General features: G+C 49.8%; 124 protein-coding genes, 1 tRNA gene, 3 rRNA genes, 1 other RNA gene, 4 pseudogenes and 1 other annotated feature (1 of these 134 only partly in view). Of the genes and pseudogenes, 57 read left to right on the top strand and 76 right to left on the bottom strand.

What is annotated here, in order from left to right:
* Positions 1-6: 6 nt before the first annotated feature.
* The 7 genes from rrf to rluD all read right to left on the bottom strand — a co-directional run bounded on the left by rrf (position 7) and on the right by rluD (position 9821).
* Positions 7-122 (bottom strand): 5S ribosomal RNA (gene rrf, locus ACMGG5_RS00005).
* A gap of 67 nt (positions 123-189) precedes the next feature.
* Positions 190-3093, bottom strand: a 23S ribosomal RNA gene (locus ACMGG5_RS00010).
* 183 nt (positions 3094-3276) lie between these two features.
* A tRNA-Glu gene (locus ACMGG5_RS00015) sits at positions 3277-3352 on the bottom strand.
* An 85-nt stretch (positions 3353-3437) separates the two neighbouring features.
* A 16S ribosomal RNA gene (locus ACMGG5_RS00020) occupies positions 3438-4979 on the bottom strand.
* The 16S, 23S and 5S rRNA genes sit together here with 1 tRNA gene alongside, the layout of an rRNA operon.
* Positions 4980-5409: 430 nt before the next feature.
* Complete coding sequence (gene clpB / locus ACMGG5_RS00025; RefSeq protein WP_420277287.1) at positions 5410-7983, bottom strand: ATP-dependent chaperone ClpB; 2574 nt, start codon at positions 7981-7983, stop codon at positions 5410-5412.
* A gap of 129 nt (positions 7984-8112) precedes the next feature.
* Positions 8113-8844, bottom strand: coding sequence for a purine nucleoside phosphorylase YfiH (gene yfiH, locus ACMGG5_RS00030; RefSeq protein ID WP_090418264.1), 732 nt, complete (start codon positions 8842-8844; stop codon positions 8113-8115).
* On the bottom strand, positions 8841-9821 hold the full coding sequence (gene rluD / locus ACMGG5_RS00035) for a 23S rRNA pseudouridine(1911/1915/1917) synthase RluD (protein ID WP_023308866.1): 981 nt from the start codon (positions 9819-9821) through the stop codon (positions 8841-8843). Before rluD ends, yfiH begins: the two co-directional genes overlap by 4 nt.
* Before the next feature lie 131 nt (positions 9822-9952).
* On the opposite strand from rluD, the gene bamD reads away from it, so the two are divergent.
* From bamD to pheA, 4 genes are all read left to right on the top strand, one after another.
* Positions 9953-10690 (top strand): outer membrane protein assembly factor BamD, encoded by a 738-nt coding sequence (gene bamD / locus ACMGG5_RS00040; protein ID WP_023308867.1) that lies wholly within the window; start codon positions 9953-9955, stop codon positions 10688-10690.
* 268 nt (positions 10691-10958) lie between these two features.
* Positions 10959-11300 carry a ribosome-associated translation inhibitor RaiA gene (gene raiA / locus ACMGG5_RS00045; RefSeq protein ID WP_003863162.1) on the top strand — a complete coding sequence of 114 codons (342 nt, stop codon included), beginning with the start codon at positions 10959-10961 and terminating at the stop codon, positions 11298-11300.
* Between the two features lie 110 nt (positions 11301-11410).
* Positions 11411-11536: a sequence feature (Phe leader region), on the top strand.
* Positions 11412-11459, top strand: coding sequence for a pheA operon leader peptide PheL (pheL, locus tag ACMGG5_RS00050; protein ID WP_100249759.1), 48 nt, complete (start codon positions 11412-11414; stop codon positions 11457-11459). It overlaps the preceding feature by 48 nt.
* A 30-nt stretch (positions 11537-11566) precedes the next feature.
* Entirely contained in the window at positions 11567-12727 is a 1161-nt protein-coding gene (gene pheA, locus ACMGG5_RS00055; protein ID WP_032646893.1) for a bifunctional chorismate mutase/prephenate dehydratase, read from the top strand.
* Here pheA and ACMGG5_RS00060 read toward each other — a convergent pair.
* From ACMGG5_RS00060 to aroF, 3 genes are read right to left on the bottom strand one after another with little or no spacing between them, the layout of a single operon-like run.
* Positions 12724-13596, bottom strand: coding sequence for an SMP-30/gluconolactonase/LRE family protein (locus ACMGG5_RS00060; RefSeq protein ID WP_157189610.1), 873 nt, complete (start codon positions 13594-13596; stop codon positions 12724-12726). The two genes, pheA and ACMGG5_RS00060, sit on opposite strands and share 4 nt — an antisense overlap.
* 60 nt (positions 13597-13656) lie before the next feature.
* Positions 13657-14778 carry a bifunctional chorismate mutase/prephenate dehydrogenase gene (gene tyrA, locus ACMGG5_RS00065; RefSeq protein ID WP_024908344.1) on the bottom strand — a complete coding sequence of 374 codons (1122 nt, stop codon included), beginning with the start codon at positions 14776-14778 and terminating at the stop codon, positions 13657-13659.
* Between the two features lie 11 nt (positions 14779-14789).
* Entirely contained in the window at positions 14790-15860 is a 1071-nt protein-coding gene (gene aroF / locus ACMGG5_RS00070; protein ID WP_024908343.1) for a 3-deoxy-7-phosphoheptulonate synthase AroF, read from the bottom strand.
* A 214-nt stretch (positions 15861-16074) separates the two neighbouring features.
* On the opposite strand from aroF, the gene ACMGG5_RS00075 reads away from it, so the two are divergent.
* The 4 genes from ACMGG5_RS00075 to ACMGG5_RS00090 all read left to right on the top strand — a co-directional run bounded on the left by ACMGG5_RS00075 (position 16075) and on the right by ACMGG5_RS00090 (position 18850).
* A complete protein-coding gene (locus tag ACMGG5_RS00075) occupies positions 16075-16449 on the top strand; it encodes a DUF2799 domain-containing protein (RefSeq protein ID WP_024908342.1) in 375 nt (124 codons plus the stop codon).
* A 138-nt stretch (positions 16450-16587) separates the two neighbouring features.
* Entirely contained in the window at positions 16588-17139 is a 552-nt protein-coding gene (locus ACMGG5_RS00080) for a YfiR family protein (protein ID WP_194266141.1), read from the top strand.
* Positions 17132-18352 carry a diguanylate cyclase DgcN gene (gene dgcN, locus ACMGG5_RS00085; protein ID WP_024908340.1) on the top strand — a complete coding sequence of 407 codons (1221 nt, stop codon included), beginning with the start codon at positions 17132-17134 and terminating at the stop codon, positions 18350-18352. Before ACMGG5_RS00080 ends, dgcN begins: the two co-directional genes overlap by 8 nt.
* 12 nt (positions 18353-18364) lie before the next feature.
* Positions 18365-18850, top strand: a complete 486-nt coding sequence (locus ACMGG5_RS00090) for an OmpA family protein (protein ID WP_024908339.1) — start codon at positions 18365-18367, stop codon at positions 18848-18850.
* Between the two features lie 2 nt (positions 18851-18852).
* Here the strand turns inward: ACMGG5_RS00090 and ACMGG5_RS00095 are convergent, their stop codons facing one another.
* The 7 genes from ACMGG5_RS00095 to ffh form a co-directional block, all read right to left on the bottom strand.
* Positions 18853-20223, bottom strand: a complete 1371-nt coding sequence (locus ACMGG5_RS00095; protein WP_420277289.1) for a PepSY-associated TM helix domain-containing protein — start codon at positions 20221-20223, stop codon at positions 18853-18855.
* A gap of 39 nt (positions 20224-20262) precedes the next feature.
* Entirely contained in the window at positions 20263-20667 is a 405-nt protein-coding gene (locus ACMGG5_RS00100) for a DUF2946 domain-containing protein (protein WP_024908337.1), read from the bottom strand.
* A 132-nt stretch (positions 20668-20799) separates the two neighbouring features.
* Complete coding sequence (gene rplS, locus ACMGG5_RS00105; protein WP_002914145.1) at positions 20800-21147, bottom strand: 50S ribosomal protein L19; 348 nt, start codon at positions 21145-21147, stop codon at positions 20800-20802.
* A gap of 43 nt (positions 21148-21190) precedes the next feature.
* The gene (gene trmD, locus ACMGG5_RS00110) at positions 21191-21958 is read right to left on the bottom strand and encodes a tRNA (guanosine(37)-N1)-methyltransferase TrmD (RefSeq protein WP_014832949.1); all 768 of its coding nucleotides are present in this window, start codon (positions 21956-21958) and stop codon (positions 21191-21193) included.
* A 31-nt stretch (positions 21959-21989) separates the two neighbouring features.
* On the bottom strand, positions 21990-22529 hold the full coding sequence (rimM, locus tag ACMGG5_RS00115; RefSeq protein WP_032645319.1) for a ribosome maturation factor RimM: 540 nt from the start codon (positions 22527-22529) through the stop codon (positions 21990-21992).
* A gap of 15 nt (positions 22530-22544) precedes the next feature.
* Positions 22545-22793: a 30S ribosomal protein S16 gene (gene rpsP / locus ACMGG5_RS00120; RefSeq protein ID WP_003863133.1), complete on the bottom strand. Its 249-nt coding sequence runs from the start codon at positions 22791-22793 to the stop codon at positions 22545-22547.
* A gap of 116 nt (positions 22794-22909) precedes the next feature.
* Positions 22910-24271, bottom strand: a complete 1362-nt coding sequence (gene ffh / locus ACMGG5_RS00125) for a signal recognition particle protein (RefSeq protein WP_014884878.1) — start codon at positions 24269-24271, stop codon at positions 22910-22912.
* A 166-nt stretch (positions 24272-24437) separates the two neighbouring features.
* On the opposite strand from ffh, the gene ACMGG5_RS00130 reads away from it, so the two are divergent.
* Both ACMGG5_RS00130 and ACMGG5_RS00135 read left to right on the top strand, forming a co-directional pair.
* Positions 24438-25229 carry a cytochrome C assembly family protein gene (locus ACMGG5_RS00130; protein WP_014884879.1) on the top strand — a complete coding sequence of 264 codons (792 nt, stop codon included), beginning with the start codon at positions 24438-24440 and terminating at the stop codon, positions 25227-25229.
* A gap of 18 nt (positions 25230-25247) precedes the next feature.
* Positions 25248-26534 (top strand): HlyC/CorC family transporter, encoded by a 1287-nt coding sequence (locus tag ACMGG5_RS00135; RefSeq protein WP_032640969.1) that lies wholly within the window; start codon positions 25248-25250, stop codon positions 26532-26534.
* A 53-nt stretch (positions 26535-26587) separates the two neighbouring features.
* Here ACMGG5_RS00135 and grpE read toward each other — a convergent pair whose 3' ends face one another.
* A complete protein-coding gene (grpE, locus tag ACMGG5_RS00140) occupies positions 26588-27181 on the bottom strand; it encodes a nucleotide exchange factor GrpE (protein ID WP_023308880.1) in 594 nt (197 codons plus the stop codon).
* Positions 27182-27303: 122 nt separating this feature from the next.
* On the opposite strand from grpE, the gene nadK reads away from it, so the two are divergent.
* The 3 genes from nadK to bamE all read left to right on the top strand — a co-directional run bounded on the left by nadK (position 27304) and on the right by bamE (position 30406).
* On the top strand, positions 27304-28182 hold the full coding sequence (gene nadK / locus ACMGG5_RS00145; RefSeq protein ID WP_008502500.1) for an NAD(+) kinase: 879 nt from the start codon (positions 27304-27306) through the stop codon (positions 28180-28182).
* An 85-nt stretch (positions 28183-28267) separates the two neighbouring features.
* Positions 28268-29929, top strand: coding sequence for a DNA repair protein RecN (gene recN, locus ACMGG5_RS00150; RefSeq protein WP_420277290.1), 1662 nt, complete (start codon positions 28268-28270; stop codon positions 29927-29929).
* A gap of 138 nt (positions 29930-30067) precedes the next feature.
* On the top strand, positions 30068-30406 hold the full coding sequence (gene bamE / locus ACMGG5_RS00155) for an outer membrane protein assembly factor BamE (RefSeq protein ID WP_023308883.1): 339 nt from the start codon (positions 30068-30070) through the stop codon (positions 30404-30406).
* Between the two features lie 103 nt (positions 30407-30509).
* Here the strand turns inward: bamE and ACMGG5_RS00160 are convergent, their stop codons facing one another.
* Together ACMGG5_RS00160 and ACMGG5_RS00165 are read right to left on the bottom strand one after the other, a co-directional pair.
* The gene (locus ACMGG5_RS00160) at positions 30510-30797 is read right to left on the bottom strand and encodes an RnfH family protein (RefSeq protein ID WP_023308884.1); all 288 of its coding nucleotides are present in this window, start codon (positions 30795-30797) and stop codon (positions 30510-30512) included.
* Positions 30787-31224, bottom strand: a complete 438-nt coding sequence (locus ACMGG5_RS00165; protein ID WP_024908332.1) for a type II toxin-antitoxin system RatA family toxin — start codon at positions 31222-31224, stop codon at positions 30787-30789. Before ACMGG5_RS00165 ends, ACMGG5_RS00160 begins: the two co-directional genes overlap by 11 nt.
* A 156-nt stretch (positions 31225-31380) precedes the next feature.
* Here ACMGG5_RS00165 and smpB point away from each other — a divergent pair, with 156 nt between their 5' ends.
* The 3 genes from smpB (at position 31381) to ACMGG5_RS00180 (ending at position 32854) form a co-directional block, all read left to right on the top strand.
* Entirely contained in the window at positions 31381-31863 is a 483-nt protein-coding gene (smpB, locus tag ACMGG5_RS00170) for an SsrA-binding protein SmpB (protein ID WP_008502505.1), read from the top strand.
* An 89-nt stretch (positions 31864-31952) separates the two neighbouring features.
* Positions 31953-32316: a transfer-messenger RNA gene (ssrA, locus tag ACMGG5_RS00175) on the top strand.
* A gap of 271 nt (positions 32317-32587) precedes the next feature.
* Complete coding sequence (locus ACMGG5_RS00180; RefSeq protein WP_000497436.1) at positions 32588-32854, top strand: DinI family protein; 267 nt, start codon at positions 32588-32590, stop codon at positions 32852-32854.
* A gap of 49 nt (positions 32855-32903) precedes the next feature.
* Here ACMGG5_RS00180 and ACMGG5_RS00185 read toward each other — a convergent pair whose 3' ends face one another.
* The gene (locus tag ACMGG5_RS00185; protein ID WP_420277291.1) at positions 32904-33458 is read right to left on the bottom strand and encodes a recombinase family protein; all 555 of its coding nucleotides are present in this window, start codon (positions 33456-33458) and stop codon (positions 32904-32906) included.
* Between the two features lie 29 nt (positions 33459-33487).
* On the opposite strand from ACMGG5_RS00185, the gene ACMGG5_RS00190 reads away from it, so the two are divergent.
* Entirely contained in the window at positions 33488-33919 is a 432-nt protein-coding gene (locus tag ACMGG5_RS00190) for a gp53-like domain-containing protein (protein ID WP_420277292.1), read from the top strand.
* Positions 33920-33923: 4 nt separating this feature from the next.
* The gene (locus ACMGG5_RS00195; RefSeq protein WP_420277294.1) at positions 33924-34358 is read left to right on the top strand and encodes a tail fiber assembly protein; all 435 of its coding nucleotides are present in this window, start codon (positions 33924-33926) and stop codon (positions 34356-34358) included.
* Here the strand turns inward: ACMGG5_RS00195 and ACMGG5_RS00200 are convergent.
* The 41 genes from ACMGG5_RS00200 to ACMGG5_RS00400 all read right to left on the bottom strand — a co-directional run bounded on the left by ACMGG5_RS00200 (position 34339) and on the right by ACMGG5_RS00400 (position 65486).
* Positions 34339-34767 (bottom strand): tail fiber assembly protein, encoded by a 429-nt coding sequence (locus tag ACMGG5_RS00200; protein WP_420277295.1) that lies wholly within the window; start codon positions 34765-34767, stop codon positions 34339-34341. The genes ACMGG5_RS00195 and ACMGG5_RS00200 overlap by 20 nt on opposite strands.
* Position 34768: 1 nt before the next feature.
* On the bottom strand, positions 34769-35770 hold the full coding sequence (locus tag ACMGG5_RS00205) for a gp53-like domain-containing protein (protein WP_420277297.1): 1002 nt from the start codon (positions 35768-35770) through the stop codon (positions 34769-34771).
* On the bottom strand, positions 35770-36450 hold the full coding sequence (locus tag ACMGG5_RS00210; RefSeq protein WP_198579104.1) for a DUF2612 domain-containing protein: 681 nt from the start codon (positions 36448-36450) through the stop codon (positions 35770-35772). Before ACMGG5_RS00210 ends, ACMGG5_RS00205 begins: the two co-directional genes overlap by 1 nt.
* Positions 36447-37646 carry a baseplate J/gp47 family protein gene (locus ACMGG5_RS00215; RefSeq protein WP_420277298.1) on the bottom strand — a complete coding sequence of 400 codons (1200 nt, stop codon included), beginning with the start codon at positions 37644-37646 and terminating at the stop codon, positions 36447-36449. Before ACMGG5_RS00215 ends, ACMGG5_RS00210 begins: the two co-directional genes overlap by 4 nt.
* The gene (locus ACMGG5_RS00220; protein WP_023325694.1) at positions 37647-38000 is read right to left on the bottom strand and encodes a hypothetical protein; all 354 of its coding nucleotides are present in this window, start codon (positions 37998-38000) and stop codon (positions 37647-37649) included.
* Entirely contained in the window at positions 38000-38752 is a 753-nt protein-coding gene (locus ACMGG5_RS00225) for a Gp138 family membrane-puncturing spike protein (protein ID WP_420277299.1), read from the bottom strand. Before ACMGG5_RS00225 ends, ACMGG5_RS00220 begins: the two co-directional genes overlap by 1 nt.
* A 63-nt stretch (positions 38753-38815) precedes the next feature.
* Positions 38816-39313, bottom strand: a complete 498-nt coding sequence (locus ACMGG5_RS00230; protein WP_315425522.1) for a hypothetical protein — start codon at positions 39311-39313, stop codon at positions 38816-38818.
* Positions 39313-39645, bottom strand: a complete 333-nt coding sequence (locus ACMGG5_RS00235) for a hypothetical protein (protein ID WP_219247243.1) — start codon at positions 39643-39645, stop codon at positions 39313-39315. The genes ACMGG5_RS00230 and ACMGG5_RS00235 overlap by 1 nt, the downstream gene beginning before the upstream one ends.
* Positions 39645-40709 (bottom strand): hypothetical protein, encoded by a 1065-nt coding sequence (locus ACMGG5_RS00240; RefSeq protein WP_420277301.1) that lies wholly within the window; start codon positions 40707-40709, stop codon positions 39645-39647. Before ACMGG5_RS00240 ends, ACMGG5_RS00235 begins: the two co-directional genes overlap by 1 nt.
* Positions 40710-40711: 2 nt before the next feature.
* Positions 40712-41014, bottom strand: coding sequence for a phage baseplate plug family protein (locus ACMGG5_RS00245; RefSeq protein ID WP_023325699.1), 303 nt, complete (start codon positions 41012-41014; stop codon positions 40712-40714).
* On the bottom strand, positions 41014-41601 hold the full coding sequence (locus tag ACMGG5_RS00250; protein ID WP_016247449.1) for a phage baseplate protein: 588 nt from the start codon (positions 41599-41601) through the stop codon (positions 41014-41016). The genes ACMGG5_RS00245 and ACMGG5_RS00250 overlap by 1 nt, the downstream gene beginning before the upstream one ends.
* Positions 41601-43583 carry a lytic transglycosylase gene (locus ACMGG5_RS00255; protein WP_420277302.1) on the bottom strand — a complete coding sequence of 661 codons (1983 nt, stop codon included), beginning with the start codon at positions 43581-43583 and terminating at the stop codon, positions 41601-41603. Before ACMGG5_RS00255 ends, ACMGG5_RS00250 begins: the two co-directional genes overlap by 1 nt.
* Complete coding sequence (locus ACMGG5_RS00260) at positions 43573-43737, bottom strand: DUF6889 family protein (protein WP_023229521.1); 165 nt, start codon at positions 43735-43737, stop codon at positions 43573-43575. Before ACMGG5_RS00260 ends, ACMGG5_RS00255 begins: the two co-directional genes overlap by 11 nt.
* Before the next feature lie 23 nt (positions 43738-43760).
* Positions 43761-44213, bottom strand: a complete 453-nt coding sequence (locus tag ACMGG5_RS00265; protein WP_420277304.1) for a phage tail assembly chaperone — start codon at positions 44211-44213, stop codon at positions 43761-43763.
* 3 nt (positions 44214-44216) lie between these two features.
* A complete protein-coding gene (locus ACMGG5_RS00270) occupies positions 44217-44657 on the bottom strand; it encodes a DUF3277 family protein (RefSeq protein ID WP_000257260.1) in 441 nt (146 codons plus the stop codon).
* An 11-nt stretch (positions 44658-44668) separates the two neighbouring features.
* Positions 44669-45814 (bottom strand): DUF3383 family protein, encoded by a 1146-nt coding sequence (locus ACMGG5_RS00275; protein ID WP_016247453.1) that lies wholly within the window; start codon positions 45812-45814, stop codon positions 44669-44671.
* A 3-nt stretch (positions 45815-45817) separates the two neighbouring features.
* Positions 45818-46363 (bottom strand): hypothetical protein, encoded by a 546-nt coding sequence (locus tag ACMGG5_RS00280; protein ID WP_023150228.1) that lies wholly within the window; start codon positions 46361-46363, stop codon positions 45818-45820.
* On the bottom strand, positions 46356-46760 hold the full coding sequence (locus ACMGG5_RS00285) for a hypothetical protein (protein ID WP_023344727.1): 405 nt from the start codon (positions 46758-46760) through the stop codon (positions 46356-46358). Before ACMGG5_RS00285 ends, ACMGG5_RS00280 begins: the two co-directional genes overlap by 8 nt.
* Positions 46760-47266, bottom strand: a complete 507-nt coding sequence (locus tag ACMGG5_RS00290) for a hypothetical protein (protein ID WP_047028390.1) — start codon at positions 47264-47266, stop codon at positions 46760-46762. The genes ACMGG5_RS00285 and ACMGG5_RS00290 overlap by 1 nt, the downstream gene beginning before the upstream one ends.
* Positions 47263-47673 (bottom strand): DUF4054 domain-containing protein, encoded by a 411-nt coding sequence (locus ACMGG5_RS00295; RefSeq protein ID WP_023150225.1) that lies wholly within the window; start codon positions 47671-47673, stop codon positions 47263-47265. The genes ACMGG5_RS00290 and ACMGG5_RS00295 overlap by 4 nt, the downstream gene beginning before the upstream one ends.
* Complete coding sequence (locus ACMGG5_RS00300) at positions 47645-48055, bottom strand: STY1053 family phage-associated protein (protein WP_023150224.1); 411 nt, start codon at positions 48053-48055, stop codon at positions 47645-47647. The genes ACMGG5_RS00295 and ACMGG5_RS00300 overlap by 29 nt, the downstream gene beginning before the upstream one ends.
* Positions 48056-48099: 44 nt before the next feature.
* Complete coding sequence (locus ACMGG5_RS00305) at positions 48100-49047, bottom strand: DUF2184 domain-containing protein (protein ID WP_320701067.1); 948 nt, start codon at positions 49045-49047, stop codon at positions 48100-48102.
* An 11-nt stretch (positions 49048-49058) separates the two neighbouring features.
* Positions 49059-49562 carry a structural cement protein Gp24 gene (locus ACMGG5_RS00310; RefSeq protein WP_047364204.1) on the bottom strand — a complete coding sequence of 168 codons (504 nt, stop codon included), beginning with the start codon at positions 49560-49562 and terminating at the stop codon, positions 49059-49061.
* 11 nt (positions 49563-49573) lie between these two features.
* A complete protein-coding gene (locus ACMGG5_RS00315; protein WP_016247461.1) occupies positions 49574-50845 on the bottom strand; it encodes a DUF2213 domain-containing protein in 1272 nt (423 codons plus the stop codon).
* A 261-nt stretch (positions 50846-51106) separates the two neighbouring features.
* Positions 51107-51640, bottom strand: coding sequence for a phage minor head protein (locus tag ACMGG5_RS00320; protein ID WP_032629703.1), 534 nt, complete (start codon positions 51638-51640; stop codon positions 51107-51109).
* Between the two features lie 70 nt (positions 51641-51710).
* The gene (locus tag ACMGG5_RS00325) at positions 51711-53180 is read right to left on the bottom strand and encodes a DUF1073 domain-containing protein (RefSeq protein ID WP_420277305.1); all 1470 of its coding nucleotides are present in this window, start codon (positions 53178-53180) and stop codon (positions 51711-51713) included.
* Position 53181: 1 nt separating this feature from the next.
* Positions 53182-54798 carry a TerL protein gene (locus ACMGG5_RS00330; protein ID WP_284956231.1) on the bottom strand — a complete coding sequence of 539 codons (1617 nt, stop codon included), beginning with the start codon at positions 54796-54798 and terminating at the stop codon, positions 53182-53184.
* A 198-nt stretch (positions 54799-54996) separates the two neighbouring features.
* Positions 54997-55599, bottom strand: coding sequence for a hypothetical protein (locus ACMGG5_RS00335; RefSeq protein WP_032625746.1), 603 nt, complete (start codon positions 55597-55599; stop codon positions 54997-54999).
* A 244-nt stretch (positions 55600-55843) separates the two neighbouring features.
* A complete protein-coding gene (locus ACMGG5_RS00340; RefSeq protein WP_071284602.1) occupies positions 55844-56851 on the bottom strand; it encodes a tyrosine-type recombinase/integrase in 1008 nt (335 codons plus the stop codon).
* A 67-nt stretch (positions 56852-56918) separates the two neighbouring features.
* Positions 56919-57326, bottom strand: a complete 408-nt coding sequence (locus tag ACMGG5_RS00345) for a hypothetical protein (RefSeq protein WP_071284601.1) — start codon at positions 57324-57326, stop codon at positions 56919-56921.
* A gap of 135 nt (positions 57327-57461) precedes the next feature.
* On the bottom strand, positions 57462-57983 hold the full coding sequence (locus ACMGG5_RS00350; RefSeq protein ID WP_420277307.1) for a hypothetical protein: 522 nt from the start codon (positions 57981-57983) through the stop codon (positions 57462-57464).
* A complete protein-coding gene (locus ACMGG5_RS00355; RefSeq protein ID WP_063201818.1) occupies positions 57980-58510 on the bottom strand; it encodes a lysozyme in 531 nt (176 codons plus the stop codon). The genes ACMGG5_RS00350 and ACMGG5_RS00355 overlap by 4 nt, the downstream gene beginning before the upstream one ends.
* Positions 58511-58512: 2 nt before the next feature.
* Entirely contained in the window at positions 58513-58761 is a 249-nt protein-coding gene (locus ACMGG5_RS00360; RefSeq protein ID WP_023331998.1) for a class II holin family protein, read from the bottom strand.
* Between the two features lie 40 nt (positions 58762-58801).
* Entirely contained in the window at positions 58802-59416 is a 615-nt protein-coding gene (locus ACMGG5_RS00365; protein ID WP_207167761.1) for a methyltransferase domain-containing protein, read from the bottom strand.
* The gene (locus ACMGG5_RS00370) at positions 59322-60263 is read right to left on the bottom strand and encodes a hypothetical protein (protein ID WP_420277308.1); all 942 of its coding nucleotides are present in this window, start codon (positions 60261-60263) and stop codon (positions 59322-59324) included. The genes ACMGG5_RS00365 and ACMGG5_RS00370 overlap by 95 nt, the downstream gene beginning before the upstream one ends.
* A complete protein-coding gene (locus ACMGG5_RS00375) occupies positions 60257-60808 on the bottom strand; it encodes a hypothetical protein (protein ID WP_420277309.1) in 552 nt (183 codons plus the stop codon). Before ACMGG5_RS00375 ends, ACMGG5_RS00370 begins: the two co-directional genes overlap by 7 nt.
* Before the next feature lie 325 nt (positions 60809-61133).
* Positions 61134-61949, bottom strand: a complete 816-nt coding sequence (locus ACMGG5_RS00380; RefSeq protein ID WP_420277311.1) for an antitermination protein — start codon at positions 61947-61949, stop codon at positions 61134-61136.
* Complete coding sequence (locus ACMGG5_RS00385; RefSeq protein WP_420277312.1) at positions 61946-62917, bottom strand: toprim domain-containing protein; 972 nt, start codon at positions 62915-62917, stop codon at positions 61946-61948. The genes ACMGG5_RS00380 and ACMGG5_RS00385 overlap by 4 nt, the downstream gene beginning before the upstream one ends.
* On the bottom strand, positions 62914-64530 hold the full coding sequence (locus tag ACMGG5_RS00390) for a DEAD/DEAH box helicase family protein (RefSeq protein WP_420277313.1): 1617 nt from the start codon (positions 64528-64530) through the stop codon (positions 62914-62916). Before ACMGG5_RS00390 ends, ACMGG5_RS00385 begins: the two co-directional genes overlap by 4 nt.
* A 430-nt stretch (positions 64531-64960) precedes the next feature.
* Entirely contained in the window at positions 64961-65254 is a 294-nt protein-coding gene (locus ACMGG5_RS00395) for a hypothetical protein (RefSeq protein ID WP_420277314.1), read from the bottom strand.
* Between the two features lies 1 nt (position 65255).
* Complete coding sequence (locus tag ACMGG5_RS00400) at positions 65256-65486, bottom strand: transcriptional regulator (protein ID WP_032635279.1); 231 nt, start codon at positions 65484-65486, stop codon at positions 65256-65258.
* Between the two features lie 133 nt (positions 65487-65619).
* On the opposite strand from ACMGG5_RS00400, the gene ACMGG5_RS00405 reads away from it, so the two are divergent.
* The 17 genes from ACMGG5_RS00405 to ACMGG5_RS00485 all read left to right on the top strand — a co-directional run bounded on the left by ACMGG5_RS00405 (position 65620) and on the right by ACMGG5_RS00485 (position 77694).
* Positions 65620-66327 (top strand): XRE family transcriptional regulator, encoded by a 708-nt coding sequence (locus tag ACMGG5_RS00405; RefSeq protein WP_420277315.1) that lies wholly within the window; start codon positions 65620-65622, stop codon positions 66325-66327.
* Positions 66328-66482: 155 nt separating this feature from the next.
* The gene (locus ACMGG5_RS00410) at positions 66483-66803 is read left to right on the top strand and encodes a hypothetical protein (RefSeq protein ID WP_336222631.1); all 321 of its coding nucleotides are present in this window, start codon (positions 66483-66485) and stop codon (positions 66801-66803) included.
* Positions 66793-66987 (top strand): hypothetical protein, encoded by a 195-nt coding sequence (locus ACMGG5_RS00415; protein WP_087449368.1) that lies wholly within the window; start codon positions 66793-66795, stop codon positions 66985-66987. Before ACMGG5_RS00410 ends, ACMGG5_RS00415 begins: the two co-directional genes overlap by 11 nt.
* 174 nt (positions 66988-67161) lie before the next feature.
* Positions 67162-67386 carry a hypothetical protein gene (locus ACMGG5_RS00420; RefSeq protein WP_060569201.1) on the top strand — a complete coding sequence of 75 codons (225 nt, stop codon included), beginning with the start codon at positions 67162-67164 and terminating at the stop codon, positions 67384-67386.
* Positions 67387-67752, top strand: a complete 366-nt coding sequence (locus ACMGG5_RS00425) for a hypothetical protein (protein ID WP_420277316.1) — start codon at positions 67387-67389, stop codon at positions 67750-67752. It abuts the gene before it with no gap.
* On the top strand, positions 67745-67957 hold the full coding sequence (locus ACMGG5_RS00430) for a hypothetical protein (protein ID WP_023325728.1): 213 nt from the start codon (positions 67745-67747) through the stop codon (positions 67955-67957). Before ACMGG5_RS00425 ends, ACMGG5_RS00430 begins: the two co-directional genes overlap by 8 nt.
* Entirely contained in the window at positions 67929-68150 is a 222-nt protein-coding gene (locus ACMGG5_RS00435) for a hypothetical protein (RefSeq protein WP_045261750.1), read from the top strand. Before ACMGG5_RS00430 ends, ACMGG5_RS00435 begins: the two co-directional genes overlap by 29 nt.
* Positions 68147-68554 carry a hypothetical protein gene (locus ACMGG5_RS00440; RefSeq protein ID WP_151333099.1) on the top strand — a complete coding sequence of 136 codons (408 nt, stop codon included), beginning with the start codon at positions 68147-68149 and terminating at the stop codon, positions 68552-68554. The genes ACMGG5_RS00435 and ACMGG5_RS00440 overlap by 4 nt, the downstream gene beginning before the upstream one ends.
* On the top strand, positions 68555-68779 hold the full coding sequence (locus ACMGG5_RS00445; protein WP_151333098.1) for a hypothetical protein: 225 nt from the start codon (positions 68555-68557) through the stop codon (positions 68777-68779).
* 100 nt (positions 68780-68879) lie between these two features.
* Entirely contained in the window at positions 68880-69191 is a 312-nt protein-coding gene (locus ACMGG5_RS00450; RefSeq protein ID WP_420277317.1) for a hypothetical protein, read from the top strand.
* Entirely contained in the window at positions 69181-69390 is a 210-nt protein-coding gene (locus tag ACMGG5_RS00455; RefSeq protein ID WP_000050710.1) for a hypothetical protein, read from the top strand. The genes ACMGG5_RS00450 and ACMGG5_RS00455 overlap by 11 nt, the downstream gene beginning before the upstream one ends.
* Positions 69345-70517: an Arm DNA-binding domain-containing protein gene (locus ACMGG5_RS00460; RefSeq protein WP_032625797.1), complete on the top strand. Its 1173-nt coding sequence runs from the start codon at positions 69345-69347 to the stop codon at positions 70515-70517. Before ACMGG5_RS00455 ends, ACMGG5_RS00460 begins: the two co-directional genes overlap by 46 nt.
* Before the next feature lie 325 nt (positions 70518-70842).
* Positions 70843-72072 (top strand): integrase domain-containing protein, encoded by a 1230-nt coding sequence (locus ACMGG5_RS00465; RefSeq protein WP_001062342.1) that lies wholly within the window; start codon positions 70843-70845, stop codon positions 72070-72072.
* Positions 72073-72354: 282 nt separating this feature from the next.
* Positions 72355-73911 carry a recombinase family protein gene (locus ACMGG5_RS00470; RefSeq protein WP_420277318.1) on the top strand — a complete coding sequence of 519 codons (1557 nt, stop codon included), beginning with the start codon at positions 72355-72357 and terminating at the stop codon, positions 73909-73911.
* Positions 73901-74797, top strand: a complete 897-nt coding sequence (locus tag ACMGG5_RS00475) for a ParB/RepB/Spo0J family partition protein (RefSeq protein ID WP_407858929.1) — start codon at positions 73901-73903, stop codon at positions 74795-74797. Before ACMGG5_RS00470 ends, ACMGG5_RS00475 begins: the two co-directional genes overlap by 11 nt.
* Complete coding sequence (locus tag ACMGG5_RS00480) at positions 74794-75690, top strand: plasmid partitioning protein RepB C-terminal domain-containing protein (protein WP_420277320.1); 897 nt, start codon at positions 74794-74796, stop codon at positions 75688-75690. Before ACMGG5_RS00475 ends, ACMGG5_RS00480 begins: the two co-directional genes overlap by 4 nt.
* A gap of 1017 nt (positions 75691-76707) precedes the next feature.
* The gene (locus ACMGG5_RS00485; protein WP_191120512.1) at positions 76708-77694 is read left to right on the top strand and encodes an ankyrin repeat domain-containing protein; all 987 of its coding nucleotides are present in this window, start codon (positions 76708-76710) and stop codon (positions 77692-77694) included.
* Positions 77695-77951: 257 nt separating this feature from the next.
* Here ACMGG5_RS00485 and ACMGG5_RS00490 read toward each other — a convergent pair.
* Positions 77952-78131, bottom strand: a pseudogene (locus ACMGG5_RS00490) (LysE family translocator); the annotation flags it as partial.
* A gap of 271 nt (positions 78132-78402) precedes the next feature.
* On the opposite strand from ACMGG5_RS00490, the gene ACMGG5_RS00495 reads away from it, so the two are divergent.
* The 4 genes from ACMGG5_RS00495 to ACMGG5_RS00510 all read left to right on the top strand — a co-directional run bounded on the left by ACMGG5_RS00495 (position 78403) and on the right by ACMGG5_RS00510 (position 83295).
* Positions 78403-78789 carry a hypothetical protein gene (locus tag ACMGG5_RS00495; protein ID WP_420277321.1) on the top strand — a complete coding sequence of 129 codons (387 nt, stop codon included), beginning with the start codon at positions 78403-78405 and terminating at the stop codon, positions 78787-78789.
* A gap of 373 nt (positions 78790-79162) precedes the next feature.
* Positions 79163-79837 (top strand): CPBP family intramembrane glutamic endopeptidase, encoded by a 675-nt coding sequence (locus tag ACMGG5_RS00500; RefSeq protein ID WP_420277322.1) that lies wholly within the window; start codon positions 79163-79165, stop codon positions 79835-79837.
* A complete protein-coding gene (locus ACMGG5_RS00505) occupies positions 79838-81091 on the top strand; it encodes an HlyD family efflux transporter periplasmic adaptor subunit (protein ID WP_191120509.1) in 1254 nt (417 codons plus the stop codon).
* The gene (locus ACMGG5_RS00510) at positions 81091-83295 is read left to right on the top strand and encodes a peptidase domain-containing ABC transporter (RefSeq protein ID WP_191120508.1); all 2205 of its coding nucleotides are present in this window, start codon (positions 81091-81093) and stop codon (positions 83293-83295) included. Before ACMGG5_RS00505 ends, ACMGG5_RS00510 begins: the two co-directional genes overlap by 1 nt.
* Before the next feature lie 81 nt (positions 83296-83376).
* Here ACMGG5_RS00510 and ACMGG5_RS00515 read toward each other — a convergent pair whose 3' ends face one another.
* Positions 83377-84426 carry an IS481 family transposase gene (locus ACMGG5_RS00515; RefSeq protein ID WP_191120507.1) on the bottom strand — a complete coding sequence of 350 codons (1050 nt, stop codon included), beginning with the start codon at positions 84424-84426 and terminating at the stop codon, positions 83377-83379.
* A gap of 314 nt (positions 84427-84740) precedes the next feature.
* On the opposite strand from ACMGG5_RS00515, the gene ACMGG5_RS00520 reads away from it, so the two are divergent.
* From ACMGG5_RS00520 to ACMGG5_RS00540, 5 genes are all read left to right on the top strand, one after another.
* Complete coding sequence (locus ACMGG5_RS00520) at positions 84741-85142, top strand: ATP-binding protein (protein WP_191120506.1); 402 nt, start codon at positions 84741-84743, stop codon at positions 85140-85142.
* The gene (locus ACMGG5_RS00525; RefSeq protein ID WP_420277323.1) at positions 85139-86368 is read left to right on the top strand and encodes a relaxase/mobilization nuclease domain-containing protein; all 1230 of its coding nucleotides are present in this window, start codon (positions 85139-85141) and stop codon (positions 86366-86368) included. Before ACMGG5_RS00520 ends, ACMGG5_RS00525 begins: the two co-directional genes overlap by 4 nt.
* Positions 86369-86556: 188 nt before the next feature.
* Positions 86557-86829 carry a hypothetical protein gene (locus tag ACMGG5_RS00530; RefSeq protein WP_001594380.1) on the top strand — a complete coding sequence of 91 codons (273 nt, stop codon included), beginning with the start codon at positions 86557-86559 and terminating at the stop codon, positions 86827-86829.
* A 49-nt stretch (positions 86830-86878) separates the two neighbouring features.
* Complete coding sequence (locus ACMGG5_RS00535) at positions 86879-87265, top strand: hypothetical protein (protein WP_420277324.1); 387 nt, start codon at positions 86879-86881, stop codon at positions 87263-87265.
* Positions 87266-87291: 26 nt separating this feature from the next.
* Positions 87292-87612 (top strand): hypothetical protein, encoded by a 321-nt coding sequence (locus ACMGG5_RS00540; protein WP_001594383.1) that lies wholly within the window; start codon positions 87292-87294, stop codon positions 87610-87612.
* Between the two features lie 136 nt (positions 87613-87748).
* Here ACMGG5_RS00540 and ACMGG5_RS00545 read toward each other — a convergent pair whose 3' ends face one another.
* Positions 87749-88174: a hypothetical protein gene (locus tag ACMGG5_RS00545; protein WP_023317202.1), complete on the bottom strand. Its 426-nt coding sequence runs from the start codon at positions 88172-88174 to the stop codon at positions 87749-87751.
* A gap of 994 nt (positions 88175-89168) precedes the next feature.
* On the opposite strand from ACMGG5_RS00545, the gene ACMGG5_RS00550 reads away from it, so the two are divergent.
* A complete protein-coding gene (locus ACMGG5_RS00550; protein ID WP_000072654.1) occupies positions 89169-89732 on the top strand; it encodes a helix-turn-helix domain-containing protein in 564 nt (187 codons plus the stop codon).
* A gap of 69 nt (positions 89733-89801) precedes the next feature.
* On the top strand, positions 89802-90107 hold the full coding sequence (locus ACMGG5_RS00555; RefSeq protein WP_000813690.1) for a hypothetical protein: 306 nt from the start codon (positions 89802-89804) through the stop codon (positions 90105-90107).
* A 173-nt stretch (positions 90108-90280) separates the two neighbouring features.
* Here ACMGG5_RS00555 and ACMGG5_RS00560 read toward each other — a convergent pair whose 3' ends face one another.
* The 3 genes and pseudogenes from ACMGG5_RS00560 to ACMGG5_RS00570 form a co-directional block, all read right to left on the bottom strand.
* Complete coding sequence (locus ACMGG5_RS00560) at positions 90281-90556, bottom strand: hypothetical protein (protein ID WP_001065761.1); 276 nt, start codon at positions 90554-90556, stop codon at positions 90281-90283.
* 204 nt (positions 90557-90760) lie between these two features.
* Positions 90761-90967, bottom strand: coding sequence for a helix-turn-helix transcriptional regulator (locus ACMGG5_RS00565; protein WP_001064738.1), 207 nt, complete (start codon positions 90965-90967; stop codon positions 90761-90763).
* Between the two features lie 122 nt (positions 90968-91089).
* A pseudogene (locus ACMGG5_RS00570) lies at positions 91090-91972 on the bottom strand (DUF6387 family protein).
* Between the two features lie 240 nt (positions 91973-92212).
* Here ACMGG5_RS00570 and ACMGG5_RS00575 point away from each other — a divergent pair.
* Positions 92213-92341 (top strand): annotated as a pseudogene (locus ACMGG5_RS00575) (IS3 family transposase); the annotation flags it as partial.
* Between the two features lie 66 nt (positions 92342-92407).
* Here the strand turns inward: ACMGG5_RS00575 and ACMGG5_RS00580 are convergent.
* Positions 92408-92555, bottom strand: a pseudogene (locus tag ACMGG5_RS00580) (ATP-binding protein); the annotation flags it as partial.
* 174 nt (positions 92556-92729) lie between these two features.
* Between ACMGG5_RS00580 and ACMGG5_RS00585 the strand changes: the two are divergent.
* Positions 92730-93722, top strand: a complete 993-nt coding sequence (locus ACMGG5_RS00585; RefSeq protein ID WP_420277327.1) for an ankyrin repeat domain-containing protein — start codon at positions 92730-92732, stop codon at positions 93720-93722.
* A 656-nt stretch (positions 93723-94378) separates the two neighbouring features.
* On the opposite strand, the gene ACMGG5_RS00590 is transcribed toward ACMGG5_RS00585, so the two are convergent.
* A complete protein-coding gene (locus ACMGG5_RS00590) occupies positions 94379-95275 on the bottom strand; it encodes a LysR family transcriptional regulator (RefSeq protein ID WP_047174611.1) in 897 nt (298 codons plus the stop codon).
* A 129-nt stretch (positions 95276-95404) separates the two neighbouring features.
* Here ACMGG5_RS00590 and ACMGG5_RS00595 point away from each other — a divergent pair, with 129 nt between their 5' ends.
* Positions 95405-95977, top strand: coding sequence for a flavin reductase family protein (locus ACMGG5_RS00595; RefSeq protein ID WP_048980365.1), 573 nt, complete (start codon positions 95405-95407; stop codon positions 95975-95977).
* Positions 95978-96117: 140 nt separating this feature from the next.
* On the top strand, positions 96118-96720 hold the full coding sequence (locus ACMGG5_RS00600; RefSeq protein ID WP_023320086.1) for a site-specific integrase: 603 nt from the start codon (positions 96118-96120) through the stop codon (positions 96718-96720).
* Positions 96721-96790: 70 nt separating this feature from the next.
* Here ACMGG5_RS00600 and ACMGG5_RS00605 read toward each other — a convergent pair whose 3' ends face one another.
* Positions 96791-97690, bottom strand: coding sequence for a hypothetical protein (locus tag ACMGG5_RS00605; protein ID WP_075201568.1), 900 nt, complete (start codon positions 97688-97690; stop codon positions 96791-96793).
* Positions 97691-97893: 203 nt separating this feature from the next.
* On the bottom strand, positions 97894-98304 hold the full coding sequence (locus tag ACMGG5_RS00610; RefSeq protein ID WP_048991878.1) for an ASCH domain-containing protein: 411 nt from the start codon (positions 98302-98304) through the stop codon (positions 97894-97896).
* Positions 98305-98464: 160 nt separating this feature from the next.
* Here ACMGG5_RS00610 and ACMGG5_RS00615 point away from each other — a divergent pair, with 160 nt between their 5' ends.
* Positions 98465-99067 carry a site-specific integrase gene (locus tag ACMGG5_RS00615; RefSeq protein WP_232959881.1) on the top strand — a complete coding sequence of 201 codons (603 nt, stop codon included), beginning with the start codon at positions 98465-98467 and terminating at the stop codon, positions 99065-99067.
* A 132-nt stretch (positions 99068-99199) separates the two neighbouring features.
* Here the strand turns inward: ACMGG5_RS00615 and ACMGG5_RS00620 are convergent, their stop codons facing one another.
* The 3 genes from ACMGG5_RS00620 to ACMGG5_RS00630 form a co-directional block, all read right to left on the bottom strand.
* Entirely contained in the window at positions 99200-99604 is a 405-nt protein-coding gene (locus ACMGG5_RS00620) for an H-NS family nucleoid-associated regulatory protein (RefSeq protein WP_043017490.1), read from the bottom strand.
* A 552-nt stretch (positions 99605-100156) separates the two neighbouring features.
* Entirely contained in the window at positions 100157-100384 is a 228-nt protein-coding gene (locus tag ACMGG5_RS00625; RefSeq protein WP_232959883.1) for a hypothetical protein, read from the bottom strand.
* Positions 100385-100652: 268 nt separating this feature from the next.
* The gene (locus ACMGG5_RS00630) at positions 100653-100871 is read right to left on the bottom strand and encodes a cold shock domain-containing protein (protein ID WP_232959884.1); all 219 of its coding nucleotides are present in this window, start codon (positions 100869-100871) and stop codon (positions 100653-100655) included.
* 266 nt (positions 100872-101137) lie between these two features.
* On the opposite strand from ACMGG5_RS00630, the gene cspF reads away from it, so the two are divergent.
* The 3 genes from cspF (at position 101138) to ACMGG5_RS00645 (ending at position 110334) form a co-directional block, all read left to right on the top strand.
* A complete protein-coding gene (gene cspF / locus ACMGG5_RS00635; protein ID WP_001446195.1) occupies positions 101138-101350 on the top strand; it encodes a cold shock-like protein CspF in 213 nt (70 codons plus the stop codon).
* Between the two features lie 81 nt (positions 101351-101431).
* A complete protein-coding gene (locus tag ACMGG5_RS00640) occupies positions 101432-101596 on the top strand; it encodes a YnfU family zinc-binding protein (RefSeq protein ID WP_213666953.1) in 165 nt (54 codons plus the stop codon).
* 155 nt (positions 101597-101751) lie between these two features.
* Positions 101752-110334, top strand: coding sequence for a GH36-type glycosyl hydrolase domain-containing protein (locus tag ACMGG5_RS00645; protein WP_420277328.1), 8583 nt, complete (start codon positions 101752-101754; stop codon positions 110332-110334).
* A gap of 19 nt (positions 110335-110353) precedes the next feature.
* On the opposite strand, the gene ACMGG5_RS00650 is transcribed toward ACMGG5_RS00645, so the two are convergent.
* Positions 110354-110587 (bottom strand): hypothetical protein, encoded by a 234-nt coding sequence (locus ACMGG5_RS00650; RefSeq protein WP_232959942.1) that lies wholly within the window; start codon positions 110585-110587, stop codon positions 110354-110356.
* Positions 110588-110740: 153 nt separating this feature from the next.
* On the opposite strand from ACMGG5_RS00650, the gene ACMGG5_RS00655 reads away from it, so the two are divergent.
* The 3 genes from ACMGG5_RS00655 to lpxP all read left to right on the top strand — a co-directional run.
* Positions 110741-110917, top strand: a complete 177-nt coding sequence (locus ACMGG5_RS00655; RefSeq protein ID WP_217499297.1) for a YnfU family zinc-binding protein — start codon at positions 110741-110743, stop codon at positions 110915-110917.
* Between the two features lie 79 nt (positions 110918-110996).
* Positions 110997-111269, top strand: a complete 273-nt coding sequence (locus ACMGG5_RS00660; protein ID WP_232959887.1) for a hypothetical protein — start codon at positions 110997-110999, stop codon at positions 111267-111269.
* Between the two features lie 201 nt (positions 111270-111470).
* A protein-coding gene (gene lpxP / locus ACMGG5_RS00665) for a kdo(2)-lipid IV(A) palmitoleoyltransferase (RefSeq protein ID WP_232959888.1) crosses the window boundary here: on the top strand, positions 111471-111627 show its 5' portion. Its footprint extends 752 nt past the window's final position; the window shows 157 of its 909 coding nt (coding positions 1-157); the start codon lies at positions 111471-111473; its stop codon lies beyond the right edge, outside the window.

Raw genomic sequence — 111627 nt, forward strand, 5'->3', positions numbered from 1 at the left:
ATTGATGCCTGGCAGTTCCCTACTCTCACATGGGGAGACCCCACACTACCATCGGCGCTACGGCGTTTCACTTCTGAGTTCGGCATGGGGTCAGGTGGGACCACCGCGCTAAAGCCGCCAGGCAAATTCTGTTAATCTGTATCAGGCTGAAAATCGTCTCTGTCTTCGCCAAAACACCTTCGGCGTTGTAAGGTTAAGCCTCACGGTTCATTAGTATCGGTTAGCTCAACGCATCGCTGCGCTTACACACCCGACCTATCAACGTCGTCGTCTTCAACGTTCCTTCAGGAGACTTAAAGTCTCAGGGAGAACTCATCTCGGGGCAAGTTTCGTGCTTAGATGCTTTCAGCACTTATCTTTTCCGCATTTAGCTACCGGGCAGTGCCATTGGCATGACAACCCGAACACCAGTGATGCGTCCACTCCGGTCCTCTCGTACTAGGAGCAGCCCCCCTCAATTCTCCAGCGCCCACGGCAGATAGGGACCGAACTGTCTCACGACGTTCTAAACCCAGCTCGCGTACCACTTTAAATGGCGAACAGCCATACCCTTGGGACCTACTTCAGCCCCAGGATGTGATGAGCCGACATCGAGGTGCCAAACACCGCCGTCGATATGAACTCTTGGGCGGTATCAGCCTGTTATCCCCGGAGTACCTTTTATCCGTTGAGCGATGGCCCTTCCATTCAGAACCACCGGATCACTATGACCTGCTTTCGCACCTGCTCGAGCCGTCACTCTCGCAGTCAAGCTAGCTTATGCCATTGCACTAACCTCCTGATGTCCGACCAGGATTAGCTAACCTTCGTGCTCCTCCGTTACTCTTTGGGAGGAGACCGCCCCAGTCAAACTACCCACCAGACACTGTCCGCAACCCGGATTACGGGTCTACGTTAGAACACCAGCCATTAAAGGGTGGTATTTCAAGGACGGCTCCACGCAGACTGGCGTCCACGCTTCAAAGCCTCCCACCTATCCTACACATCAAGGACCAGTGTTCAGTGTCAAGCTATAGTAAAGGTTCACGGGGTCTTTCCGTCTTGCCGCGGGTACACTGCATCTTCACAGCGAGTTCAATTTCACTGAGTCTCGGGTGGAGACAGCCTGGCCATCATTACGCCATTCGTGCAGGTCGGAACTTACCCGACAAGGAATTTCGCTACCTTAGGACCGTTATAGTTACGGCCGCCGTTTACCGGGGCTTCGATCAAGAGCTTCGCGTTGCCGCTAACCCCATCAATTAACCTTCCGGCACCGGGCAGGCGTCACACCGTATACGTCCACTTTCGTGTTTGCACAGTGCTGTGTTTTTAATAAACAGTTGCAGCCAGCTGGTATCTTCGACTGATTTCAGCTCCACCCGCAGGGGCTTCACCTACATATCAGCGTGCCTTCTCCCGAAGTTACGGCACCATTTTGCCTAGTTCCTTCACCCGAGTTCTCTCAAGCGCCTTGGTATTCTCTACCTGACCACCTGTGTCGGTTTGGGGTACGATTTGATGTTACCTGATGCTTAGAGGCTTTTCCTGGAAGCAGGGCATTTGTTACTTCAGCACCGTAGTGCCTCGTCATCACACCTCAGCGTTAAAAGGTACCGGATTTACCTGGAACCTCCGCCTACATGCTTAAACCGGGACAACCGTCGCCCGGCTAACATAGCCTTCTCCGTCCCCCCTTCGCAGTAACACCAAGTACAGGAATATTAACCTGTTTCCCATCGACTACGCCTTTCGGCCTCGCCTTAGGGGTCGACTCACCCTGCCCCGATTAACGTTGGACAGGAACCCTTGGTCTTCCGGCGAGCGGGCTTTTCACCCGCTTTATCGTTACTTATGTCAGCATTCGCACTTCTGATACCTCCAGCATGCCTCACAGCACACCTTCAACGGCTTACAGAACGCTCCCCTACCCAACAACACATAGTGTCGCTGCCGCAGCTTCGGTGCATGGTTTAGCCCCGTTACATCTTCCGCGCAGGCCGACTCGACCAGTGAGCTATTACGCTTTCTTTAAATGATGGCTGCTTCTAAGCCAACATCCTGGCTGTCTGTGCCTTCCCACATCGTTTCCCACTTAACCATGACTTTGGGACCTTAGCTGGCGGTCTGGGTTGTTTCCCTCTTCACGACGGACGTTAGCACCCGCCGTGTGTCTCCCGTGATAACATTCTTCGGTATTCGTAGTTTGCATCGGGTTGGTAAGCCGGGATGGCCCCCTAGCCGAAACAGTGCTCTACCCCCGAAGATGAGTTCACGAGGCGCTACCTAAATAGCTTTCGGGGAGAACCAGCTATCTCCCGGTTTGATTGGCCTTTCACCCCCAGCCACAAGTCATCCGCTAATTTTTCAACATTAGTCGGTTCGGTCCTCCAGTTAGTGTTACCCAACCTTCAACCTGCCCATGGCTAGATCACCGGGTTTCGGGTCTATACCCTGCAACTTAACGCCCAGTTAAGACTCGGTTTCCCTTCGGCTCCCCTATACGGTTAACCTTGCTACAGAATATAAGTCGCTGACCCATTATACAAAAGGTACGCAGTCACACCACGAAGGTGCTCCCACTGCTTGTACGTACACGGTTTCAGGTTCTTTTTCACTCCCCTCGCCGGGGTTCTTTTCGCCTTTCCCTCACGGTACTGGTTCACTATCGGTCAGTCAGGAGTATTTAGCCTTGGAGGATGGTCCCCCCATATTCAGACAGGATACCACGTGTCCCGCCCTACTCTTCGAGTTCACAACCTGTGCATTTTCGTGTACGGGAGTATCACCCTGTACCCTGCGACTTTCCAGACGCTTCCACTAACACACAAGCTGATTCAGACTCTGGGCTGCTCCCCGTTCGCTCGCCGCTACTGGGGGAATCTCGGTTGATTTCTTTTCCTCGGGGTACTTAGATGTTTCAGTTCCCCCGGTTCGCCTCGTTAACCTATGTATTCAGTTAACGATAGTGTGTCGAAACACACTGGGTTTCCCCATTCGGACATCGCCGGGTCAAAGGTTCATATCACCTCGCCGGCGCTTTTCGCAGATTAGCACGTCCTTCATCGCCTCTGACTGCCAGGGCATCCACCGTGTACGCTTAGTCGCTTAACCTCACAACCCGAAGATGTTTCACTTCTGATTGCGAAAATTTGAGAGACTCGAACACACCATTTAAGATGTGTCGTTTCAATTTTCAGCTTGATCCAGATTTTTAAAGAGCAAATATCTCAAACGTCACCCGAAGATGAGTTTTGAGATATTAAGGCAGGTGACTTTCACTCACGAACCAGCAAGTGGCGTCCCCTAGGGGATTCGAACCCCTGTTACCGCCGTGAAAGGGCGGTGTCCTGGGCCTCTAGACGAAGGGGACACTGAAGTCTCAATCGCAAGACGCCTTGCTATTTACTTTTCATCAGACAATCTGTGTGAGCACTGCAAAGGCAGGTTCTTTAAGGTAAGGAGGTGATCCAACCGCAGGTTCCCCTACGGTTACCTTGTTACGACTTCACCCCAGTCATGAATCACAAAGTGGTAAGCGCCCTCCCGAAGGTTAAGCTACCTACTTCTTTTGCAACCCACTCCCATGGTGTGACGGGCGGTGTGTACAAGGCCCGGGAACGTATTCACCGTAGCATTCTGATCTACGATTACTAGCGATTCCGACTTCATGGAGTCGAGTTGCAGACTCCAATCCGGACTACGACGCACTTTATGAGGTCCGCTTGCTCTCGCGAGGTCGCTTCTCTTTGTATGCGCCATTGTAGCACGTGTGTAGCCCTACTCGTAAGGGCCATGATGACTTGACGTCATCCCCACCTTCCTCCAGTTTATCACTGGCAGTCTCCTTTGAGTTCCCGGCCTAACCGCTGGCAACAAAGGATAAGGGTTGCGCTCGTTGCGGGACTTAACCCAACATTTCACAACACGAGCTGACGACAGCCATGCAGCACCTGTCTCAGAGTTCCCGAAGGCACCAAAGCATCTCTGCTAAGTTCTCTGGATGTCAAGAGTAGGTAAGGTTCTTCGCGTTGCATCGAATTAAACCACATGCTCCACCGCTTGTGCGGGCCCCCGTCAATTCATTTGAGTTTTAACCTTGCGGCCGTACTCCCCAGGCGGTCGACTTAACGCGTTAGCTCCGGAAGCCACGCCTCAAGGGCACAACCTCCAAGTCGACATCGTTTACGGCGTGGACTACCAGGGTATCTAATCCTGTTTGCTCCCCACGCTTTCGCACCTGAGCGTCAGTCTTTGTCCAGGGGGCCGCCTTCGCCACCGGTATTCCTCCAGATCTCTACGCATTTCACCGCTACACCTGGAATTCTACCCCCCTCTACAAGACTCTAGCCTGCCAGTTTCGAATGCAGTTCCCAGGTTGAGCCCGGGGATTTCACATCCGACTTGACAGACCGCCTGCGTGCGCTTTACGCCCAGTAATTCCGATTAACGCTTGCACCCTCCGTATTACCGCGGCTGCTGGCACGGAGTTAGCCGGTGCTTCTTCTGCGGGTAACGTCAATCGATGAGGTTATTAACCTCACCGCCTTCCTCCCCGCTGAAAGTACTTTACAACCCGAAGGCCTTCTTCATACACGCGGCATGGCTGCATCAGGCTTGCGCCCATTGTGCAATATTCCCCACTGCTGCCTCCCGTAGGAGTCTGGACCGTGTCTCAGTTCCAGTGTGGCTGGTCATCCTCTCAGACCAGCTAGGGATCGTCGCCTAGGTGAGCCGTTACCCCACCTACTAGCTAATCCCATCTGGGCACATCTGATGGCAAGAGGCCCGAAGGTCCCCCTCTTTGGTCTTGCGACGTTATGCGGTATTAGCTACCGTTTCCAGTAGTTATCCCCCTCCATCAGGCAGTTTCCCAGACATTACTCACCCGTCCGCCGCTCGTCACCCAGAGAGCAAGCTCTCCTGTGCTACCGCTCGACTTGCATGTGTTAGGCCTGCCGCCAGCGTTCAATCTGAGCCATGATCAAACTCTTCAATTTAAGTTTGATGCTCGTGAATTAAACTTCGTAATGAATTACGTATGTTCACTCAGAGACTTGGTATTCATTTATTGTCCGAAGACATTAAGAATCCATGTCACTTTGAGTGCCCACACAGATTGTCTGATAAATTGTTAAAGAGCAGTGCAACGCGGCTTTCGCTCACCGTTGCGAGGTGGCGTATATTACGCTTTCCCGCTTCAGAGTCAAGCGTTTATTTTCGCTATTCTCTGCTGACCCGGCGGCGTGCGTGCCGTTGTTCCGTGTCAGTGGAGGCGCATTATAGGGAGTAATTCCGAACCTGCAAGGATAAAGTGAAATTTATTTACTGACTGCTCACTTTCCAGGCAAAACCGACTCCAGACCTCAATTTTCGCCTGGTTTTTAAACAAAAACGAGCCGCAAGCGGCTCGTTTTTGCGTTTTGTGACTTACTGCACTGCCACAATGCGATCGTCGTTGGCTTCCAGACGAATAACTTTGCCTGGAATTAACTCTCCGGAGAGGATCAGCTGCGCCAGTGGGTTTTCGATCTGCTGCTGGATAGCACGTTTCAATGGACGCGCACCGTAAACCGGATCGTAACCATTCTCGCTCAGCAGCTTCAGCGCCTCGTCGGAGATGTGAATTTCATATCCACGTTCTTCCAGACGTTTGTACAGACGCTGCAGCTGGATCTGCGCAATCGACGCAATGTGTTTCTCACCCAGAGGATGGAATACCACCACTTCATCAATACGGTTGATGAACTCCGGACGGAAGTTATGGCTCACCACACCGAGCACCAGATCCTTCATATGGCTGTAGTCCAGTTCACCGAAACGTTCCTGAATCAAATCAGAACCCAGGTTCGAGGTCATAATGACAACCGTATTACGGAAGTCGACCGTTCTCCCCTGCCCGTCGGTCAGACGCCCATCATCCAGCACCTGCAACAGGATGTTGAACACATCCGGGTGTGCTTTTTCCACTTCATCCAGCAGGATGACGGAATAAGGACGACGGCGAACCGCTTCCGTCAGGTAACCGCCTTCTTCATAACCGACATATCCCGGAGGCGCACCGACCAGACGCGAGACGGAGTGTTTCTCCATAAACTCGGACATGTCGATACGCACCATCGCATCGTCGCTGTCGAACATAAAGTTAGCCAGCGCTTTACACAGCTCGGTTTTACCGACACCGGTTGGCCCCAGGAACAGGAACGAACCGATTGGACGATTAGGATCGGAAAGCCCCGCACGGCTACGGCGAATAGCGTTCGATACCGCTTCAACCGCTTCGTTCTGACCAATCACACGATTGTGGAGATCGTTCTCCATGCGCAGCAGTTTTTCACGCTCGCCTTCCAGCATGCGCGCCACCGGAATACCGGTCCAGCGAGCAAGCACTTCCGCGATTTCTGCATCCGTCACCTTATTACGTAACAGACGCATCGTTTTCCCTTCTGACTGCGTCGCTATCTCAAGCTGTTTTTCCAGCTCAGGAATTTTGCCGTACTGCAGTTCAGACATCCGCGCCAAATCGCCGACACGGCGAGCCTGCTCAATGGCAATTTTTGCCTGTTCGAGTTCAGCTTTGATGGTCTGCGTGCCGGAAAGGGATGCTTTCTCGGCTTTCCACTCTTCTTCCAGCTCAGAATACTGGCGCTCTTTATCGTCCAGTTCTTCATTGAGCATATCGAGGCGTTTCTTACTGGCTTCATCAGACTCTTTCTTCAGCGCCTGCTGTTCCAGCTTGAGCTGAATGATGCGTCGGTCGAGTCGGTCCAGCTCTTCCGGCTTCGAGTCAATTTGCATACGAATGCTCGACGCCGCTTCATCAATCAGGTCGATCGCTTTATCCGGCAACTGACGGTCAGCAATATAACGATGCGAAAGCGTCGCCGCCGCAACGATGGCCGGGTCAGTGATCTGCACGTGGTGGTGCAGTTCATAGCGCTCTTTCAGACCACGCAGGATCGCGATGGTATCTTCAACGCTTGGTTCAGCAACAAACACTTTCTGGAAACGACGCTCAAGAGCAGCATCTTTCTCAATGTACTGACGATATTCGTCCAGCGTAGTGGCACCGACGCAGTGAAGCTCACCGCGCGCCAGCGCAGGTTTCAGCATATTCCCGGCATCCATCGCGCCGTCTGCTTTACCCGCGCCGACCATGGTGTGCAGTTCATCGATAAACAGAATGACGTTGCCTTCCTGCTTCGCCAGGTCGTTAAGCACGCCTTTCAGGCGCTCTTCGAACTCGCCGCGGTATTTCGCACCGGCCACCAGCGCGCCCATGTCCAGCGCCAGCACGCGGCGGCCCTTCAGGCCTTCCGGCACTTCACCGTTGACGATACGCTGCGCCAGCCCTTCAACAATGGCGGTTTTACCGACACCCGGTTCACCAATCAGCACCGGGTTGTTCTTGGTACGACGCTGCAGTACCTGAATGGTACGGCGGATTTCTTCATCACGGCCGATAACCGGGTCAAGTTTGCCCTGTTCAGCACGCTCGGTCAGATCGACCGTAAATTTCTTCAAAGCCTGACGTTGGTCTTCGGCTCCCTGATCGTTCACGCTTTCACCTCCGCGCATTTTCTCAATCGCCTGAGTCACATTGGCGGTGGTCGCACCGGCAGATTTCAGCAGGTCGGTCAAGGTACCGCGTGATTCAAGCGCCGCCAGAACAAATAGCTCTGACGAAATAAAGTTGTCCCCACGTTTTTGCGCCAGCTTGTCGCAAAGGTTCAGCACGCGCACCAGATCCTGCGACGGCTGAACGTCGCCGCCGGTCCCTTCGACCTGCGGCAAACGGCTCAGCGCCTGATCGATAGCGGTGCGTAACTGGCCAGCATTAATGCCAGCGGACGTTAATAAAGGACGTACCGATCCCCCTTCCTGATTCAGCAAGGCGCTCATTAAATGAAGAGGTTCGATAAATTGGTTGTCGTGCCCCAGTGCGAGGGACTGGGCATCGGCGAGAGCAAGCTGGAATTTATTAGTAAGACGATCCAGACGCATAACTCCTCCCATAACAGGTCAAATTTGCTACTGGAGATTAAATGAGGTCATCCCTCAATTATTCAAGGTTAATGACCTGAATTATGTGAAAAGAAAACGGCACGTACCGGATCGTCTTGATTCTTTAGGTTATATCAGCCAAATAAAACTTGCCATACGACCAGTGGTCTTGTCTCGGCGATAAGAGAAAAAATCACCCTTTTCGGTGAATGTGCAGCGATCGCCGCCGGAGATCTGCGTTACGCCCACGTTATTCAAACGCTGACGCGCAAGCTGGTAAATATCGGCCAGATATTTATCTCCAGAAGGCAGGAAGGCGTCCACCGCTTGCGGATCTTTATCCATAAAGGCGTCGCGGACCTCTGGGCCCACTTCAAAAGCGCGAGGACCAATGGCCGGGCCAAGCCAGGCCATAATATTGGCGGGCTCATCCTTAAAACAGGCGACGGTTTCTTCCAGCACGCCTTCACACAGTCCACGCCAGCCCGCGTGTGCTGCAGCCACCTCGGTACCTGCACGGTTGCAGAACAGCACTGGCAGACAATCGGCGGTCATTACGGCACAAACGGTTCCCGGAGTATTGCTGTAAGAGGCATCAGCGCGTTTAGAAGCATAGGGTTCTCCCGTCAACTTCAGCACCGCCTTGCCGTGAACCTGTTCCAGCCAGACTGGCTTCGACGGCAAGTTCCCCGCAGCAAACAGACGCCTGCGGTTCTCTTCCACGTGTTCCAGGTTGTCACCACAGTGCGCACCGAGGTTCAATGACTCCCACGCGCCCTGGCTAACACCGCCAGTGCGGGTTGAACTGCAGGCAGCCACGCCAGCAGGCAATGGCCACTCCGGGACAATCAGTTTGGTCATAACCAGTCCACTTGATCCTTATGTTCTTCAAAATCAGCACGCATGGCGTCAATAAGATCCACCATATCCTGAGGGATAGGCGCATGCCACTCCATCTGAATGCCGGTGATAGGATGGTAAAGACGCAGCATCGTCGCGTGCAGCGCCTGACGATCGAATTTACGCAATACGCTGATGAACTCATCCGATGCGCCTTTAGGCGGACGCGGACGGCCACCGTAGACCTGATCCCCCACCAGCGGATGGGTAATGTGGGCCATATGCACGCGGATCTGGTGAGTACGCCCGGTTTCCAGACGCAGACGCAGGCGCGTATGAATACGGAAGTGTTCCATAATGCGATAGTGCGTCACCGCCGGTTTACCCATCGGATGCACCGACATATGGGTACGTTTGGTTGGGTGACGGCTGATAGGCTCCTCCACCGTTCCGCCAGAGGTCATATGCCCAATGGCTACCGCTTCATACTCACGGGTGATTTCGCGCAGCTGCAGCGATTCCACCAGACGGGTCTGAGCAGGAACGGTCTTCGCCACCACCATCAGACCGGTAGTGTCTTTATCCAGACGGTGCACGATGCCCGCGCGCGGGACATCCGCGATCGGTGGATAGTAATGGAGAAGTGCGTTAAGTACCGTACCGTCAGGGTTCCCCGCGCCCGGATGAACAACCAAGTCGCGCGGCTTGTTGATCACCAGAATGTCATCATCTTCATAGACGATGTCCAGTGGGATATCCTGCGGCTCGAAGCGGATTTCCTCTTCGATTTCAGCATTGATGGCGACAGCTTCCCCACCTAACACTTTCTCTTTTGGTTTGTCCCAGATCTTGCCGTTTACCAGCACGCGCTGGTCAAGGATCCATTCTTTTATGCGTGAACGCGAATAATCAGGGAACAATTCGGCCAAAGCCTGATCTAAGCGTTGACCGAGCTGATTTTCGGAGACTGTTGCGGTGAGTTCTACTCGTTGTGCCATAAACTGCTTCTTCGTTTAACGTTGGGTTTTACGGCTTTGCCGTTTAATATAGTGTGCTATTGTAGCTGGTCTTAATCGGGAGCAGGAACAGAGTTTCTCCCGGACAAACATTTGAGGAAAGTCAAAACGTCATGACGCGCATGAAATATCTGGTGGCAGCGGCCACGTTGAGCCTGGCTTTGGTGGGCTGCTCCGGTTCAAATGAACAGGTCCCTGACAATCCGCCGAATGAAATCTATGCGACTGCACAACAAAAGTTGCAGGACGGTAACTGGAAACAGGCGATAACGCAACTGGAAGCGTTGGATAATCGCTATCCATTTGGTCCGTATTCGCAGCAGGTACAGTTAGATCTCATCTACGCATACTATAAAAATGCCGATCTGCCGCTGGCTCAGGCAACCATCGATCGTTTCATGCGTCTGAACCCAACTCATCCTAACATCGACTACGTGATGTACATGCGCGGTCTTACCAACATGGCGCTGGACGACAGTGCGCTGCAGGGCTTCTTCGGCGTGGATCGTTCCGACCGTGACCCGCAGCATGCGCGTGATGCCTTCAATGACTTCTCCAAACTGGTGCGCGGCTATCCGAACAGTCAGTACGTGACCGACGCCACCAAGCGTCTGGTGTTCCTGAAAGATCGTCTGGCGAAATATGAATACTCCGTGGCGGAATACTATACCCGCCGTGGCGCATGGGTTGCCGTGGTTAACCGCGTAGAAGGTATGCTGCGAGATTATCCGGATACTCAGGCAACGCGCGACGGCCTGAAGCTGATGGAAAATGCTTACCGTCAGATGCAGATGACCGCTCAGGCTGAAAAAGTGGCGAAAATCATCGCCGCGAACAGCAGCAACACCTGATTTTGCCTCAATGCAAAACGGCAGCCCGAAGGCTGCCGTTTTTTTATTCGTTTCTGAGCGTCGCTGAAACGCGTTAGCCTCAACACATCCTGTCAACTATGGCCCCAATTTATGCCTTCTACAAGGTAAATCTCGCCTCTTCCTGCCCTGCCTCACAAAAAAGATTCCCTGACAAAAACCGACAAAATAACGTGATCTAAATCACACATTTTGACATTAGGTCGGGTATGCTGGAATCACCAAGACGGAAAGACAAGAGGTAAAATTTATGACAATGAACATTACCAGTAAACAAATGGAAATTACTCCGGCAATTCGCCAGCACGTCGCAGACCGTCTCGCCAAACTGGATAAATGGCAAACACATTTGATTAATCCACATATCATCCTGTCCAAGGAGCCGCAGGGTTTCATCGCTGACGCAACTATCAATACTCCAAACGGCCATCTGGTCGCCAGCGCAAAACACGAGGATATGTACACCGCTATTAACGATTTGATCAACAAGCTGGAACGGCAGCTCAATAAAGTGCAACACAAAGGTGAAGCCCGTCGCGCCGCAACATCGGTGAAAGACGCCAGCTTCGCGGAAGAAGTTGAAGAAGAGTAATCCTTTAAATTGAGTGTACCGCCAACGCGCCTTCGGGCGCGTTTTTTGTTTTTTATTGACAGGGTGAAAACAGTACGGGTACTTTAACGGTATCACTCACAGGATGACTTTATGAAACTTACGCCGTTCTTCTTCGCATTCTTTTTTACCTTCCCCTGAACGGGAGGCGTTTCGTCGTGTGATAAAGAATGCGAAGACGAACAACAAGGCCTCCCACACCGGGGGGCCTTTTTTATTGATAACGATAAAATGAGACAGGCAACACTATGACACCGGAAAACCCGTTACTGGATCTGCGCGTAAAAATCAGCGCGCTGGATGAGAAACTGCTGGCGCTGCTGGCCGAACGCCGTACTCTTGCCGTTGAAGTGGGCAAAGCCAAACTGGACTCCCATCGCCCGGTTCGTGATATCGACCGCGAGCGGGATCTGCTGGAGCGTCTGATCCAGCTCGGTAAAGCGCATCACCTCGATGCCCACTACATTACCCGGTTGTTCCAGCTCATCATCGAAGACTCCGTTCTGACCCAGCAAGCGCTACTCCAGCAGCATCTCAATAAAACCAATCCACACTCTGCGCGTATCGCCTTCCTCGGGCCCAAGGGCTCCTATTCTCACCTGGCCGCACGTCAGTATGCCGCACGCCATTTCGAAGAATTTATTGAAAGCGGCTGCGCGAAGTTTGCCGACATTTTTAACCAGGTCGAAACCGGTCAGGCGGATTACGCCGTGGTGCCGATTGAGAACACCAGCTCCGGCGCCATCAACGACGTCTACGACTTGCTGCAGCACACCAGCCTGTCGCTAGTCGGCGAGCTGACGATCCCTATCGATCACTGCGTGCTGGTCTCCGGCTCAACGGACCTGAACACGATCGAAACGGTCTACAGCCACCCGCAGCCGTTCCAGCAGTGCAGCCAGTTCCTGAACCGCTATCCGAACTGGAAAATTGAGTACACCGAGAGCACCTCGGCGGCGATGGAAAAAGTGGCGCAGGCGAACTCCCCCACCGTCGCGGCGCTCGGCAGCGAAGCGGGCGGCGCGCTGTATGGTTTACAGGTGCTGGAACGCAACCTGGCAAACCAGACACAAAACATTACCCGCTTCGTGGTGCTGGCCCGCAAGGCAATCAATGTGTCTGACCAGGTACCGGCTAAAACCACGCTGCTGATGGCCACCGGCCAGCAGGCCGGTGCGCTGGTTGAAGCCCTGCTGGTGCTGCGTAATCACAACCTGATCATGACGAAGCTGGAATCACGTCCGATCCACGGTAACCCGTGGGAAGAGATGTTCTACCTCGATATCCAGGCCAACCTCGAGTCTGCTTCCATGCAGAAAGCCCTGCGCGAGCTGGGCGAGATCACACGTTCCATGAAGGTGCTGGGCTGCTACCCGAGCGAAAACGTCGTCCCGGTCGATCCGAGCTAACGTTCGATAAAGCGGCTTTTCTTCATCCCTGCCACGTTAACCGGCAGGGTGAAGATGGCGCCGGAGAGCGGATACTTCGCCACCTCTTCTGCATCCATATTTTCCCGCGTGGTGGTAATAAACAGCGTTTTCATGTCATCGCCGCCAAAGCAGACCATCGTCGGGCAACGTACCGGCATGCGGTATTCTTCCAGTTGCTCCCCTTGCGGTGAAAAACGCGCAATCCGCCAGCCGTCAAACAGCGCGCTCCAGTAGCAGCCTTCCACGTCCATCGCCGCGCCGTCCGGAATCCCTTCACTCTCTTTAAACTGACGAAACACCTCGCGCCTGCCGGGTTCGCCCTGCTCATCAAGCGGGGTACGGTAAATCACACCGTTTGGCGTGTCTGAGGTAAACATCCACTGCTTGTCCGGGCTAAACGCTAAGCCGTTATGCCCGTGGATATCGCACTGGATCACCTTCGGCGTCAGGTCGTTGTCGATGCGCATCAGCAGGGCGCCGTTGTAATCTCCCGGCCCCCAGAACGTGCCCGCATAGAACCGGCCCTGATGGTCGGTACCCCCATCGTTAAAACGCGCCAGCTGCGGGTTAGAGGGGTTGTCGCACACCTTGCGCTGCAGAAGGCCATGCTTATCGGCAAGCCAGATGCCATTGCGCATGGCGACGATAAACCCGCCGCGCTCGCGCAGCGCGAAACAGCCCACCTCCTCGTGGAAAGAAAGCACGGTGTGTTCCGCCGTCGGCAGATGGTAGCGGTGGATCTCCCCTTCAAGAATATCGGCCCAGTAGAGCGCGCGCTCTTCTACGCTCCACGTCGGGCATTCAGGCAAATGCCCGGTATAATTCAACAGCAGCTGCGGTTCGGCCATGACAGTTCCCCAAAATGAAAAAAGCCAGCAATGCTGGCTTTCAGTATATACATCATCGCATTACTGGCGACTGTCATTTGCCTGGCGCAACAGCGTCCGGCTCTCACTCTGGAAGCGCTGCGCGTAATCGCCAAACCAGTGCTCGACCTTGCGGAAGCTGTCGATAAACGCCTGCTTGTCTCCGTGCTCCAGCAGCGTAATGGCTTCCCCAAAGCGCTGATAGTAGCGCTTGATCAGCGCCAGGTTGTTCTCGGAGGACATAATAATGTCCGCGTACAGCTGCGGATCCTGCGCGAACAGGCGGCCGACCATCGCCAGCTCCAGACGATAGATCGGTGAAGAGAGTGCCAGCAGCTGTTCAAGCTGCACGTTCTCTTCCGCCAGATGCAGGCCGTAGGCAAACGTCGCAAAGTGGCGCAGCGCCTGAATGAACGCCATGTTCTGATCGTGCTCGACCGCGCTGATGCGGTGCAGTCGCGCACCCCATACCTGAATCTGCTCCAGGAACCACTGATAGGCTTCCGGCTGACGACCATCGCAGTAAACCACCACCTGCTTAGCCAGGCTGCCGCTGTCCGGGCCAAACATTGGGTGCAGGCCCAGTACCGGGCCGGTATGTGCAGCCAGCATGGCCTGCAGCGGACCATTTTTGACAGAGGCCAGATCCACCAGGATGCAATCTTTCGGCAAAGGAGGCAGCTTTTCGATGATCTGCTCCGTCACGTGGATCGGCACGCTGACGATAACCATCCCGGCATCTTTCATGAGTTCCGGTGCCTGCGCCCAGTCCTCTTTTTCCAGAATGCGCACCTGATAGCCAGACAGCGTCAGCATTTTTTCAAACAGACGCCCCATCTGCCCTGCACCGCCGACAATCACCACCGGACGCAGGGACGGGCAGAGAGTTTTAAAGCCCTTGTCGTTTTCGCTGGAATAGGACTCCCGCATCACGCGACGCAGAACATCTTCTATCAGGTCCGGAGAAACGCCCAGCGCCTGCGCCTCTTTACGACGGGAGGCCAGCATGGAGGCCTCGCGCTCCGGGACGTAAATCGGCAGGCCGTATTTGCTTTTCACCTCACCCACTTCGGCAACCAGCGCCATACGGCGCGCCAGCAGATCCAGCAGCGCCTTATCCACTTCATCAATTTGATCGCGCAGTGCGGTCAATTCAGCAACCATAACTAAACCTCTTAAGCCAGACGCGTCGCCAGCTGGCCGTTCAAATCTTTGTGGATCTCACGCAGCAGCGCATCGGTAGTCTCCCAGCTGATGCAGGCATCCGTCACGGAGACGCCATGCTTCATGGCACTGCGCGGTTGTTCAGATGACTGATTGCCTTCATGAATATTGCTCTCAATCATCAGACCGATAATCGAACGGTTACCATCTTTGATCTGTGCGACCACAGATTCCGCAACCGCTGGCTGGCGACGGTAATCTTTATTCGAATTACCATGACTGCAATCTACCATCAGTGCCGGGCGCAGTCCCGCCTGCTCCATCTCTTTTTCACACTGCGCCACGTCCGCCGGGCTGTAGTTCGGGGCTTTCCCGCCGCGCAGGATCACATGGCCATCGGGGTTGCCCTGCGTTTGCAGGAGGCATACCTGGCCCGCCTGGTTGATACCGACAAAACGGTGCGGCATGGCGGCAGCACGCATGGCGTTGATCGCCGTCGCCAGGCTGCCATCGGTACCGTTTTTAAAACCAACCGGCATCGACAGGCCCGACGCCATCTCGCGGTGGGTTTGCGATTCCGTGGTACGCGCGCCAATCGCGGACCAGCTGAACAGATCGCCCAGGTATTGAGGACTATTAGGATCCAGCGCTTCGGTTGCCAGCGGCAGCCCCATGCTGACCAGCTCCACCAGCAGGCGACGCGCAATCTTCAGGCCTGCTTCCACATCAAACGAGCCATCCATGTGCGGATCGTTAATCAACCCTTTCCAGCCGACGGTAGTACGTGGCTTCTCAAAATAGACGCGCATCACCAGATAGAGGCTATCGCTGACCTCCTCCGCTAATGTTTTAAATCGACGAGCGTACTCAATGGCGGTTTCAGGATCGTGAATGGAGCAAGGACCGCATACCACCAGCAGGCGCGGATCGCGGCCGGCGATAATGTCAGAAATGGTCTGACGAGAGTGCTCAATCTGAGCCTCCTGCGCGACGCTCAGCGGAAATTCTGCTTTCAGTTGATCCGGAGTAATTAAAACCTGTTCGTCAGTGATATGTACATTGTTCAGCGCGTCTTTTTGCATGATGGCGATCCTGTAAAGCTCGTTTGCGATAGTTGTTTTCCTCGATGAGGTGAGACCACGATACCATAAAAAGTAAACATTTCAATCCAAAATACGTACAGATTAGTTTACACATGCCAATTTATTGCAAAAATCAGCCGATAAAAACGTAAACTTTAAATTACAGACAGATTTTCTTTAGCCAGGCTATGCTGAAGAAAAAAGGAGAATGGCTATGCGTTCAATTGCTCTCGCGCTGTTGTCGCTGTTTTTAACGGGCTGTCAGATCAATCCTTACACCTTCCAGCCCGACTGGACCAGCCCATCCTGGTTTGATGCCGGTAAAGAAGACGCCATGAATGGCCTGCCGGTTAAAGATAACCAGGCCCTGGCCGATAGTTTTAACGACACGCACGTCGATCGTAGTGAATATCTTCGCGGCTATGCCGATGGTCAGAAGAAAGTCTGCGAAGAAGGATTTATTCATGCCTGGGGATTAGCAGGGAAATCTTTCCCTGCCAGCTGCGATACTGCCGAAAACGCGGCAACACTGCGTGCGTCATGGCAGAAAGGGATGGATGAAAGTATGCGCTCCAGCAGACTCAATTAAGTCTGTTTTTATCCACCGGAAAATACACAACAGTAGGATTTAGCTTAGGTTGGCCTCATGCTATTTCTGACATAATGACGGATCTGATAAACAATGGTATTCTGCCCGCAACTCTTAAGGACGTCTATTTCCGGAGCGATGTGGCGGATTCTGGTGAGAAATTCATTCTTGATCTCTTTATTCCGACTCACTCTGGTGTTAATGCTGTTCCTTATGGTGGGCCCAACGACGGCAGGCGCACTTACGGAAACGGATAAATCAGTACGCTCAATTGTCTCAGGCATTGTGAGCTATACGCGATGGCCGTCACTTACCGGGCAACCTAAACTCTGCGTCTACGCCACTTCTCACTATACGCATGCCCTCAGCGGCGACGAAGGGCACAACGAGTTACCTTATACCCCCGTTATTGTACATAACGATCGGGAAGCCCTGGCCGCGACGTGCGATGCGATTTATTTCGGATCTGAATCACCGGCAAAACAACTTGAATTAATAAGTCAATATCAGGGCAGAGCGTTGCTATTAATCTCAGAGCAAAATCCGGAATGTGTAATTGGCAGTGCCTTTTGCCTGATGATCGATCGCGGCCAGGTACGGTTTTCCGTCAACCTGGATGCATTGACGCGCAGTGGCGTAAGAGTCAATCCGGATGTATTAATGCTGGCACGGAATAAGCAGCATGGATAAAGATTTCACTTCAACATCACGTCCGACGTTTAAAAGAACATTGAGGCGAAACAGCATGATAAGCGTCATTATCACCATGACGTTAATATGGCTGTTGCTCTGTTTTGCCTCCGTCGTAACCTTAAAACAATACGCGCAAAAGAATCTCGAATTAACCGGCGCCACAATGAGCCACAGCCTGGAAGCCTCGCTGGTTTTCAACGACTCGCTGGCGGCCAGCGAAACGCTTGCCGCCCTGGGCAAACAGGGGCAGTTTGCCGTGGCCGAGGTGATTAACGCGCATAAAAAGCGGTTCGCCTATTGGTCCTGGAACCCGGAAGATAACAACGACACGCTTGGGGCACTGGTCAGCCGCTGGCTTTTCCCCGTACCGGTTGCGCAGCCCATCATGCATAACGGCTTAACGATCGGCGAAATCCGCCTTACCGCGCGTGACAGTCTGATCAGCCATTTCATCTGGATGTCGTTTGCCGTTCTGACCGGCTGCATTCTCTTTGCCGCCGTCGTCGCGTTCATCATTACCCAGTCTTTGCATCGTGGGATGGTTACGGCCCTGCAGAACATTACCGACGTCGTGCATGACGTACGCACGAACCGCAACTTCTCCCGCCGGGTGAAAGATGGCCGTATCGAAGAATTTCACCAGTTTGGCGAGGACTTCAACAGTCTTCTGGATGAAATGGAAGAGTGGCAGCTCAAGCTGCAGGCGAAAAACGCCCAGCTGTTGCGTACCGCCATGCACGACCCGCTTACCGGTCTTGCCAACCGTGCGGCATTTCGTAACAGCATTGCAGCCTTAATGAACGACCCTTCAGCCAAAACAAACTCGGCCCTGCTCTTCCTCGACGGTGATAATTTTAAGTTTATTAACGACACTTGGGGACACGCGGCAGGAGACTGCGTGCTGATTGAAGTCGCCAGCAGGATGATGGAGTTTGGCGACAAACGTCACCAGGCATACCGGCTTGGCGGTGACGAATTCGCCATGGTGCTGTACGGCGTGCACTCTGAGCTTGAGGTTCAACACATTTGTGCTGCGCTTTCGCAGCAATTTATCCGTCCGTTTGATCTTCATAACGGACAAAAAGCATCGATGTCACTCAGCATTGGCTTTGCTCTGGCGTGGGAAAATGCTTCCGTGGAAGCATTACTGGAGAGGGCTGACCGCAACATGTACCAGGTTAAAAACCAGCGTACGAAAACAATAAGTTAGAAAGGAAATTCTATGTTAAAACGTTACTTCGCGCCGATAGTACTGGCCTCACTGATTCTGGCAGGCTGTCAGTCGCCGCCGGAAGGCAAATTCACTCCTGAGCAAATTGCGGCGATGAAGTCTTACGGTTTTAACGAACTGAACGGTGACTGGTCACTTGGCATATCGGACACCATCCTGTTTGATAAAAATGACGCCAGGCTGCGCCCGGAGAGTGAAACACAGATCCAGTCCATGGCCTCTCGCCTGGCGGAAACCGGGCTGAACCACGCGCGAATGGACGGTCACACGGATAACTACGGGGAAGAAAGCTACAACGAAGCGCTGTCGTTAAAACGCGCCAATGCGGTGGCCGAAGCCTGGGCTAAGGGTGCAAATATCCCTCGCAGCAATCTCACCACGCGGGGATTAGGTCAAAAATACCCGGTTGCGAGTAACAGTACCCCACAAGGGCGCGCTGAAAACCGCCGCGTCGCAGTGGTTATCAGCACGCCATAGGGTTATTTAGCGGATGATTCGGCGAGCGTCACCCTGGTTGCCGCTCGCCAGCGCAGCCAGTCCACCAGAACAAACAGCGCCAGACTCGCGCCCATGACCGGCAGGGCCAGCCCCAACAGTACGCTGGTTACTACCGCAACGCCTCTTCCCCATCCTGACAGCGCCAGCCAGCTCTGACAAAGCGTTTGTACCGGACTCACTGCCGATTGCGCCGGACGACGGATCCACCACATCCGGTATCCCCAGATAATGAGCACGCACAGGGAAAGACCAAACGCCACGAGCAGCAGCTGATTTGCCAGGCCGAACAAGATCCCCATATGGAAATCCACGCCCCAGCGGGTCAGTTTTGCCATTAGCGGGAAATCCTCGAATCGGATTCTGTCCAGAACCTGCATCGTCGAAGGATCAACCGCAACGGCATCGACCTGGGTCGGCCAGCTGCGATCGATTTCCGTCACGGTCCAGGCACGATCCATCGTTTTCGCCGGGCGGATCTCCAGCCTGTTGGCATCAATCCCCGCTTTACGCGCCGCGCTTAGCACTTTGTCAAACTGCGTCAAATCCATCGCCATTTCCGGCATCACCATTCCGCCGTGATGACCACGGTGTTCGGCATGTTCATCCACGATCTCATGTTGGCCGGATAGCGTCGTGTTCACCTGCGGGGTGAGCCAGTTCATCTCTGCCCGCAGCTTATCCACGTTCCCGCCAGCCCACTGGGACCAGGTCAGGCCGGTTGCGGAGAACAGCAGCATTCCACCCAGCAGAACCCAGCCCAGCGTCACGTGCACCCGACGCCGGTTCTGGAAGCGATTGTTGATCCGCCGTTTGGGTCGGGTATAAAACCACAGGGCAACACCGCCCAGCGCGGCAACCCACATCCACGAGGCCGCAAGCTCGCTGTAAAGGCGCCCAATGTCGCCCAGCATCAGAGAAGTATGCAGGTAATCAATGGTCTGACGCAGGGGTAAAATCCCGCTGGTGCCGTATACCGTCAGATCTCCCAGCACCGCCAGGCTCACCGGATCGATAAAGATAGCCCGGTTCTCCGATGGCCCAAGTTTCGGGTCAGCGAACATCACGCGGGTGGTTTCGCCCTCAACCAGCCCCGGACGCACGGCGTGCAAACGTAAATCTGATCCAACGGTTTTTTCCGCCGCGGCGATTTGTTCTGCCAGAGGCTGCGGCTCGCCCACGGAATCCGCGTGGAGCGCGTGCCGGTAGAGTGCGTTTTCCAGCTGCGGGGTCGCCACATATAGCGTCCCGGTCAGCGCGGCGAAGAAGATAAACGGGCCGACAAACAGCCCGACGTAGAAATGGAGGCGACGCAGCAGGTTTCCCCATGCCGCGCGCGGAGTGCAAGTAGTCATACTTTTCCTTTTTAAGGCAAAAAGTTATCGATTTTGTTTTTAAAGGGAAAAAGCAGACTGTCGCGGCGGCGCGCGGGTATCAGGGTAAAGCCAGGGGAAGAAGTGCCAGTGGTTGACCGCCTGACGCGGCGGCTTAACGCGAAGCCTCTGCAGCACCACGCTGAGCAGGATGATGAGCGCCAGCATCACGCCAGGGACATGCGCTAACAGCACGCAGTAACCGCACGCTTCAGCATGGTCGACAGGCATCGTGTGCGGCATATCGCCGTGATGCTCGTCCATCGACATCATGCTCATGTCATGATGCATGCCCGGCATGGCGCTCATGGGATCTTTCTGCAACGAGACGGAGATAAGCGGTGCTACCACGATCAGCAGGATCGCGAACAGCGCGGTCAATGCCGCTGCGCGTTTCCGGTCAGGCTGATGCAGTACGTTATCCACTTCCCCTCCATTCAAGAGGCAAGCATTGTAAATGATTTATGACAAAAGGGTTAACGCGAGAGGTGCGATGGGATAAAAAAAGGGCCAGCCTTTCGGCCAGCCCTTTCTAACAGGATGTCGCTTAAGCGAATCTTAGTTCAGACGCTCTTTAATACGAGCAGACTTACCAGTACGCTCACGCAGGTAGTACAGTTTAGCTTTACGTACAGCACCACGACGTTTAACAGCAATGCTGTCAACTACCGGAGAGTGAGTCTGGAAGACACGCTCAACGCCTTCGCCGTTGGAAATTTTACGAACAGTGAATGCAGAGTGCAGACCGCGGTTACGAATAGCGATAACCACGCCCTCGAATGCCTGCAGACGTTTTTTGGAACCTTCAACAACCCATACTTTCACTTCCACGGTGTCACCTGGACGGAAGGAAGGTACGTCCTGCTTCATCTGCTCTTGTTCAAGTTGCTTAATAATGTTGCTCATAATTTAATCTCTTATCCTGGGTAAACTGATATTCGGGAGCGTATTACGCATTCCCATCATGTTCATGCTGCTGGTGCGCGTGTTCAGTTTTGAACTCGGCCAGCAACTTTGCTTGCTCTTCAGTCAGAGCCAGGTTTTCCAGAAGTTCAGGTCTTCTAAGCCAGGTTCGGCCCAGCGACTGCTTCAAACGCCAGCGACGTATCTCGGCATGGTTTCCAGACAGTAACACCGCCGGTACTTCCATCCCTTCTAACACTTCAGGACGAGTATAGTGTGGACAGTCCAGCAACCCGTCAGCAAAGGAATCTTCCGTTGCCGAAGCTTCATGGCCCAGAACCCCCGGAATGAACCGGGCGACGGAGTCAATCAGCGTCATTGCCGGTAACTCACCACCGCTGAGAACGTAATCGCCGATAGACCATTCTTCGTCAATCTCGGTTTGGATTACGCGCTCATCTATCCCTTCGTAGCGCCCACAGACCAGAATCAGCTTTTGATTCGTCGCCAGTTCGCTCACGCCCGCTTGATCAAGCTTGCGTCCCTGAGGTGACAGATAAATCACCTTTGCGCCTTCACCTGCCGCGGCTTTTGCTGTGTGAATGGCGTCCCGTAAGGGTTGCACCATCATTAGCATCCCCGGTCCGCCGCCGTAAGGACGATCGTCCACGGTACGGTGCCGGTCATGAGTAAAGTCACGAGGACTCCAGCTCTGGATGCTCAGCAGGCCATTCTTTACTGCCCGGCCAGTTACCCCGTAATCGGTAATCGCGCGGAACATTTCAGGAAACAGGCTAATTATGCCAATCCACATAGCGCCGTCTTTTACCGTTTATCCGGAGAATTTAAAAACCAGGATCCCAATCTACTTCAATGGTTTGAGTAGTGAGATCGACTTTCTTGATAACCTGTCCATCGAGGAACGGAACCAACCGCTCCTTGATGCCAAATGCATCTTTCAGGTTTGCCTTAATGACGAGAACGTCATTCGACCCGGTTTCCATCATATCGATGACTTTCCCCAGGCTGTAGCCTTCGGTAGTGACTACCTGGCAACCCATAAGGTCTTTCCAGTAGTAGTCGCCCTCTTCCAGCTGTGGCAACTGCGACGAATCCACGACAATTTCACAATTAGTCAGCGCATTCGCGGCATCACGATCGTCAACGCCTTTCAGCTTGATGATGATGTCCTGATTGTGGTGACGCCAGCTTTCCAGCTCGACCTCTTCCCACTTACCGCCTTTCTGGATAAACCAGGGCTGGTAATCAAAAATGCTATCAGCGTCTTCAGTGGAGGAAAACACTCTGAGCCAACCACGGATACCGTAGCAAGAACCCATTTTTCCCAATACGATCGGTTCAACAGGTACTTTATTGCTCATCATGACCACCGTGACAGATTAAGCTGCTTTGTTTGCTGCTTTGATCAGCGTAGCAACGCGATCGGAAACAGTAGCGCCCTGGCCAACCCAGTGAGCGATACGATCCAGATCCAGACGAGTTTCTTCTTCTGCGCCAGCGGCCAGTGGGTTGAAGAAACCAACGCGCTCGATGAAGCGACCGTTGCGTGCATTACGGCTGTCAGTCACAACAACCTGGTAGAACGGACGCTTTTTAGCGCCGTGACGTGCTAAACGAATAGTTACCATAACATCCTCTTGTGTGAATAAAACAACCGGGCCCCATCGAGGAACGGAGCCCGGGTGTCATATTAAAAGCCCGAAAATTTTACTCATTTTCGGGCAAAAAGCAATCTCAAAAGCGATTAACGCCCTGGAAAACCGGGAGGCATCATCCCTTTCATGCCGCGCATCATCTTCGCCATGCCGCCTTTCTTCATTTTCTTCATCATGCGCTGCATGTCGTCGAACTGTTTCAGAAGGCGGTTAACGTCCTGCACCTGCATGCCGCAACCGGCTGCGATACGGCGTTTACGGGAACCTTTGATGATATCCGGGTTTGCGCGTTCTTTGAGGGTCATCGAGTTGATGATCGCCTCCATACGCACCAGCACCTTGTCATCCATCTGCGCTTTCACGTTGTCAGGGATCTGGCCCATGCCCGGCAGTTTGCCCATCAGGCTGGCCATGCCGCCCATGTTTTTCATCTGACGCAGCTGCTCAAGGAAGTCGGTGAGATCGAAACCGTCACCTTTTTTCAGCTTGCTGGCCAGCTTCTCGGCCTGCGCGCGGTCAACCTTGCTCTCGATATCTTCGATCAGCGACAGCACGTCGCCCATGCCGAGAATACGGGAGGCAATACGGTCCGGGTGGAACGGCTCCAGCGCTTCGGTTTTCTCGCCCACGCCGAGGAATTTAATCGGCTTACCGGTGATGTGACGAATAGAGAGCGCCGCACCGCCGCGGGCGTCACCGTCCACTTTGGTCAGCACCACGCCGGTTAACGGCAGCGCTTCGTTAAACGCTTTCGCGGTATTCGCCGCATCCTGACCGGTCATGGCGTCGACAACGAACAGGGTCTCTACCGGGTTGATAGAGGCATGCACCTGCTTGATCTCGTCCATCATCGCTTCGTCGACGTGCAGACGACCGGCGGTATCCACCAGCAGCACGTCATAGAATTTCAGCTTCGCCTCTTTCAGCGCGGCGTTAACGATGTCGACAGGCTTCTGCGCCACGTCGGACGGGAAGAAATCCACGCCAACCTGCTCTGCCAGGGTTTCCAGCTGTTTGATCGCCGCCGGGCGATAGACGTCCGCAGAGACCACCAGCACTTTCTTCTTGTGCTTTTCACGCAGGAACTTACCCAGCTTACCGACGCTGGTGGTTTTACCCGCACCCTGCAGGCCCGCCATCAGCACCACGGCCGGTGGCTGAGCCGCCAGGTTAAGCACCTGGTTCTCTTCGCCCATCGCCGAAACCAGTTCATTACGAACGATTTTGACGAACTCCTGACCCGGGGTCAGGCTCTTGTTAACTTCATGACCAACCGCCTTCTCTTTTACGCGGTTGATAAAATCACGAACAACCGGCAACGCGACGTCTGCTTCCAGCAGCGCCATGCGCACTTCGCGCAGCGTTTCCTTGATGTTCTCTTCAGTAAGGCGTCCGCGGCCGCTGATGTTGCGCAGCGTGCGCGACAAACGATCGGTTAAATTATCAAACATTGTCTCTCGCCTGAGTAGAAACGTTGGGCCGCCATGGGCGACACATACACAGAATTTTGCCGGAGTATAACATGAAGGCGCCTTTGTTGTTATGCAACGGTTGGAGCAGGCGTCACGTAACGTTATACTGCTTCTCTTTCTTATTAAGACAACTGTCGATGCCTATATGCCTGTTTTCGCACTGATCGCCCTTGTTGCCTACTCTGTCAGCCTCGCGCTGATCGTTCCCGGACTGCTGCAAAAAAACAGCGGCTGGCGGCGCATGGCTATTCTTTCTGCGGTCATCGCACTGATTAGCCACGCCTTTGCGCTGGAATCACGCATCATTCCCGGCGACGGCAGCGTGCAAAACCTGAGCGTCCTCAACGTCGGCTCGCTGGTCAGCCTGATGATCTGTACGGTGATGACCATCGTCGCGTCTAAAAATCGCGGCTGGCTGCTGCTGCCGATTGTCTACACCTTTGCGCTGATCAATCTGGCCCTCGCAACCTTTATGCCTAATGAGTTTATTACGCATCTGGAGGCTACCCCGGGGATGCTGGTGCATATCGGCCTGTCGCTCTTTGCCTACGCGACGCTGATCATCGCCGCGCTTTACGCCATGCAGCTCGCCTGGATTGACTATCAGCTGAAAAACAAAAAGCTGGCCTTTAACCATGAAATGCCGCCGCTGATGGTCATTGAGCGCAAGATGTTCCACATCACCCAGGTGGGGGTGGTGCTGCTGACGCTGACGCTCTGCACGGGCCTGTTTTACATGAAGAACCTGTTCAGCGTGGAGAATATCGATAAAGCGGTGCTCTCCATCATTGCGTGGTTTGTCTATATTGTCCTGTTATGGGGCCATTATCATGAAGGCTGGCGCGGTCGTCGCGTGGTCTGGTTCAACGTCGCGGGTGCGGGCATTCTCACCCTTGCCTATTTTGGCAGCCGCTTCATACAGCAATTTGCTGGCTAAGAAACAAAGGAGTTCCCCCTGGAACACATCTCTACCACCACGCTGATCGTTACGCTGATCGTCATGGTGGTCATCTCCGCCTATTTCTCCGGCTCGGAAACCGGCATGATGACCTTAAACCGCTACCGGTTACGGCATCGTGCTAAACAGGGTAACCGTGCAGCACGCCGCGTTGAAAAACTGCTCCGCAAGCCGGATCGCCTGATAAGCCTGGTGCTCATCGGCAACAACCTCGTCAACATTCTGGCCTCTGCCCTCGGCACCATCGTCGGGATGCGCCTGTACGGCAACGCCGGGGTGGCGATTGCCACCGGCGTGCTGACGTTCGTGGTGCTGGTGTTTGCCGAAGTGCTGCCGAAAACCATCGCCGCGCTTTACCCTGAGAAAGTCGCCTACCCGAGCAGCTTCCTGCTGGCACCGCTGCTGATCCTGATGATGCCGCTGGTCTGGCTGCTGAACATGGTGACGCGCGTCCTGATGCGGATGGTGGGAATCAAAGCCGACGTCACCATCAGCAGCGCGCTCAGCAAAGAAGAGCTTCGCACCATCGTGCATGAATCCCGCTCGCAGATCTCCCGGCGCAATCAGGACATGCTCCTGTCGGTGCTGGATCTGGAAAAGGTGAGCGTGAACGACATCATGGTGCCGCGTAACGAAATCGTCGGTATCGACATCAATGACGACTGGAAAGCCATCGTTCGCCAGCTGACGCACTCCCCGCACGGGCGCATTGTGCTCTATCGCGACTCGCTGGATGACGCCATCAGCATGCTGCGCGTGCGCGAAGCCTACCGTCTGATGACCGAGAAAAAAGAGTTCACCAAAGAGGTGATGCTGCGCGCCGCCGACGAAATTTACTACGTGCCGGAAGGAACCCCCCTCAGCACGCAGCTGGTGAAATTCCAGCGTAACAAGAAGAAGGTTGGCCTGGTGGTCAATGAGTACGGCGATATTCAGGGGCTGGTGACGGTCGAAGATATTCTGGAAGAGATTGTCGGGGACTTTACCACCTCAATGTCGCCTTCCCTCGCGGAAGAGGTTACCCCGCAAAACGACGGATCGGTGCTGATTGACGGCAGCGCGAACATTCGCGAACTCAACAAAGCCTTTAACTGGCATTTGCCGGAAGATGAGGCTCGCACCATTAACGGGATGATTCTGGAAGCGCTGGAAGAGATCCCGGCGGCGGGCACGCGGGTGCGCATTGAGCAGTACGATATTGATATCCTGGACGTACAGGACAATATGATTAAGCAGGTGAAAGTTCTGCCTGTTAAACCCCTGCGCGAAAGTATCGCGGAGTAAGGCTGTAGGCCGGGTGAGGCGAACGTCGCCACCCGGCACTACGGATGGCTAAATTACGCTTTCGCTTTCGCCACGGTCACCATCGCCGCGCGAATGGTACGGCCGTTCAGGGTGTAACCTTTCTGCATTACGCCCAGCACTTTACCGGCTTCCACCTCTTCGGACTCCACCATCGCAATCGCCTGGTGAACGTTTGGATCCAGCGGAACGTCGGTATCGGCAATCACTTCCACGCCAAACTTACGCACCACGTCGAGCATGGATTTCAGCGTCAGTTCGATACCTTCGATCATTGCGGCGTTGTCCGGATTCGCTTTGTCAGCCACTTCCAGCGCACGATCGAGGCTATCGATCACCGGCAGCAGTTCGTTGACGAATTTCTCCAGCGCAAATTTATGCGCCTTCTCAACGTCCTGCTCGGTACGGCGACGCAGGTTTTCCATTTCCGCCTTGATGCGCAGAACACCATCGCGTTCGCGATTCTGTGCTTCTACCAGCTGGGCTTCCAGATTCGCAATTTTTTCATCGCGCGGGTCCACCTGCTCAGCAGATGCGTCTGGCTCTACAGCCTCAACTTCATCGTGCTGTTCCGTGATAATTTCTTCAGGGGCTTGCCCCTCAGGCGTTTTCTGTTCTTTACTACTCATGAATTTCTCCGCGTTTTTCTGCATTCATCTCGCTAACTTCGCTTATTATGGGGATCAGTTTCCGGGATTCAAGGGAACAAGACAGATTGTCATCATTCATCAGGCACAAGGACCTCCAGAAAATGAATAATCATTTCAGGTGTATTGGGATCGTCGGGCATCCGCGTCACCCTACCGCACTAACGACACATGAAATGTTGTATCGCTGGTTGTGTAGCAAAGGCTATGAAGTGATGGTCGAGCAGCAGATTGCTCAGGAGCTGCAGCTGAAGAGCGTCAAAACCGGCACGCTGGCGGAAATTGGCCAACAGGCCGATCTCGCCGTGGTGGTGGGCGGCGACGGCAACATGCTCGGCGCGGCCCGCACGCTGGCGCGTTATGACATCAAGGTCATCGGTATCAACCGTGGCAATCTCGGTTTTTTAACCGACCTCGACCCGGACAATGCGCAGCAGCAGCTGGCCGACGTGCTGGAAGGCCACTATATCAGTGAAAAACGCTTTTTACTGGAAGCGCAGGTGTGCCAGCAGGACTGCCAGAAGCGCATCAGCACCGCGATTAACGAGGTAGTTCTTCATCCCGGTAAAGTGGCGCACATGATTGAGTTCGAAGTCTATATCGACGAAATCTTTGCCTTCTCCCAGCGTTCTGACGGGCTGATTATCTCCACCCCGACAGGCTCAACCGCCTACTCGCTGTCTGCCGGCGGGCCGATCCTGACCCCCTCTCTGGACGCCATTACCCTGGTGCCGATGTTCCCGCACACGCTCTCCGCCCGCCCGCTGGTGATCAACGGCGACAGCACGATCCGTCTGCGCTTCTCGCACCGCCGAAACGACCTGGAGATCAGCTGCGACAGCCAGATTGCGCTGCCGATCCAGGAAGGTGAAGATGTGCTTATTCGCCGGTGTGATTACCATCTGAATTTGATTCATCCGAAAGATTACAGCTATTTCAATACATTAAGTTCGAAGCTTGGCTGGTCAAAAAAATTGTTCTGATTTTGCATCCAGGACTTTACTGTATATAAAACCAGTTTATACTGTATGAAAACACAGTTATGGTTTTTCATACAGGAAAACAATTATGCTGGCACAACTGACCATCAGCAACTTTGCCATTGTTCGTGAGCTTGAGATCGATTTCCACAGCGGCATGACGGCGATCACTGGGGAAACCGGTGCGGGTAAATCCATTGCCATTGATGCCCTCGGCTTGTGCCTTGGCGGCCGCGCCGAGGGCGACATGGTGCGCATGGGCGCAAACCGTGCCGACCTGTGCGCCCGCTTCTCCCTGAAAGACACCCCTGCAGCTCAGCGCTGGCTGGAGCAGAACCAGCTTGAAGATGGACGTGAGTGTTTACTTCGCCGTGTGATCAGCAGCGACGGTCGCTCACGCGGCTTTATCAACGGCACGGCGGTCCCGCTCTCCCAGCTTCGTGAACTCGGTCAGCTGCTTATCCAGATCCACGGTCAGCACGCGCATCAGCAACTCGTTAAACCCGAACAGCAGAAAGCCCTGCTGGATGGCTATGCGGGTGAGTACGCGCTTACTCAGCTTATGGCGGAACACTATCGCCAGTGGCATCAGAGCTGCCGTGAACTTGCCCAGCATCAGCAGCAAAGCCAGGAGCGCGCCGCACGTGCGGAGCTGCTGGCGTACCAGCTTAAAGAGCTGAACGAATTCAACCCACAGCCGGGTGAGTTTGAGCAAATCGACGAAGAGTACAAACGCCTGGCGAACAGCGGTCACCTGCTCTCAACCAGCCAGAATGCGCTTAACCTGCTGGCGGATGGCGAAGACGTAAACCTGCAAGGACAGCTGTATAACGTCCGCCAGTTGATTACCGAACTGGTCGGCATGGACAGCAAGCTTTCAGGCGTTCTGGATATGCTGGAAGAAGCGGCTATTCAGATCTCCGAAGCCAGTGACGAACTGCGCCACTACTGTGAACGTCTGGATCTCGACCCGAACCGTCTGTTTGAGCTGGAGCAGCGTATCTCCCGTCAGATTTCACTGGCGCGCAAGCACCACGTCACGCCGGAAGAGCTGCCGGGCTACTATCAGTCTCTCCTGGAAGAGCAGCAGCAGCTTGACGATCAGGCTGACTCGCAGGAAACCCTCTCTCTGGCGGTGAACCTGCACCATGAACAGGCGCTGGCGACGGCGCAAAAGCTGCATGAAATCCGTCAGCATTACGCCCAGGAGCTAAGCCAGCACATCACCGACAGCATGCACACGCTGGCGATGCCGCACGGTGTATTCACCATTGATGTCCGCTTTGAAGAGAACCACCTGACGGCGGAAGGTGCGGACCGCATCGAGTTCCGCGTCACTACCAACCCGGGGCAGCCGCTGCAGGCTATCTCCAAAGTGGCCTCCGGCGGTGAACTGTCGCGTATTGCGCTGGCGATTCAGGTGATTACCGCGCGTAAAATGGAAACCCCGGCGCTGATTTTCGATGAAGTGGATGTCGGCATCAGCGGCCCAACGGCGGCGGTGGTGGGTAAACTGCTGCGCCAGCTCGGCGAATCAACGCAGGTGATGTGTGTCACCCACCTGCCGCAGGTCGCGGGCTGTGGTCATCATCACTTTATCGTCAGTAAAGAAACCGACGGTGAAATGACCGAAACACACATGAAGCCGCTGGATAAACGTGCGCGCCTGCAGGAGCTGGCACGCCTGCTCGGCGGCAGCGAAGTCACGCGTAACACGCTCGCGAACGCGAAAGAACTGCTGGCGGCATAAACTTTTTCGGGATCTCAGGGTCATACAGAACAACAAAAACGCCGCCAGACCGGTTTCAAAGTGGGGCAAGGTCTATTATCATCGGCATATTACATATGAGCCGCGTTCTGCTCGGGCCCGAAAAGGAATCAAATCACTATGCGTTGTAAAATGCTGACCGCTGCTGCAGCGGTTCTTCTGATGTTGACCGCAGGCTGTTCCACTCTGGAGAAAGTGGTTTACCGTCCTGACATCAACCAGGGGAACTACCTTACCCCTAACGATGTGTCCAAAATCCGCGTGGGGATGACACAACAGCAGGTCGCTTATACACTGGGAACCCCGATGATGTCCGATCCGTTCGGCACTAACACCTGGTTCTATGTATTCCGTCAGAAGCCGGGCCACGAAGATGCGACCCAGCAGACCCTGACGCTGACCTTCAGCAGCGCCGGTGTGTTGACCAACATCGACAACAAGCCTGCCCTGACCAAATAATCAGAAGTCAGAAATGCAAAAAGGTGCTCATTGAGCACCTTTTTTGTATTTCTTTTATCCCCTCGCCCCTTTGGGGAGAGGGTCAGGGTGAGGGGAAAACACGCTACTTACCCGCCTTCTCCGCACGCTGACGACGCAGCTCTTTCGGGTCGGCAATCAGCGGACGATAAATCTCCACCCGATCGCCCTCTTTCAGCACATCACCCAGCTTCACTGGACGGCTGTAAATCCCGACCTTATTTTTCGCCAGGTCGATATCGCTGCGAAGCTCAAGGATGCCGGACGCGCGGATAGCTGCCTCAACGGTTGCTCCCTCTTCCAGCGTCACGCGCTGCAGGTACTGTTTCTCCGGCAATGCGTACACCACTTCTACAGCTATCTTATGCGACACTGTAAACCTCTTTGGCGCGGGTGGTGAACGCCTGAACCATATTGGACGCCAGCTCTTTAAAGATGCGGCCAAACGCCAGCTCAATCAGCTTATTGGTAAATTCAAAGTCCAGCTGGAACTCGATGCGGCAGGCGTCAGCGCTCAGCGGCGTAAACTTCCAGCCTCCCATCAGGGTTTTAAACGGACCATCTACCAGATGCATCAAAATACTCTGATTGCTGGTCAGCGTATTGCGGGTGGTGAACGTCTTGCTGATCCCCGCTTTGGAGACGTCCACCGCCGCGGTCATCTGCGTCGGGCCGGACTCCAGAACGCGGCTCCCGGTGCATCCCGGAATAAATTCAGGATAAGACTGAACATCGTTCACTAACTGATACATTTGTTCCGCGCTGTAAGGCACAAGCGCAGTACGGCTAATCTGAGGCATAGCATTTCCCATGGTCACACAACGGACAAATAATAACATTTATCACCTGTTAAAAAAACGCTAAGCCTCATCTCGTGCTAAGATAGCGCGTTAGACCTCACAGGACGCAATGAGGTGACTTTTTGAAATCAGATTACCGACGGCTTTACGACACTTATGACGAAGAAAAAAGCACATAAACCAGGCTCGGCGACCATTGCGCTCAACAAGCGTGCTCGCCACGAGTATTTCATTGAAGAAGAATTCGAAGCTGGCCTTGCGTTGCAGGGCTGGGAAGTAAAATCGCTGCGCGCCGGGAAAGCCAACATCGGCGATAGCTACGTGATCCTGAAAGATGGCGAAGCCTTCCTGTTCGGCGCGAACTTTACGCCGCTGACCGTCGCCTCCTCACACTACGTGTGTGACCCTACGCGCACCCGCAAGCTGCTGCTGAACAAGCGTGAGCTGGAATCCCTCTACGGACGCATTAACCGTGAAGGTTTCACCGTGGTCGCCCTGTCGCTGTACTGGAAAAACGCCTGGTGCAAAGTGAAAGTTGGCGTCGCGAAGGGTAAAAAACAGCACGACAAACGTACTGACCTGAAAGAGCGCGAATGGCAGCTCGACAAAGCACGCATCATGAAAAACGCAGGACGTTGATTCTGCACACTTATTGTACTATTCAATAAGTTAGCGTTCCGGGCTGGTATCCAGGAAGTGAAATCTGGTATACTTAGTTCAACACTATTGGGGCTGATTCTGGATTCGACGGGATTTGCGAAACCCAAGGTGCATGCCGAGGGGCGGTTTGCCTCGTTAAAAGCCGCAAAAAAATAGTCGCAAACGACGAAAACTACGCTTTAGCAGCTTAATAACCTGCTCTGAGCCCTCTCTCCCTAGCTTCCGCTCTTAAGACGGGGATCAAAGAGAGGTCAAACCCAAAAGAGATCGCGTGGAAGCCCTGCCTGGGGTTGAAGCGTTAAAACTAATCAGGCTAGTTCGTTAGTGGCGTGTCTGTCCGCAGCTGGCGTGCGAATGTAAAGACAAACTAAGCATGTAGTACCGAGGATGTAGAAATTTCGGACGCGGGTTCAACTCCCGCCAGCTCCACCACTTTTGATAGGACTGCACCCGGACAGCGGCAATAAAAACAGCCACTTACGGACTCTGACCAGACAGAGCGCAGACCGAGAAAAGACAAAAAAATGCACGTGAAATGCACGTGCACTTTAAAAGAACCCCAGATCTCACGGTCTGGGGTTTTTCTATTTGTAACTAAGGGTAACAAAAACACTTCCCTTCCTCGCGCTGCGCTCGCCTTGACACTGTTTATTTTTACAGTAAAAATACTGTATGCAACCACAGTGGTTTTCCGGAGGCTTTTATGTTCGTTGAACTGGTTTATGACAAGCGAAATGTAGAGGGACTTGAAGGGGCCAGAGAGATAATCCTGGCAGAGCTGACGAAGCGAGTGCACCAGATCTTCCCTGATGCCGAAGTGAGGGTGAAGCCGATGCAGGCAAACGGCCTGAATAGCGATGCCAGCAAAAGCGATCGGGAAAAGCTGAACCGCATGCTGGAGGATATGTTTGAAGAGGCCGATATGTGGCTGGTATCTGAGTTCCCGACTGTTCGCCAGGTTGGGCTGTAAAAATTGTGCAGGCTGCCAGCTACATTATCACCGGCGGCCTGCATCATGTCTAACCACTACCTACAGGGAATTTTCGGTAGAGTGTCGAAACTCCGACATCGTAAATAATTGCCACGCGCTGGCGCGTCTCCCCTGCAGCGATCAATCTCCCTGCTTGCGCCCACTGCTCATCCGTCAGTTTTGGCCTGCGGCCGCCTATCCTCCCCTCTGCTCGCGCAGCTGCTAATCCTGCACGGGTACGCTCAACAATGAGCTCTCTTTCCATTTCTGCCAGCGCGCCCATAACATGAAAGAAGAATCTCCCCATCGGGGTAGACGTGTCTATGCTGTCGGTCAGGCTGCGAAAATTAATCCCTCGTTCTCGAAGTTCCTCCACCAGAACGACAAGATGCCGCATGCTTCTGCCGAGCCGATCGAGCTTCCAGACCACCAGCGTGTCGCCCTCTGATAGCGTCCGGAGTACCTTTTTGAGCCCTGGTCTTTCGGATGTCTTACCGCTCATCTTATCTTCAAAAATCAGCTCACATCCTGCGCAATCGAGCGCATTTCTCTGCAATGCGGTGTTCTGGTCATTTGTTGACACCCTCACGTAGCCAATAAGCACACCTTTCCCTCCAGGCAAAAGCCGAAACAATGCCAGACAAGGAGGAAATATTCATTCTCTTAAACCTCGGTTTGAAAACAGCGGCACAGCGAGATGTGGGAACGGGAGCAAATCAGATCCCCGATATGAATAGTTTTACAACTGGCTATTCAGAATCGGGGACTTCATGGGTGAGTACAAAATCTGGATGGAGCAAGGGGCCAGATGGGGTAATCACACAATGGGGCGTTTTCGGTTTCGCTAATGGACAGACTGGAACGAATGTTGTTTTCCCGGTGCCTTTCCCCGCGCGAGTTGAATCCATTACTTTGACAATGGCAGATATCCAGGAATCACTGCTTTCCCCAACAACCATGCCTGCTTATGGAGTTAACTCAGTTGGTACTTCAAGAACTGGCTTTACAGGACGTATGTCAGGTAGTGGTGGTTTTAACCTTTGCTATATAGCGAAAGGACGATAAGAAAATGAGCAAAATTAAAAGTGTTTACAGTCCATTAGAAAATACAATTTACAACGCAGCCTTATACGACAGTTACGTTGAGGCTGGAAGTTGGCCGAGTGACGGCATAGAAATTAGTGATAAAGATGCGGAGAAGTATAACGGCGGTAATAAACCTGTCGGGAAAATGCTCTCGATGATTTCTGGATCTCTTGAGTGGATAAATGAGCCGCCGCTTTCACCAGAGCAGCAAATAGCAGATGCAGAGAACATGAAAGCTACGCTGCGTGCAAAAGCTGACTCTGAGATTGCTTGGCGGCAAGATGCTAATGATGTCGGAATTGCCACAGAACAGGAAATTACGTCGCTCAGTGAGTGGAAAAAATATCGAATATTACTGATGCGGGTGGATACTTCCACTGCACCAGATATTACCTGGCCTAATCCACCGGCGGTGTAGGCCACTCGATGTCAGGTACGCTGGAGGTGTCAACGGCCTCCAGTGCATCAAGGTAATCCAACCACAGCCCATACTGTGTTAATGCATCCCCTTTGAGCCTTCCGATTGCTGCCTTACCAGGCCATTGTTTGCTGTTGATGTGTTCGTTTGCCTCATCAATAAGCGATTGTTTTTGTGCATCCGCCATTACTACCAGTTCGTCATGAGTCGGAGGAGGAACATCAGCCCATGCAGGATAATCATCCTTTCCCGCAATCCTCATTTTTCCTGTTGGTGGTGTCTGAAACTCGGAAAATGTTTCTTCATCAATTTCTACGCCATATTCAGGCCATAGCCCTTTCTCAATATAACTATCCTTCAGTTCAACAGGATAAAACGCATTCGTTTTAGCATCGAAAATATATTTCATTTTATTTACCTACCGCTATCCAGTTACACCCGGCGTTTACACCATTAGTTCGTGAACTCATAAAATAAGCCCAATTTACCGCTTGTGGAGAGACCGCAAAACTAGGGCAATCGTTTGAAGTACCAGAAGCCTGATCAAAAGATGTGGTGACTTTGTAACCCATCTGAGTAAAGGGAATTGGAAATGAAATGGCTGTTGGTGATGCAAGCGGCCCAACGACTGACGTTCCCGTCTGAATAATGGTTCCATCAGGGAAACGAACCCAACCAGATCCGGATGTAAATTCGCTATGCTGTACGGCGTTAACGATACGGCTATCATTACCCGCCGCTACGGTATTAGCAGTTGTTCCAACATCGCGCGTAGCTGAATTACCCAACCCAAGGTTAGTACGTGCTCCAGGTGCATCTTTAGCACCCGTGCCGCCGGATGCTAATTGCAGTGCAATATTCCCCGCCGGGGAATTTATCGAATATGCTCCCCAAATGCCGTTTTGCACAAAAATATATGATTTCCGATCCGGGGACCAGATACGGGTTTCGCTGGTGTCCTGGTCCAATCTTTCTAAATGGAGGTATGTGAGAAGGTTCGCCACGGTTGTCTGACCGATAACGTCCCGACCGATCTGCGTAAGGTCAGTTTGTGCCGCGGTATCTGCCCCGGTGAAATACGGAAGCTTGTTTGCTCCTGTAGCGAGGCCGGCAAGTGCCGTCAGCGTGGCATCAAGCGCCTGGAAATCCTTACCAAACGCAGTGGTCATTTTGGTAATGAACCCGTTCAAATCAGCATCATCAAGCACATCCAGACCACTTTTGTTGGCGGTGTACTGCGCCAACGCCGCCGCGATAAAACTGGCCTGCCGGATTGCCTTATTTACCTCTGCGCTGGCCGCCTTACCTGAAGTAAAACCAGAGAGCAGGGCCGGAAGTCCTTCCCAGTCAGCCTGCGACATCACGTTAGCATTTGCTGCTGTCGCGAATGGTTTAAAGTTATTTATTGCCATTAGAGTATTGTCTCCCATGCTCCAACATCGAACCCGCCGATGTATTCGTTATCCATATCAAAACCAAAGAATTTAGAGCCCTCGGATGGTGCCTCTACCGAGGGCGTTTCCACGTCACCGGCCCATACGCCAGCTGCTTTAACGGTGAGATAGCCCTGTTTGATAGCGGCGATCAGTTCGAGGGACACATTTGAAATATCAGTCTCGGGAAATACCCAGACCGAGATCGTCATGTCCTGGTTGTCAACGATTTGCATCTTCAGGCCTGAGCCTGCAGTTGCAGCATCAAGGATGGGAGGCAACGAATCATTGCGGCCGTCCCAGTTGTTGATGGCTATTTTTGCCTTAAGAACGATGCGATAGGTGGTATCGCTCAGCGTGGTATAGCCTGCATCAGGATCATACGGGCCTTGCCATACGCCCTGGTCATATCCGAGCCCGTCAGTGTCCCAGCTAAAATACACCCCGCTTATCGGCTGACTGACGATGCGACTGCGACCAATCCAGAGGCCGAGCGTATCGAGCTGGACACCGACGGCGGTATCAATGTCGAAAGCGCTTACCAGCCCCCGGGTGGCGCCGGTGATATCAATCAGTGGCCGCGTGCTCAGGTCGACGTGATCAAAAAATTTCGGCTTCGTGGCGTGATAGTTTGTGATTAAGTCCGTGTACTTGCTCATGACGTCACCGTTAGAACAATGTTTTCGGGTTTACACGACGCGGATTCGTTGTAGGCGATAATGATGTTTGCCGCCGCTACGCTACCGGCTGATTTGCCAATCAGCAGCTCCTGTATGTCGTAGTAGCGCGCATTGCCGCCACTCACTACGCCGAGGTTCGCCGGAGAATAAATCCTGCTCAGCAGCACATCGTCGCCGATGGTCAGCCCGTTGATGTAATCCGCGACGGCCTGCTGAATCTGTACGCCAATTTGCGACGTGTAGCCGGTGAATGCCTTCAAGGTGATATGTCCATAAATTGGCACATCAGTAGACCGAGAAAAGCTGATCACGTGTGGGTTGCCGTAGGTGTCCGGTACCGTGACAGATGTCGTCCCATAGGTGGCTGTTCCCTGCCCTTTGTTTCCCCTGATTGTCTGGGCTATCTCGGTAACATCACCTCCATCGACGATGGCGGAAATGGAATGAGGCGGCAGCCCGTTGCTGTCGATAGCACCAGTATCATTCTCGTAGAGCTTGTGACGTGTCACGCCTGCAACGTTGGCGATCGCACCGTCGACCCCTTCAAACGGTGTGAGGGATGGTAGCGCTACGCTTTGCCCCTGCCTGATGCGCAGCTCTGCGTCGGTTTCAGCCGGTGCGCCTACGGTGGCCGCTGCCGGGTTGGTTACAGATGCCCAGCCACGAGTCGGCGTGTTGATAGTGGTAATCGTCCCGGCCAGCGCCGCAACCGCTCCGCTGTTTGAACAGGTTGCAGTTACCGTCACGGTACCGCCGACACCGATCGTCACCGAGGCAGGAAGTCGCCAGATCACGTTATTCGTGTCTTTCACAGTACCGTTTGTGATGGACGTCCCGGCAGTACCGGTCAAAACCAGATCCACGGTAGAGTTCGTCGCCCCCCGGCGCGCGATACCGTTAATTTTTACGTTGCTGGTCAGCGCGGCGCCGTAACCTGTTGCAGGTGAAAAGCAGTTATAAACGGAGATGGCTGTGTTATTGGCATCGTGAATAGCCAGAGCCACCAGCGCTACCATCTGGCCGTCTTTGCTGTCCGGCTCCAGATAAGCGTCACTGCCATAAATCTGCTGGAAATAGCTCGTCAGGGTATCGAGTATCGTCTGGTAATCAGGCGCACTGATCCCCTCAGCGGTTACCGTTGCCGATAAGCCGAGTGTGTCCAAATTGAGGGCCATTTATGCCTCGCTGGTTACTGTCGTTGTTCCGTAGATGGTGTCGATTTCAGCGAAGAACTGGACGCGGCGCGTCGTAGTGTTCACTGTCGTATTGAAAGAGAGGATGGATTTAACACCCCGCGTTTCGAGGATGCGCTTACGGATCGCCAGGTTGTAGGTTTCCGGCTTCTGCTTACCGAGTACGGACTGAATCCACGGAGTCCCCTCGGTGGTGTCGAGAAACCATTGCCCATACCACAATTCGAATCGCGTTTTTACCGCCTGCGCCACGGCCTCCGGTGAGTTAATCAGCCAGGTATCATCGCCGCTGCCAAAGGTGTAATCACCGTCGGCGTCTTCACGTCTGTATCGCATCAGTTCACCCCGTCTGTGTTGCTGGTGCCGTGCTGCACGCCGCCGTGAGTGTGCGTATCATCGATTGACTTGCCGTTAGCTTTAACGGTACCGATAAACTCGACAGCACCGGTGATTTTGGATGCAACGCCAGAAGCAACAGAACCCACCATTCCACCCAGCCAGGACAGGAGCCCGTGAATGGTAACTTTCGCCGAGAAGTCGGCCTGCGGGGTAACTACATCCAGACCGCCAGGCGCTACGATTTTAATTTTCTGCGTAGTGGGGTTGAGCTCAAAGAACGTGCTTCCGTCGTCGCTGCGCAGCTGAGCGGCCCCCGTGCTGATTCCGCTGATTTTCTGCGCCTGTGACTGCGGCCCGACGATACAGAACGCATCCGATAAGTCATGCACCCGATCGTCGACAGGCTCCTGCACCCCGCCGTTCTGCCACCAGAAATCGATACAGCGATCGGCGAAAATCACCAGGCATTCATCACCGGCTTTAACCGGGAACGTTAGCGTGCATCCCCCGCCGCGCGGAAACACCACCGGCACATCCACCAGCAGCGGGTAATTTTTGGTAATACGGTTCCCGTCGTTATCAGTTTCAACCGAACGGATAGCAGGCTGCACAACCGCCGTCACCGCGTCAGGATCGAACGACTGGACGATGCCAGGCAAAGCGACTCGGATCTGATTCTTTGTGGTTTCCCGCTCAGATTTGAATGTTTCGGCAAGGTCGCCGCTGCGGGTCTGGTCAGATACTGCCATTTGGTCGGCTCCAGAAAGCAAAAACCCGCCGGGTGGCGGGTTCATTTTATTAAGTGCGACTATCTAACGGTGGTAATTAAATTCGTGAAGTAACGCGGGGTCGCTAATCAAACAGGCCTTAATCAAAACGATTGAAGCTTCCAATAATGAATTATCCCTTTTCGCGTCAGGCTTGAGGTATTTTCCACCGTGGAATAGGTTATTCCGGATAAAGGGAACCTGCTGCAAAGCATCGTCAAACGTTACCGTAGCTATAACTGGCGCAGCTTCCCAGGAGAGGTCTTCCTTTTGTCTTTTCACTGGCTCACGGCACAAATATTCTACAGCGCCATCAATAGCTTTAATTTTTGTAGGATAAACGATCGCCGGAGAATAATTCCCCCACTCAACACCGGTAATATAGCCCCTTTGGACTCTTTTTAAACCGCGCATTTTTAAAGCATGTTCAAAACGGGAAAAATAATTGAAAAAAGATGATACGAGTTTGGGGTCGATGCCTCCAAGCACCTTTTCAAAATCAGGCTCTACAAACGAATCAAGTGGATTAGTTTCTTCGGTCATTAGCCATCAACCTTTTTACACGGGAAAGATCCGATGATTTTCGGCGCGTCCATGCTGTTCTGCAGCAGTTGGACGTTCAGGAAAGCTTTTCCGTTACGCTTCACAAACTCAAAGCCGTAATTGTTACCATCACGCGAAGGCATCAGGCCCATGTCCATTTTCATGTTTGAGTAGTCACCATCTTTTCCCAGAAATTTTATCTTCTGTGATGTGACAGTTTCACCGTTAATAACAGTCATTCCGTCACCGGTCATCGTGTAATTGCCGCACTGAATTGCAGCCATCGCCGGAGCAGTAACCATCATAACTAACGCCAAACAGAACCGTTTCATTAAAGCCCTCTTTCCCTCGCTGATGAGGAAACAAGATCCGCCGCACCACGCGCTTCGCACATCATATCCATGTACCACGCCTGGCCCCTTGTGTCGCCAGTGTACATAATCCCGCGCACAATATAAACGCCATCCGTTGCGATGCTGGCAGGCTGCGCCGTGGTGCCGCTGAGCGTGATATTTCCGTCTGTGTTCTGGTCGGTGATCTGCCCACCAGCCATAGCGATATCGTTGTTCGACAGCGCGGTGCGATACACGGAAGCCTGATCCAGCTGAATAAGCCCGTTAACCCGGATATTCGGGTTAATCAGCGCGCGGACGTTTACGCCATTGCCGATGGTCTGCTGCGGCATGCCGATAAGCCCGGTGGCGCTATTGAGCACAATCGCGTCGTGAACATACTCGTTATTCGCCACCATCTGGCGCTGCCCGTCCACGAACTGCCATGTTGCGCCACATTGTCCGGCCACGTTATCCATAAGATGCCGAGTCATGCCGAACAGTACCCGGCCCCGGGGGAACACAGTAGCAGGCATTTCAGGCGTCAGGCCTTCGGTCGCGCCTTTGGCCTCGAAGTCTTTCATCAGCGCGCGGTTCACGTCTGCTACCGTGTAACCGGCTGCCAGCGTCTGCGAGGTTATGCTTGTGGCAAAAGCCAGGTCCGTATCGGCTGCCTGAATCAGGACGTAGGAATCAATAGGGCTGTCTTTACCGGTGACTGAGTAGCGAATTTCGCCGCTGAAAATCAGACCGTAGTTGCGGCCATCGCTCTGGCCCACGTCCGCCGCGTCGACTTCGCGCACGGTCCCGACGTCGCTTGCCGACACCTCCGGCGCGATACCGTCGTAACCGGCAATCAGCCGCACTTTCGAAAACTCCTTCCCGGTGATGCGGTTCACCGTATCAGCTGACAGGTTGTAGATTTTGAACGTACCCACCCGCGACGCGCTGCTGATGTTGAACCAGTCGATCGTAAAGGTCACTTTAAAATCGCTGAGCTCAATACCCTGCCCGTTCTCGTCCAAGAGCTGCAGCTCGAAATGTCTCATCCAGTTCTGTGACATGCTTACTCCGTTGATACCAGTAAATGACTGCGGCCGCCCAGGTCGGTTTTCGTCGGGTAATCCTGTGTGCTGTCATCACAGACCACCACCAGCTTAAAGCCGAGGCCCATATAGCCGTACTGCGCCAGCAGGTCAGCGCCGGTGACGAGAGGAATACCGGAGATTACCGGCTCCCCTCTGTCGTTCTGCAGATCCATAATCCAGTACAGATCGCGCCATATGATGCTAATCCGCCAGGTGGTCCCCGCCAGGATGATGCTGAATTGCTGGTTATCCGCTGTCAGCGGGATTTCCTGAATTGCCATTAGCCGAGCCCCAGTAATGACGCCGCGTTACCCGTGATGCTTTTCAGCAGCGAGGTATTTGGCGGCTTTGTGGTTTTGTTGCCGGTATTCAGTACCGCCGACGTGCTGGCCCCGTCCTTCATGTTGGTTTTATCCGCGACGGTGATCTGCTGCGTCTGCGAGATAAGAACCTCCCTCAGGGTGAGGACGGCAGACAGGACGTTTTCGGTTGTCTTGTCTGTCGTCACTTCCAGCGCGCGGATCAGCATGTTGCTGTACAGCCGTTTGCCGGTCACCACATCGAAAGGAATACGGCTCGCCTGCAGGTCGAGTATCTCCTGATACGTCTGCTGGGGACTCAGACCGAGCAGGCTGGTAGCCGTCAGGTTACTGGCAAAATCCAGCAACGATCCGCCACCAGCGAAACCGACCTCCATCACCACTTCAGACGGTTTTTTGTAGGCATGGTCGGCGATAGCGGCCCCGACCTCGACAGGATGCTCGGTTATCTCCAGCGTGTCGGTATGCTTCTCAGAAACAACCACGCTGGGGACAATCATCCCTATTTTTCGGCTCTGCTGCTGAAAGAGCGTAGAGAGAATATCCATTAGCCCACCTTCGTTTGATTACCGCGCATTACCTGGGCGTTTGCCGACTGCTGCCGACGCTCGACCTCGGTACCGACAGAACGCGGGTCACCACCACCGTAGATGTGGTAAGTGTTTTGCTGGTTCACGTTCGCCCCGCCAATTCCCGCGACGGCAGCCTTCCCGATTAACTCCTTCGAATAGATGTTTCGCCCATTCTCATGGTGAATAATGCTACTCATTAATGCCGACATCGTTTGTGGGTCGTTAATATTTAAAGCGGCCTGCGGATTTACTCCCAGACGTTGGGAAACCGCCTGTATATAGGCTGCTGTGTTGTTATTGTCGGAAGCGGGCGCCCAGGTGGAGATAATTTTCTCCACGCTGTTTATCCCTCTCCCGGCATACAGCAAGAGCTGGCGCGAAAGAGCGCGCAAGCCATCAAAGGCGGTTTCGAATCGGGCAAACCTGCCGCCGGGGCGCTCAAGCTCAGCCCCCGCCTGACCAGCAAAATTAAGGTTTCCGGGATTATTGTTCCGTTCGCCTCGCTTTGCAGCCTGTCCTATCTGATCTGGCTCATCATCACCAAACCAGCCGCGCACCGTTCGGCCCACGCTGCGAGGATCGAATCCCCAGTGCTCTTTAATCCAGTCGGCGGTACCGTTGGCGCTGTCTGTTACCATCGGCATCGCTGACGGATTTTCGCTGCCCTGATTAAGCATCTGTTTGCCGATGCTGGCGGCATCAGCCCAGCGGCCATCTTTAATGGCGTTAAGCAGGTCGGCGATCATATTCAGCATTTTGCTGAACTCGCCCATCTGGTCGATAAAGTTGCTGAAATCCCACTTCAGGGACCATGATTTGGGGTCAATATTGAGCAGTTTCGCCAGCGCTTTCGCCAGTTCGTTAACGGTCGTTTTAAGGTCACGAACCATCTTCAGCGCGGCGTCTACTTCCGGCTTCCACTTGCCCCAGTCAATCAGGCTGTCCCCGCCTTCCTTCCAGGTCTGATAGTCCTCCCACAGAAGGGCAATCCCCGCCGCCAGCGCGGTAATGAGGCCAATCGGCGACATCCAGAACGTACTGTTCAGAATGCGCAGCGCAATCGTCAGCGCGCCGAACAACGAGATCAGATCCCGCGTTTGCTTATCCAGCGATTGCCACCAGTTGATAAGGCTGGATGTCCCCTCAATAAGCCGGAAGAATAGCCGTCCGATAATGTCCCCAAGCGCCAGAATGCCTTTTATGGCTTTCGTCAGGGTCTGCTCGATGCGCGGGAAGTTATCGAGGATGTGGCGGCGCAGCGTGTCCAGCGAACCCGCCAGACCACCAGCAAGATTAGAGCCGATTTTGTCACGGGCCATGCCTGCCATCGCGCCGAACTCGCGCAGGGAGGTCATGAATTTGTTGGAGCTTCTGGCCGCCTCGTCAGCATTGAAGCCGATAGCTTTCGCCATTGCGCTGTACTGCCCGGAGAAACCGCCCACACCCCGGCGCATCGCCATGAGGGTATTTTCGTCAATACCCAGCATCTGCGCATACTGGTTAGCCCGGTAATACGGCATGCTGCTGAGCTTCTGGCCGACACCCGTAAAGATAGCGGCCATGTCGCGCATGTTGCCGCTGGCGTCACGGGTCTGTACGCCCAGGCGATTCAGGAAGCCTTCCGCGCCGGGATTGTTACGAACAAACCGGGAGAGGCTTTCCAGAGAGGTGCGCGCCGCGTCCACGCTGCCGCCCACCTGCGAAACCGCATAGCCAATAGACTGAATCCCCTGAACCGTCGCGCCGGTGCGCTGTGACGCCCAGTAGAGATTATCCAGCCCCGAGGCGATCTTAGCCGTGAAGGCCACCACGGTAAGCGCGGCACCTTCGACGGCCAGCCCCATTTTGATGGCGTTTGCGGTTGTGCCGGCGAGAACAGAGTCGAACTTTGACGCGCCCGCTTCATCGATATCGAATCCGAGCGAGACGAGGAAATCTTTAATAGTCTCAGCGTTCATTATCCTCTCTCCATTTCTCAATACGGCGCTGGTTGTCTGCCTTAACGGCCAGGTGGTCATTCATCAGCGCGATATCGCACAGATCGACTGATCCATCCTTCAGCGCGTAATAAGGGATTAACCCGGCGTCAACCGGGTCAAGGAGATAAGACAGCCCGTCAGGCAGGCTGTTGAGGGTTAACCCTGAGGCTGGTCCGGCGTCGCGCTGGTAGGGCTCACGGGCAAAAAATTTCCCAGTGAATCGGCGACCACCCGCGCCACCAGCTGCAGCATGGTCAGCAGGTCGATATCATCGAACATCAGCTGACCGCTGTTGAATACCGGCGTCCATCCGTCCATGTGCTTGCGTGATACCACGGCCAGGCACGGATGAATAATCGCGTTGGTATCTTCTTCAGTCAGGGAAGACAGTTCCTCAGCGATGCGCGGGAGCAGGGTTTCAAAAACCGGTTTCAGCTGATCGAATTTCACGGTGTCGATTTTGCCATCAGCAGGCAGCTGGGAGCGAATGCTCCCGAAATCTGACATCATGCCCGCCAGCACCGGCAGCAGTTTGCGGGTCACTTTCAGCTGGTCAAAAACGCTGAGTTTTGCCACGCGGTAATCGTGGCCTTTGATTGAGCATTCCATCTGTTAAAACTCTCCGAGAACCTGGTCGATTTTGCCGCAGTCAAACACCCAGGGCATCGTATTACCGGCTTTAGCGTTGGCGTTATCCGGCTGTTTCTGGAACGCCACGCTGCGCGCCGTGATGATGTCTCCGCTCACCTTGTTGCGGATCACAATGACGTTGTTTCCCCAGGTACCTGAGGACTGACTCTGCGCGTTGTACGCCAGCGACAGCTTTTTGTTTGTCGGCGAGGTCTTCAGCAGGTTGACGGTTACCGTGCCGCTTTTATCCGCGTGCAGGCTGTGCATCACTTCGCCGTCAGCGCCGATGGTCATGGTATTTTTGGGGCCGCCCATTGCAACGGTGATCCCCTCCTCTGAACTGGCGGAACCGTAGCCCAGATCAATCTCACCGGTCGGGCCGGAGAGGGACGCCGTGACGTCCATAAAAGAATAAGTAGCCATTCATGTTCTCCTTAGCGAACGACGTTGATCTGCACATCAGCGAAATGAACCGCACCCGCCAGCTTACAGGCCACCTGAATAACCGGTGCCTTACGTGCTTCACGGTCTGCCTGCGCCTGCTCGGAAATCGGCTGCGCGTAGACGTAATAGCCTTTTGTCAGCGTGTCGCCGGAATCCAGCTGCCCAATCGGGCCACCGTTCCATACGCCAGCAGCCACCAGCCCGTTCGTGACGGACTGATCCATCGACTGTTCAACATTGGAAAGCAGGCGCGTAACGCCAGCATCGGTCTGTGGGACTTTGGTTGTGCTGGTGTAGAGCAGGTTGTACAGGTTGGTCTGAACGTAGTTCTGCAGCCAGTCGAGCCCGTGGCGTTCGTCGAAGAAATCACCGCTGGACATTACGCCCTGCTGCAGGATGGCCGTATCGTTCTGGTAGTACACAAATACGTTGCAGTTTTTGGCATCCAGCGCCGCCGCCTGATTGGTGGTCAGGGTTTCATAGGTGATCCCCGGCTCCTGCTTGAATTTCAGGGTAATGGTGGTGTTGCTGCCGTTGAAATTCACCGTGAACGCGCGACCAAATGCAGACAGTGCGGCGTACTTGCTGCTGGTGGAATACTGCACAAACGTGCGAGCGTATTTTGCCGCCTTCAGCTTATAAGCCAGGTCGGTAGTGGAGGTCGCGTTTACCGTCTCAGGCTCTGCAGTGGTAATCGCCAGAATTCGGCTGAGACTGGAGGCCTCAATCGCAGCGGCCACGCTCAGCCAGTCGGCATCGTCGATATCTTCATCGTCAGCCACGGCCAGACCGTACCAGTTCGTGTAATTCAGAACGGCGTTCACCGCCTGCAGCAGCGTTTCCGTCGAACCGCTTTCAGCCGATACCAGCGTTTTAGCCCAGCGACCGACATACACCTGCTGCGGTTTCGGTGATTGCGAGAAATACACCGTAGCGGCTTCATATTCCGGGCTATCCACGCCGAAATCTGTGCCGATATCTTCCGGGGATGAGTAGAGGCGAATGCGCTCAGAAACCGGGATAACCGTTGAGCTCCCGAGAATGAGCAGCGAACCAAAGTTTCGACCAGTAGCCGCACGCGGCCCAATGATCACGTCGACATTAACGACGTTAGATACAGGTAATCCCTGCGGCATAATTTAGTCTCCGAAAAATGAGACGGGCGCATCTTGCAGCGTCCGGACGTTGTAGGTACGAATGTTTTTGCGGGACAGCGTGATGGTGAGGTCGTAGCGCCTCACCCACTGGTTATTAATGAGCTCTGGCAGGTTGTAGATAGTCCCGGCCTCCACCAGCGAAAGTCCCGAGCGATTCAGCTCAGCGTTGTTTTGCTCGACGAATATTCCCGCGCGGAAAGTTGATGCAGTGTTGGCCCCCAGAGGGCCATAGAAGCAGCAAATCACCGTTACCTGTTCCCATGTCCATTGCTCGGACTGTTCTTCCGAAACCTGAACATCGGACTGGCTTAACGGCTGGGGAACGGTAGTGATACCGAAGGCGCACCACGTCACCCCGTTGTTTGGGATCTGCGGCTGCGGGTCAGTCCATCGGGGGAAAACAAGCGCGGCCGGCAAGCCAGAAACGCCACGAATCCACCGGCTGATTTCACGCTCCAGCGCCTCGTCATACTGGGGGCTATCCCCGACAGGCGTCAGATAACCGCGCGCGGTGCTGTCGTTACTCAACTGGCGTCCCTCCGTTAAAGTCCACCAGCTCACAATGCGCCTGGACGAATCCGGCGCCGTAACTGGTGTACGGATCGACAAATGTCACCCGGTAAGCACGCCCGTTATAGCTCACGATATCGGCATCAAGTCGCGGGGCGCTGTCTGAACCGGGCTGGCCCTGGGTTAATCTGAACTGCGTCACGATGAGGATCGCGCCGCTGATGTTCTGGCCTGCCGCCATTCGCCTGGCTTCCAGAGAACGGTCAACCGTCACCACGCCAGAGAATGGGATATCCTGAGCTGTGTTTTTCGTGAAATTGTCCTCATCCACCGTCTGAACCTGCCGGTGACACACCAGACTGGTGTCCATGAAGTCGGGATCGAGAAGAACATCGCTCACATCGAGAAGAGGCATTATTTTTTCCTCACGACGTAGTTAATTGAACGCAGCAGGTATCCGTGGGCATACAGCGGCTTGTCACCGGGAATGCCTTCGGCCCTTCTGCGTTCTAGGGTTTTCTCAGAAAGCGGGTGCAGCCGGTCACCAGCACCGATAACGGCTTTTGCAGCGTCACGGGCAATCTGTCCGGCGCTCTCCAGCTCACGCATTGCTGCTTCAGTCTGCCCCTCCAGCGCGGCGGTTGCCGCTGCCTTCAGGTGCGCAGTGGTTCGGGGTTTTGAATCCTCGATCCCCATATCCAGAAAAGGACGCGGGGGAAGCGTGACCGTTGTACCGTCGATTTCCACCGTTGCGCCCGTCGAGTGGAGGTAGCCCAGTTCCGCGTTATTAATCGGAGAGCCATCCTCACGTCCTGCCTTGTCCTCAGGTATTCCTACCAGCACATCCATTCCGGATAGCTGGCGGAGGGATTCCAGAACAGCCACGGCGTTATCAGCGCGAACCGTTAACCCGCTTTTCATAGCAGCTGCCTGCCACCAGCACCGAACATCGACCACCACCAGTAGAACTCGCGCCCGTAGGCGGTGCTGTTCCAGAAACCGGCATCCGGATTGATTACCCCGGACACGTCATAGCTCACTGAAACCTTATCCACGGACTTAGAGGACACTACACCTGCAGCGCCGTTGCTGTTCACACCACCAGCGGCAGCGGCGGCCAGCGTGCGGCCACGCAGCTCCGTATAGTGAGCTGTGAATAGCTCGGCCAGGTAGACGAACTGATCGCCCTGTACGTCCTGATTCAGGAGTGAATCGGCCTGCCCCAGATAGAAATTCACTGAGGGGTCAGGGTAGCGGGTTTTATCGGCGAACTCGGGAAAGTCGGTGCGGAACTGCTCGTTAGTCGGAAGCCTGCTGTTTTTTGGCATTTTTCGCGTCCCCGCCGGTGTTATCGGTTTTGTCCGTGCTGTCGGCAGGTTTACCGCCTGCTGGTGCCTGAGCGGCTGCCAGCTGCGCTTTCAGGTCTGTATTTTCATTCCCCAGCGCTGTGATGGTTTTTTCATGCTCAGCCAGCTGCGCTTTCAGGGTGTTATTTTCTTCTGCCAGGAGAACGAGGCTCGCGGAAAGGTCTTCATTGCTCTGCTCGTTCGCCAGGTCGGCTTCGTCAATCGGGCGCGCATAGGCTTTAAAGGCCCAATGGTCCTTAACTTCTTTCGGGAAAGAGGAACTGTCATGGATGCCCTGAGACAGCTCAAATTTAGAACCGTCGGCAAAGCTGAGAGTCGCGCCACCGGAAACAACGTATTTCATGTTTTTGCTCCATAAAAAAGGCGAGTTTCCCCGCCTGTTTCAGGTTAAGACGCCGGAACGTCCAGGTAAGAGATCGTATTGGAATACGGGGTTTCCACCTGGCCCAGCTTGCCGTAGTAAGTGGTCAGCTGCTGCAGGCCGCGATACTCCAGCGGAGTGTTCAGCAGAGGAACCATAGGGAAGCGAACGTATTTTTCGTCCTGGGTGTAAGCAACGATACGATGCGCGCCACCAGCGCCACGCTTGGAGGCCCACTTCATGGATACGATCTCCAGTGGTGTGCCGTTTTCCTGAAACGCGATGGTGTTAATCTTCACGTATTCCAGCACAGAGATATTCCCTGCAGAGGAAACCTTTTTGCTCGCCAGCAGGCCGAACAGCTCCGGCGCCAGACCGATTTTCGCCGGGCAGACCGCATAACCAGAACGAACCCAGCCATCAGACAGTACCAGGTTGATATCCTGAACAATCACATCCGGATCGGTGGTTGCGGTCCACGCTGCGGCGGCAGCAACAGGAGTAACATCCGGCAGGTTCAGCAGTCCAGCAACGCCGAGCTCGTTATCACCGATATAAACCTGTTCGTCGGTGTCCATGTTCCACTTCAGCTTCATGCCTTCGTATTTCTGGACATCAACCGGACGGCCGAGTTTCTGGGCAGAAATAAGCTCCGGTACCGTCCAGCTGATTTCCTGGCCCCACAGGGTGAGGTTGTTACGGGTAGGCTGAATATCGAGCTCGATACCAGGAATGGCTGTGGCTTTTTTACCGATCCAGTTTTTACCGTTAGGGTTTGGACCACCAACACCGACGAAACTGGTATTAGTGAATGATGACACTTCATCGGCGATAGAAATGTCGCTGCGCAGCGGCATGTCGCGTGACCATTTGTAGGACACTAAAGGCATGTTTAGTGCCTGATCCATACGCTCCAGCTCGCCGATGAGAAATGCGCCGGTGGAGTCGATGGTCGCTCTGTCAAATGTAAACATTACTTATTCCCTCAGATGTTATAAGCGATTTCAATACGGCCATCGGCTTCACCCGGCCCCATGACCTCTGCATTTGGCAGCTGAGGTGTATTTGATGCGGTAGAGTCCGGCGACAGCACAAAGGAGCCAACCGGGCTTTGAGTGGTACCACCAGCCACGCGAACGTAAACCGGATCGCCTTTTTTCGCGGTCGCCGCGTTGCCTGCTGTAGCAGTTACGCAGATGTAACCGCGTTTAAGGTTGTCACCAACCTGATTAGCCGTCACACCGATGTAAGCAAGGTCCAGAGCAGAGGTGATCGGGAACGGTCGAACCAGAATCCCTTTCACTTTGCTGATGGTGTCGCCAGATTCCAGCGGAACGAATTTATCGTTCACGTATTTACCAGCCAGCCCGTAGGACGCGAACTGCTTCGTGTGGTCCAGGCTAACCGGCTCGATGGTGAGATCACGAGGACGGGTAACGCCCCCGGCAATGCCCAGGGGCATGCGCGTTAAATATGCAGTACCTGCCATGATGATTTACCTTATTTGTTTTTTGCCCAGAATTCGGCGTTGACCTTGTTCAGTTCTGCCGGGGAAAGGTGTTTAGTGCTGATTCCGCTGTCCGTAGTGCGGGTAATGTTATTCAGCGGGGTCAGCTGATTTTTCGCCTTATGCAGCGCCACAGCGGCAGTAAACACCGCGTCGACCGTAGCCTTAGGCGCTTTGTAGAAATCATCCACCCCGAATGATTTCAGGCTGTCACCGGTGCGCATTGCATGATTCAGAACCTGACGCTTAAGGCTCTTATCGCCAGCAGGCTGGAAGCCAGGGCAGATAATTTCCGCATCGGCGATCAGGTTGCGCTTAAAGGCTGCGTCACCCGTCACTTTGCGGTTTTCTTCTTCGTCTTCGTCGGTGGTCATGTTGCCAGGGTCAGGATCGCCGTCGGTGGTTTTACCCTCCAGCTTTTCCAGGCGAACCAGCAGCGCTTTCGCCCAGGCCGGGATTTCTTCATCGCCGGTGCCGGTTTTGTCTTTGTTCGGATCGCCTTCGTCCGTAGTGGTGCGATTGCCTTCAGGTAAGGCTGTGGCCTGTGAAGGAATGTTGATGGTGATAGAGGAACCGGGGATTGAAGGCATGCCATCAGACGGCATATCCGGCGCTTCGTCGATGAGTTTTGCCAGTGCATCCTCATCTTTCGTCTTAATGGCCTGAGCCAGTTTTTTAAGCCATGACATTACAGGCTTCTCCTTTGTTGTTGATGGGATGGAATCCCCGATTGCACAGCGGCCACCAGCACGCCCCCGGTCGATTCCGACAGCGAGGTGGTTACCTGTGATTTGGTATTGCTTGCCCTTACCGGGTGCCAGCTGCTTGTACTGCGCGTCATAGCCACAGCTGACATCGGTCAGGCCAGAATTCACCGCGTCGATTGCTTCCTGCCGTTTAATCAGCACGTCAGCAATGAGCAGATCCGATTTATCGCCGGTGCCGCGCCGGACGTTCTGAATGTGTCCGTGTGCCAGCTCTGCGAAGTTAGAAGGGTTCACGAAAACGATGTTGCCCAGACTGTCCTCTGGATGCCCCAGCGTGACGGCTACGCCCTCAAAGCTCGCCATCGTCTCCGGGGAAAACACCTCGTCTTCTGTTCGCCAGACTGTCACCGTGCCGGTGCCGTCCGGTTCAAGGTCGATTTCCTCAGGTAAATAGACCTGCGTCCCTGTGCGTGCGATCGGCACGTCTTTACAAAGCAGAGAGCCGTCCGCCTGCAGATAGCGCGTTTCGCCCAGGCGTGTAGTGAAGAAATATTTCATGGGTTACCTGCTCGATTACGGGCAACAAAAAGGCCGCCCGGAGGCGACCTTGTGAGATGGGAAAAATGTTCGAAATAACGGGCTATTTAACATAAGGGTTCTTACCCGCACCGACGAAAATGGACTCGATTAAAATGTCCCCTTAAAGCCGTAAAAGTAGCGATTAACTGGGCTGAAAATCGGTCTTTTCGAATACAACATTTTCATAACATTTCGCGGATATTGCAGTTCGCATGAAATGAATGCTCAAAGCCGTATTTTTCATTTTCTCGGTGCTGGAATCTGTACTTCAGGCCAGCATTTGCAGTTCGGCAAACATCCGGCGTGTCCGGTCATACCGTCCAGCGTCGGCGGGTTATCCCAACGCACAAATTTATCTTTCATCTTGCGGTGAGAATCCCGCGTTCCGGCCCCCTCAATACGCCACCAGTAGCCCTCTGAGCCAACCGAAAGGGCTCTGGCCTGCGTCAGCGCGCCGGTAGCTCGTCCAATCTCTGTACGGGCAATCAGCTGCGCCCTGCTGGCGGCCACGTCACCGGAGGCCATGATCATCTCGTAGAGCTCGTCCGGGCGTTCACCCGTGATAACCGCCTGCATTGCGCGCTGTTGTATGTCCATCACGCGATCGGCTGCTTCCAGCGGCAGGGACTTCATCAGCTGAATCTGGCGGTACACGATATCCTGCGCCACCTGCCCGACGGGGGTATTACCCACCACATCGCGCAGCCCAGCGCCAATTTCCTCTGATACCGATTTCCACTGATTCCATTCCTCCTGCTCGACCTGGGCAAACATCCTTCGCCCAACCTGCTCTGCCCAGTCGCTGATTACCTCGGAATAGTCCACCAGCGTTTTCGAAATGCTGTCAGCGCTGGCCTGTGAACCATCGTAGGTACCATCGACGATCTGCCCTATCTGGTTTGCTATCGCCAACAGGCTTTTTCGATACTGGATCTCCGAACGACGGCGGAGGGATGGTTTCAGGTTCATCCTCCTGCCACTGGGCCTTCGCATCTTCTATGTCCTCGTCAGTGATAGAACCACCGATGCCAATCACATCAGAAATGTTCCTGAGGTCGTTAAGCGCTGCTGCAGACGTCATCCCGAGCTCACGAACGGCGGTACCGAGTGCGGTAACCACATTGTTCGCCATCGCTGCACGGTCCACATCTGACATCTCCCAGAGCTTGTTAAACTCGAATGTAAAATCGTCAGGCAGTGGTTCACCGAACAGAGAGCGCCAGGAGATATCGAGCAGCCAGCGGATATGTCGGCGTAAGCGTCTCTCCTGCAGCGAGTTAACCCGGCTGTAGTAGTTTTCCAGATCGCCGTCGCCGGTGTTGAAACCTGCAGGGGACTGCCCGAACAGACGGACGAGAGGAATTCCCGTCGCGCCGGAAACCTGCTCAGCAAAGCGCAGAAGGACATCAGCGATACCCGCAAACGTATAGCTGTGGGTTTCGAACTTATCCTTACCATCCATGATGGTCATGCCTTCGATGGTCTGGAACTGACGTATCATGTCCAAGTGCTTCATCAGCGCCTTTTCAAGGTCGCCTCCGGTAGCAAGAATCTTGCGCAGGTCTTCAATGCTGTAGGTCCGCAGATGCGCTTTGTGGATCAGCTGTGTGGTGCCGACCGTCGCAGTATCAAACGCCTCGATACGCTCGAAAATACGCTCCACAACAGACATCCCCCAGCCGTTTTCCGTCTGGGCCTGCTGGAAAGGAAGCGTATCGCCCTCCATGCGGATAACGCGGCTATGGTGGATCTTCCAGGGGGGAATCCCCTGCTGGTTCGTGATTACCTTGTAATATTTCGGTTTCCCAAAATCGGGACCGTAATCGGTAACGAGATCGTAATAACTCGGGTTAACCATCCAACGGTCAAGGCTCATCACGCCCTTAAACTGCCCCTCTTTGATACGATCCAGCTTTAGCGGGGAGGACATATCCTGCCCTTCAAGCAGGACCACCAGCACCGCGCCACCGTACAATCGTGACCATTTGAGGTTATCGTTAAGCCCATCCCATATAGCGAGCTCATCCCAGAATGTTTCGAGCTTGCCCTTTTGTCCGGGTTTCAACTTTGAGCTGATGTTAATTCCCTTGCGGGTCATATCATCGGCCATCGCATCCACACCGGCACCAACGAGGAACGATGAACGATACGCAAACTCCAGCATCACCCTGTTACGGCTGATGTACCCGGGCATGTACATTCCGCCCGTCTGTATGTTTCTGGTGTCGCTGCCAAGTTTGGCCGTGAAATTGTTGTACCCGTCAGCTGTCGCAACGGGCTTTTGTGCGCCGTTCTGGCGTTTCTTACGGGACATGTCACGCTCCGGCCAGTTTGGCCCAATTATCAAGAGAGGAATCCATCGGCGCGTAGTTAATCATTACGGCGTCAGCGAGGTTCGGCGATTTTGTGCCTTCCGGCTGTTTATCCACGAGGATTTTACCGACGGCGTTTTTCGACCACGTAGGCTGTGAAAGCTCCATCAGCAGGCGGTCAATATTTTCTATCTCGCTGCTTATCGAAATGATTTCGTCGGGGTTATAGTCCATCCCGTTTAGCGCGCGGAAGGTGTTACGAAACAGCTTGCGAAGATGCCACCAGCTCTGTGCTTTCGCGTTCGCGAAGAAGTCTTTATTCAGGCGTGCCGCTTTTCCGTTATCGCCAGGAACGGCTTCATCTTCCGGATCGAATACGCTACCGCTACCACGGAAAGGCGTAGCTGTGATTGTTCCCCGGCCTTCAGCCTGCCTGAGCTCGTTTATCACGCGAGCATCGCCACGTGCACCCGCGCCCAGACCGTCCTCATCGAAACGGAACTCATCCAGACCGTAATCGTCACAGTACCCAAACGATTTAACGACAGAAGCGTAGATGTCGCTGCCAATACCAGACCATTCGTGAACGTTCTGCAGAAGGAAGCCATAGCGGCAAGAAAAGCCGTTTTTGTCTTTCCCTTCGTCTGCGATATCCATTGCGCCGAGGCGCTGGCCGCTGGGCTGAATACCCAGTTTGATATGCGCGTCGACGGCAGCCTGCACCCATTCAGAAGGAATGAGAATCCCCTCTGTGGATGCGCTGTAGTTCAGGTCCAGTTCCTGAGCAACGATAATCGGATCATCAATTTTCAGACATTCGTTGCGGTACCACTCATCATCCTTGCGCGGGTCGCTGCGCCAGTGGAACGTAAACACCGGGATATTTCCGCTGTGGCGCTTTTTAGCAAACGGGTTATTCATGCCGTTGACCGAAGAGAGGTCTATACGGCAGCGGGTGGTCTGTGATAGCGCAGCATCGATGAGAAATGGCCGTTTGAGGAATGCCGACTCATCCACAAAATAAAGCGTGGTACGGTCACCACGGCCAATGTTATCGCCAGCCTCTCCCTTAATTACCGCGCCCGTTTCCGGGAACTCCACGCGCATGTAAGGGGCATGTTTTTTGTCACTCCATGAACCGCGAAACTCAACCGGCAGCAGCTCGACAAACTTACGCGCTTTCCAGAACAGTGCTTTCGGGTCGCCGGTACTGTCGACATATTCCTCTTTACGGGAACCGAACCCGATCACCATTTCTTTGTTGAACAGGCAAAGCGAACAGGCCAGACCGATAGAGGTCCAGCTCAGCCCCATTTCTCGGCTTTTTTCTGTCAGTCCATGCTCAAGACTGGCGCGCCTGTCCATGATCCAGTGAATCCATTCCTCCTGGCGGGGGAACAGCAAAAACGGGATGGTGGCAGGCAGGCCATAATCGAGGTTACGCGGGTCCGTCGTCATACCCCAGTCGATGATGAACTGAGCTGGGTTAGTGCGGTAAAACTCACGGAGTGCCGGAAGCATTTCAGGCGCTTTCCTGATCCGCTCCAGCCTCTCCATTCTCCACTCAAACACGGCGGTATAGTCCGGTTTGCGGAAGTCAAAGGGGAACGGGATCGGCACAGAAAAATTCCTCAAAAACGCCCCGATTTAACATAATGGTCGTTACCCGCACTGGCGCAACAGCACCCATCACGCAAACAGCGTGAAGCCTCTGTTTTGAACAGAAAAGTGGTCAAATCGGGATGAATAAAACGTGCATAAAACGGGTCAAAAAGTGCATAGCGTTTTTACGGTTCGAAACGCCTGTTTTTGCAATTTTCAGCCCAGGTATTTTTTGTAGATATCGGCTGCTTCCTGCGGGGTCAGGTTCGCCGCGTCGGCTTTGGCTGCCTCGTCCATATTGTTGAACGGTTCAAAAATTTTCGGTGCTCCCAGCTCCATAAGCAGGGTTGCCGGAACTTTTACTCCCTCAGCCTCAAGCAGCTGCGCCGCCTCCAGCGCGGAGTATTTCCCGGCTACCTTGTGTTTCATCACCTCGCGAAGCACATCGCGCTGACGTTCTTCCTCGCTATAGACGCTGGTACCAAGACCGAGCACTTTTGAGAAAACAGCAATATCGTTGTGCGTGGGCAGCACATCTTCGATCGTGGTTTTCACACCATCCGGCGATGTGGTGACAACCTTCCGTTTACGAACGTCCAGGCTCTTACCGGCGACGCGGTTTATTTTCTCTCTGAGAGCTTCGCGAGCCTCAGTGAAAGCGCGCTCAAACTCGATATTCTCTTTACGCCAGCGACGGATCGTCGTCTCGTCCACACCTAAGCGCTGAGCAACCATCCGATTGCTGATTTTGCTACGGGCTAATGCCATGTCCATAACGATACCGACGTAGGCTTTTCTGAAGCTTTTTTTAGGAGCCATACTTCCGCCTAAGTCAATGTGATTATTTTTTGTTCAAAATCCAATTTCTCCGATCCGGGTGCGGCGTATCACGCGGTAAATTCTGGCGTGCAGGCCGCGTCCTCTCTGGTGCCAAGTGCGGCATATCAGAGGGGGTAAAAATGCGGCATATCCTTTTTTTCGGGAAAACTGCGATTTGATGCCCGGAGGCCGCGCAGAATGGGGAGATAGTGGATCGCCCTAATATTTCCACTATGTGGATAACTCAGTCGTCCAAATCCATCTCCACCACTTCACCGAAAAGGTGACCGTAAACGTCCATTGTGGTTTTGATGTTCGAATGCCCAATAAGTCGGGAAACCTTCAGAATATCGACGCCTTTGTTTGCCAGGCGAGATACAGCAAAGTGGCGAAGATGATGGAATCGTTTAATGCCATAGTCGTTCAGGGTTCTGACGAGAACGCCCTGAGTGCCGTAGCTGGTAGCGAGACATGCGCCGGTAAACTGGTTGCAGATAAGAGGCTCAGAGGTACCGAGTTTACTTTTATCCAGCAACGCGAAAAGCTCACGCGGCATCCGTACACGGCGCTCCACTCCTCTTTTCAGCCCCTCATGTATAACGCCGTCAACAACATGTCCCCGGATGTCGATCCAGTCGGCTGACACGTCGTTATAAGTAATCGCCAGAGCCTCACCGATGCGCAGGCCACAAATCCCGAGCCAGCACGCGATACGCTCGCGAACTGGCGCGTTATTCAGTAGCTCCCTGACCGATGATGATGGCGGTATGGTGATGGGTCGACGCTTCCGGCGCGCGGGACGGTCAACTGGGTTAAAAGTGATGAGCCGCTTTTCCACCAGCAGGAAGAAAGCCGAACGAATCCAGCGATGACAGCCGTTGCGAACCGAATCGACGATATCGCGATGGCTGATATGGAGAATATTTTTTTTCAGTATCGGCCCGTCTACAGCGAGAAGATCGTGACGGCATTTCGTATATGACGACAGCCGTATGATATTTTTTTCCAGCTTGCCGGCCTGATACCCCAGATAAAACAGAATTAACTTTCGGAAAGTCCAGGAATGGTCTATTCCGGTCCAGCTGGCGGTTCGACAATCCAGCTCGATATTCTGTTTTTGCCAGAAAAGATGTGCGGCATCATCAATATTCTTAAAGATGCGGCGGCGTCCATGACCGGATTTTTCATCCTTCCAGTGGACGTAATATTTTGATTGTCCATTGGCATCAGTGGATTCTTTTATCGAAGCCATGCTGAACAATCCTCAATCAAAAAACATTATCGAAGCCCCTCAGTAAAGGGCTCCTGTAATATCAGCTTTATAGAGGAGTAAAACGGAAATTAGTGACATATTTAGCCACCACGATAACCCGCCCTTTCATACCTTTGGTAGCTGCACAATGGTAATAATCTCCGTTCGCCTTCGGTTGGTCTTGATCCGAATAGCCGAGGATTTTTTTACCATCATTCAGTTCAAAAACTGCCTCATAAACGGTTCCCCCGGTATCGGCAGGCTCACAATCTGTTAAATGAAGGGGTGATTCAGTTTCACGACGTATATCCACGGATATTTCCTCACCGATTTTCACCGCCTCTCTTGCAGCAATTTCAGTTGCGCATGAAAGAGCGCGAAGAATATTACCTAATTCACTTTTTTCCGGGCGATAGTCCACTTCCATTACAAATGGAGAAAGCCCCGATACGGTGACTGTTATTTTTTTCATCATTGCGTTTCCTTTGAGGTGTGAGCCTGTCGTACAGAAGCACCGCCCGAGAGAGGTCGCCACCTTTAACGATGCTCCTCAGGCTCACTACTGAAAGACTCTCTGAAATGCGCGTACGAGGCGCAGAAAAAAGCCCCGCTATTGCGAGGCTCTGGTTTTCTCTATTTCACGTATCCCAGCCAGCTGGTTATTCGCTTTTTCGATAGCGGCCAGCAGTGGCTTGATCCAGAGAACAGCCTGGCAATAAGTCAGCGAGCTGGTGGAAGTGGCGCCATCACTGGCTGCGTCAGCGTTCCCGGAATCGGTGTGCATTGCGCTGGCACGTAGACGGTGCGTGTATTCGAGCAACCCACCAGCGACATCAGCAGGAACAGGCAGATCACAGGTTTTTTCACGGCGAAGAATCTCCCGGTATTCGATAACCGTGTTATCGGCGCTGGCATCAATCAGTGAATTGTTCCGGTTGGTGTAGTCGGCAATCTGATTGAAACGATTAATGTTAAAAGCTTGAGTGGCTATCACCTGCCGCTGGCCATCTACCTCTTGCTCTGCTTTTTCTGCCCTGCCACGTTGTTCGCTAACCTGCCCCAGCAGCACAAAAATAATGATTCCTGACAGCAGCAACTCAACACCCAGAAGCAACCAGGTTTTCAGGGTCATTTATCAAGCCCCCAGCACGCTAGCTCGGACTCCTGGTCACGGCGTAGAACCTGCCCGTAACAATTGTTCGAGCGGATACGACAATCGCGACCGCCGTCATAGGTCCAGCGTTTTATCTCTGCGCATGCACCGGACCGATCACCAGCATTGAGCTTTCTCCAGAACGTTGACGGCAGGCATTTTCCGGGGCCGATGTTCCACGGGCAGAAAGACGCTATGCCGACTTTTTGTGGCTCGGTCAGCGGAACTCGAACGTTTTTTTCCACCCAGGCCAAAGCTTTCGCCTGCTCTGCCTTGTCGATTTTGTCGCACTGCTGGCGAGTCAACTGCATACCCTTAACCACGGGTTTGCCGTCAACGCGAGTCACACCGCCACAAATCGTCCACACGCCACCAGCATCAGGATAAGCAACCAGGCTGGTGCCTTCTTTTTCATCCTGAAACTGACTCATTAGCACCGGCGCAGTGGCGCCGGCAGCCAATAGCCCAAGCATGGCAGCGCTGAGCTTGCTTTTAGTTGATGCCATGATTAGTTGTCCTGCGGTGGAGGGGTTACATAGCCACGCGCCAGCGCTGCCTCATAGGCTTTTGTCTGGCGGCGTTTGAAGTAAAAGTTAACGAAGAAAGTCAGCAAGCCAATAACGAAGCCGCCGACGACTGCGACAAGGTTCCAGTCAAGGTCATGTATCCATTTAGCTATGCCACCCCAGCAAATGAGGCCGCCGGATGTACAGTACCCCGCTATCGATGCGATTTTGTCAGGCATAGTTCTGTGCATTCCACACCTCCGGGTTCGGGGTGCTGTGTGTGAAAAGAAGTTAAATTCTGCGGAAAGCGTACGAAGCGACGCCCTTACGCCCTAACTGACATTCGATTGTGTTTTGCTCTGCACATTCGAAGCCCTGCTCTGCAAACCAGCGCCTGATACCTTCATCAGTGAAATACCAGATGTGCTCGTTCTTTCTGAAATGATGGGAGCGGAGAATGTCTCCGGCATCAGTGAAAATCGGGATCGACACGAACACGTATTCACTGGCCTGCTGTACCGCCAGCTCCGGCTCGTCGATGTGTTCCAGTACATCCCACATCGTCAGTGCTCGCCACTTATTGGCGTAGAGATCTGCGAATGCGCCCCGCTCGTTCAGCCAGGCAATACCGGCCGGATTAACGTCATACCCAAGCGTTCCCGGTCGGGTAGAGACGAACTGACCGGCACCGATACCAACGTCGAGAACAGGGCCGTGAAAATGGCGATCCACCAGCTCAATACGGGATTGCGTTAAAGCTCTGCCCGTTTCGGTGTCAGCCAGCTGCTGATATTTTGCGAAATACTGCTCGTCATACGGGCGTGATGCCGGAACGGGGTAACGTCCGATCCCCAGCTCCGGTAAAAATACCAGCCCGCTTTCCAGTTCCTGATAAAACGACTTCATGGAGCCAGGCCTCGAATTTATCGGAGAAATTTGAAATCCGCTTGTCGCAGTGGTGATCCCATGCTTCACAGCGGCAGTAATTGTCGGGGATTGCCCAGCCAACACGAGAAAGGTCCATCGCCGGATCGGTTACGATTTCCGGGGCGTTGTGACCACCTCGCCCACCAGCGACAACGTACACCGGCGTTTTATAGGCAATAGCAGCAGGAAGCGCCCAGCCCACCGGCGTAACCACCACGGCGGCATGCTCAATCAGGCGCATCAGCGATTTGAAGTTGAGCTGGCCGGAGTGCATGCGCAGATCTGCTTCGGGAAGTTCGCCGACGGCCCACTCCTCCCCTTCCTGCAGGTCAGCCACGCTGATTACGCAGAAATGCTTTCTCAGTAGCCGGGATGCCTGCAACAGGTATTCCGGATCAGGATTACGGGAGTCGCTGCGCCATTCACTGCGAACAGTAGCCGGACGAATTACCGCGATCGGCTTTTCAGACGTAAATTCAGCGGGTCCGTAAGAGGGCAAATCGAGTTCTGACGGCTCGGTGCCAAACTGCTGGCGCATCGCGTCAAATATTGAACCGCGCCGTAGATGATCCGGACCGTAGAAAATCCGTTTTGTCTGGCGCATATCTGGCGGCAGGTGAAAAGCGGCCTGCGTCCGGTACTCGTTTTTACGCTGCGTGCGGAGCGTTGTAAAACTGCGAACGGGCAGAACGGGCAAATCTTCATACAGTTCGGGCCAGGCGGTCCGGATATAAGTACCGGCGGGCAACTGCTTAACGAAAGCGCGCTGGTAGATGTTGTCACCCATGCCCAGCATGCCTTCAATGAATAGAGGAACGTTTAACATGCTACCTCGCGTAAAGCCTCATTGAGGCCGAGACGCCGGAAGCACTTAAGCGCTGTCTGGCGGCTACTGTTGATGATATTCACCTTACCGGTCAGCGCTCTGGCGGTATTGGCAAACTCCCCGCGCCATCGCGTAACACTCTCTGCTGTAGGATTATCCAGCCCGACGTGATCACCATGCCAGTGACTACCGCCATTAATGGAGCAGTCAAAGCCTAACAGGATGATGTTTTTCGCCCCCTGGCTGGCAGCAAACAGAATCGAGCGCTGCCCGGAGTTGAAGGCCCACCGAGTATCTGTATCAAACAGATTTAGCCCATAGCGTTTATGAGCCCGGTAATTACAGGTCCAGCGAGAGGCGGAGGACGGAAGAACATCGATGTTCTCATCCCACCAGCGCAGATCACCCGCGTAAATGTATTCACAATCAGGTACGGCTTGCCAGGTGGAGTTAACAGCAATAACCGGCAGCCCCGATCCGGAGATCAGTTCGCAATCTGATTTAGTGAGAGACGGGCCGGACGCACAAATGATGAATGTTGTCATTCGTGTTGACCTGATTCGGGAGTAATTGGTTACGGTTGCCGGTGCTTATCTTCGGCTTGTCTCTGAGGACTGCAATTAACCGTAACGGGGAGAGCACTGAGCCTACTGTGACGGGTTATCGTCACTCTTTCCCCCGAAGGGTGGCCCTCGACGCAGAACGCCCATAAGCCCAATGCTCTTTCCTGTTACGGCCATAAAAAAACCCGCTCGGAGGCGGGTTTGATTTCGTGTAGGCGTTATATCCCACGATTTGAAGCTTACAGGACAACCTTATGCAAAGTCAACGCTATAAAGTAAAAAAATGTTGTCATTTGCTTCGATCGCATCAATAACGGGTAGCCTTCTCAAACTCTTCCGCCGCTTGCCTTTCACCTTTGATCAGCGTATCAACCAATCTCTCATAAAATGGCTTCCAGTTACGTGACCACGAAGACTGATGGAGATCCGGGAGTCTCTTCAAAATGGCGCGATGGACAGTTGCAGATGATACGGCAGAAAAACCATTTCCGCTGCAGCGCTCGCAGGTTTTAAACACCGGCGCGCCGCGCTCGCTTGTGGCTTTACGGTCGAGCACCTCACCTTTGCCGCCGCAACGACAGCGTGCGCTGATTGTTCCCTTGCCTTCGCAAGTATCACAGACAGCCGGTACAACTTCTGTTACCTCAGTCCAGTGCTCCCAGTCAGACGGACGAACGGCACGAGAGCGGTTAGCCCAATATGGTGCTTTACCCCATGGGTACGAAACCTTGCGGGTAATCTGCTCGCGGGTTGTTCGTCCGGTACCACTGCAACTGTGACATGTCACGCTGGTAGCCGCCGAACGGGAGTATTCAGCAAAGGCAAATTGTGCCATCACCTGCATGCACCATCCGAACGCCCCACCAGCGGCTTTGCGCACGTTCTTCGGTGCAGTATCCATCGCATAACGCGCCAGCCCCTGAACTGCGAGCTGTTCATCGGTTTTGCTGATACCAGCCTTTCCGAAGAAGGCAGCCAGGCCAAACCGCGCGCGGCTGCTGGTGGTACCAATGGCCGCCATAACATCGGTGCCAGTGATACGATCCGGAGAGGTTCCTTTCACGTCGTCGCTGATGTGCATGCCCTGAGGACTAAAATGTTTGAGTGATGCTTCCAGTTTCATGCGGCCACCTGCTGTTTTTTATGGAAAACCAGCTCACGAACCTGATCACCGTTCATGAGCATATTGTTGAAATCATCGTGATCCGGCCAGTACACGCTCACGCGCTGCAGGTCATTCTTTGCCAGCAGATTGGCATGAGCGCATTCATACGCAGCCGCCAGCCCGGTAGCGCTGTTCTCGTCGCGGTCGGCAAAAATAATCAGGTGCTTAACACCAGCAGGAACGCGGAATTTCTTCATGAAATTTGCCGTCATAGTTGCCCAGGTATTCACGTTATAAATCTGGTGCGCAGATAGGGCCGTTTCGATGCCTTCGGCAATGCCCAGGGTGCTGGCGACCGGGAACATACGGATCGCAACTGACCGGGCATGATCGAGATAGTTATCTTCCTGTAGTGATTTCTGTCGCTTTGCGCTGGCCCCGATATCAGCCTTTTTTGCGCCATCGAGTAACGTCTGGTGGAGGTAACACAGCTCCCCTTTATCGTCTGTTGCCAGTGAATAGATCGACTGGTAGACACGGCCGTTATGCCGTTGCTTTGGGTTTAACCGTACCGCCTCGGCTGGAAGCTTAAAAATACCGCGAGAATTAAGGTAATCGGCGCCGGAGGTACCGCGCAAAGGAGCCATTTTTGCAAAATTGTTGAGTACCTTTTTCCGCAGTTTAGAAGCGTCACTGGCTTCAGGCACTTTGTCACGCCTGAACGTATTGCCGATCAGCTCATCAATTTCGCGGCAAACCTCGTTAAATGGTTTGCCCTGGGTTTTGGTAACCAAGTCCAATCCCGTACCGTAGCCGCAGGTGCAAATCCAGGTTCCCGCGCCGTCGCGGTCATCGATGCGGAATTTACCAATCGAATCACAAAGCGGACATTTGCCTCTGAAATGGTGTTTACCGGTGATCGGCGGCAGTCCGTAATGTTCGAAAATCATGGCCCATTGGCCTTTTGCTGCTTCTGCCGTCTTCATGCTCGTTTTCCTAACTGCTGTTTGATATCGCTAATCGCTTTCTGTGCTTGCTGTACTGAGGATGGGGCTGCCGTGCCTGATGCCTCCTGCAGGCGCTTGGCCTTCTCCTGCCCTTTCGCATACGCAATCTGTTTGTGGCGGATGAAATTAGAGACGGTCGGCGTGATCTCCATCGGGAAATCGCTTAACCCGTTAGGCCACTCGTCAAACCGTTCGCGAAAGGTATTTGCGCACCAGCCATCGCTGACGGGCTTTTTCCCCTGCGATACGCGCTGGCGCTGATAGAATTTGATCTGACTCCACCAGGCCTGTTTCTCTGCCTTCGTGGGCTGATGCTGGTTTTTACCCAGCTTTTTGAGTTTCCGGCCGGTGTCGGTATCGACGTCCTCACCGCCCAGCGGCTTATGCCCACATTTCGGGCATACATAGACGCCAGCTGGCTTCATGTAATGGCATTGAGAGCATTCGTGTGGCAGTTTTTCGGCCCGTTCCTCAGCTGCTCGGCGCGCGCTTTCCTCCATCCCGTCAGACTTACCGGGAAGATCGTCGTACTCGATTGAATCCGGATAACCCAGACGGTGCACGGTGCCGCTGTGATCGAAGATGAGGCAGGACTCTTTACCCGGTGCGGTGCGCAGGCCACGCCCGAGCGCCTGCAGCCAGCGAATTTCGCTTTTTGTTGGCCTGGCGTAGATGATGCAACGAACGTCACTATCGAAGCCGGCCACCAGAACGCCCACACTAACGATGATTTTCGTTGCACCAGTTTCAAAGCGGTGAATGATGGTCTGGCGCTCATCCACTGGAGTGTCGGCGGTCATGACCTCAGCGTTAACACCCGCCAGGTTAAACTGGATTGTCAGGTAATTGGCGTGGGCTACGTTGACACAGAAAGCGATGGTAGGCAGATCCCGGCCATTCTCCAGCCAGTTCTGTACGATGTCGCCCACCAGCGTAGAGCCGCACATGATTTCAGCCAGCTGCGTTTCGTTGTAATCGCTGCCGTACTCAAGCGATGCTTTGGTTTTAACGCCTTTCAGATCCGGCTTAGTTGGCGCGTAAAATTCGTATTTACTCAGATCGCCACGCTGGATTAACTCGCCGATGGTGGTCGGCTTAATCAGTCGGTCATAGTATTTGCCCAGGAACGGGGAAAACGGAGTACCCGACAGGCCAATCACCTTTACGCCTTTGCCGCGTAGACGGTCGATATCCTTCAGGATGCGTTTTTTACGCAGGTGTGCTTCGTCGATAATCAGCAGATCGATATTTTCAGGAAAAACACGACGAATAAGCGTGTCGGCGCTGGCAATCTGAATTTTCCGGTCCGGATCGTAGTTCGGGTGATCCGCCCAGATATAACCGATTTCATCCCCCGGTAATCCATACTCCACGAACCGATTAGCCGTCTGACCGATCAGGATGGTGTACGGTGCACAGAACAGGACGCGCATACCACGGCTGACAAACCCGGCAACGATGAAGGCGGCCAAACCCGTTTTACCGCTACCAGTTGGCGAGTACACCATGAAGGTGTCGTTTGCCTTCCAGTCACGGCGCAACATGTTTAGCGCTCGTTCCTGTGCAAAATTCGGCGTGATCGTCAGCTCCATTGTGCTGCCCCCGTGCTGATGAGATAATAATTTTGTGATGTGGTTTTCATGGATTCCCCCTCACATGGCTGGTGGCCTCCCCAAAGGCTGCCAGCCTCCCTTCTGATTCAGCTCCCCTGAAAAAATCACTCTTCCAGGAAGAACCCTTTTCGTTTCTCAGCGCCTGAGCGCTCTGTACCACCTTGCTGATACAGGCGTTTTTTTTAAATTGCGCCCTTAAGACAGTGATCTACTTAACCAATGGATCTCTCCTGTTGGAAAAGACCCTATTCCTGCCCCTACACCCAATCCCCCCTTACCCCCCTTTCCCTCTTCCCCATAAAAACGTACTACTTCCCTAGTACATGTGAGGAATTGGGTCAGTTGGTTGCCAACCTGAACAGGCACCTTTAAGCCTGCTTCTGTTCGGGTACCTTTAAACCCGAAACAATCAGGATCGCGATTGCGTTCCAGCCAGGGGAGGTTCGGCGGTATACCCCTGTAAAGCTCTGCCCTGATTTCTCACAAACAGGCGAAGCCTTGTGTTTGCTTCATGCCTTGCCCGGTTCTCCTTGCGGTACGAAACGGGTTCGGCCTCGAACGTCTCCTGATACACTGCTGCATAACGCTGTATGGCTTTTTGTTTGGCGGCCATACTGAGTGACTGCAGTTGCTCACCTATCCACTGACTGTCCGCAAGGCAAAACACAGCTGGCATCTCTAACTGCTGAAATGCCTGTGACATATCAGATATCCCCGGAAGGTCGTGGGAATACCGTAGGGATATCAGGCCGTAATTCGTATGGCTTAACTTCCCCGTTTGTAGCCATTGAGATAGCGACCGCATTTTGAGGGGAAATCTTCTGATGGTTGTTCAGCCACTTCCAAACAGCCCCCTGAGTGACACCGATGGCTCTAGCCAACGCAGATTGGCCTCCTGCCAATCTCACTGCTTTCTGGATAGCGTTTTCTGACATATTAGCGCCCTTAAAAATACTTTAGGATTTGGATGATATTACCATAGTATTAATTTGGCAAGAATACTCTAGTGTTGAACGGAAAAAGCTTTTGTACTAAATTAATCCGATCGTATTAACCAGAGGCGAAATCATGAGTGGAACGACTTTTTCGGACCGGCTAAGAGACAGCATGCAGAAGGCTGGGCTGACCCAAAGCCAGTTGGCTGAAGCAGTCGGCGTGTCACAGGGGGCAATTCAAAAACTAGTATCTGGTAAGGCAAAGTCGACAACTAAGCTTGTTCAGATAGCTAATGTCCTTGGTGTTCGCCCAGAGTGGTTAAGCGAAGGCGTTGGTGCGATCCGTAAATCAGATGATTTCCCTCCAGAAGAAAAGTGGACCAAGGTCGAGACTTGGGATAGCAGCACACCTTTAGAAGCTGATGAAGTGGAAGTCCCATTCCTTAAAGATATTGAGTTTGCATGCGGTAGCGGCAGAGTTATGGAAGAAGATTACAACGGTTATAAACTGAGGTTTTCGAAGTCTACCCTGAGAAGAGTTGGAGCAAGCACGGATGGTTCAGGCATTATCTGTTTCCCGGCTGCCGGGAACAGTATGGAACCACTCATACCAGACGGTACAACAGTGGCTGTTAACATCGAAGATAAAAAAATCGTTGATGGAAAGATTTACGCGATCAATCAGGAAGGATGGAAGCGGATCAAACTCCTATACCGGACAGGTCCGGATGAGGTGACTATTCGTAGCTATAACGCAGAAGAGTACCCTGATGAGGTAGTGAAGATGTCCAGCGTAGAGGTCGTTGGTAGAGTGTTTTGGACATCTACAGTTTGGAACTAAGCCGGGGAAACCCGGTTTTTTTTGCTCAAAAAAAATAAAAAACCATTAGTTTCATAAAGTTAACCACAAACGAAAATAAGATTAATACTATAGTATTGACGCAAGATTAATCCTCCCCTATTCTCATCTCATCGGCAAACAACGGAGCCAGTGAGATGAAGACCAATACGACAATCAAAAAATTATATCAGCTTGTTGATATTCCAGATTTTCGCTACAGCAAAGATAGTTCAAGTATTGATTATGGTGATATTGCATCAGATTGCGATACTAAAACCGTGTCTATCTTTGAAGCCATTAACCATATCAGTTTGAATATTTTCTCCATTGCTGAAGATAAAGAAATAAGCAAAGAAAAGATATTAAACCTTTCTTGTATCATCGCTGACCTTGCAGAAATTGGAATGGCAACGAATAAAATTTCTCAAGCTGCCTCATATCTTTCTGGATTAAAGGATGGCAATCATGGCGCATGAATTTTCATTAGAACAAGCGAAAGAGAAAGCATATCAGGCAGAAATAATCTGCAAAATGATTGAGTTATATCCCAACAAAATGGACTGTTCTGAAATAGAGGCCATTGCAGCATTATTAAGTAAGTTAACAAGTGATGTCTGTGCCTGGTTAATTGAAGAGCAAGCCATTAGATCCAACGCTTAGTTTTTTTTAGATTTCTAAATAAATAACAGCTTTATTGCTGAGGGGATTCCATACACTTTTTTAGGAAAAACCATGATAAACATCAACGCCTTTAAGACTGCAAAGTTATTTTGTTCAGCTGGTTACTGGGATATCGCGAATTTATATCTTAGGAAAGCATACGGGAGATAAATCATGTCAACACAAGATCGCCAAGACGTGCAAGGTGTGAATATTAAAGCTGAACAACTTAACTTCCTCATGCAAACAATTCACGCTCACCATAAGGATTTTGACTGCCATCAACTTGACGGCCTTTTAGGTCTGGCTTATGACCTTGCCGGGTCGGTATATAGCTGGACCGAGGAAGAGGAAAGGATCGTATTAGCAAATGAAGATGCACAACGAAAGGTGTATTAAATGGATAATTTAATCACTACGTATCGCCGACGAATTTTAAAGGCTGCGTTATTACGCCACCAGCGTAAAACCGGAAGCACCTGCATCATTATTAATATGCCTAAGGGGGGAATAAACACCGTCGAATTAACAGAAATACTGCTTGATGGTCTGTTGAGGCGATTCGAAAAACTGGCTCTCAGTGAATGCGGGAATATTGACGGAGTAAAAGCCATCAGAGGAATTTACAGCAACGCCGTAGATGTGAATGGCAGCGGTGAGTTCCTGACAGAAAGCGGAAAGGCATTAATTGACGAGCTCATTTCTGAGCTGGTTGAGTTCGCCAAGAAACAAAAATCAGTCACAGCGGAGACAAGCCATGAGTGATCAGACACCAATTATCACGCACGAACCAGTAAATATCGTGCTGACAATCGAGAACGGAAAAGTTATACACGCGCGCCCGGTTCAGAACGGCGAGGTTACAGCATCGCTGGAGACTTTTTTATGGATGGCTGAACAAGCCGGTTACACGATCACCCCACCTGCAGGAGAGAAGGACAATGGCCCTGACAGCGATACGAATTCCTGAGTGGGTGCACCTGCAGGCGGTCCATGTCCTCCGCCAGTTCAGAGCCAGGCGGATTCATCCCTGCCGTATGCACGGCTCCGGAAACCTGAGCCTGAGGGTTAATCGCCGCTGGCGGCTGCTGTCCCGAGACGGCGGCCAGAACTGGGAAGTAATGAGTCACGAACGATACAGCAAAGTTAAGGACCGGAAATGAACGATAAACGCATCAGCACCACCTCAATTGACAGCGCCTTCACCAAAGAGCTGCAGCCTGTTTACGTGGTATCAAGACACGGCTACTCGCGTCGTTTCCTCAGCAGGAGCGCGGCGATCAGCAACCTTGCTCACTACATGGTAACCAAAACTTTTCAACGTGCCGGTTTGAACACCAACGAACCAGACGAGCCTGTTTTCAGCAATGGTGTGCTCGTCAATCGCATGGGCCAGCACACACAGCAATATCTGTTTGCACATGACCGATGCATGCGGCGCATTCGCCGAATTCTGGAACGCAAGCGTGAAGCACGTAAGTGGCTCGGGAAGTGGGACGCGATGCATGATCGATTCGTGAAAGAGCAGGCAGAACTGCAGGCCAGTAAACCAGAGGGGCTGCTCTGAATGAAGATCCAACATCAGGACTATGGCGCCGTGGCGAACATCGTTATCACAAGCACTCTGTTTGAGTTCCGTAAACATAACAGAGTGGTAGATGTCACGCTGCTACACACACCCGGAATCGTAGCAACCCGTAGCGGGATGTTCTTCATGAGAACGGTTTTATCCGGCAAGTCTCGGGACATGCTGCGTGCGTACAGAGCTGTTTTTCGGGAGGTATCACGATGAAGTATTTCCTCCTCTCTATGCTGTTTGGCCTGTTGCTGGTGGCCGTCGTTTTCGGCGCGCTGATTGAGTATAAATTTTTGATAGGTTTCTGAGGTATGCCATGAAAAAAGGTACCACTGAAATTATTGAACGCTGGACCCATTTAGCAGCGGAGGCCAAAGAGCTGGGGCTCGCCACCATTCCCATCGACCCTGAAAACATGTTGATGGTGCTGGGGGAGCTGCCGGCCAGTTCGGCGGAAAAGTCCGCCGATTGCCAGAATGACTATCAGGCTGCGATCGACATCTTACGCGACAGAGCTGCTCGCGAACTAGATGGTGGTTTTCGCGCGCATCACAACGCCCTGATTTATGCAGCTAATGAACTGGAAAATGCCCAGGCTTTCGGGCGGGAGGTCAGCCATGAGTCTTGACTGTGTACCCCTTTCTACGTACTGCAGGGACGCGGGGGAAACGGTAGAAGCCGTTAACAAACGGATACAAAGGGGGTTATGGAAGGAGGGAGTACATGTATTAAAAGTCGATGGCGTTAAAGAACGCTGGATTGACTTAACGGAGGTTTCGAAGTGGGCAAGAAAGAACAAGGATCATTATCTCTCCCAAGAGGAGTAACCATTCGCCAGCATAAAACTGGCGACACTCTGGTTATCACGTTCACATACAAAGGGGTTCTGTGCCGGGAGCCCCTCTCCAAAATGGAAGCAAACGCGCGCGGTGTGAAGTACGCCGAGCGCCTGCTCGGGGAGATACAAAACCAGATCGTCAGTGGCACCTTTGAATATGCGAAATATTTCCCCAACTCCAAAAAGCTGGAGCTGTTCGGGGTGGTGAAAAAAACCAAAAACATAAAGTCTTACCTGGACGAGTACCTGAAAATCTGCCAGAACCGCAACCTGTCCCCGTCGACTATCAACGGTTATGAAAAATGCCTGTCGGCGCTGTCAGCTCTGCATAAACTCCACGTGTCAGAACTGACGCCAGCGGTCCTTAAAAACTGGATAGCCAGCCGGAAAACAAAGCTGAAAACGACCAGGAATAACCTTTCGTTTCTGCGAAGCGCCATCGATGAAGCAGTTACGGATGGCCTGCTAACCATTAACCCGGTAACCCTCGTCAGCGCCAGCCGGTACCACGTGATCGACAGCAGCCCGAGCGCCGACGATTACGAGGTTGACCCGTTCACGCCAGCGGAAACCCTCGCCATTTACCAGAGCTGCAGGTACCCGGAATGGGAAAACCTGTTCCGCTTTGCTTTCAATACTGGTCTGCGCAGCTCCGAACTGTGCGCGCTGCGCTGGCCTGATCTCGACACCATCGCAAACACAGCCCACGTTCAGGCGGCCAGTGTCGTAGGGGTACTTAAAGGCACCAAGACAAAAGCCGGTACCCGTAAGGTGGAGCTGAACAGTGAGGCGCTGGCAGCCCTGCAGGCGCAGAAGCAATACACCTTTATGAAAAGTGAGTTCATATTCAGCGATCCAAAAACAGGAGAACCCTGGGCGAACGCCGACGCGATCCGTAAAAAAGCATGGGTACCGACCCTGAAAAAAGCTGGCGTGCGCTATCGTAACCCGTACCAGACGCGACATACATTCGCCACCAAGCATATCAGCCAGGGCGTTAACCTCTTCTGGCTTGCCGGACAGATGGGCCATAAAGGGCCGGAAATGATATTCCGCAACTACGGTAAATACCTGGCTGAATATGACGGTAAAACCGCGATTTCAGCCGCGCTGTAGCGGGGGAAATTTTTCAAAATGTTGGACAGAATCAGGACGTTAGGCAGACCTCAATATGCACGTAAAATGCACTTGAGGCCTGTCACAGTGACATAATTGTTTATTTTCAATGATTTAAATAACTTTCGGACGCGAGTTCAACTCCCGCCAGCTCCACCAAATATTGATGTACTGAAGTTCAGTAAAGTCTACTAAGCCCGCACAGCACAAGCTCTGCGGGCTTTTTTACGTCTATTGTAGTCTAGTGAGAATTGCTGAGAACTACGAGTTATGGCACCCTGAATGGGACCCACGAAGATGGGTCCTAAAATCGAGGGTCCCAAACATGGCCAAAATCGCTAAGAAGCTCACTGACACTGAAATCAAAAGCACCAAACCTGCCGAAAAAGAGGTTAACCTTTTTGACGGCGATGGTTTGCTGTTGCGAATCGCTCCCCTGGCGAAGGGAGGGAAGAAAAATTGGTATTTCAGATATGCAGTGCCTGTGACCAAAAAGCGAACTAAGGTGAGCTTAGGAACCTATCCTCACCTTACACTTGCGAAGGCACGAGCTTTACGTGATGAATACTTGTCGTTGCTTACAAATGGTATAGACCCCCAAGTTCATAACAACCAAAAAGCCAATGCACTGAAAGATGCCACGGAACATACATTTCAAGCAGTAGCCAAGAAGTGGCTTGATGAGAAAGTCAAAACGTCAGGCATCTCCCAAGATCATGCTAACGACATCTGGCGAAGCCTAGAGAGAAATATCTTTTCCACATTGGGTGATACCCCAATTAAGGAGATTCGCCCTAAAATGCTTAAACAGCATTTAGAACCCATAGAAAAACGAGGTGTCCTTGAAACACTTCGCCGCATCATATCCCGCCTGAATGAAATTTTCCGCTATGCAGCAACAGAAGAACTCATAGAATTCAACCCGGCAGACAACCTGGGGCAACGGTTCAGCAAGCCAAAAAAACAGAATATGCCAGCATTACCCCCTTCCGAACTCCCTCGCTTCTTGGTTGCTCTAAACAATGCTTCTATCCGTTTGGAAACAAGGCTACTGATTGAGTGGCAACTTCTCACATGGGTTCGCCCAGGTGAAGCTGTTCGCACAAGATGGTCAGATATTGATATTGAAACTGGTATGTGGAACATCCCGGCGGAGTTTATGAAAATGAAGAAGCCTCACAAAGTTCCACTGAGCAAAGAAGCTTTGCGAGTTTTGGATTTAATGAAAGTCATCAGCGGGCATAGAGAGTGGGTGTTCCCCAGTATCAAAGCTCCACTCAATCACATGCATGAACAAACAGCTAATGCGGCCATAATCCGTATGGGTTTCGGAGGTGAGCTTGTAGCTCACGGTATGCGATCCATTGCTAGAACGGCTGCTGAGGAGTCTGGCAAGTTTAGGACTGATGTCTTAGAAGCCGCCCTTGCACACTCGAAGAAAGATGAAATAATTGCAGCCTACAATCGTGCAGAGTATCTCACTGAACGGGTGGTTCTCATGCAATGGTGGAGTGACTATGTTTCGTCTCAAAAATGCAAAGTTATTGCCGCATAACTCTCCCATGATGGATTAACTATCTTGATTTAGTTAAAGAATTAATAATCACACCATTAACCTATGTGGACTAAGCATAGCCATTTACAAATGGGGACATTGAGTCCACATAACGAAAGCTGTCGGTCATATCAGCTAAATAATTCACATCTCTTCTCGATTATCATACACCTCGAAGATCTACCAAATTCGCTCTAATCAATGATAAAACAGTTGAATTCGGTTAAAATTTGATCAATTTTATCCTCTACATTGTATTGAATCATCCATGAGGTTTCGTGCATGGCTAGCGAAAATGACAAAAATCATAGAGTTAGGGTCGCGCAGTACTTGAGGATGTCTACCGATCATCAGCAATATTCTTTACATAATCAGTCCGAATATATCAAAGATTATGCTGAAAAGAACAATATGGAAATCGCTTATACCTACGATGATGCAGGTAAGAGCGGAGTCAGTATCGTAGGCAGGCATTCTTTGCAGCAGTTACTTAGCGATGTAGAACAAAAGAAAATAGATATACAGGCTGTATTATTTTATGATGTGAGCCGTTTTGGTCGTTTTCAAAATAGTGATGAAGCGGCATATTATTCCTTTCTTTTTGAGAGAAATGGTGTAGATCTTATATATTGTTCCGAACCTATACCCACTAAAGATTTCCCTTTAGAGTCCTCTGTTATACTGAATATAAAAAGATCTAGTGCTGCATATCACAGCAGGAATTTATCTGAAAAGGTATTTATAGGGCAAGTAAATTTAATAAAGCTTGGTTATCATCAAGGCGGTATGGCTGGTTATGGGTTGAGACGTCTTTTAGTAGACGAAAATGGCATAGCTAAAGAAATATTGAGTTTCCGCAAAAGAAAGAGTATTCAAACAGATAGGGTAATATTAATTCCGGGACCAAAAAATGAAATAAAAATTGTAAATAGAATATATGATCTCTTTATAGATAATAACGTCCCAGAATTCATTATTGCTGAGAGATTAAATGAACAGAACATACTTGCAGAAAATGGAACATTATGGACTCGTGCAAAAATACATCAAATTTTGACAAATGAAAAATATATTGGAAACAACATATATAACAAAACCTCATCTAAATTAAAAAGTAGGCTTGTAAAAAACCCCAAACATGAATGGGTTAGATGTGACAAGGCATATAAACCTATTATTTCAAAGAAAAAATACAATAAAGCTCAAGAAATAATTCAGCTCCGATCCATTCATTTGACTAATGAAGATCTATTAGAAAAACTAAAACAAAAATTAGAATCTAATGGAAAACTATCAGGCTTTATCATTGATGAAGATGATACAGGCCCTTCATCTTCTGTTTATAGAACCCGATTTGGTGGTCTTTTAAGAGCATATACTTTGATTGGTTATAAGCCAGAACATGATTACAGCTATCTCAAAATAAATGAAGCACTAAGATCATTTTACTCAGAGATAATTGAGGATTTTAAGGGTGAAATTTTAAAAAGTAACTGTCATATAGACGAGTATAAATATGCCCCAATGCTTTACATCAATGATGAGTTTTTAATTTCCGTCCTTGTTACTAAATGCATACATATGAAATCAGGTAAACTTAGATGGAAGGTCCGGTTTGATAACTCACAGAAAGCAGACATAACAATTGTTATACGAATGAATTCACAAAATATTTCACCTCTTGATTTTTATATCATACCAAAGATTGAAAACGAATATAATAAAATGTGCATGACGGAAACAAACAACATTCGATTAGATCTCTATAGATTTGATAATCTTGATAAACTTCTACAAATTATTACTCGCATGAAAGTGAGGGAACTATATGCTGCCTGAAAAAAATGAATTCCCAATAATTCAAATTGAGATTGCAAAAATAAAATTTCTTAACCCACGAACAAGAAATAAGGTAGTGCATGAAGAAATAAAGGAAAGCATAAAAAAAAGAGGATTAAGCAAGCCTATAAGCGTAAGAGCTATTGATGAAGGCGATTTCAAATATGCTTTAATTTGTGGTCAAGGGAGAATAGAGGCTCTCGTTGCATTAGGTGAAACTATTATTCCAGCAATTATAAGAGATGTATCAGAAGAAGATGCTTACGTTATGAGTTTAGTTGAAAACATTGCAAGGAGAAGACCACGTTCTAATGAGTTATTACAGGTGATTAAAGACATGAAAATCAGAGGACTTTCAGACTCCGAAATAAGTGAGATTACTGGATATTCATCGAACTGGGTGAGCAGTATTAATATGCTACTTGATAAGGGAGAGCATAAACTTCTCTCAGCAGTCGAACGGGGTAATTTGCCTCTGTATCTCGCAGTGCAATTTGCAAGATGTGAAACTGAGGAAGCACAAGATATTCTTACCGAAGCATATGATAAAAAATTAATAAAAAGTCGGGACATTATAAAGATAAAACACATTCTAAATCAAAGAACAGTTGGGAATAAAGGTGCAAAAGCAGCCGGATTTTATTATCACAAACCATCAAAAAGGATGACTGCAGAGGAGTTGATTGAGCTTTATGAAAATAGTATCGCTGAACATAAATCTGTTTATAACAACTCAAAATTCATAAAAACCAACCTACTAATAGTAAATGAGATTTTTAACATCATAATGATGAATAAAAGCTTTCAACATATACTTGAACAAGAGAATCTTTCAGAACTACCATCTCAGATGTTAACCCCAGTAAACAAAGAGGTATTAAAATGATTCAGATACGTTTTGGCGATAATTTTATTTACCTGGAAACTAATAAGTTAATTCCATCTAAGGAATTATTAGAAAACGTAAAGCGAAGCCATAAATATCATCAAATAGTTACCTCTATCGAAAGCTTAGGTATTATTGAACCAATAATAGTATTCTATGACAAAGATAAAGATGTCACTAAGATACTTGATGGCCATTTAAGGGTTGAGGCTTTAAAAGACTTAGGTATAGAAAAAGCTCCATGTATACTTTCGAGCATAGATGATGCTTTCACTCCTAACAAACAAGTGAATCATATAAATGTAGTTGAAGAACATAGAATGATAATTAAGTCTCTGGCAAAAGTATCAATTGAAAAACTTAGTGCTGCTTTGGGCATATCTGTTGATGCCATAAAAGATAAAGCGAATGTGATGAACTGCATAGATCCAAGTGTAATTGCGAAACTTTCTGATAAACCTATACCTAAGGCTACATTTGACGTTTTGAGGAAAATGAAGCCAATTCGCCAAATTGAAGCAGTCGGTACAATGATTAATTTTGATAATTATAGTAAAAAATTTGCAATGAGCATCTTGGATGCAACACCGGCATCGATGATAGTAAATAAAGGGAAAAACACTCCCTATAAAAAGGACATAAAAAAAACCATACTTCGTCTGGAACAAGAAATGGCAACAACTTCGGAAGAAACGAAAAAGCTTCAAACCGAGTATGGTTCAGATATGTTGAAATTCGTTATAATCCAGTCATATATTAATAAATTACTTGGCAATTCTAAAGTTCTTCATTGGTTCTTAGAAAACGAGGTTGATTATCTTAATGAGTTAAAAAGAATTTCTAGAATAAATTCTTTGGATGATAAGACTCTTACTGAAAACAGCAAGTCATAGTCATGGTTTTATATAGCTAAATAAACCAAGAAGTATACTTACACAACGACCTTCACGCCGAAGAAGCTGTCAGATACGCCAGCAACCAAAGCATTACGTTTAAGTGTCAGTCATTGATACGAAGGGATAACTGCGTATCAGCAGCCGGACATTGAGTCGAATAAAGGCTGGTAGAGAGGGACAGTTCTGTGTCACCGGGAGATTCGTCAGAAACATCAGCGGCAGAACAGATGAACCAGCAATTGGTAGTGCACAGAAAACTCTCCAGTATTTAATTATTCAACTTAACACTAAAAAAAATTACATAGTTAATATCATAATTTTTCTTTGGTCTACGTATGCGAGAGATATTGTGGCTTTAACCGGGTATTAGGAGTCGTTTCAGATAAAAGATGTTCTTCGATTCGACTGGACTTGGTAATAGCAATAAGTAATCGTTAATATTGAAGGACGAAAGGCTACTTCAAAACAAAGTAACCTTTCCAATATTCCCATCTATGGGACAAGTGGTACATTAACTGCACATAGTGCAGGATACATATGACATAAAACTTTTTATTTATGGCATACATTATAAATAACTTGTATTTTATGGATGTCAATAGGTTCTTGTTTAATACTTTTAAAATAATTAATTGATTGTTTTTATTATAGCTTCGCTTGTACAAGCGAAGATCCTATTGTTCTTGAATGAATAATGCCAATTATAAGAGAAGCAAGGGCTAATCCTGCGAAGCCGCTGCGCTTGCTTCTCCGGATTACCCTTGCTTTTCCTCCCTTCGGTCAGAAAAGGAAAAACAAAACCAATTGTCGTCTGCAATCGATACTGAACGGACAAGACTAATAAAGTTACGTAATTTTAGCATTCAGGCATTCACTACCATACATATACTTAACCGTTTCAAACAAAGAGATGAATACATAATGGTAAAAACCCTGAAAATAATTTAAATTAAATTTGAAAAGCCAAAAAATGAATGGCATTAATGATATCGCAAACAACACAGGAGATGAATTATGAAAAACAATAATAAACAATGCGACAACTTATTTCAGATTAGATCTAAAAATGGTGTCCTCCGCTGTCTGAAAGCGGGTGTGGATATAAATTTACTCAACTCTAAAGGCCAGACTGCCCTTTTCACCTGTAATGTTCCTGAGGCTATGCAGGCAATGATAGACAGTGGGATCAACATACATCATCTGGATAATGAGGGGAATAATGCATTATTTTACGCACGGAATATTGAGTCAATTGAGCTACTCATCAGTAACGGAATTAACATCAATCACAGAAATAAAGCAGATGCCCTCGCGCTGCAGTATATTGACGTGTCACCAGGGCTGATCAGATACATGGTGAAAGCAGGACTAAATGTACATTCCAGAGATAAAGCGGGGAATTCACTTCTTTTTGTGCCGTTTGAAGGATATGTTTACGACGCACTGGTAGCGGAAGGTTGCGACATTAATTACAGAAATAATAAAGGGCAAACCGCATTTGACCACTGGCAATCCACCAGTCATTATATAGATGGTAAATACACCCATCGGGAATTGACAATTGATAACTACATCAGGTTTCTTATCCGTAACATTCATCTGACAGACCAGTCAGTAATAATGTTTAATCATGTCACAATGAAATCAGTCGAACTCATGCATGTGCTTACGCAGAAAGGCCAGCTATTTAAAATAAATGAAAAATGTGTCATAAGTGAAATAAGCAGAAATGTCAAAGAAATAATTACGAATATGATGGCATTAACTGACCTTAAGCACGTAACATTTTACACAGAATACGATTTGCCTCTTATCCGCTACGCGGGGAAACCTATGATCAAATGGCTCATCAGAAATAATATAGCGGTCGATATTGAATCATTAAAGGAACGCGATCTTTATGAAGATATTCTGACTTATAGCATGAATAGAGAAGAAAAAGCTATACGTGTTCATCTTCGGCCTTCCAGCAATAAATGTACCAGAAAAATAAGAATTTAAATTTCTTTCAGAGAAATAAAAAGTTTGTGTTTTTAAACTCTTGTTTTGCCATAGGGCCCCGATCCTTAAAAAGCAGTAGTAATCTGATCTGCCCATCATCTAAAATGTTCGATTTATTAAACAAAGCCAATGAAGGTTAGTATTGACGATATGCTTGATGCTTTGAAGACATTACCGTCCCGTCATGAAAAAATCTTAGGCAAAAGTGAATAATTCCAATGGCATAAATTAACAGAGGGGAAAAATCCCCTCTGTTATTATCTTCGACTCATCGCCAATTTGGCGGCAAACAATAGAAATAAGCCCCCGGTTAAACGGTCCATCCATTTCACCACAAGAGTCTTTTTCAACACACCCGAAGCATAGTGGATAGCATTAATGAGTGTCAGCGACCACAGTGTGCCAAATAATACGTGGATAGCAACCAGAAGGAATGTTCAACTATAGGGCAGGATCGTCTACCGGGGCGGGGTCAGTCCAGACCGAAGATTACGAGTGCGTAAAAGGGAGGCCAGTATAGTGACACCGAAGAGGCTCCTGCGGCAATTCAACACGGAAGGACTAAGTGCTCGAAAAAAAATTACTTATAAACGACAGAATTAAAGCCATTCAGGTATTTGCGGAAACATTTTTTTACATAAAAATACAAAAAACATCATTTCTTCACCTTTTCCTTGCATTTTGTATGTGCAATAGTCAAATGGCACAATGTGCATAGAAATTTTAATAAGAGGGATTTTTATATCAAATATCAAAGAACTAAGTTTTTATGAAATAGCGTTGGTTAGCGGTGGGGAAGGACACGGCACAGAGGTGAACCGTGATAGAAGGGAAGCCCAATTAAGAGGAGGGATCGGTTATGGAGCCCAGGCAAATGGATTCCAGCCGAATCGTGCTGCAGGAGTGGCAGGTGCGAATATGTACAATGATTTAACAAGCAACTGCGGTCTTGCAATGATTGGTGGTGTTGCTGGATTAGGTGGTGCCGCGGCAACACGCAGTATCACTGGAGCAATTTCTTCAATTACAGGCATGATTGCCGGTTGTAAACCTGATTCACATGCTGCTGCAAAAAATGGCCCCCCATTTCGTTAATACCTTATAATATGGCATAGCTAATGAGCTTAAGTAGATTCCTGATCATGATCTTATCAGTGGTTATAGCAATTTTTATTACCTACAATGCTGTTATCACAATAAATAGTATAGAAGCAACTACTTCTATTCAGAAGTTAACGAGAGTCTTTACTATTGTTAGTATCATATATACTTGCAGTACGCTGATACCTTCAGCTCTAGTGAAAGCAATTAATATGATAAATTGCTTCTCTAAGTTCATATTAAATAGGCCATCTAGAAAGGTGTGAGTTAATATAACAATACTCTTTTCTGACGAAGGGGGTATTGTTTCTAAAATGGCTCTACGAATAATTTATCACGTACTCTTGCCTCAGGTGATGGTATAACAATGAGTGAAGTTATATTGCGTAACGGAAACAAGGGGAATATTTTATCCCATGATAAAAAAACGGCCCTGTATTTATTTTTTGCCATTTTTTCATCCATTCTGATTACTTCCTTACCTTTAATAACGACGAGTTTTATCGGGTATGAAATATCATTTTCGATAATGGTTGGTACGGAGTTTTTTTTGGCCCTGTTGTTTTATGTTTATTTTTTACGCCATTTACCTGAGTGTAGATATAAATTACACGCTGATATTAGAGCGTTTAAATATTCTATCGCATTGTTCTTGGCCATTTTGATAATTCAAGCTTTTTCTTATTTCTCAAGAAGTAATGTTTATTACAACACTCAAGCGAATTTAAGTATAGTTGAAATACTGACACTTGTATTTGTCATTCCTTTTTATGAGGAAATCTTTTATCGGGGGTGTTTATTTGGCTTTCTTTGTTCTGTTTATAAAAAAGGACTTATTTTACCAAGTGTGATTACATCGTTATTTTTTAGTCTAATGCACACACAACACTATGACATAGCAAGTCAATGTGTCCTTTTTTCCATTTCACTAATATTCATACACGTCAGAATCAAGACAGAAAGTCTTCTTCATACAACCATTCTGCACTCTGCGTTGAATGCATTTGTGGTGATTTTAAATATACAAAGCATCTATAGATAAATGAACTTATTCAGAAAGGAAGCTCTTAATCATCAGAATGATACTGAATTTGGAGGGGTTATTATCCCTTCATCGTTTGGTATGTTTTTTAGTGCTATATCAACCATTGTTCTGTTAACATCCATTATTTTATTCATTTATTTTTTTCAATATACAAAAAAAGCACATCTCTCCGGTATTGTAATGCCTTCCTCTGGAGTAATTAAACTCACTCCACAATATTCTGGATATGTTACTAACTTGACCGTTACAGAGGGTCAGCATGTTAGCGCCGGAGAGCCTCTTTATAGAATCAGCGGTGAACGATATAACGGTCAAGGCACAGGCACCCTTGCAGCCATGAGTATGTCATTAAAAACACAATATTCGATGTTGGCATCCCAGCAAACACAGGAGCTAAGTGATAATAATCAGCAACAACTTGCCGTTCAACAACGAATTGCTTCTCTGCAACCTCAAATTAGAAGTGCAGAGCAACGCCTGAACTTGGCAGAGCATCAGGTGCAACTTTCAATATCGGTCATGAATCGTTACCACAAACTTGTTTCAAGCCATTATGTTTCGGATATTGAATTTCAGCAGAAGCAAATAGAAGTAACTTCCGCTGAACAAAATGCTGAAGACCAACGCCAGATTCTGCTCCAGCTAAGAACAGCACTTGATACAGCTCAAAATGAACTCAACCATCAGATAGCTCTTGGTGGCAGTCGTAAAACGGAACTGGACAGACAACTTCAGATTATAAATCAACAGATAGTTGAGCTTGAAGGTGAGGCGAATTTTACATTGACTTCCCCAGTGCCTGGAACTATTGCTGCTGTACTAATTAAGCAGGGGCAATCAGTAAAAGCAGCGGAACCAGTTATGACACTGGTGCCGGACAATTCTCGTTTACAGATTGAACTCTATGCCACTAGTCAGAATGCTGGTTTTATTCAGCCCGGACAGCGGGTGGCGCTGCGGTTTGCCGCCTTCCCTTACCAGAAGTTTGGCGTTCAGTATGGAACCATCCGTGAAATCAGCCGTACAACACTGACCCCTTCGGATTTACTCTCCGTTTCTCCGGTAACCTGGAAGGAGAATGAAGGGCACTATCGTGTCATCGTCATACCAGAGAATACTTTTATCCTGGCTTATGGAAAAAAAGAGCCCTTGCGCCCCGGAATGACACTTGAGGGAGATGTCAGCCTTGATACACGTCATTTATGGGAATGGCTGACAGAACCGATCTGGAGTCTAAAAGGAAAACTGTAATGAGATCACTAAACTGGACCGGGGGAAAACGGCTTCCCCTTATTCGCCAGACAGAGTCGGCGGAGTGTGGCCTGGCGTGTCTGGCAATGATGGCCTGCTGGCATGGCCTGCAGACAGATTTACCCACACTTCGTGAACGCTTCAGCATCAGTACTCAGGGGATGACCCTGCAGAGGCTTATTGAGTGCGCTGCGGGTATCAGGCTGTCTTCCCGTGCCGTCAGACTGGAGCCAGAAGATCTGAAGTCCCTTTCTCTCCCGTGCATTCTCCACTGGAACATGAATCATTTCGTTGTGCTTCATAAAGTTAGCCGGAACAGGCTGACAATTCATGATCCGGACAAGGGGAAGGTGACAATCTCCCTGTCGGACGCAGGAAAACACTTCACTGGTGTTGCGCTGGAATTGATGCCAGCCAGTGATTTTACGTTGAGGGATGAAAGAAAGAAAATCAGTCTGCGTCAACTGACAGGGAGAACATCTGGCTTGCTGGCGGCAATGTCCCGCATCATCGTTTTTGCCATGGCGCTGGAAATGCTTGCGCTGGGAAGTCCTCTGCTCAACCAACTGGTCATCGATGAGGTCTTGGTCGCCGCCGATCGAAACCTGCTTACCGTTATTATCATCGCCTTGCTGCTGTTGTCTCTGACCCAGATGCTGCTGTCGCTGGCCCGTCAGTGGGCCAGTATCACTCTCTCCGTTAATTTTAATATGCAGTGGACTGCCCGGGTTTTCCATCATCTGGTCCGTCTCCCTCTCTCCTGGTTTGATGCACGTAGTAAGGGTAGTATTAACGCGCGTTTTGATGCGGTAGATACCATCCAGCAGGCGCTGACCACGCAGGTACTTGAAGGCATTCTGGATGTGCTGCTTGTGGTGACTGCTCTCTGTATGATGTTGTTATACAGTCCTGAAATGACGCTGATAGCGGTACTGGCAGCCGTCATCTACGGCGTGTTGAGAGTGCTCTGGTATCCGTCTCTTCGACAGTCTGCAGAAGACGCCTGGGATGCTGGTGCCAAGGAATCAGGATATTTTCTTGAAACCCTTAACGGGATCCTGAGCCTGAGAATTAACGGTGTGACTGCATTTCGGGAAGCCGCCTGGCTGAATCTCAACGTCACCCGGAGAAATACGCAGTTGCGCCAGAGTCGTCTGCTGATGTGCTATGACATTGCGCACACCTTGACCGGCAGTGTGGTATCGGCGGTTATTTTGTGGAAAGGAGCTGGCGAGGTGCTGAACGGCACTTTTACTGTCGGTATGCTGGTTGCCTATTTGTCTTATCAGATGCGTTTTTCTTCGAGTATTAGCAGCCTTACTGACAAGTTTTTTTCCTGGCGAATGCTAGATGTTTATAATGAGCGTCTTGCTGACATTGTGCTAACCCAAACAGAAGGGCATCAGCAACGGTCCGTTCATGAAGATGTCAGTACTTCTGTCATTACCTCCGTAGTCAGTGAGACTCCGGAAGCTCATCCCCCGTTATCTATCGAGCACATCATATTCAGCCACAAGGGCGGGAACAAACCGATACTTAGCGGGATTTCACTGGCGCTTCAGCCTGGTGAAGTGGTGGCCATTACGGGTAAGTCTGGGTGCGGGAAATCGACGCTGGTTAAACTTATCCTGGGAATTCATATACCAGATGAAGGGACAATCAGAACATTTGGCATACCTCAAACTCACCCCGATTATTTTCAGGTACGACGGCGGATTGGTACTGTATTGCAGGATGATCACCTTTTTAGGGGATCCATTGCAGATAACATCATTTTCTTCAGCGAAGACCGCAATCAGGAAAGAATGATCCAGTGCGCCCGTCTGGCGCTGATTGACACTGATATCATGGCAATGCCGATGGGATATCAGACATTAATCGGTGAAACCGGTGGTGGACTCTCCGGAGGGCAAAAGCAACGTATTTTGCTGGCAAGAGCGTTGTACAAACAACCGGGGTTTTTGTTACTGGACGAAGCGACCAGCCACCTTGATGTTGAGAGTGAAATCCAGATAAGCCAGACACTACGCCTGTTGGGGCTACCTGTCCTGCTGGTTGCCCATCGCCCGGAAACCATTGCCTCTGCCGACAGAGTTCTGTATCTCGCAGATGGATACTTGGAAGAACAGAAATGCCAGTACACAGGGGATAATGATTATACAATTTATGAAGCCAATGATGATAATGTGGTTAAGGAAACCTGACTATCGAATATGCTATATTCAGCTGTATTAGCTCAGACCTGATCTGACAGTTACCGGTTATTTATACAGGTATCTGTCAGGTTACATCTGGCTTAAATTTTTCTCAGCCCAGATGCGCTTTCCATCAAGTAACGTTTCCATTGGCGTCCGGCCACAACACATTTTCCCCTGATGGGTTCGCTCATTATTATAGTGAGCCAGCCATTCATCAAGATTCGATTGTAATACATCAATATCGCCATATAATTTTTTGCGGAACGTTACCTGATAAAACTCGTTCAGTACCGTTTTATGGAACCGCTCGCAGATGCCGTTGGTCTGCGGTGACATTGCCTTCGTTTTCGTATGCTCAATGTCATTTATCGCCAGATAAAGCTGGTAATCATGCTGCTCCACTTTGCCACAGAACTCAGTGCCTCTGTCGGTCAGTATCCTCAGCATCGGCAACCCCTTAGAATCATAAAATGGCAGCACACGATCATTCAGTAAATCAGCCGCTGTAATCGGTGTTTTAGAGACGTAGAGCTTGCAGTGAGCCACTTTCGAGTACGTATCAACGAAAGTCTGCTGATAGATACGCCCGACGCCTTTCAGGTTGCCCACATAGAACGTGTCCTGTGAACCCAGATAACCCGGATGAGCGGTTTCAATCTCACCCCTTGCTTCGTCATCACTGGCTTTACGTTCCAGTACGGCAATTGTAGTGGATCGGCTGTCGGTCACTTCAATGCCATTGCGGGCCACTTTCTCTTCCAGTGCTTTCAGGCGTTTTTTGAAGTTCTCAAGGTTATGACGTAACCAGACAGAACGGACACCACTGCCGGAGATAAAAACGCCCTGTTTACGCAGCTCGTTGCTGGTCCTGTGCTGGCCATAAGCCGGGAATGCGACAGCATAATCAACAACAGCCCGCTCAGTGACCTCATCGGTTCGGTTCTTAAGGTTAGGAGCGCGACGGCTGCGATTTATCAACGCATCCACGCCACCTTCATCGGCCAGCTCACGATAACGGTAAAACGTATCGCGAGAGACGCCCATGATTTTGCAGGCTTTCGACACGTTACTAAGTTCTTCAGCCAGGTTGAGCAAACCGGTTTTGTGTTTGATGACGGGATTGGTAGTATGAATCATGAGAGTTACCTTGTGTTTTGTATAAGGATTCGACACTCATATCAAAATCGGTAACTCTAAACCTTGCAAGGCCATGTGTCAGATCAAGTCGCGACTAATACATTTTAATGTTCCCTTCCCAGTAAACCCTGTCGCCGTCGTTTTATATACTGACAGAACAATAAAGTTGACATGTCAGACATTCTTTACCTGAAGCAGGTTACCTGACAAGCAATCCGTACCAGATATATTCACCTATATATTACAACATTACCTTGACTTATTTTATTGATGCGTTATTCGTAATTATATAAATATATAACACAGGAGTAACCATGGATAATAATAAAAAAGAAGAACTATCCAGAAGTTCCAGAAGAGGCAAGTTTCATACCGCCAGATTTTCTCCTGCTGAAGTGCGAACCCACTGCATCAGCGTCAGATTAAATCAGGAAGAATTAATTATTCTCGACAGTAAAAGAGGCTCATATAAAAAAGGGGAATGGTTAAGAATGGCTTCCCTGAATAAAATCCCGCCGGTACTGCCGGAAATAAATCGCGAAGCCTGGATTATGCTTGGCCGACTTTCACAGGATTTAAACCACCTGCTGAATCATCTCGACAGCAAAAGCCCTGACAGCGACCTGACCCGCACAGAACTGTTTGCTGTCCGCAGACAAATACAGACGCTTCGTGAGCATCTCATTACCACAGCCTTTATGGTGCCAGACCGATGAAAGGCATGCAGAAAATCAGGAGGGGTAAACAATTTGCCGGTGTTGTGCTGTACAGCCTGAAATCCGGCTCACACCACAACGTGATGCCGTATGTCATCGGCAGCAATATGACCGGAAACACGGCTTCTGAGCTTATCAGTGAGTTTGAAAGTTCTAAACAATTGCGTCCCGATGTCACCAAGCCCGTCTGGCATAATTCACTTCGCCTGCCAAAGGGAGAAACACTGTCAGCCAGACAGTGGGCGGCATTCGCCGACGATTATATGACCCGGATGGGGTTCACTGAAACGCACCTTCGCTGTTATATCCTTCACGATGATACCGACGGGCAGCATATCCATATCATTGCAAGTCGCATTAACATGGCCGGTGGAAAGCTGTACCTGGGGAAAAATGAAAATCTCATCAGCACCCGCATTATCAGCGAACTGGAGCGAATACACGGACTCACTGAAACAACACCTGCAACCAGCAGTCGCCCTCAGGCTAAAAGAAAACCCTCACGCAATGAGCTGATGATGGCAGAACGAACAGCAGTTCCCTGCCCTAAGTCTCAGTTGCAGACCCTGATTGATAATGTCTTAACGCATCGTCCCGATTTACTGACTTTTATCGACATGCTGGAACAGAAAGGTGTGACCTGTAAACCCAATATCGCGTCGACCGGAAAAATGAATGGATTTTCATTTCAGTACCAGGGTATTGCCTTTAAAGCGTCTCAGCTTGGAAAAAAGTATGGCTGGTCTTCTCTGCAAACGCAGATTGATTTTACACCAGAGCACCTGGCCTTACTGAAAAAAGAGCAACAACAGACTGTACCAGTGCCAGTGCCAGTGCCAGTGCCAGTGCCAGTGCCAGTGCCAGTGCCATCATGCGAGCCTGAAGAACAGGTTGCAAACCGGGAAACGATTCTGGAGAAAATCCTTCAGCTTGAAGAAAAAATTCGTCTGGAAAGACAACAGGAAACAGTGGGTGTCATTCAACTCAGGAGCAAACTGCACAATACAGCTCGTCAGATACCCCGCCAGCGTCGTCTGCATTCGTGGCTTGTATTGCTCGGCCATATTGTGGCACTTCTCAGGCGCAGGGGCATGTCTCTGTTACATGCCACTGCACATCCTTTCCACCAAATCCTGCACCTGCATCTTCTGACACCCTGTCATTCCATGACAACAAATCCCATTAAAGAACAATTAGTTAAAAATAACCCCCATCCTGCACCATAAGTTAACTAATCCATATTTTAGTGATAGTCAATAAAATATTGATCGTTTATATAGATCGATAATCTTGTTATGATAGTTATAACCTATTAACAGAGATCCATCGATCGGTACAAGCAATTTTACTAAAGCGGATCATTCATCGAAAATGTTCAAAAATACATCACCTTAAATCAGGCCACGGAGTCATGATGGATAATAAAACGATTAGCTGCCCCTTCTGCTTTACACAAAGCCCGCACGGCGTGCGGATTTGCAAAGGCTGCCATGCAAAAGTCGCCTACGGTGAGAGTCCGCTCAGTGTGGCATTCCTGTTTCAATTCGTGGCATTAGCTCTCGCCTGGTTAGTATTTTCATTGACCGGCAGCACTCCTGTCTCAGTCATTACGTTTTTTGCCAGCGTCATTATTCTTATCTGCATTATTAAAAAGAAATATGCAGACAGAGTTGTTTTTATACGGTGATATTAATTTCATACCACCGCAAACATAAAAAATTAATATGAGAGAACTTATGAACAGATTCATGTTTTCTGTGTTTTTTATTTCTGCTTTCCTTATTTCTGGTTGTTCAACATCAGGCAACCAGCATCTAAAAAAAGAAACATCACAAAGTCTGCAGTCGAAAATTATAAAAAATAAAACAACGAAATCAGAAATCATTACCGCATTAGGTGAGCCCGAAACCAAAACTACACTTGATAGTGGCAATGAAGAATGGACTTATTCGATGGATAACAATCAGTTTGATGCCACCACATTCATTCCAGTGGTCGGGTTGCTGACAGGCGGTTCACAGACGCAGGCCAAAACGCTGGAAATCGAATTTAAAGGCGAAACGGTCAGTAAGTGGACGTTCTCTGAAAACAACAGCAAGATGAAAACCGGCCTTATTCAATAACGTACTCTACAGTCTGGGATTATTTTATGAAAACATATGCATTTACCACACTCATTGCGTCCATTTTTTTGCTGAGTGGCTGTACCGGTGAACCGTCTGAGCAGGATATTTACACTGCGATGAATAAGGTCATGGAGCAGACGAATGCCATCGTTAAATCCATAGCAGGTAAAGATGTCCCGAAAGACGCACTGCGGGAATTAAAATCTGTCAAAAAGCATGACTGCGAAAAACTATCGGATAAAAGCTATAAATGCAATGTAACAGCTGTTGTCGATAACGAAAAACGCACAGCGGCTGTCACGCTGATCAAAACGGATGATGGCTGGCAGGTCATTGATAAGTAAGACCACAGTAAAACAATCCCGCCAGGCAGGACACCAGACCGGTGGCTCCTGCCTTTTTAATGCCCGGTAATGTCTTGCGGGAAACGACTGCTTTTATGTCACTCTGCCATCCCCTGTCCAGTACGTATCCGCTGCCTCACAGCCTTTTCCTGACCACGGATCCTGGTGGTGTATAAGCCAGAGAACGTGCAATGCGTTTCTTTTCATACTGTGCCAGTAAATCAGCATAAATGTGCTCTGCTTCATCCAGATTGCCTGAAATATAATTCACGAGCGAATTCAGGCAATGCAGTAATGTGTCACTGTTTGCGAGTTGCCTGAGCAGAGGGGCCTTCAGGGTAGAAACGACACCCATAAACATCTGCATGATATTATCAACGTGATAACACGAATTGCGATATTGCGCCCGTGAATAAAAATACTTCAGATGGTATCCAGCGAAAAGCACATAAAGTTTTCTGTAAAAAATATTGTTATTAACACTGTCGCGATGGTGTGTTATATATTTATCAACAACAAATATAAACTTTTCTTCCTGAGAAGAAACACAAATATTACTCATAACCCTCTCCTTTTTTGTTTTTATAATTAAGTACTATCAGCTTTAAAATTTAAATCAATACAAAATTGAAAATATTTTATTTTAAAATGACAACTATTTATTCTTTTAATACTGGAAACAGCTTACGCTGTTGGAATGTTGAGTCCGATCGATTGCATTACCACTTCCTTTTTTCAAAAGCCAGGTAGTTTCCAGATTTCAGATAAAACCCCTTCAGGAATTTTTTTGAGAGAGTGCTACGCACCGGCTCACGCCCCCGACGACAGATATATGTAGATTATTTTTACCCGTCAGATGAAAACCCAACGTTTAATCCCTCTTGCAGCGCCGCTGAGTGCCCACAGCACTCACTCGCTGAAGCAGAAAGGATTTTTCCGAAGGGGTTCCGGCGTGAGCCGTATTAAGTTAACGGGTAAATCATGTAGTCGGGTCCACTCTTTCGCTAAACTCAGCAGTCTGAATCTCTGCGCGAAGCGTATTTGTGCTGAGAGCTAAACCCAACTGTCTGAACTCCTGCGCGAAGCGTATTTCTACTGACAGTTAAACACTATAGCAATGTTCTGAAGCCCAGTGGCGCAACATACAGGTGCGCAGGCTTCACTTAAGGAATAATATTACGAAGGAAAATCAGCAATAGCAGTGTTTATCAAACTGTGTACAATGGAATTTTGTGTCAGTCTAAAGCTAAATTTCGGTTTCTTGTTTCTTTATCACTCTTTTATCTTGCAAATACAAAAAGAAAATTAATCAATTACATCAACAAGTTAAGATAGAATATTGGTTGTATCTTTCAGAACCAAAAATTATTAATGACATAACGGGTGATGGTGAAATTTAGCACCCTTCGTAATAACTCTGACAACCCTTAATATTTCACTAAAAAAATAATCACAGAGCAATAAATATAATATTTTAAAATTTTTATTACTAATAATATTGACAAACAAATTTAATATGCCATATCTGTTATCACAATAATAAAAAAGGAGCCATTATGTCAAACACAAGTGTTATGTTAACTAAAGAACAAAAAGCAATCATTGCAGAAGCATTAGATGTTATGCCCGAAGATCTGGAAGAAATAAAAGTTAAAGCAAGTGCCTGTAAAAAGACATCCTTTCGTGACGATTTTTCGATGGTCTTTAAAGATAATACGGCCACACTCGCCCGAATGGATCTGACACCAACGGCATTCAGAATTGTTCTTTATCTTTTCTCAGTCATTGATTATGGAAATATTATCCCTGACTTTTCACAGTCACGTACTGCCAGAGAGTTAGGACTGAATAAATCGAATGTTTCACGTGCATTCAGAGAATTATTTGAGAGGAAAATACTGATCCGTAACGCTGAAGACGGTCAGGTTTACCTGAATTCTAATTTATGCGTAAAAGGTATTCCTCATCGTTTCAATGAAGATCTGATGGATAAATTCAGTAAATCCAGACTTGAGACTGAAGATTTTGCCACTTCATTCAACTTTTATCGCGCAGGGCGCAAAACAAAGCCTGTAAAAAAATCCAGAAACAGATATCCAACTGACGGCATTCCCTTTTAAAAGACATAACAGCGCGGTGATTTTACGCCCCACACCAGCGAAAAACTTAACAAAACAAAGGATATCTTAATGAAGCAAAGACTCCCTGCTTACCTTTACCAGAATAAATTATCAGATGAACAACGCAATCTGAACAATACTGCTCACTATGTGTTTTGGCTTCTCACATTAATCGCTTCATACACACCAGATAAAAACACTGTTTACCTGAACTTTCACCGTGCAACATCCATCGCACAGCAGGAAGATATACATATTACGCCAGCCCGATTTTATCGGGCCATCGATGAACTGATTGATACGAATGTTATTATACCTACTGAGTTTAAATACCAGTATCGTTTAAACCCTGTATTTTTCAGTTATCTTAAATAAAACAAAGGGCAGAGAATGAAAGTTTAGGATATTCCTATCCTGCAATGCTTACTATAGCAAAACCACATGACCGCTATCAAAAGCACATAATTTTTATATATCATTACCAGTAGGATTAAAATAAGAAGGTACAGACTTGTGCTGTCTGTACCCATGATAATTTATTACAGACTTTACACCTTTTTACCTGCGTTATTCTTTCTGATAATATTTTTTTCATTGACAAGGTGCTCAATACACATTCGTACTTCATCATTAATGGTAACATCTGTAGCACCTTCGACCAGTATAGAACACAACAAATAAAGAAGGACATGCTCAAACTCTATCTCTTCGACTGGATCTACATAATTACGATAGGTTTCAATAGCCTCATACAAGCTATCCGGTGAAGTCACAAATGCACATACAAAATCTTTATCTTCCGGTACTCTGATTGAATTATTCATTTTAAATCTCCTGTACTTATTAATTTATAATGTCACGGTAAAAATGCCATCATAATTTCCACCAATGACTATTGTTATTACTTCTTAATACCAAAGCCTAACCTAATACTACTTATAAAATATCAGGCGGCCCTCGACTCATTGTTGAATAGCACCATTTATTTTTACACACCAAATTTAATACACTCATCATTAGCCCCGTAATCAGGCTGCATTTTTACGTGAACGTTCAATTGCAGATGCGATCCATTCATCAACTTCGCTTTCGACAAATGCAATTGCACGCGAACCAATTTTTATTGGTTGTGGAAATAAACCTTCGTTGATTAGACGATAAATCCAGGCCTTGCCATAGCCGGTTCTGTTCATAACTTCTGGCAAGCGAATTAGGCGGGTGTTTTGATTGTTCATTTTGTTTTCCCTTTGTCGTTGTGATGGGATCACTATACGAACAGTTGGGAAAAGAAAGGAGCGAGCTTCCTAACTGCAGGGTTACGGTCTGCCCTGCAGTAGTAGACTTCGGGAATTCGAGATCAGTTAGAATCAGAGAGTTTCATCACATCTGAAACTCTCATGTTTTTCAGGTGGGGATTTCGGTTCATGAAAAAATTGAACTGCCTAATGAAGTCTATCGTTGCAGCTTTCATCGCAAGCGGACGATCTGAGTCTTTAATGTGATACCCTAAACGGGTAGTTGTTTCTTCATCTTCATCAGTATAAAGAAGCCGGGAGAGGCGATCATCTGAGATTCTTAGTTCTTTCCTTTTTGCCCAAAGTAAGATGTCCAGCATCGCAACCAACCTGTAATTTATGATTTTTTTAATGGTTCCATAGCCGAAACGAACGATACCGGTTTCATTAACTTCCACTCCTTTTACCGATCTCCATTGTGGCAGGGCCGCTTTTATCGATTCGGCTATTTCATCGTCAGTACCACTACCAAGATCGATTTCAAGCAACACCGTTTTCTCACATAAGGGGGACAAGAGTTGTGACACATAAGCTTCGTGATGAGGCGCATTAACACAATATTCATCGTTTCCTTCCTCCCAGGTGAAAAGATTCACACTAAGAGCCATCACACTAAGTTCAGCAAGCCTGGTGATATCCGTGATAAAAATGTGTGGAGGACTGTAGAGAGTATCGTTAACTGTTGGATAATCGAGATGCTTCCCTAACTGTTGGATAATCGAGATGCTTCCCTTTGAAAAGATGGGGGTTCCCACTGAAAATTTCAGTCATGTACACCCATAGCCCTTTCTTTTCTTCGTCAGTAGGCCCAGGCTTGTACAGAAGTGCTCTTGCCCAAAGTTCGTGATACAAGGCATTTAAACTGATGTCTTCGAGCTTGCGATAGTTATCTATGTCAAGCCAAGCTTTGATTTCTTTAGTATGCTCTGGTGACCAGTTTTTCAAAATTCAAATCTCCTGCCTTCTTAAAGATTTAAGTCATACGAATAGAGTTCAGTTAGTTTGAAAAAACTACCGTATTCACTAATCGATGAAAAGCACTTCCTGCTTGCAAGTTAACCTAGCCAGAAGGAAGTTGAACTGAGAAATTTGTTATCTTTTGATGCAACTTGCCAGGGTCTACGTCCTGTCAGGAAAGGAGAGGCAGGGACATGGACCGACTACGCCCTGCCTCTTACTTTACTCTGGGCGTATCTTGTCGTTGTTCTCGACCTTTTCGCCAGAAAAACCGGAGGGGTGGGCAATGAAATTCAATTCTCACCTGACAACAAACTTACCATCAGAGCACTGGAAATGGTTTGGGAGCGCCAGGGGTCAACAACGGGTAAAAAGTGATCCGCATACCGCCACCACCGACGGTCTAATGTTGATCCACCTTGTTTACTCAGGATTAGCTTCAGCGATAACCCCGGCTTTCCGTTTTTGCTTCAGTCGATAGCCTTCTCCTTTTATTTGTACGACGTGTGTGATGTAAAATCCGGTTCAACATTGCCGATGTAATGGTAGCATCTCCCGCGAAGGTTTGGTCCTATAGTCCGGACGGCAGGTTACAGGCGTAAATTTACTGCAGGTGTTTCTGATGTATCCACGGGTGGTTTGTGGAAATTTTTATTCCGCACATCATGAACACCTTTCCCCAGCTGTTGCATTTCACAGAATTTCTGATATCTAATGACTTAAACATTTTTTCATGGGGGTGTTTATGGAATTAGTCATATCCTTATTACAAAAGGGATTATTAGAAAAGGCATTAGACCTTGCCATTTCTGAATCATTCTTCAATGCAAGATCACCTGATGATATAAAGAAAGCTTTAAAAATAGGCTATGACATTAATGCTGTTAACAGTAACGGCAACAATGCCATTTTTGCCTGCAGAACCCTGGAAGCCATGGATTGCCTGCTCAGTTATGGAATTAATATACACCATATCAACGGACATGGGCAAAATGCGCTCTTTCATCAAAAAAATCCAGAAATACTGAAGAAACTGATTGAACTGGGTTTAGACACCTCGCATACGGATACTAATGGCTACACATGCATTTTTGAACATTACAGGAATGATGAAGGATTGACAGAATTAATTAATGCTGGTTGTGATATAAATCACATCGATAAAAAAGGAATGAATATTCTCTTCATGCCCCTTTCCCCGGAAGTTTTATCCGTAGCAATACATGCTGGATGCAATGTCAATCAAATTGATCATTCAGGGAAAGGATTTATTGAAAATGTATATGATTATGAATTACATGATATCATTCTCTCGCATATTGATAAATTTGACAGAAGAACGCTGCATGTAGATTTTTGTGATCTCGACTCAGCCTTTTTCTTGTATTACCTTTCTGAACATGGATTCAAAATAGAACTTAATAAAGACCATTTCACCATTAACAGTTACATTGGTGATTATAAAGAAATCTTATCCATACTTGATTTCATCAGTGAAATTCATGATATTCACTTCTATAAATATAAAGGCGGCCCTCTCTATAAAGATATCAACAAGCGAATTGTAAAGTGGATGATAAGAAATAATCTCTTGGTTGATTTATCAAAAATAAATAAACACAAGGATTATGAAGAAATTAATTCATACAAAATCCGTCGAGAACAGAAAGAAATCTCCAGGCATTTAAAACCTGCTAAAAGTATATCTGCAACAGTCAAAAACGGCGGAAGATTGTGAGAGCTTATATGTGTGATTCATTCTCATTGTTTCAATATACTGCCTCAACATGAACAAAGAAATTCAGCATCAACTATATTGGGAATTACTCTATGAATCGTATGGTGCTAAGGGTCTGACGCCTCTGCCTGGTGATGTGGAAGCTGCAGGCAATTTTAAAATATCTGCTCGTTGTTTAGTGAACTTGTCAATCATTACCCAAGTGATATTGATTATCAGCACTCGTGCTGGATCACGGCACTTCTGGAAATAAAACTTAATGAGGTAAATGATTGTCAGATGTATTCGAGAACTGCCCATCGCTGATAGCCAGTATCAATGTCAAATCAGGTTCTGATCTCCTAATCGTGCTCTCGCGATCAGTTTTCATAGAAACAGTATCCTTTATGCTCGGAAAGGCATATACCCCTAAAGCAGCTCAGGTTTATCTGGCTGAGGCTATGACGCGAAACCATTAGGGAATCTAAAAAAAGTAAAGACTGTGTGATTTGTGAGCTTGATTGAATGCACTGAGAACTCACGCCGCTGGCGATATTGCTTAAACACAACCGGCAAATAGATCGATAGTCCCCACGGAGGAACGAGGGCATATGCCAGCTTACGTTGTTCGGGAACTTCTGCTTAGTGCCAGCAGCGGACGTTGCGCGGTATGTTAGTTATGATACGAAATGTTTGCGTAAGATTTTTTCTAATAGTGAAAAAATTACTGTGACCCTTTTTGGAGTAATCGTCTGATAAGGCCGATATAAATAAAATTGCCATTTCTCCTGTCGCAGTTCTGGCAGGGGTTTTATGAGTTGACCATTTGCTAAGTACTCTCTACAGATAAAATCGCTGGACTGTACAACCGTTTTGCCAGCCAAAGCGGCCTGAATTTCTGCGTATGGGTCCGTAGTATAAAATTCAATATGACGAGGGACAAAGGTATTCACTGCGTCACTCATAAATTCAAAGATTTTTCCCGTTTCAGGATTAAGTAAACCACTGAATGGATAACGTTGCCGAAGATCTTCTAAATCCGTTGGAGCTCCCAGGCGCGCAACGAGTTCTGGGGATGCTACCAAAATATGTTCCACCTGCGTGATATTTTTAATGATAAAGTTTGGATTAGGTTCTCGCCCGACGCGTATACCTATATCGATACGATGCTCGACAGTATCAAGTTTCATCATGTCTAAACGCCAGTCGATAAATAATTCAGGATATGGGCGTAGCGCAGTCAATAGTTCATATAATACTTGTTCATGCTTTGGAAATCGAAGCGACGTGATACGGACAATGCCCTTCATTTCATTATCATCTTTCGCCGTCTGAAATAGTTTTTCCGAATCCTCTAGCAGTCGCCTGGCTTGAGGTAAAAAAAGCTCACCGAAGCTTGTGAGAAAGATCGAGCGAGTATTGCGTCTGAAAAGGGGTTCATCAAGCTGTTTCTCCAGCTCAGCGATTGTTCGTGTTACAACCGATGGTGAAACCGAAAGCTTTATAGAGGCTTCGCGGAAGTTGAGGGTCTCAGCGGCGATGATAAAAAACTTCAGAGCATCAAGTTTGTTCATGATTGTTGTGAAAGTTGCAATAATGTTTTTTGATATTAGCAATTAATTTGCAATTATTCCAGTCGTATAATCAAACCATCAAACAAGTAATCTATCGTATCCTTTTATCAGAACTTTGAAGAGTAATTTATGGCAATACAACCAGTAGAATTAAACAAAGCCTATCGTTTATTGCAGGTCGGGCCAACGACGATGATATCGGCTAAAAATAATGGTATTGAAAATGTCATGGCAGCTGCCTGGGTGGGATTAGTAGGCAATAACAAAGTGATGGCTTTTATAGGTCCACAGGCATTTACACGCGGCCTTGTCGAAAAAAGTGGATATTACGTTGTCCAGGTCCCAGTAGTAAATCAGATGGAAATGGTTTTATATGCAGGCGGTCACAGTTATTCTGACATACCCGAAAAAAACAATAAAATCCCACTTTTTTATCAGAAAGAGTTTGATCTGCCTTTAGTTGTAGGTTGCGCTGGCTGGCTAGTCTGTAAGGTTATACCCAATGAAGAAAATGAAAAGCAGCACAACTTGTTCATGGGGGAAATTGTCGGAGCATGGAGTGATGACCGCGTTTTCAGGAATGGGCACTGGATTTTTGATGATGCGCCTGATGAACTACGTACTGTCCATTACGTAGCTGGCGGACAGTTTTACGCCATTGGCAAAGGTACAAAATTTAATTATGGTCCGGGAAAAGACTAATCCTTACTTCTGTATAAATGTAGCCATAGAAAATGGCTACATAGAGGTAAGAACACCAAAATCAACCCACTAAAGATGTCTGCTCTTCGCTCATAAGAGACAACCATACTCAAATCTCCCACATTGCAGGAGATTTGAGTATGAACACGTCACCGTGGAATAAAGACCGTATCATAGGCCAAAAAAGACCACTTCAGATATCTCATATCTGGGGGATCCGAATCCGGCTTGAACTGGAAGGTAAAACGCGTGATTTAGCTCTGTTCAATATGGCCTTAGACAGTAAGCTACGAGGCTGCGATCTGGTGAACCTCAAAGTATCTGATGTTGCATATGGTAGCTCGGTTTCAAGCAGAGCAACGGTGCTGCAACAGAAAACCGGTAGCCCTGTGCAATTTGAGATAACCAAAGGGACAAGAGAAGCTGTTGCTGCATTGATAAAGCTTGGCAATTTGCACAGTAAAGACTTCTTGTTTCGGTCTCGGATCGGAACTAACCGGCACATATCAACCCGACAATACAGCCGAATTTTTCATGGGTGGGTAGAAAAGCTTGGTCTCGAAGCTTCGCTTTACAGCACACATTCCATGAGAAGAACAAAACCTTACCTGATATACAAGAAAACCAAGAATCTTCGGGTGATCCAACTTCTGTTGGGCCATAAGAAACTGGAAAGCACTGTCCGTTATCTAGGCATCGAAGTCGATGATGCGTTAGAGATCTCTGAATCGATTGAAGTCTAAGGTTGTCAGGGCTGCAACAGCAGCCCTGTGCCAAAAGCGGAAGTAGGCTGAAGATAAATTAGCATTGCTGTTAGTCGTGGGTTCTGCAGATGGGTAGAAATTGATAACTTAGGATGCAAGTTCGTCCCGCTCTTTCTGCAGTTTTCATCGAGGGGATGTTCTCCGGAATAATTGTGCCCATATACAAAGATAGTTCAGAATCGGAATGAGTTAATAATCGGTACAGCAGGCGTTGCGCTCGGGCTGACAATGATCGACCACGAAAAGCAGGAAGTATTACTTTGTCAGTAATACGATATCCTCGCAGAAAAGCGATGTTTCCTTTCTGGCATATTAGCAACCCGGCGCGAACGTCGTTTTCATAGATAATATATACTTCTCTCTCAGAAATATGGTCACACAACTCTTCGTCATCAACTGCTACCAAATTGTTTGCAGACAGTTCGCGAACTGTCTGCCATGTATGCTTATAGGCATCGCCCAGAGCCTGACAACACCAGTCAAAATCTTCGTATGTCGCCACTTGCAAAGTAAGAGATTTATCATTGAATTCCGGGGGTTCAGAAAAAGAGGTGGCGTATATATACTGGTCGGGAATACCCTGCGGGAAGGACTGGCCGGGTACAAGAATGCGAACATACTGAGCTCTGAGTTGTGACCATTCCTTACTAATGAGTTCTAATGCAGTATGATTTAGGTCAGAATCCATACCTACAATATCAATAAAAGGTTTGTTAATATTTCCGCCCTGATAACGGGGGCCAGTAAGAAATTGCTTTCCATCAATTTTGAGTTTTCGTTGTAAAAAATATTCCTGACATAATCCAGTTTCTCTCCAGGGAAATCGCGCCGAGAAACTTCTGTCTGTACACCTCGATTCCTGCTCTGACAACCATTGTTTTAGCCATGAACGTAGGGTAAATTCAGACACCGGTAGCCTGGCATATTGAGATAGCATGTAAGATAGCATAAAAAATATTTCGCCCTTGGATGTAAAAATGTTCTTTATAAACAAATCAGAATAGCTCTACTCTCATTTTATTACCAATTATAGCTGGCACGTCCGCTCCTTGCTCAATGCGGACCTTTAGCTCGATAGCTTGTCCGCTCCGCGCCAGAAGCGAACAGTGTTATCAGTGGCGATTGATAAAACGTCAGCCCGTAGACCTTGTCTCACAGCACCTCCACCACTTCAAATTCTTCTGCGATCAACTCCATATCTTCAGAAAAATGACCTTCGGAGCTGAAAAATCTCTGATGCTCTCTCTTCCAGTATTCAAGGCTTAAATCGCCTTCACCTTCTTTGCGGGCGAATGCTTCAGTGACATCACAAAAACGAACCAGCTGCATCGAAACCAGTCTGATCACGCAAACTGGAACATTCTGGCCATCAAGAATAATGTTATAACTCCCTATCCTCGGGGCAGATTTTTCCTGCTGGTAAGAGGCAAAAGATCCGCAAGAGGCCGTTTTGATCCCTTTTTTGATCAGGTCAGCAAGCTCGTTAGCCAGCTCCGGACTGTCACCCATTTGCCAGGCATCTGCGCCGGGATACTTCTTTTTTATTTCCTCAACCTCAACCATGAAAATCCCTTCGTTATCGTCAATGAAAAGAAATGGCATACCTTTTTAACATGAGCGGTCCCAACATTATCAGCGATATCTTTCTTTAGATAGTGTGGTCCGTTTTTCGCTCATAAGGGACAACCATACTCAAATCTCCCACATTGCAGGAGATTTGAGTATGAACACATCACCGTGGAACAAAGACCGTATCATCGGCCAAAAAAGACCACTTCAGATATCCCATATCTGGGGGATCCGAATCCGGCTTGAACTGGAAGGTAAAACGCGCGATTTAGCTCTGTTCAATATGGCCCTGGACAGTAAGCTTCGAGGCTGTGATCTGGTCAAACTCAAAGTATCGGATGTGGCAAATGGTAGTGCGGTTTTAAGCAGAGCAACGGTGTTGCAACAGAAAACCGGTAGCCCTGTGCAATTCGAGATAACCAAAGGGACAAGAGAAGCTGTTGCTGCATTGATGAAGCTTAGCAATTTGCACAGTAAAGACTTCTTGTTTCGGTCTCGGGTCGGAACTAACCAGCACATTTCAACCCGACAATACAACCGAATCTTTCATGGGTGGGTAGAAAAGCTTGGTCTCGAAGATTCGCTTTACAGCACACATTCCTTGAGAAGAACAAAACCTTACCTGATCTACAAGAAAACCAAGAATCTTCGGGTGATCCAACTTCTGTTGGGTCATAAGAAACTGGAAAGCACAGTCCGTTATCTGGGCATTGAAGTCGATGACGCGTTAGAGATCTCTGAATCGATTGAAGTCTAAGGTTGTCAGGGCTGCAACAGCAGCCCTGTGCCAATAACGGACGTTGTTAAGCTTATGCAGTATGGATTCACGAAGAACATACATTATATATTGTCCTGATTGACTCGGGATGAAAGCTCCTGATGGCTCTTTTTAGCTGATTTCAAAATCTTTTAATTCCCCACCTTCAGCAATCAGATTTGAGATCCGCTTCGGCATTCGCCCCTGACCTGACCATGTTTTTGACTCTCCAGTTTCGTCAGTATATCGATACTTCGCGGGGCGGGGGGAGCGCGTTCTTTTAGCCTTACCCGGAGAGCCAATAGCAGCCATAAGTTCGGATGGGTCGATACCCTCATCAAGCATCATCTGACGAAGTGATTCCAGTTTATCGCGGCGCTGACTTTCATTTGCAAGACGTAATGTCTCTTCTTCTCGTCGTTCTATAAGAATAAGTTTAAACTTTTCCAGAACATCTTCCAGCACATCTAAGGACATTTCACGAGTCTGGGAACGCAAGGTACGGATATTGTTCAACTGTGTGAGAGCATCTGACATAAAGAGACCTCTTAAAATTTCAGCAAATACCAATGTCGACGGTTGCTCATCAACCCGATTTTTCTTAATGAGCATTTTAATCCGATTGGTACATATTGTTATTAACGAGGTTTAGACTACTGATATAAATCTCTTATCGCAAGACAAAACTAAGAAGAATGTGCAAGAACTAAATTCTAACTCCTACGAAATGTCCATGCATTTTTGAAGATACTTAAAACTATAATGCCAGGAGTCATCCGGAGAGCCTTTTTATACCCTCATAACTTATTGCTTCAGTTACACCTGATGAGATTTAAAATGAGGAGAGAAAGCGCCACCACTTAGCAAGGTTTTTCACAAATGGCAGGATGGCACGCAGGGGAGAGACACCTGCATTTTGTCAGAGGGTAGCGAATTACTCTCTCTTTATAGAGGTGTTTCTAAAAAAGTGTAATGTAAAAAAAGCCTGCTGTTAGCAGGCCATAAATGTTTTTAACTCATTTTTTGTTCGATTCTGATAAATAGGGTAAGCATGCAATTAAACGTGGAGCATAGAGCATGACAAAAATGCTATAAATATTTCCTGGCTGCATCAAGTATCTCCTGTGACGTTAACTCCCTGTCAGTAGCCACGTAAACAATACCATGATCGCCAGTTAAGGAAGGAAAACCTGCAGACATAATCCGAAGAAGTGTTTCTTCACCGTTAGGATATTCCTGCCTGATTGAGGATATACCTTCCAGAACGGTCATGACTTTACAGGATTCAGCATTAAAGAAAACAAGGACTTTAATCATATTCTATTACCCTGTTCTCTCGTGGATATTAACTGGCAGATGCCATTAAGGTCAAAGCCATTACGCACTTCTTATTTAACATGTGGTTAGCTTGTGCTTTTAAACTTTTTATGCAGTAGTACTGCACTTCATCACATCGGTTAGCATACTCATAATTTTGAAAAATATGCTGATCAGAGATTAAGAATAAACGACTTTCATCTGATTTAAGTTATGGATCTATCTACTCAGGAATAATCCTTCATCGTTATCGCAGACCCACAATGATTTATTTATCGCAAAGTGTTACGTTTGCAGCAGCAGGACCCTTGCCTCCGCGGTGAATGGCGAATTCAACTTTCTGTCCTTCAAATAAAGTTTTAAAGTTGTCGCCATTAAGCGCAGAAAAATGGACAACGATATCTTTGCTGCCATCAAGAGGAGAGATAAAGCCAAAACCTTTGTCTTCGTTAAACCATTTTACCAGGCCTGTAATTCTAGAGGTCATACTGACTCCTGTTATACATCATTGTATTGATAGTAAACGTATGGACTCAAAAAGAGGGGATATCAACGATAGCGCCTGGTAATGAGAACTGCCCGGAAAATTTCTAACTTTCATTAGTACATCGAACTGATGGAATTCATTAAGGCACAGGGAATCGATATAAGCAAATTATCTTTTAGCCGTCCAGAGGTCCTGTAGGGAAAATAAAAGTGGCTGAATACCATTTTCAATGTATAGTCTTTACTTGTTTTCAATAAGGAATTGACTTGTCCCATAAAATGACAGGAATTGTCAAAAGCTTTGATATTCTTAGTGGTAAAGGCCTCATCATCCCATCTGATGGACGAAAAGACGTTCTGCTTCACATTTCAGCCGTTAACTCCCGCGAATCAGAATTACTCATCCCTGGAAGCCGCATAGAGTTTTGCCGGATAAACGGTCTCAGGGGGCCTGTGGCTGCGAACATTTATCTTTCCTGATTTTCAGTGTGTCAAAATAAATAGATTAAAACTTAACCACATGTGGTACAGTGAATCTCATTCATTGAAAGGTTAATGGTTATGTCTGTTATCAATTATGCAATGAAACTTTTCAGCAGTGCGTCTACTGCCGCTGCTGCCTGTCCTGTTTGTGGCTTAAAATCAGCACAACCGTTGTCAAAAATCCGGCTCAACCAGACCATGCTTTGCCCCGGATGTAAGGCTCTGTTTATCTCCCGACGCTAGCTCGACAAAAAACGCATAACAGAGCTCATGTCCTATACTTATGTTAGATTCCGGCAGCTGTTAAATCCCTGATGCCTGACGCCCATCCTGAGAGAACGTTTCTGAACTGATTTCGCAACTGCTCCTGCGCGCTAACGTCGCATCAGAGCAATGCTATGAAAATGAACCCAAGAGCGTGGTTTAACCGCTCCCGTATTCTGATGAATGCTGCCGAAAACATAACGTTTTCGGCGAACGATCCTGCCGGTGAAAGCTCGCCGCGGTCAGAACTCTTTTCGACCGTCCAGATGGAACGCTACGGCCAGAAGCTGGCGCGGACTCATAAAGTATCACCGGATAAGCATCCTTATTATCTTCTGAAACGGCTTGGCGACAATGAGGCCGTCATTACCCAAAACTGCTATGAGCTTAACGCGGGTAAAAAGACCAGTATCATGCCCGCCGGTGAATGGCTGCTGGACAATTATTATCTGATTGAGGAACAAATCCGCACTGTCCGCCAGCATCTGCCGAAAAGCTTTGGCAAAGGTCTTCCGTCGCTGGTATCGCCGCTGAATTGCCCACGAATTTATCATATTGCATCAGAGGCCATTGCTCACGGCGATGGCCGCTGGGATGCCGCCAGCCTGACCAGCTATCTCACTGCCTATCAACAGGTGACACCGCTGACGCTGGGTGAAGTCTGGGCGTTACCGGGAATGCTGCGCCTGGCGCTGATTGAAAATCTTCGTCGTATCAGTATGGAAGTGATAAAAGCGCAGCAGGACAGAAACCTTGCCGATACGTGGATAACAAGGATTGTCGAATGCGCAGAGAGTGCGCCCGGTGATTTAATCATGGTGGTTGCCGATATGGCGCGCTCCCGACCTCCGTTAACCAGTGCGTTTGTCGCAGAGCTGGTGCGGCGCCTGCAGGGGCATGGCAACGCGCTGTCGTTACCTCTGACCTGGGTTGATCAGTGCCTTCGGGAACAGGGGATCACCACTGACGTTCTCATACATAGTTTCAATCAGCAGCTTGCCGCCAGCCAGCTGTCCGTCAGTAACAGCATCGCGGGCCTGCGATTATTGAGTGAAACGGACTGGGCTGATTTCGCCGAAACGATAAGCGTCGTCGAACAGGCATTACGCAATGATCCTGCCGGCATTTATCCCCGGATGCACTTCAATACCCGGGATCATTACCGGCACGTAGTTGAGGTTCTGGCCAGAGACAGCGGTCTCAGCGAGCCTGAGGTTGCTGAGAAGGTGCTGGCGCTTTCAGAGGAAAAAGCGCCCGATACACCGGAACATCATGTTGGTTATTATCTTGCGGGCGAAGGTCGACAGGCGCTGGATATTCATCTCCTGGCAGACGCCTCAAGGCTCATACGCTTGCGGCACAGTTTCAACAGAATAACCCTGCTGTCATGGCTTGGAAGCCTGGCGTTGCTGACAACCGCAGCGACCGCTGCAATATTGCACGAAACCGCCATGCAGGGCGCAGACTGGCTATTGATCGCGATGATATTGCCTCTGATTATCGCTTTAACTCAGTTAATGAGCGATTTACTCAGTGATGCAACCACCCGTTTTCGCGTTCCTCGCCCCTTGCCGGGGATGGATTTTTCAGCCGGTATTCCCGCTGACAATGCCACCATGTTAGTCATTCCCTGCATGTTGACCAGCCACGAAAGTTTCAGCCAGCTCCTCACCAGTCTTGAAGTTTGCTGGTTGGGGAATCAAAACGAAAATCTCAGGTTCGCGCTGCTCACAGACTTCGCTGATTCTGAAAATGAACCCTCGTCGGAAAGTCACGCGCTGCTCAGACAGGCTATCGCCGATACGCAGGCGCTTAATCGCCGCTACCCCTCCAGCCGACCACGTTTTTATCTGTTACATCGTCAGCCTGAATGGAACCCCTCGGAAGGTGCGTGGATGGGCTATGAACGCAAGCGGGGAAAACTGGCGTTACTGAACAGCTGGTTGCGTCATCCCGGAACACAATTCGTCAGCGTTGCAGACATGCCTGCCCACCTTTTACCGGGTCACATAAAATACGTCATTACCCTGGACAGCGATACGGTACTCCCGCGCGATACGGCACATAAACTCGTCGCGACGATGGCGCATCCGCTGAATACGCCTGAGTATGATCCGGTACGCCAGAGGGTTGTCAAAGGATTCGGTATTTTACAGCCCGGTCTTGCGGAGGAGATACCACGCAACGGTCAGGGGCGTTACGCAGCCCTGCGCAGCAGCTTACCTGGCAATAACCCTTATTCGATGATGTCTTCGGATATTTATCAGGATCTCTTTGGGGAAGGCTCGTTTGTAGGCAAAGGGATTTACGATGTTGATATTTTTATGCAGGCCACTACCAACATCTGCCCGGAAAATCTGGTACTCAGCCACGATCTGCTTGAAGGATGCTATGCACGTTCGGGTCTGCTGAGCGAGGTATTAATGTATGAACAGTACCCTAATAATTATCTGTCGGATGTTGCACGACGTTCACGCTGGATCCGGGGTGACTGGCAACTGCTTAACTGGCTAAAACCACGCGTCAGAAAAGCCGATGGAACCCGGGTCAGGAATCCGCTGACCGCACTTTCTTACTGGAAATTACTCGATAATCTACGTCGCAGTCTGGTCGCCCCCTCCTTACTGGTATTGCTGTTCTTCACTCTGCTTTGGGTACCCAATCCGGTTTACTGGCTGGGCATACTGTTGCTGATATGGCTGTTGCCAGCCATCCTCTGCATTAGCCACGACCTTCTGCATAAACCTCTGCGTCGCCGCGTGAAGCCGCATCTGTTACTGGTGGGGGCGGGCGCGCTAAAGCGTCTGTCAGGTATCAGCCTTAATTTTGCGATACTGCCGCACGAAGCCGGATATTCGCTGAAAGCGATCGCCGTGACGCTATGGCGACTGGGGATCAGCAGGCGTCATCTCAGCCAGTGGGTCAGCCACAGTCAGGACAGCGATCGGGCCAGACCCGCTGTTGCACGTTTTTATCAGGCGATGTGGCTGAACGTTGCCGGTGGCGTGGCGCTGACAATACTGACCGGACAATTTGCCCCACAGCTGCTGGGGATTGCGTTACCGATCGGTTTGGTATGGTGTGTGGCACCGCTGCTGATGAGCTGGCTGAGTCGCCAGCCCGTGCGTAAGGTTTTTTCGCCTAATCAGGAACAAAAACAGCTGTTACGCCAGACAAGCCGTGAAATCTGGGCTTTTTTTGAAACATTTGCCACAGCAAAAGAGAACTGGCTTCCGCCTGATAATTATCAGGAAATACCACAACCGACGGTGGCACACCGAACTTCTCCTACCAATATTGGTCTTTCCCTTATGGCTAACCTGACGGCATGGGACTTTGGCTACCTGCCCGGCGGAGAGGTGCTCCGGCGCGTGTCGCTCACGCTCGACACGCTGGATAAAATGGAGCACTACCGGGGCCATCTCTACAACTGGTATGACACCCGTACACTGGTCCCCCTCAGTCCACGCTATATCTCAAGCGTCGACAGCGGCAACATGGCCGGGCATTTGTTGACCCTGCGTGCAGGCCTGTCCGCCATGCGTCTTCAGCCTGTTTTAAACAGCCAACAGATACTGGCAGGACTGAACGATACGCTGGATATTCTGGAAAAACAGTGGGGTAAGAACCCACCTGACAGCCTGAGACTGCTGCGCAAGCATTGCCTGAATGCGATGTCGCTCACTCCGCAAGCGTTTTTCAGCGAACTGAAAAGCATGCGCACCCAGTGCAACCATCTGACCAGCGCATGTCATCAGGGATCTCCTCTTCAGATGCGCTGGGCTGGACATCTGGAGCATCAACTGGTTCAGCTTTGCCATGAGTGGTCTCTGTTGCTTGGCTGGTTACCTGCATCCTGGAATGAACAGACGCTGCCGACGCTGAGCGAGCTTGCCCGTCCGACATTAACCGGTACAGGAACGCCTCCGGCATCAGTGGCGGAGCAGGCCCGAATGCGACTCAATATTATCACCGAGCTGGAACAGCGGCTGGATGAGCATGCCCGGATGGATTTCGCCTTTCTGTACAGTGAAGCAACCAGTCTGCTCAGCGTCGGTTATAACTGTGACACCAATATGCCTGACAAGAGCCACTACGATCTCCTGCCGTCTGAAATCCGCCTGACCAGTTTTCTTGCCATTGCGACTAATCAGCTGCCTCTTAAAAGCTGGTACGCGCTGGGTCGATTGTTTACCACGATTGATAATGAAACTGCCCTGATGTCATGGAGCGGATCCATGTTTGAATATCTGATGCCGAATCTGGTGATGCCCACCTGGCCCGGCAGCCTGCTCGATGAAATGAGTCAGTCGGCGGTTATGCGCCAGATTCACTGGGGGAAAGAACGCGGGGTACCATGGGGTGTTTCAGAGTCTGGCTATCATGCTTTTGATGTTCAGCATAATTATCAGTATCAGGCATTTGGCGTACCGGGGCTCGGTCTACGCAGGGGACTTGCCGATGACATGGTTGTCGCTCCTTACGCCACGCTGCTGGCGCTGATGGTTTCCCCGCAGAAAGCCTGTGAGAACCTGTTCAGGCTGCAAAAAAATGGTGCATGCGGAGAATACGGTTTTTATGAAGCGCTGGACTATACCCCCTCACGTCTTGCAACCGGTCAGCTCTATGCGGTGGTACAGTCCTGGATGGCGCATCACCAGGGTATGGCATTTCAGGCGCTGGCTCATGTACTGCTTGATGCCCCCATGACTGAACGCTTTATGTCCAGTACGGTATTCCGGTCAGCGAGTCTGCTGTTACAGGAGCGCGTGCCGGATGCGGTCGATCTGTACAGTCCGCGCCGTCATTTTGAATCTCATGAGGGCATGGTCAAACCCGTTCGCTATGAACCCCGTATTTTCTATAGCGTGGATACCCCCGCCCCGGATATTCAACTCCTGTCCAACGGCCATTATCATCTGATGTTGACCGCGGGCGGCGGCGGTTACAGTCGCTGGAATGATATTGCACTAACGCGCTGGCGCAGTGATACCACCCGTGATAACTGGGGAGCATTCTGCTACATCCGCGATACCCAGACGGGAGATGTGTGGAGCAATACCTGGCAACCGACAGGCTACACCAGCGGACAAGACGAGGAAGTGTTGTTCACCGATACGGGGGCAGAATTCAGACGCAGCTTAGGGGGACTCAGCGTCAAAACTCAGGTGGTGATCTCTCCGGAGGATGATGTTGAATTGCGACGGCTCACACTGATTCATCGTGGTCGTAAGCCTCGCTCTCTGGAGCTGACAACCTATGCTGAAGTGGTACTGGCACCTGATGCCAGCGATCTGGCACACCCGGCATTCAGCAATTTGTTTATTCAGACTGAGCTGGCTCCTGAGCGTGACGCTATTCTTTGCCACCGGCGCCCGCGCTCACCGGATGAACCGGGCCCTTGCCTGTTTCACATGATGGTGGTGCACGGCGATAACCGACATAACGTGTCGTTTGAAACGGACAGGGCAAGGTTTATTGGACGTGGCAGAAACCCTGCGAATGCACAGGCAATAGAGACGGGAGGGATGCTAGGCAACACGTCGGGCTCGGTGCTGGATCCGATACTGGCAATTCGCAACGCCATTATTCTGCAGCCGGGGCAGCCGGTTACGATTGATATCATTTATGGCATCAGCGAGACCCGTCAGCAGAGCATGGCGTTGCTGGAGAAATATCGCGATTACCCTATCGCCGATCGCGTCTTTGAACTGGCCTGGTCTCACAGCCTGGTGGTATTGCGCCAGATGAACGCCAGTGAAGATGATGCCACGTTGTTCAATAGTCTCGCCAGCGCTGTGCTTTACCCTGTTCAGGAGCTGCGCGCCGAAGGCCAGGCGATCGGCCGCAACCGGCGTGGCCAGTCCGGACTGTGGGGCTGGGCAATTTCAGGGGATCTGCCGATAGTGCTGCTGAGTATAACCAGCGAGGAAAGTATCACCTCAGTGACCACACTGATTCAGGCACACCGTTACTGGAGACAGAAAGGGCTGGATGTTGATTTGGTTATCCTGAATGACAGCCCCGGCGGCTACCAGCAGGGATTACAAAATCAGATTATGGAGTTAATTTATGCCGGGTCTGAAGCCAGTCTGCTGGATAAAAAGGGCGGGCTTTTTGTCCGGAACGGTGAGCATCTCTCCGCTGAGGATAAGTTGCTTTTGATGAGCGTGGCCTGTCTTTATCTTGATGACCGCGCAGGGGGTATTAATGAGCAGCTTAACCAGCGTATTCATACCCTGAAATCGCCGGCAAGGGCATTCATTCCGCGTGCTGTGCGCGAGCGTAATCAACATACGGACTGGAGCCCTGATACCAGTCAGTTATGCCATTTCAATGGGTACGGTGGATTTTCTCAGGATGGGCGGGAGTATCAGATCGTCCTTCGGGAAAATGCGCTTACACCGGCTCCCTGGTCGAACATACTGGCAAATTCTCGTTTTGGCAGTGTGATCTCAGAGGCAGGGCAGGCCTATACCTGGTATGAGAATGCCCATGAATACCGGTTGACGCCGTGGGAGAACGATCCGGTGAGCGATCGCAGCGGCGAGGCATTTTACCTGCGCGATGAAGAGAGCGGGGAGTGCTGGTCGCCGACGGCTTTACCTGTTCGCGGACACGGTGATTACCTGACCCGCCATGGTTTTGGCTACAGCGTTTTTGCCCATCGTGAGAGTGGTATAGACAGCGAGCTGACGGTCCTGGTTGCTGAAGAAGATCCGGTTAAACTGGTGCTCCTGACGCTCAGTAACTCTTCGGGACGGACACGTCAACTTTCCGTCACAGGCTATGTAGAGTGGACGCTCGGAGAAACACGAACGCGCTCAGCCCCTCACATTGTGACACATGTGGCCAGAACGCCCGGCGGCTGCGGGGTGCTTGCGAATAACTTTTATGGTGATAATGGTGGCGGCCGAACTGCATTTTTTGCCGTCAGCGGTAATGACTGTTCTCTGACAGGGGACCGCCGGGAGTTTATTGGCCGTAATGGTTCCCTTCACGCCCCTTCGGCCATGAAACTGCAAAAGCTTTCTGGTAAGACGGGGGCCGGTCTGGATCCCTGCGGAGCGGTACAATCGGCGGTTACATTAATTGACGGGGACCAGAGGACGTTTATTTTTATCCTCGGCGCAGAGGAGAATGATGTTTGTGCTCAGGAGACGCTGGCCCGCTACATGAACGAGGATACGGTCCGCCAGGAGCTGAACCGGATTCATAATCACTGGCACAATGTTCTCGATAAAATCGTAGTTAACACCCCCGACACGTCCGTAAATTTACTGGTTAATGGCTGGCTGTTGTATCAGACGGTCGCCTGCCGTCTTATGGCCCGGAGTGGCTACTATCAGTCTGGCGGTGCATTTGGTTTTCGCGATCAGCTGCAGGATACGCTGGCTCTGAGCCACGCTGCTCCGGACCGGATGCGTGAACAGATAATACTCTGTGCATCACGGCAGTTTATCGAGGGGGATGTGCAGCACTGGTGGCACCCGCCACACGGCAACGGTGTGCGTACACGCTGTTCCGATGACTATCTTTGGCTGCCGCTTGCTGTTTGCCACTATGTTGAAACGACGGGGGATATGGATGCACTGGAAATACGCATTCCTTATCTGGAGGGACGCTCGCTTCAGCCTGGTGAAGAGTCTGTCTATGACACGCCGGTCATCAGCGGCACCGAAGAGACACTCTGGTTACACTGCGTCAAAGCTATTCACTATGGACTTCGCTTTGGGGAGCATGGCCTGCCGCTGATGGGGGTTGGTGACTGGAATGACGGGATGAACCGGGTGGGTATCGAAGGCAAAGGTGAAAGCGTCTGGCTGGGCTTCTTCCTGTACGGCATTTTGCAGCGGTTTGCAGCGCTGGCGGAGCGCAGGCTGGATGAAAGCGTCGCCGTGATGTGCCGTTCACAGGCTCTGCGCCTGCAAAGTAATCTCGAAGCCCACGCCTGGGATGGGGAATGGTACCGGCGCGGGTATTTTGACGATGGTACTCCCCTGGGATCGAAAACCTCACAGGACTGCCGGATTGATGCGATTGCGCAGAGCTGGTCTGTATTGTCCGGCGCTGCGAGCCCGGGACGGTGCGAAAAGGCCATGCAGGCGCTGGATAAGCACCTTGTGGATAACGAAGGAGGGCTGATCAAACTGTTAACGCCTCCTTTCGACGGACACGGTCCAAATCCGGGCTACATACAGGGGTACCTGCCAGGCGTGCGGGAAAACGGAGGGCAGTATACGCATGGCGCCATCTGGGCAGTGATGGCCTTTGCCCGAATGGGGAATGCCGGACGAGCCTGGCAACTCTGGTCAATGCTCAGCCCTGTAAATCATACCCTGAATGCGGACTCTGTCGGGATTTATAAAGCTGAGCCTTATGTCATGAGTGCTGATGTCTACAGCGTCGCTCCCCATACCGGACGTGCAGGGTGGAGCTGGTATACCGGTTCCGCAGGCTGGGCCTGGCGTTTACTTACCGAGGAATTACTGGGGATAAAACGTTCCGGCACTGACTTTAGTGTTCATGCCAGGTTACCGGATGAGTGGTCGTCTTTTTCTATGGCATATCAATATGGTGAAAGCCATTATCAGATTAGTGTTTCACGCGGCGATGCAGAATATTGCGTGACGCTGGATGGTGTTCTCCTCCCTGATGACAGAATACCGCTGAAGGATGATGGACAAAATCATACGGTTGAGATCATTCAGAACTGACACTGATCCCGGAGGTGCATTAACGTCTGCCGTTAATGCGCTGATTATCCCTGAGAACATCAATCGCAGTCTGCATGGCGATTTTGTCATCCCGCCTTTTTTGTTTGTTCTGCATGACCTGAAGGTATTCCAGCAAGGTGCGGGTATTAATCGGCCGGCCCTGTTTACCCACAGCCAGCACGGCTTCGCCAAGAATAATTTTCACAGGCGGTAGTTGTGCCGGATACCAGTCAAGGGTGTCTTCTGATTTCATCTTAAATTTCTCACGGAAGGGTAGTGTATCATAAATAAGACGTTCAATTTTCAATATCTGATATCCTGGTTCAGACACAACTTAACATAACTTATGCCAGTTATTTTTATATTAAAGCGTATAATAATTACTCTATTCCTCAGAGAATTATTTATGTCTTATACAAATGGGCTCAGATATTTTAAAGAAAGACCGGTTCATGTTGCCTGCCCGGTATGTGCACACAGAGCCGGGCAGAAAGCAGGTAAACTAAGAAAAGATGCGGTTCTTGAGTGCCCTGCCTGCGGACTGTTGTTCAGACCTTCAGAATGCTGGTGTATCGGCGGCTGATCAGCTTCTGTCACTTAACGTCAGTGATGTCGGAAAATGATAACATTCCTCCTGTACTGCTGTTGTCGAGGGTATGATAATGAAATCTAAAAAATCTGTTTTTATTGAAGGGCATATCATGTCGAACAGCTGTCACGGACAGCCTAGCCAACCTTTCTGTATTCACCGGGTCAGTTTTAGTAATGGTAAATATGCGATTATTCGGGTGGCATCCGGGATATGTTTCAAACCAGACGAAATTATTCAACGAAACGATTGTGAGTGGTTTTATAAACTTACCAAAATTCGGCTTCTTTCTTTTGAGTACCTTGATGATGCTGAATCAAGAAGACAATTCCTTGAGTATCAATGATAAACCATGGGTTTATAGCAGAATAAATTTGCTGGCTTACAATTCACCCCTGGCTCTTTAAATTATTCACCAGTCATTGCAAAACTTTTTTTTCTGAATTTAGATGAATTTAAATTATCTAAAACAAAATGTATCGCTAAAGACGAATTGCCTCATTGTTTTCCTTTTGCGTTATAACCTTCATTAGCATTAAGGAAATTTATGGCACAGACTTTTACTCATAATTTACTTCGTCCTCGCCACTGGCTTACCTGGTCTGGTTTGGGTCTGCTGTGGCTTCTCGTTCAACTTCCTTACCCGGTTTTACATACTCTGGGCTCTGGCCTTGGAAAAATATCCAGACCCTTTCTGAAACGCC

This window comes from Enterobacter sp. BNK-34 (genome assembly GCF_048684445.1).
Taxonomy (GTDB): Bacteria; Pseudomonadota; Gammaproteobacteria; order Enterobacterales; family Enterobacteriaceae; genus Enterobacter; species Enterobacter pseudoroggenkampii.

Excerpts from the sequence above, each read along its gene's own strand:
- grpE (WP_023308880.1), bottom strand. The coding sequence starts at position 27,181 with ATGAGTAGTAAAGAACAGAAAACGCCTGAGGGGCAAGCCCCTGAAGAA.
- ACMGG5_RS00200 (WP_420277295.1), bottom strand. The coding sequence starts at position 34,767 with ATGAAATATATTTTCGATGCTAAAACGAATGCGTTTTATCCTGTTGAA.
- ACMGG5_RS00520 (WP_191120506.1), top strand. The coding sequence starts at position 84,741 with ATGGATAATAATAAAAAAGAAGAACTATCCAGAAGTTCCAGAAGAGGC.
- ACMGG5_RS00355 (WP_063201818.1), bottom strand. The coding sequence starts at position 58,510 with ATGGCATCAACTAAAAGCAAGCTCAGCGCTGCCATGCTTGGGCTATTG.
- ACMGG5_RS00350 (WP_420277307.1), bottom strand. The coding sequence starts at position 57,983 with ATGACCCTGAAAACCTGGTTGCTTCTGGGTGTTGAGTTGCTGCTGTCA.
- ACMGG5_RS00640 (WP_213666953.1), top strand. The coding sequence starts at position 101,432 with ATGTCTGTTATCAATTATGCAATGAAACTTTTCAGCAGTGCGTCTACT.
- ACMGG5_RS00630 (WP_232959884.1), bottom strand. The coding sequence starts at position 100,871 with ATGACCTCTAGAATTACAGGCCTGGTAAAATGGTTTAACGAAGACAAA.
- ACMGG5_RS00590 (WP_047174611.1), bottom strand. The coding sequence starts at position 95,275 with ATGAACAAACTTGATGCTCTGAAGTTTTTTATCATCGCCGCTGAGACC.
- ACMGG5_RS00235 (WP_219247243.1), bottom strand. The coding sequence starts at position 39,645 with ATGAAACGGTTCTGTTTGGCGTTAGTTATGATGGTTACTGCTCCGGCG.
- ACMGG5_RS00370 (WP_420277308.1), bottom strand. The coding sequence starts at position 60,263 with ATGTTAAACGTTCCTCTATTCATTGAAGGCATGCTGGGCATGGGTGAC.
- bamE (WP_023308883.1), top strand. The coding sequence starts at position 30,068 with ATGCGTTGTAAAATGCTGACCGCTGCTGCAGCGGTTCTTCTGATGTTG.
- ACMGG5_RS00510 (WP_191120508.1), top strand. The coding sequence starts at position 81,091 with ATGAGATCACTAAACTGGACCGGGGGAAAACGGCTTCCCCTTATTCGC.
- ACMGG5_RS00430 (WP_023325728.1), top strand. The coding sequence starts at position 67,745 with ATGAGTGATCAGACACCAATTATCACGCACGAACCAGTAAATATCGTG.
- ACMGG5_RS00500 (WP_420277322.1), top strand. The coding sequence starts at position 79,163 with ATGAGTGAAGTTATATTGCGTAACGGAAACAAGGGGAATATTTTATCC.
- ACMGG5_RS00275 (WP_016247453.1), bottom strand. The coding sequence starts at position 45,814 with ATGCCGCAGGGATTACCTGTATCTAACGTCGTTAATGTCGACGTGATC.
- ACMGG5_RS00450 (WP_420277317.1), top strand. The coding sequence starts at position 68,880 with ATGAAAAAAGGTACCACTGAAATTATTGAACGCTGGACCCATTTAGCA.
- ACMGG5_RS00290 (WP_047028390.1), bottom strand. The coding sequence starts at position 47,266 with ATGAAAAGCGGGTTAACGGTTCGCGCTGATAACGCCGTGGCTGTTCTG.
- ACMGG5_RS00565 (WP_001064738.1), bottom strand. The coding sequence starts at position 90,967 with ATGAACAATCAAAACACCCGCCTAATTCGCTTGCCAGAAGTTATGAAC.
- ACMGG5_RS00205 (WP_420277297.1), bottom strand. The coding sequence starts at position 35,770 with ATGGCAATAAATAACTTTAAACCATTCGCGACAGCAGCAAATGCTAAC.
- ACMGG5_RS00360 (WP_023331998.1), bottom strand. The coding sequence starts at position 58,761 with ATGCACAGAACTATGCCTGACAAAATCGCATCGATAGCGGGGTACTGT.
- ACMGG5_RS00250 (WP_016247449.1), bottom strand. The coding sequence starts at position 41,601 with ATGGATATTCTCTCTACGCTCTTTCAGCAGCAGAGCCGAAAAATAGGG.
- dgcN (WP_024908340.1), top strand. The coding sequence starts at position 17,132 with ATGGATAAAGATTTCACTTCAACATCACGTCCGACGTTTAAAAGAACA.
- ACMGG5_RS00415 (WP_087449368.1), top strand. The coding sequence starts at position 66,793 with ATGGCGCATGAATTTTCATTAGAACAAGCGAAAGAGAAAGCATATCAG.
- ACMGG5_RS00560 (WP_001065761.1), bottom strand. The coding sequence starts at position 90,556 with ATGAATAATTCAATCAGAGTACCGGAAGATAAAGATTTTGTATGTGCA.
- ACMGG5_RS00585 (WP_420277327.1), top strand. The coding sequence starts at position 92,730 with ATGGAATTAGTCATATCCTTATTACAAAAGGGATTATTAGAAAAGGCA.
- ACMGG5_RS00470 (WP_420277318.1), top strand. The coding sequence starts at position 72,355 with ATGGCTAGCGAAAATGACAAAAATCATAGAGTTAGGGTCGCGCAGTAC.
- ACMGG5_RS00505 (WP_191120509.1), top strand. The coding sequence starts at position 79,838 with ATGAACTTATTCAGAAAGGAAGCTCTTAATCATCAGAATGATACTGAA.
- smpB (WP_008502505.1), top strand. The coding sequence starts at position 31,381 with ATGACGAAGAAAAAAGCACATAAACCAGGCTCGGCGACCATTGCGCTC.
- rplS (WP_002914145.1), bottom strand. The coding sequence starts at position 21,147 with ATGAGCAACATTATTAAGCAACTTGAACAAGAGCAGATGAAGCAGGAC.
- ACMGG5_RS00550 (WP_000072654.1), top strand. The coding sequence starts at position 89,169 with ATGTCAAACACAAGTGTTATGTTAACTAAAGAACAAAAAGCAATCATT.
- ACMGG5_RS00285 (WP_023344727.1), bottom strand. The coding sequence starts at position 46,760 with ATGCCTCTTCTCGATGTGAGCGATGTTCTTCTCGATCCCGACTTCATG.
- ACMGG5_RS00320 (WP_032629703.1), bottom strand. The coding sequence starts at position 51,640 with ATGTTTGCCCAGGTCGAGCAGGAGGAATGGAATCAGTGGAAATCGGTA.
- ACMGG5_RS00195 (WP_420277294.1), top strand. The coding sequence starts at position 33,924 with ATGAGCAAAATTAAAAGTGTTTACAGTCCATTAGAAAATACAATTTAC.
- ACMGG5_RS00480 (WP_420277320.1), top strand. The coding sequence starts at position 74,794 with ATGATTCAGATACGTTTTGGCGATAATTTTATTTACCTGGAAACTAAT.
- ACMGG5_RS00645 (WP_420277328.1), top strand. The coding sequence starts at position 101,752 with ATGAAAATGAACCCAAGAGCGTGGTTTAACCGCTCCCGTATTCTGATG.
- ACMGG5_RS00515 (WP_191120507.1), bottom strand. The coding sequence starts at position 84,426 with ATGATTCATACTACCAATCCCGTCATCAAACACAAAACCGGTTTGCTC.
- ACMGG5_RS00530 (WP_001594380.1), top strand. The coding sequence starts at position 86,557 with ATGGATAATAAAACGATTAGCTGCCCCTTCTGCTTTACACAAAGCCCG.
- ACMGG5_RS00485 (WP_191120512.1), top strand. The coding sequence starts at position 76,708 with ATGAAAAACAATAATAAACAATGCGACAACTTATTTCAGATTAGATCT.
- ACMGG5_RS00625 (WP_232959883.1), bottom strand. The coding sequence starts at position 100,384 with ATGATTAAAGTCCTTGTTTTCTTTAATGCTGAATCCTGTAAAGTCATG.
- ACMGG5_RS00345 (WP_071284601.1), bottom strand. The coding sequence starts at position 57,326 with ATGATGAAAAAAATAACAGTCACCGTATCGGGGCTTTCTCCATTTGTA.
- rluD (WP_023308866.1), bottom strand. The coding sequence starts at position 9,821 with ATGGCACAACGAGTAGAACTCACCGCAACAGTCTCCGAAAATCAGCTC.
- ACMGG5_RS00475 (WP_407858929.1), top strand. The coding sequence starts at position 73,901 with ATGCTGCCTGAAAAAAATGAATTCCCAATAATTCAAATTGAGATTGCA.
- ACMGG5_RS00540 (WP_001594383.1), top strand. The coding sequence starts at position 87,292 with ATGAAAACATATGCATTTACCACACTCATTGCGTCCATTTTTTTGCTG.
- ACMGG5_RS00440 (WP_151333099.1), top strand. The coding sequence starts at position 68,147 with ATGAACGATAAACGCATCAGCACCACCTCAATTGACAGCGCCTTCACC.
- ACMGG5_RS00245 (WP_023325699.1), bottom strand. The coding sequence starts at position 41,014 with ATGGCAATTCAGGAAATCCCGCTGACAGCGGATAACCAGCAATTCAGC.
- ACMGG5_RS00090 (WP_024908339.1), top strand. The coding sequence starts at position 18,365 with ATGTTAAAACGTTACTTCGCGCCGATAGTACTGGCCTCACTGATTCTG.
- ACMGG5_RS00365 (WP_207167761.1), bottom strand. The coding sequence starts at position 59,416 with ATGAAGTCGTTTTATCAGGAACTGGAAAGCGGGCTGGTATTTTTACCG.
- ACMGG5_RS00435 (WP_045261750.1), top strand. The coding sequence starts at position 67,929 with ATGGCCCTGACAGCGATACGAATTCCTGAGTGGGTGCACCTGCAGGCG.
- yfiH (WP_090418264.1), bottom strand. The coding sequence starts at position 8,844 with ATGACCAAACTGATTGTCCCGGAGTGGCCATTGCCTGCTGGCGTGGCT.
- ACMGG5_RS00225 (WP_420277299.1), bottom strand. The coding sequence starts at position 38,752 with ATGGCAGTATCTGACCAGACCCGCAGCGGCGACCTTGCCGAAACATTC.
- raiA (WP_003863162.1), top strand. The coding sequence starts at position 10,959 with ATGACAATGAACATTACCAGTAAACAAATGGAAATTACTCCGGCAATT.
- ACMGG5_RS00325 (WP_420277305.1), bottom strand. The coding sequence starts at position 53,180 with ATGTCCCGTAAGAAACGCCAGAACGGCGCACAAAAGCCCGTTGCGACA.
- ACMGG5_RS00240 (WP_420277301.1), bottom strand. The coding sequence starts at position 40,709 with ATGTCACAGAACTGGATGAGACATTTCGAGCTGCAGCTCTTGGACGAG.
- ACMGG5_RS00210 (WP_198579104.1), bottom strand. The coding sequence starts at position 36,450 with ATGAGCAAGTACACGGACTTAATCACAAACTATCACGCCACGAAGCCG.
- ACMGG5_RS00400 (WP_032635279.1), bottom strand. The coding sequence starts at position 65,486 with ATGTCAGAAAACGCTATCCAGAAAGCAGTGAGATTGGCAGGAGGCCAA.
- bamD (WP_023308867.1), top strand. The coding sequence starts at position 9,953 with ATGACGCGCATGAAATATCTGGTGGCAGCGGCCACGTTGAGCCTGGCT.
- ACMGG5_RS00465 (WP_001062342.1), top strand. The coding sequence starts at position 70,843 with ATGGCCAAAATCGCTAAGAAGCTCACTGACACTGAAATCAAAAGCACC.
- ACMGG5_RS00215 (WP_420277298.1), bottom strand. The coding sequence starts at position 37,646 with ATGGCCCTCAATTTGGACACACTCGGCTTATCGGCAACGGTAACCGCT.
- ACMGG5_RS00295 (WP_023150225.1), bottom strand. The coding sequence starts at position 47,673 with ATGCCAAAAAACAGCAGGCTTCCGACTAACGAGCAGTTCCGCACCGAC.
- nadK (WP_008502500.1), top strand. The coding sequence starts at position 27,304 with ATGAATAATCATTTCAGGTGTATTGGGATCGTCGGGCATCCGCGTCAC.
- ACMGG5_RS00230 (WP_315425522.1), bottom strand. The coding sequence starts at position 39,313 with ATGACCGAAGAAACTAATCCACTTGATTCGTTTGTAGAGCCTGATTTT.
- ACMGG5_RS00340 (WP_071284602.1), bottom strand. The coding sequence starts at position 56,851 with ATGGCTTCGATAAAAGAATCCACTGATGCCAATGGACAATCAAAATAT.
- ACMGG5_RS00405 (WP_420277315.1), top strand. The coding sequence starts at position 65,620 with ATGAGTGGAACGACTTTTTCGGACCGGCTAAGAGACAGCATGCAGAAG.
- ACMGG5_RS00655 (WP_217499297.1), top strand. The coding sequence starts at position 110,741 with ATGTCTTATACAAATGGGCTCAGATATTTTAAAGAAAGACCGGTTCAT.
- ACMGG5_RS00300 (WP_023150224.1), bottom strand. The coding sequence starts at position 48,055 with ATGAAATACGTTGTTTCCGGTGGCGCGACTCTCAGCTTTGCCGACGGT.
- ACMGG5_RS00385 (WP_420277312.1), bottom strand. The coding sequence starts at position 62,917 with ATGAAGACGGCAGAAGCAGCAAAAGGCCAATGGGCCATGATTTTCGAA.
- ACMGG5_RS00615 (WP_232959881.1), top strand. The coding sequence starts at position 98,465 with ATGAACACATCACCGTGGAACAAAGACCGTATCATCGGCCAAAAAAGA.
- ACMGG5_RS00600 (WP_023320086.1), top strand. The coding sequence starts at position 96,118 with ATGAACACGTCACCGTGGAATAAAGACCGTATCATAGGCCAAAAAAGA.
- pheA (WP_032646893.1), top strand. The coding sequence starts at position 11,567 with ATGACACCGGAAAACCCGTTACTGGATCTGCGCGTAAAAATCAGCGCG.
- ACMGG5_RS00445 (WP_151333098.1), top strand. The coding sequence starts at position 68,555 with ATGAAGATCCAACATCAGGACTATGGCGCCGTGGCGAACATCGTTATC.
- ACMGG5_RS00075 (WP_024908342.1), top strand. The coding sequence starts at position 16,075 with ATGCGTTCAATTGCTCTCGCGCTGTTGTCGCTGTTTTTAACGGGCTGT.
- ACMGG5_RS00495 (WP_420277321.1), top strand. The coding sequence starts at position 78,403 with ATGTGCATAGAAATTTTAATAAGAGGGATTTTTATATCAAATATCAAA.
- ACMGG5_RS00180 (WP_000497436.1), top strand. The coding sequence starts at position 32,588 with ATGTTCGTTGAACTGGTTTATGACAAGCGAAATGTAGAGGGACTTGAA.
- clpB (WP_420277287.1), bottom strand. The coding sequence starts at position 7,983 with ATGCGTCTGGATCGTCTTACTAATAAATTCCAGCTTGCTCTCGCCGAT.
- ACMGG5_RS00390 (WP_420277313.1), bottom strand. The coding sequence starts at position 64,530 with ATGGAGCTGACGATCACGCCGAATTTTGCACAGGAACGAGCGCTAAAC.
- ACMGG5_RS00375 (WP_420277309.1), bottom strand. The coding sequence starts at position 60,808 with ATGACAACATTCATCATTTGTGCGTCCGGCCCGTCTCTCACTAAATCA.
- ACMGG5_RS00380 (WP_420277311.1), bottom strand. The coding sequence starts at position 61,949 with ATGAAACTGGAAGCATCACTCAAACATTTTAGTCCTCAGGGCATGCAC.
- ACMGG5_RS00095 (WP_420277289.1), bottom strand. The coding sequence starts at position 20,223 with ATGACTACTTGCACTCCGCGCGCGGCATGGGGAAACCTGCTGCGTCGC.
- trmD (WP_014832949.1), bottom strand. The coding sequence starts at position 21,958 with ATGTGGATTGGCATAATTAGCCTGTTTCCTGAAATGTTCCGCGCGATT.
- ACMGG5_RS00555 (WP_000813690.1), top strand. The coding sequence starts at position 89,802 with ATGAAGCAAAGACTCCCTGCTTACCTTTACCAGAATAAATTATCAGAT.
- ACMGG5_RS00220 (WP_023325694.1), bottom strand. The coding sequence starts at position 38,000 with ATGCGATACAGACGTGAAGACGCCGACGGTGATTACACCTTTGGCAGC.
- recN (WP_420277290.1), top strand. The coding sequence starts at position 28,268 with ATGCTGGCACAACTGACCATCAGCAACTTTGCCATTGTTCGTGAGCTT.
- ACMGG5_RS00310 (WP_047364204.1), bottom strand. The coding sequence starts at position 49,562 with ATGGCAGGTACTGCATATTTAACGCGCATGCCCCTGGGCATTGCCGGG.
- tyrA (WP_024908344.1), bottom strand. The coding sequence starts at position 14,778 with ATGGTTGCTGAATTGACCGCACTGCGCGATCAAATTGATGAAGTGGAT.
- ACMGG5_RS00420 (WP_060569201.1), top strand. The coding sequence starts at position 67,162 with ATGTCAACACAAGATCGCCAAGACGTGCAAGGTGTGAATATTAAAGCT.
- ACMGG5_RS00190 (WP_420277292.1), top strand. The coding sequence starts at position 33,488 with ATGCCAGACAAGGAGGAAATATTCATTCTCTTAAACCTCGGTTTGAAA.
- ACMGG5_RS00255 (WP_420277302.1), bottom strand. The coding sequence starts at position 43,583 with ATGAACGCTGAGACTATTAAAGATTTCCTCGTCTCGCTCGGATTCGAT.
- ACMGG5_RS00535 (WP_420277324.1), top strand. The coding sequence starts at position 86,879 with ATGAACAGATTCATGTTTTCTGTGTTTTTTATTTCTGCTTTCCTTATT.
- ACMGG5_RS00620 (WP_043017490.1), bottom strand. The coding sequence starts at position 99,604 with ATGTCAGATGCTCTCACACAGTTGAACAATATCCGTACCTTGCGTTCC.
- ACMGG5_RS00395 (WP_420277314.1), bottom strand. The coding sequence starts at position 65,254 with ATGTCACAGGCATTTCAGCAGTTAGAGATGCCAGCTGTGTTTTGCCTT.
- ACMGG5_RS00650 (WP_232959942.1), bottom strand. The coding sequence starts at position 110,587 with ATGAAATCAGAAGACACCCTTGACTGGTATCCGGCACAACTACCGCCT.
- ACMGG5_RS00525 (WP_420277323.1), top strand. The coding sequence starts at position 85,139 with ATGAAAGGCATGCAGAAAATCAGGAGGGGTAAACAATTTGCCGGTGTT.
- ACMGG5_RS00270 (WP_000257260.1), bottom strand. The coding sequence starts at position 44,657 with ATGGCTACTTATTCTTTTATGGACGTCACGGCGTCCCTCTCCGGCCCG.
- ACMGG5_RS00605 (WP_075201568.1), bottom strand. The coding sequence starts at position 97,690 with ATGCTATCTTACATGCTATCTCAATATGCCAGGCTACCGGTGTCTGAA.
- ACMGG5_RS00305 (WP_320701067.1), bottom strand. The coding sequence starts at position 49,047 with ATGTTTACATTTGACAGAGCGACCATCGACTCCACCGGCGCATTTCTC.
- ffh (WP_014884878.1), bottom strand. The coding sequence starts at position 24,271 with ATGTTTGATAATTTAACCGATCGTTTGTCGCGCACGCTGCGCAACATC.
- ACMGG5_RS00335 (WP_032625746.1), bottom strand. The coding sequence starts at position 55,599 with ATGGCTCCTAAAAAAAGCTTCAGAAAAGCCTACGTCGGTATCGTTATG.
- ACMGG5_RS00410 (WP_336222631.1), top strand. The coding sequence starts at position 66,483 with ATGAAGACCAATACGACAATCAAAAAATTATATCAGCTTGTTGATATT.
- ACMGG5_RS00060 (WP_157189610.1), bottom strand. The coding sequence starts at position 13,596 with ATGGCCGAACCGCAGCTGCTGTTGAATTATACCGGGCATTTGCCTGAA.
- aroF (WP_024908343.1), bottom strand. The coding sequence starts at position 15,860 with ATGCAAAAAGACGCGCTGAACAATGTACATATCACTGACGAACAGGTT.
- ACMGG5_RS00595 (WP_048980365.1), top strand. The coding sequence starts at position 95,405 with ATGGCAATACAACCAGTAGAATTAAACAAAGCCTATCGTTTATTGCAG.
- ACMGG5_RS00315 (WP_016247461.1), bottom strand. The coding sequence starts at position 50,845 with ATGAAATATTTCTTCACTACACGCCTGGGCGAAACGCGCTATCTGCAG.
- ACMGG5_RS00660 (WP_232959887.1), top strand. The coding sequence starts at position 110,997 with ATGAAATCTAAAAAATCTGTTTTTATTGAAGGGCATATCATGTCGAAC.
- ACMGG5_RS00425 (WP_420277316.1), top strand. The coding sequence starts at position 67,387 with ATGGATAATTTAATCACTACGTATCGCCGACGAATTTTAAAGGCTGCG.
- rimM (WP_032645319.1), bottom strand. The coding sequence starts at position 22,529 with ATGATGAGCAATAAAGTACCTGTTGAACCGATCGTATTGGGAAAAATG.
- ACMGG5_RS00265 (WP_420277304.1), bottom strand. The coding sequence starts at position 44,213 with ATGGAATGCTCAATCAAAGGCCACGATTACCGCGTGGCAAAACTCAGC.
- ACMGG5_RS00080 (WP_194266141.1), top strand. The coding sequence starts at position 16,588 with ATGTGGCGGATTCTGGTGAGAAATTCATTCTTGATCTCTTTATTCCGA.
- ACMGG5_RS00610 (WP_048991878.1), bottom strand. The coding sequence starts at position 98,304 with ATGGTTGAGGTTGAGGAAATAAAAAAGAAGTATCCCGGCGCAGATGCC.
- ACMGG5_RS00165 (WP_024908332.1), bottom strand. The coding sequence starts at position 31,224 with ATGCCTCAGATTAGCCGTACTGCGCTTGTGCCTTACAGCGCGGAACAA.
- ACMGG5_RS00545 (WP_023317202.1), bottom strand. The coding sequence starts at position 88,174 with ATGAGTAATATTTGTGTTTCTTCTCAGGAAGAAAAGTTTATATTTGTT.
- ACMGG5_RS00455 (WP_000050710.1), top strand. The coding sequence starts at position 69,181 with ATGAGTCTTGACTGTGTACCCCTTTCTACGTACTGCAGGGACGCGGGG.
- ACMGG5_RS00130 (WP_014884879.1), top strand. The coding sequence starts at position 24,438 with ATGCCTGTTTTCGCACTGATCGCCCTTGTTGCCTACTCTGTCAGCCTC.
- rpsP (WP_003863133.1), bottom strand. The coding sequence starts at position 22,793 with ATGGTAACTATTCGTTTAGCACGTCACGGCGCTAAAAAGCGTCCGTTC.